Here is a 115,343-nt window from a genome sequence, read left to right as displayed (position 1 = left end):
TGCTCTCCGGCGAGGTGGACTGGTCGGCGGTGGTCGAGGAGACCCTGCGCTGGTCCACCCCGACCTCGCACGTCCTGATCCGGTTCGCCACCGAGGACGTGCCGGTCGGCGACAAGGTGCTCCCGGCGGGCGACGCGCTCATCGTGTCGTACGCCGCGATCGGCCGCGACGAGAACGCGCACGGGCCGAGCGCCGGGGAGTTCGACGTCACCCGGGAGTCGCAGAACCGGCACATCTCCTTCGGGCACGGCCCGCACGTCTGCCCGGGTGCGGCGCTCTCCCGGCTGGAAGCGGGCGTGGCGCTGCCCGCGCTGTACGACCGCTTCCCCGGCCTGGACCTCGCGGTACCGGCGTCCGAGCTGCGCAACAAGCCGGTGGTCACCCAGAACGACCTCTTCGAGCTGCCGGTCAGGCTGAACCCCTAGCGGGTGTGCACGGAGTACGACTTCGCTCCGGTGCCGGCCAGCTTGCCGCCGTCGACGATCAGGTACTCGTCGCGGATGGGCCGGCCGGCGAGCCAGTTCTCCAGGATCTCCCGGGTGCCGGCGGCGTAGCGGGCCTGGGCGGAGAGGCTGGAGCCCGAGATGTGCGGGGTCATCCCCTGGTGCGGCATGGTGCGCCAGGGGTGGTCGGCGGGCGCGGGCTGCGGGTACCAGACGTCGCCCGCGTACCCGGCCAGCTGCCCGCTGCGCAGCGCCCGGTCGACGGCGTCCCGGTCGACGATCAGGGCCCGGGCGGTGTTGATGAGGTAGGCGCCGCGCTTCATCGTGGCCAGCAGCTCGTCGCCGAACAGGCCCTCGGTCTCGGGGTGCAGCGGCGCGTTGACGGTCACGACGTCGCAGTGCGGGGCCATGGCGGCCGCGCTCTCGTGGAAGGTCAGGTTCAGCTCGCGCTCGACGGACTCGGGCAGCCGGGTCCGGTCCGTGTAGTGCAGTTTGACGTCGAAGGGCGCGAGTCGGCGCAGCACCGCAGTGCCGATCCGGCCCGCGGCGACGGTTCCGACGTGCATGCCCTCCAGGTCGTACGACCGGCTCACGCAGTCGGCGATGTTCCAGCCGCCGTCGAGCACCACCTGGTGCGAGGGCAGGTAGTTGCGGACCAGGCCGAGGATCATCATCACGACGTGTTCGGCGACGCTGATGCTGTTGCAGTACGTCACCTCGGCGACCGTCACCCCGTGCGCGATCGCGGCGTCGAGGTCGACGTGGTCGGAGCCGATGCCCGCGGTGATCGCCAGTTTGAGGTTGTGCGCGGCGGCGATCCGCTCCGGGGTGAGGTACGCGGGCCAGAACGGCTGCGAGATGACGACGTCCGCGTCGGCCAGTTCACGGTCGAAGACCGAGCCCGCGCCGTCCTTGTCCGAGGTGACGACGAGGGTGTGGCCGGCCTTCTCCAGGAAGGAGCGCAGGCCGAGTTCGCCGGAGACGCTGCCGAGGAGGTGGCCGGGGGCGAAGTCGATCGCCTCGGGGGTGGGGGTGGTCTGGCCGCCCGGATAGTGGTCGATGACGGGGATGTCGTCGCGGGCGTAGCCGGTGGGGTATCCGTCGGTCGGGTCGTCGTACAGGACGCAGAGCACCTTGGCCATGATGGCGGCTCCTCAACTCCGTTGCGGATGGTGCATTCCACGATCCTCGGGGGTAAGTGCGCAGGTCAAAGCGAACGTCGCTATCCCGTGATAGGCCGTGCCTATCATCGGTCGCGGGCGTCCAGGACGGCGTGCAGGCGGCTGTCGAGGGCGTCCCTGAGGCCCGCCTCCCGGGCGACCTTCACCAGGGCGCCGGCGAGCACGGACTGGGGTTCGCTGCGGGCGACGACGAGTCCGACCCGGGGCCCGTGGGCCGGGCCCTCCAGCGGGACCACGCGCATGCCCTCCGGTACGCCGAACATGTGCAGCCAGGCGTGCGAGATCACGCTGGACCAGCGGCCGCCGGGGAGGTGGGCGTAGAGGCCGGCCACGCTGTCGGACTCGACGGCCGGGACGGGGGCGGCACCGTCGGCGGCGAAGCACTCGTCGATGATCCGCCGGTTGCGCATCCGCCGCCCGAGCAGACACAGCGGGAGGGCGGCGGCCTGCGACCAGGTGGTCGTGGCCGCGTCGCCGAGGGGGCCGCCGACCGGGGTGAGCAGGACGTACCGCTCCTCGTAGAGCGGGAAGCGGCGGACCTGGCGCAGTTCGTCGTCGTCCAGGTAGGTCATGGCGGCGTCCAGCTCGAACTCGGCGAGGCCGCGCCGGATGTCGGCGGACGACAAGGACTCCATGGCCACCCGGGCGTGCGGATGCCGGTCGCAGAAGGGGCCGGTGAGGAGGGACGCGACGGGGACCGCGGTGGGGACGATGCCGAGGCGCAGGGTGCCGGTGAGGCCGTTCCGCAACGTGGACAGTTCCTGGCGGAGCGCGTCGCCCTCGGCGAGGATGCGGTGCGCCCAGGCCAGCACGACCTCGCCCTCGGGGGTGAGGCCCTCGTAGCGGCGGCCCCGGCGCACGATCGGGACCGCCAGTTCGTGTTCGAGCCGCCGTATCGCCGCGGACAGTGACGGCTGCGAGACATGGCAGGCGGCCGCCGCCCGGCCGAAGTGCCGCTCCCGGGCGAGCGCAACGAGGTATTCGAGCTGGCGCAGCAGCATGCGGCCTCCGCGGGCGGTCTCGGCGACGGGAACGGGTGCCCGGTCCAGGTGTACCGGATCGGCGGCGCCCGTTTGACTTCGAGTGCTCTTGAAGTCGTAGCGTCCGAAGGAGAACGAGTCAGCGGGAAAGGCTGGGAGTCACATGCGACAGCGCAATCTGCGAGATCTTCAGGTGAGCAGCATCGGCCTCGGGTGCATGGGTATGTCCGCCTTCTACGGCACCGCAGACGAGGACGAGGGCGTGCGGACCATCCACCGCGCGCGGGAACTCGGCGTCACCTTCCTCGACACCGCGCAGCTCTACGGACCGCTCACCAACGAGTCGCTGGTCGGCGAGGCGATCCGGGGGCACCGGGACGAGTACGTGATCGCCACGAAGTTCAACTACCGGATGGACCACGCGGTCCCCGGGGACATGAGCAGCATCGGCCCGCAGGACGGCTCCGCAGAGCACGTCCGCAGCTCGATCCACGGTTCGCTGCAGCGTCTGGGCACCGACTACATCGACCTGTACTACCAGCACCGCGTCGACCCGAACGTGCCGATCGAGGAGACCGTCGGTGCTCTGGCCGAGCTGGTCGCCGAGGGCAAGGTGCGCCACATCGGGCTGAGCGAGGCGAGCGCCGAGACGATCCGGCGGGCGAACGCCGTGCACCCGGTCGCGGCCGTGCAGACCGAGTACTCGCTGTGGACCCGTGACCCGGAGGACGAGGTGCTGCCCGCCTGCCGGGAGCTGGGCATCGGGTTCGTGCCGTACTCGCCGCTGGGCCGCGGCTTCCTCGCCGGCCGGTTCTCCTCCCCCGACGACCTCGACGCGGGCGACTGGCGCCGCACCGGTCCCCGCTTCACCGGCGACAACCTGGAGGCGAACCTGCGGCTGGCCGCCAAGGTGAAGGAGATCGCCGCCGAGAAGGAGGTGACCCCGGCGCAGCTGGCCCTCGCCTGGGTGCTGGCCCAGGGCGACGGCATCGTCCCGATCCCGGGCACCAAGCGCGTCGGCTACCTGGAGCAGAACGCGGGTGCGGTGGACGTCGAGCTGACCAAGGAGGACCTGGCCCGTATCGAGGCCGAGGTACCGCGGGCGGCGGGCGAGCGCTACGACGAGGCCGGGATGCGTTCCGTGAACCTCTAGAGGCCTGCACGTCGAAGGGGCTCGCGGTGGCCGGTCCCCGGGCGGTGGCGCAGGCTGGTGGCATGGGCAAGCTGCAGGGCTGTATGACAGGGCTGCGGCGGTCGTGGCAGTCGTCGCACGCGCTGCTGCTGCTCCCGGTCCTGCTCATCCTGGTGATCACGGTGGCGGACCTCCGCACGCCGGAGGACATCCATCTGGGCCCCGCCCTGGTCATCGCCCCGGCGCTCACCCCGTCCTTGGCGGGCCCCCGGGCGACCGCGCTGGTCGGGGCGCTGGCGGTGGTCGCCCAGGTGGTGATCGCCGTGTTCCACGGCGGTCTGACCACCGCGAACCACATCGTGCAGATCGTCACCCTGACGGTGCTCTCCGTGATGGTGGTGGTCTACAGCGCGGTCCGCGAGCGGCGCCGTGCCCAGCTGGCCCAGGTGCGCACGGTCGCCGAGGCCGCGCAGCACGTGCTGATGTGGCCGCTGCCCGAGCACATCGGCCCGCTGCGGATCGCCTCGCTGTACCTGGCCGCCGAGGACGAGGCGCAGATCGGCGGTGACCTGTACGCGGCCACCCGCTGCGACGGCGAGGTCAGGGTTCTCATCGGCGACGTGCGGGGCAAGGGCCTGTCCGCGATCGGCGAGGCGGCGCTGCTGCTGAGCGCCTTCCGGGAGTCCGCCCACCGGCACGTCACCCTGCCGGACCTCGCCGCCGCCCTGGAGCAGAGCGTGCAGCGGTACGCGGCGGACCTGGAGCCCCGGGAGGAGGCGGGTGAGCGGTTCGCCACCGCGCTGCTGGTCGAGATCCCCGACGAGGACCCGGTGACCCGGATGACCAGCTCCGGTCATCCGCCGCCCCTGCTGCTGAGCCCGGGGCACGCGGTCACCGTGCCGAGCCTGCACCCGTCACCGCCGCTCGGGGTGCCCGGCACGGGCGGCACCGAGCGCACCCTGGACGTGTTCTCGTTCGAGCCCGGTGACACCCTGCTGCTCTACACCGACGGAGTCGTCGAGGCCCGGGACGCGCAGGGCCGCTTCTACCCGCTCGCCGAGCGGGTCGCGCAGTGGACCGACGCCGCTCCGGAGACGCTGATGCACCACATCCGGCGGGACCTGCTGGCGCATGCGGGCGGCCACCTCGGCGACGACGCGGCCCTGATCGCCCTGCACCGCACCCCGACCGTGCACCGCCGTCAGCACCACAGCATCATCGGCCACGGCTCCGCGCGGGCCTAGGGGCTCAGAACTCCGTGGTCTGCGACTCCAGATACGTCTTCAGGAAGGTGAGCTTCGCGTCGCTGTCGGCCACCGCGACCGTGCCGAGGTTCCCGCCGAGTTCCATGGTCTGCGGGGTGTCGGTGGCGACGGCGGGCCAGGTGGTCAGTGAGCTGCCGTTCGGATCGCCGGTGGCGGCGAAGCGGGCGACGTAGGAGGCGGTGGTGTCGGCGGTGTCGTAGTCCTTGGAGGTCCAGGGGCGGTCGGTGTTGTAGAGGTAGCCGAGCAGGTAGTAGACGTCGGAGCCCTCGAAGGCGCCGGTCGCGGCCGTGCCGATGACCGGGTTGGTGTCGTCGTACCCGGGCGGGACGCGGGTCCAGAAGTAGGTGTGGACGGCGCTGGAGTTGGCGGCCGTGTCCTTGAACTGGGTCGCCCACAGGAAGGCGGAGACGCGTTCCTCGTCCCGGGCGTAGGCGCTGAACTGCCGGGCGGCCGCCGTGTCGCTGTCCGCCGGGTACAGGTCCAGGAAGGTGTCCGCCAGCCCCAGCGGGCCGAACTCGGAGCGGGCGTACGACTGGAACGCGTCGAGGGTCAGCTTCAGGTCGGACGAGGCGCCGTTCGCGTCCTTGCAGACGCCGGTCAGCACGGGCACGTCGGTCTCGGCGCAGGCCTTCAGGACGGCGGTGTAGGTGTCGGGCAGGACGTGTCCGTCGAGGACGTGGCCGAAGTCGGCGGTGGTGTCGGCGGCGGCGCCGCTGACGATGTCGTCGGCGTCCAGCGCGCGCAGGCCGGCGAGATCGGCGGCGCCCAACCGGGCCGCGAAGTCGCTGCCGTTGGCCTCGGCGGCGGCGAGGGTCCGGTAGCGGCCGGTCCCCCGGGCAAGGGCCGGGTCCTTGGTGTACCGGACGCCCGAGGAGAGCAGCGCGCGGTGGTAGAGGCCCCTGGCCTGCCGGGACGCGAGCAGGATGTGCACGATGGACGCGCCCTGGGCCCAGCCCGCCAGGGTGACGCGGTCCGGGTCGCCGCCGAACGCGCCGATGTTCCGCTGGACCCACTCCAGCGCCGCGACGACGTCCAGGATCCCCCAGTTGCCGGAGCCGCCGTACGTGGACTCCGCGGTCAGCCCGGGGTGGGCGAGACCGCCGAGCGGGCCGACGCGATGGTCGAGGGTGACGACGACCACGCCCTTGGAGGCGAGCAGCGAGCCGTTGTAGATCTCCTGGCCCGACCACAGGGCCTGGTCGCCGCCGTACAGCCAGACCACGACGGGGCGGCTGTCGCCCGAACCCGTCGCCGCCGTCCAGATGTTGAGGTTCAGGCAGTCCTCACCGAGTTCGGGCACCTGGTCGGCGGGGATGCCCGTGACCGGCTGCGGGCAGGCGGGGCCCCAGGAGTCGGCGGCGCGGACCCCGTCCCAGGAAGGGGCCGGCTGCGGCGGGCGCCAGCGGTTGGCGCCGGCGGTGGTGGCCGCGTACGGGATGCCCTTGTAGACGGTGACGCCCCGCAGGCTGCCCTGGACTCCGGTGACCTGGCCGGACTCGGTGGATATCGCCGTGGCGGCCGCGGTCCTGGCCTCGGCCGGTGTGGACAGCGTGCCGAGCAGCCCGGCCGCGGCGGCGGCGCCGAGGAAGCCGCGCCGGTTCAGCGGGGCGGAAGGCATGTCTGTGTCGCTCACGGGGTTCCCTTTCGGGCGGTGGGGGGGGACGAACCGACGAGTAGCCTGACCTCGGGCGCGCCCTGCGGCAACCGCATCCGGGGGACTCACAGCAGGTCAACAGCCTCTGACAGCAACCGAGTTGGGTCAGCTGTTCAATTGTCTTTGGGTCAAAGTTAAGTCGTAAGGGTGGTCGTCGGCAGGGGCTGACTGCGAGACTCCGCTTCGCCTTTCACCGACAGGGAGTCCCCATGACCGAACTGCAATCCCCCACCCGCAGACGGCCGCTCCGCAAGGCCCTCGCCGCCGCTCTCGGCGCGCTCGCGCTGGTCGTCGCCGTGCCCGCCACCGCGCACGCCGACGTTCTGACGCTGCTGCCGCAGAACGCGGACGGCCTGGAGCAGACGTTCTCCCCGGCCTACGACTACGACGGCGACGGCTGCTACACCACCGCCGCGATCGGCGCCGACGGCACCATCAACCCCGGCCTGTCGCTGGGCGGTGACGTCAACGGCCACTGCCACGACTACGCACAGCTCGCCAACGCCAACACCTACTCCCGCGAGAAGTGCAACAACGGCTGGTGCGCGGTGATGTACGCCAGCTACTTCGAGAAGGACCAGGCGACGCTCGGGCCGCTGGCCATCGGGCACCGGCACGACTGGGAACACGTCATCGTGTGGATCCAGAACAACCAGGTGCAGTACGTCTCGGTGTCCCAGCACAGCAGCTACCAGGTGGCGGCCGCCTCGGCGATCCGGTTCGACGGCACCCACCCGAAGATCGTTTACCACAAGGACGGCGTGTCCACCCACGACTTCCGGTTCGCCAACTCCAACGACGACCCGCCGGAGAACGTGACCGGCGGCTGGTTCTTCCCGCGGCTGGTGGGCTGGGACGGCTACCCGGCGGGCTACCGCGACAAGCTGATGAACGCGGACTTCGGCGACGCCACCATCAAGATCAAGGACGGCTCGTTCAACGCCAACCTGGGGTACTCCATGCCGTCCGGGATCTCCTTCGACCCGAACGCCTGAGCAAGCCGGTGCCCTCGGGGCGGATGCCTTCGGGGAGGTCCCCGTGCGGGACCTCGACCTCCGTGGCGCCGTCCGCCCCGCTACGGGTGATCGTCACCGGTATCCGTGGAACGACCGTGCCGGGGCCGGGAAGGTGAGCCCGGCCCCGGCACGGAGCCTGTGCTACGGCTTGCGGGCGACCGCTCCGTACATCGCGATGTCCTCGTCGCGGATGCCCTGTTCGCCGGTGCCGTCCGGGTGCCACTTGTGCACCTGGACGATGCCCGGCTCGACCAGCTCCAGGCCGTCGAAGAACTCGTGGGCCTCGTCGATGGTGCGCAGCCGCATCGGCATGTTGCGGGCCGCGTACTCGCGGGCGACCCGGCCCACCTCGTCGGGCGCGAACTCGGCGGTGCCGATGGACATCGCCAGGTAGCTGCCGGACGGCAGCGGTTCGAGCAGCCGCCGTACGACGCCCACCGCGTCGTCCGCGTCGAGCATGAAGTGGACGATGGCGATCACCGTGAGGGCGACCGGCTTGTCCAGGTCGAGGGTCTCGCGCAGCTCGGGGGCTTCGAAGAGGTCCGTCAGGTCACGGAAGTCCGCCTCGATGTACGCCGTCCGGCCCTCGGGCGTGCTGGAGAGCAGCCCCTGGGAGAGGGTGAGGACGATGGGGTCGTTGTCCACGTAGACGACCCGGGAGTCCGGGGACACCGCCTGGGCAATCTCGTGGAGGTTCGGGGAGGTGGGGATGCCGGTCCCGACGTCCAGGAACTGGCGCATCCCCGCCTCTTCGGCGAGCCAGCGCACGGCGCGGTTCATCCAGTCGCGGTTGGCGCGCATGTGGATCGGGAGCGCGGGCCACTCCCGGGACATCGCGTCGCCCGCCTCCTGGTCGGCGGGGTAGTAGTCCTTGCCGCCCAGGATGTAGTCGTAGATCCGTGCGGAGTGCGCGTTCTCGGTGTCGATGCGGTCGGCCGGCCATCCGTTGTCGGGCAACGCCGTGTCTCCCATTCAGGTGAGGGATGCGGGGGTGTTCGGGGGGGCTGCGCGGTGGTGCGTCGGGTGTGGGGGGTTGGTTGAACGATCAGCTATAGCAAGGAAGTTCCGGGAAATCCGATCACATCAGGAAGTCGGCGTCACCCGCCTTCACACCGGACAGGAAACTCGTCATCTCACGGGGTGTGAAGACCAGCGCCGGTCCGTCGGGGTCGGTCGACTGGCGTACCGCGACCCGGCCGTCGGCGAGCTTCTTCACTTCGACGCAGGCACCGCCGGCGTCGTCGCTCCACGGCTTGGACCAGCCGCGCGCGCCGAGTTGCCGGGACGGGATGCCGTTGCGTATGGGGTGGTGCACGTCAGAGCTCCTTGCGAATCGCACCGAGGAGGGCCTCGGTCTTTCTGGCGGGCGCTGCCTGCGCGCCCAACCGGTCCAGGGCCTCGCGATAGACCACGACGTCGTCGCTCTTGTCCAGGTAGACGGCACCCACCAGGCCGTTGAGATAGACGATGTCGGGCAGCTCGGGGGCCTTGAAACGGAAGAGGTGGTACGCGCCCGCGCGCATGGCGGGGTGCGGGCCGTTGGCGAACGGCATGATCTGCAAGGTGACGTTGGGGAGCCGGTTGATCTCGATGAGATGGTCGATCTGGGCACGCATCACCCCGGCGCCGCCGACCGGCCAGCGCAGCACGGTCTCGTCCATCACGACCCACAGCCGCGGCGGGGCCGGCCGGGTGATCAGCTCCTGGCGGCGCATACGCAGCGCCACCATGCGCTCGGTCGCCTCGCCCGGCGCGTGCGGGTTGCCGGCGCCGAGCAGGGCGGCGGCGTACTGGCGGGTCTGCAACAGGCCGTGCACGAACTGGTTCTCGTAGGCGCGGATCTGCAACGCCGCCTGCTCCAGGCTGAGATAGGCGGCGAACCAGTCCGGCATCACATCGCGGTAGGTGTGCCACCAGCCGCGCTTGTTGGCCTCGCGCACCGACTGCAGGAAGGTGTCGACCTCCTGGCGGTCCGTCACGCCGTAGACCTGCAGCAGCTTCTCGGCGTCGGCCAGCCGGAGCCGCGCCACCTTGGCGGCCTCCATCCGGCGGATCGTGGAGTGGCTGACCCCGATCGCGGCGGCCGCCTGCTCGTAGGTCAGGCCGGCCCGGGTCCGCATCTCCTCCAGCTGCCGGCCGAGGATCATGCGCAGGACGGAAGGGGCTCCGCCCCAGTCGGTCTCCGAGGTCACGCCCTACCCCCTCACACCAGGTTCCAGGGTCACCGTCTCACGTACCCGTGATCGTTCACGGACTCGTTCGATCACTTCCTGTCGGAAGCAGCATGCACTTCGCTTCTTGCAATTTTCAACTTGCTGGTTGCGAGGCGATGTTGGCAGATGCCAAAGTGGAGTCACTGCTCCGGCCGACCAAGGAGCAGGCGAAGCAGTCCAGTTGGGGGAGACTGAGCTGCGGCCCGGCGCCGCCCAGGCACGGGTCGTCGTCTGCCCCCGTGCGGCCCGGGGCGGACACGACCGCACAGCCCCCCACGCTGCGAAGCCGGACGAAAGGCGCACGGCGATGGCCCCGCCCTCTCTCCCCCAGCCGCTCGACCGACTGCCCGAGGACCACATACCCGGCCTGCCCCGGCCGGCCCTGGCGGCCGCCGCCGAGGGCCCGTACCGCCCGTCGGAACCGACCGGCATCCCCAGACCACCCGGAGGCGAACGCCTCGGTCGACTCCCTGGGCCGCAAGGCCTCGACCGGTTCGCCTCCGGGGACCGGACCGCCCTGCACAGCCGGGTCTTCGACCTGGCGCCGACGCCACGCGCGGTGGGCAACGCCCGCCGGAGCGTGGGCGAGCTGCTCGGCTCGTGGGGCGTGGGCGAGGAAGCCCGCGACAACGCGGTTCTGGTGACCTCGGAACTGGTCACCAACGCGATCGTGCACTCGGCCGGCCGGCGGATCGTCTGCCGGGTGCACGCAGGCGCCGACCGGATCCGCATCGAGGTCGAGGACCAGAACAACGGGAGCATCACGCTCCCGGCACCCCGGCGGGCCAGACCCGACGAGCAGAACGGGCGCGGCCTGTTCCTCGTCGACGCGCTCAGTCTCGACTGGGGCGTCACGGCCGCGCCGGAGGGGCGGCCCACCGCCCGCGTCGTCTGGGCCGAACTGTCGACGGCACCGGACGCACCGCTCACCACCCCCCACACCTCAGGAGGCCCCCCGACCCATGGACCGTCCCCCCACTCCTGACCTCGCCGCCGACCCGTCCTGGACCCGCACCCGCCCCAAGCCCGGCCCGGAACAACCCCACACCGCTCCGGCGGGCTGAGCCGCCGATGCCACACCGTGGCCGGGACGCGATCGTCCCGGCCACGCCGCGTCATCGATCGAGGGCCGCCGTTCACTCCACCGCGTGGGCCAGCAACGCGGTCGCGGCCGCCCGCAGTTGTATCGCCGCGGTCACGCAGGCCGTCGCCTGCCGCTCCAGGGCGGCGCCGCTCCACTCCGGTGCCCCGGCACAGTCGCCCAGCCGCTCGGCGGCGCCGCGCAGCCGCTGGGCGTAGCCGTCCATCCGGTCCGCGTCGACCCTCAGGCCGTCCACGTACGCGAGGAGTTCGGGGGCGGCGGTAACGGGACGGGATTCGGTCGCCATGGGGCTCACCTGTACTCGGGGGGATGCCTAGCGCGGCAGCACCGCGCCGGCGCTTCTGTGGGCCACGAACCGGGGGCTGGTCAGCACGAACCCGGGCCGTACGGCGTCCAGTTCGAGGATCTGGAGGTGCCGGGCGAGCGGCCCGTGGGCGCCGTCGAGCCGCAGCCGCAGCCGGGGGCGGGCATGGATGCGCGGCCTGCCGTGGGCGCGGACCAGGGTGCGGACGGTGCTCTCGCCGCGGCGACCGTAGAGCACCCAGTCCGCCTCGGGACAGCGCGCTCCGGGCCCCGGGCGGCCCTCCACCGAGACACCCAACTCGGGTGCGTGCACGCGCAGTTCGCGACCCTGCAGCTCGACGTCGGCGGAGCCGCGCACGGCCGGCTGGGCCCAGAGTTCCGCGGCCACCGCCCGCGCCTCCTCCGTACCGACGGCGAGCGCGACCACGTACCGTCCGGTGCGCCGCAGGTCGGCACGGCGCAGCAGGTCCGCGGCGAGGTCGTAGGCGTGCGGCCGCCACAGGTCGTCGACCAGCACCGACAGACCGAGCTCGGTATAGGGGCCGATGGTGGTGCACCGGTGCTCGTAGAGGGAGAGCACGGCGAGGGCACGGCGGCCGAGCCGGGTGGGGACCAGCCAGGCGACGTCGGGCAGCAGGCTGCGGGCCACGTCGGTGTCGACCGGGAAACACAGGTGCGCGGCGGAGGAGTCGTAGTAGCGCACCGGCACGTCGACCGGGCCCGCCGAGGTGGCGAGGCCGGTGGTGGGGACGGCCAGGAACGGGTAGCCCTCGGGCGGGCGGCCGCGGTCCCTGAGCCGGTAGACACGGGTGCGTTCGACCGGGCCCCGGTAGGGGGCGAGGGCCCGGTCGACGTCGGCCCGGGCCTGCGGGATCACCGTCTCCAGGTGGTCGATGTACACGCGAAGCAGGTGGCAGTGCGGGAACTCGCGGGTGGGGCCGGTGTAGTCGACCCGGTACCGGTTGGCGTGCGGGGCACCCGGGGCGTCCAGGGCCGGGACGATGTCGTACCGGTTGGTGATGCCGGCGACCCAGGTACGCGGGTCTGCGGGCCTGCGGTCGTCGGCCCGCGCGCCGACGGCGACCACGTGGGTGACCCGGTAGGCGCGGCAGAACTCGTCGTCCTGCGCGAGGTTCAGCAGCGCGATCCCGCCCTCGCCGTGCCCGACCAGCGCGAGGTCGGCGCCGCGCGGGATGCCGTGGTCCCGGATCGCCAGCAGGATCGAACGGGCGTACGGCGAGTCGGTCAGGAACAGGTCGCGCCACGCACCGGCGAAGTCCTGCGGGGAGTCGTCGCGCGGGCGACCGGGGGCCGTGCCGGGTGCCTGGACGACGTACCGGAGCACGCCGTCGGGGCCGCGTACCTCCTGGACGAGGACGCGGGCGTCGCCGGCGAGGGCGTCGATGTTGCGCAGGAAACCGAGGAAGGAGCCCTCGGTGACGATGGACCGGGTCTCCTCGGCGGACAGCTCGACGGCCTGGGCGGCGCCCGCGCCCTGGTCCGTGCCGGAGAAGTGGGCGGCGTCGAAGCCCCGGACCGGGCCGGTGGTCAGCTCCCGGCCCGCGGCCAGCGCCCAGGCGGTCTCGTCGCTCAGCGGGTCCTCGTCCAGCAGGCCCCGGACGGCGAGGAGTTCCGCCAGGATCGGGGCGAGAGCGGACAGGGAGCGCTGGGCGCCCTGGTCCTTGAAGAGGACCCGCAGCGCGCGGACGGCCGCCTCCGGGTCGCGGTCGGCGGTGACCGCGTCCGTCAGCCGGCGCATGCCCGGGTCGCGCCCGAACTCGGGGTGGTCGAGGAGTACGGCGGCGATCCTCAGCCGCAGCGAGCCGACCGCCACGAGCGCGGCCAGGCTCTCCCGGCCGAGCGCCTCGCCCGCCGCGCCGAGCAGATGGCCGACGCCGTCCGGCGCGACGATCGCCGAGCCACCGAGGCCCTGCTTGTTGGTGAGCGTCCGCAGCAGTGCCCAGCGGGCGGCCAGGCCGGTGCGCGGGCGGCGGCGCGCGGAACCCGTCAGCGCCGGGGCGAACAGGACGGAGCTGGTCCGTGCGGAGACCTCGCGGATGCCCTCGGCGACGGCCACCACGTCACGGGCACACTCCCGCAGCATCTCCGCCGCGGGCGGCCCGCAGGCACGGCGCTGCGCTGCCATCCGGCGCTCCCTCGGATCGACGACACGGCCTGCTCCCATCGTGTGCCCTGGCTCCGGCGCCCGCACCTTCGTCCATCCGGGTGACCGGCGCCCGGAGACCGGTCAGGCGTCGGTGGCGAGGCCGGCGGCGAGCGTCGCGCCCAGCTCCCAGCACGCCTCCATGTCGGCCTTGCCGGGCTCGCCGGTCACCGTGACCGGTTCGGCCGCCCGGCGCCAGCCGAGGCCGGTGGTGATGGAGTCGAGGGCGCGCAGGGCGCCGGTGACGTCGTTGCCGCCGTGCACGTAGGCGCCGAAGGGGCGGCCGCGCGTCTCGTCCAGGCACGGGTAGTAGATCTGGTCGAAGAAATGCTTCAGGGCGCCGGAGACGTAGCCGAGGTTGGCCGGGGTGCCGAGGAGATATCCGTCGGCCGCGAGCACGTCGGCGGCGGTGGCGGACAGCGCCGCCCGGCGCACGACCCGCACGCCCTCGATCTCCGGGGGGGTCGCCCCGGAGACCACGGCCTCGAACATGGCCTGGCAGTGCGGTGAGGGGGTGTGGTGGACGATCAGCAAGGTGGGCACAACGGCACCCTGCCGTGCGGTGCCCGCCGACGGCAAACGGCGGCGGGCGGCACTCGGGGCCGTACGGGCAGGACTGCGCGTACAAGGCTGCACGTTCAGAGCTGCACGTTCAGAGCTGCACGTTCAGGGCTGTACGGGCAGGCTCCAGCAGTTGGAGCCGGCCGGTACGCCGGCGAGGCGGGCGGTGAGCCAGCCGACGGCGTCACCCTGGTCGGTGAGCAGGGGTTCCAGATGGTTCAGCAGGGCGCGGCCCGCGGACGGCAGGACGACCGGCACATAGGTGACGTCTGCACCCTCGTCGCACCAGTCGACGGCGAGCTGCCGTGCCTGCGCGTGCGGGACGAGGTCGTCGCTGACGCCGGTGGCCAGCCGGACCGGGCTCGTCGGCGCGGTCCTGCCGATGCGCTGATCGTCCAGGAAGGCCTGGAGGACGGGCTCCTCGCCGACGACCTCGGCGATGGAGCTGCCGTCGTTCGTCCAGGCGGTGCTGTGCTGGGAACCGTAGGCGAGGAGTGCGTCGCCGACGCACATCGTCGACAGGTCGGCGAGGGCGGCCCGGCCCGCAGTGCCGAGGTGGGCGTCGACGATCGGCCTGAGCGCCGGGTCGGCCTGCACGAAGCCGTTGACCGCCCAGCCGAGGGCGCCGGCCAGATCGCTGCCGTCGATGGCCGCGGTGACGGCGGTGAGGTCGGCGGGCGGCGCCCCGGCGTAGGTGCCGGACAGGGTGACGTCCGGGGCGTAGGCGGGCTGGAGCTCGGCGGCCGCGGCGGTGGCGCCGCCACCCTGGCTGTAGCCGAACAGGCCCACCCGCGAGGCCGCGGTGACCGAGGCGCCGGGCAGGTTCCGGGCGGCGCGCACCGCGTCCAGGACGGCGTGGGCGCCGTCGAGCCGGTTGACGTAGGTGTGGAGCCGGTCCGTGGCGCCGAGTCCCACGTAGTCGGTGACGACGACCGCGACGCCCTCGGCGAGCAGCCGGTAGATCGACAGGTCCTCGTATCCGACGGACACGGTCCGGCCGTTGAGGATCAGTGGGTACTGCAGGCCCATGGAGGCGGCGCACTGGTCGCCCTGCCCCATGGTGCCCGGGGCCAGCGCGACCAGCGGGCGGGCGCCGGGGCCGAGCCAGGGAACGGTCGGCTCGATGTAGGCGCCGGTGACGGCGACGGGGTCGCCCGCCGAGTCCGTGGACTTGTACATCAGCCGGGTCGCGGTGCCCGGCAACGGGCCGGACAGGCTCGGCAGGCTCAGGGCCAGCGGGAGGGGTTCGGTGCGGACGAGGGTGCCGTCGGCCGTGGGCAGGGTGGCCGGCGGGTCGTAGAAGGCGGGGATGGTGACGCCCCGGGAGACCTCCGCCTGGGAGGTCGTGGCCTGCAGGGTCTGCAGGCAGAGGCAGGCGGCAGCGGCGACGGCGGTCGCCAGCAGGCGGGCACGGACGGGCACGGGGAAGTACCTCCTGGACGTGCGGGGACGTGGGAGGTGGTGCGTGGGGACCCGAGCGATGCCGGGTGACGGCGGTCCCGGTGCGGCTGCCGGGACACGTGGCGGCTCTCCTCGACGGTAACGAGCAGGGGTTACCGGCGGTACCACCCAGTAGGTTACGGTTCAGTAATGTGATGCCCCGTCAACCGGGACCGTCCGCACCTCTCGCGTACGACGGTGTCGGCGCCCTCGGTTACAGTGACCGCCGGTGTCGTACCAAGGGGAGGTAAAGAGTGGGGACCCACGGGGGCGGAGTGGCACTGACCGGGCTGTTCGTGGCACTGCTGGCGGGATGCGGCGCCACGCCGCGCGCCGTCGAGGTGACCGAGTCGGGTCACGCGTCCGCTGCGGCGGCGCAGCGCGGGGGCTCGATCGGCGCCGCCGGTTCGGCCTGCGAGCTGCCGGTGGTGTTCGACACCGCCAAGGGCTGGAAGGCGGAGGCCGTCGACGACCTCGCCGCCGTCGCCTCCGCCGGCACGGACGACGACATCACCGAGGAGGTCGTGGACGGCCTGCTGCACCAGGGCCCGGTGACCATGGTCTGCGAGATCGACGCCAAACCCGCCGGGAACATCGGCTACTTGAGGGCGTGGACCGGCAAACCCGGCAGCGGCGACGCGCGCGCCGTGCTCCGGGCGTTCGTGGCCGCCGAGCACAACACCGGCCGGGCGACGTACCGGACCTTCACCACGGGCGGACTCTCCGGGGTGCGGGTCGACTACCTGTACACCAGCAAGCTGCTGGAGGAGACCAAGAAGGAGTCCGCGCTCGCCGTGGTCACCCCGAAGGGCCCGGTCGTCCTGCACCTGGGCGGGCTCGACAGCGCGGAGCACGACGAGATGCTCCCCGCGTTCGAGCTCGCCCAGGACACGCTGCGCAGCAGGTGAGAGGTCAGACCGAGTTCCGCTTGGTGCGCCACAGCAACGCGGCCCCGCAGGCCAGCAGCAGGCCGCCGAAGACCGCGGGCCACAGGTGGGCGCCGGTCTCGGCGAGACCGCCCTGGACGGCCTGGGGCTCGGTCTGGGGCTCCGTCCCGGAACCGGTGGCCGGGGTCTCCTGGCCGGCCGGGGCGGCGACCGCGGTGTCGGTCGGCGCAGCGGTGTTACCGGTCGGTGCCTCGGTGTCGGCCCGCTGCGTCGGCTCGCTGATCACACCGCCGCCCGACGACTTCGTGGTCGACGTCTTCTTCGGCGACGGAGTCGCGTAGACCCTCGGCAGCTCGGTGCCGCCGGAGCCGGAGCCGGGGGCGGAGGCGGTCTCCGTAACCGGGGTGCCGGCCGGGGGCTCGGACGACGGCTGGTCGGAGGACGGCTGGTCGGACGACGGCTGCTCGGTCGCCGGCTCGGACGGCTCGGCGCTCTGCGACTCGGCCGGCGGCGCGACCGGGCTGGCGGTCTCGCTCGGTTCGGACGGCTCCGCGCTCTGGGACGGCGGCTGCTCGCCGGCCCCCGCACCGCACGTGCGGCCGGAGTTGATGCAGTCGACCATCGTCCGCATCAGGCTCTCGTCGAAGACGTTGATGAAGTCTCCGTGGTCGGTGACCGGCTTGTGCAGCTGCTCGGGGAACGAGTCCACCGCGAACAGCGGGACCGTACGGCCGCCGTCCTGGAGGCTCGGCGCGTCCACGGCGTAGACGATGCGCTGCACCAGCTGCGGGATGGCCTGGAAGCCGGCCGGGCAGCTCCCGTCGGGGGCCTCGAACGCCACGTGGGTGCGGTGGTTGGCGCTGTCGATGTTCCGGCCGTCCCAGCAGCTCTGGAACCTGAACGTGCGCACGACGTCACTGCCCGACGGGCAGAGTGGGTACTTGTCCTTGAGCTGCCGGTCCTCGTAACCGGTGCAGCTCCAGGAGGCGTTGGCGTTGGCCGGGCCGTTGACGAACGCCTTGGCGTCGCCGGTGATGATGCGCAGCAGCCGCGGCATCTCGGTGACCTTGGAGGTCGGGTTGCCCTCGAAGGTCAGCGTGACCTCCTTCGCCGTCACGATCTGCCCGGCGTTGCCCTCGGTGCCGCCGCCCGGCTTGTCGGCGTCCCGCTCCTGCTTGCCGTTCTGCAGCCGCAGCACGGGCCAGTAGTACGTGGACTTGTCGCCCTGGTCCGCGCAGCTGGTGTCGGCGTTCGCGAGGTCCTGGTCGCTGGCGAAGGCGTTGTTGGACTGGTTGCCGATGTAGTCGTGGAAGTGGTGGGCGCCGTTGGAGACACCGGGCGCGACGATCACGTTGTCCGAGTTGAACAGTCCGTTCGCGTTGACGCCACAGCTGGAGGAGAAGGTGCCGGTGGAGCCGCCGGGCTGCTCGGCCGGGGTCGAGACGTTGGGCTGGACGGAGGTGATGTCCGCGTAGTCGGCGGCGACCGGGCCGTTGCCGCCCTGGCCGCCGGCGCCGGTGCCCTGGCTCGGCGCGGCGCTGCCCTGGCCGCTCTGGCTCGGCGTGGCACCGTCCTGGGGGGTGGCCGACTGCCCGTCGCCCTGGTTCGAGGAGCGCAGGGTGCAGGCGGCGAGGTCGTCGAGGCCCTGCGGGCGGTCGCCCTCGCGGTCGATGGCGTCCGCGATGCGCTGGATCGACTCGGACCGCTTCTCCTTCAGCGGGTCGATGATCGCCTGGTCGGCGACGCCGGGGTTCTGCTCGATCTCGGCGGCGGACGCCGTGAGTTGCTGGTAGGCGGCCGCGATCTGCTGGTCCAGCTGGGCGAGTTCACGGTCGACGTCGGCCCGGGCGCCGTCGGGCACCGCCGTGAGCCGGCTGCCGACGTCGGGGCAGTAGATCGTGGGCGCGGACAGCACCTGGCCGGTGGCGACCTGGCCCTGGTCTCCGCCGCTCTCGGTGGCCGAGGCATAGACGTTCACCGCGACCAGTCCTCCGCCGCCGAGCATCAGGGCGACCGCTGCGAAGGTCGCGCGTTGTGCGCCGGTCGGGCGTCTGCGCCTGTTGGGTCTCAAGGTCGTTCCCCTGCATGTCGTGGGCGGCCGGGCATAGAAATCCCCCGCCCTATACGACACGTGACGCCACTGTGTTCAACAGACCCACGAATTCACGGTGACCTCACAGAAAGCGGGCGTTCCGGAGCAGGGGGACGCGACCGACGGCAACGCCTCGGTGACCCTGCGAATGCAATGGAAGCGCGCGAAATGCCGTGCCCTACGGTCGAGTTTCGAACGCTACGACGAACATCACAATTACGTATCGGACATTAGCCACTTCAACCTTCACACGAGTGACACAAGTTGGCTAAGTTGACGGGCAAGCCGCTCGGCTCCCCCCGGCGAATCCCGTCGGGCCGCGCGGCCTCCGCCGAGTCCGGTGCCCCTCAGGGGCGGATCCGGAGCCGGGGACCCAACCGAACACTGGGGTGAATCGGCCGACCGTCCGCAAGGGCAGAGGCCGTAGGGCATGCCTTCCGGACTTCACCGCGCCCGAACCCGACAGCTAACTCGGTAGGCGGAGTACGGAAGGAGCACGACCCCTCAATGGCGCCCGAAAGCCGTGACGAGGTTCGACAGCGGATCGACAGCCTCTACGACCAGGCCGAGAACGCCACCGGGAACTACAACGCCACCCGTGCGATGAGCGGGGGCTCGCGTTCACGCGGCGTCCCGCTGTTCAAGCGGCCCCGTCGCGACGACCCGGGCCTCGACAACATCGCCCGGGAGTGGTTCGAGGGGGCGCGTTCGAAGCTGGGGCCGAGCGTGCCGGCCGCACTTCCGTCCGACCGGCAGCCCGACCGACCCGGCCCGCGGCGGCCCGTCAGCTCCATGGCCGCCGACCTGCTCGGCCAGCTGGAGGACTCCGGACCGGCCCGGCTGGAGCTGACCGCGGGGCCGTCCGCGCAGAGCGAGATCGAGGTCGTCCGCGAGCTGCCGGCGCGCCCGAGGCTGGAGTTGACGGCGGGGCCCGCGACGGCGCTGCCGGCGGCGCCTTCGGGTGCGCCGAGGGCGCTGCCCGCCGCCGCGCCGCAGCGAGCCACGCCGGGTACCTCCAAGACCAAGAACCAGCTCAAGCTCGCCAAGGCGCGCGAGGTGCTGTTCCAGCGCACCGGGCAGCGCGCGATCGCCGCCCTCGACCCGGCACCGGCCCCGATCCCGGTCGCCCAGGCCGCTCCGGCGGCGCCCAGTCCCTGGCCCACGCCCGAGGCCCAGGTCCCGGCGCAGCAGTGGCAGGCTCCCGCGGTCGGCATACCGAACCAGCGCACCGGCAGCGGCTCCTTCCGGGGCGACTCGGCCGCCGCCACGCGCGCGCTCCCGGCGGTGACCGAGACGGGCGGCATCCCGATCGTGTCCCCGTCGGACACCGGTACCTTCCGCATCATGACCCCGGGGGGTGCCGACAGCGCCCCGACCCGGGCCGCGGCGGACGCGGGCGGCTTCCGCGTCATGACCCCGGGCGGTTCGGGCGGCGGGACCTACCAGACCGCGTCCACCATGGACGCGGGCACCGCCCAGGGTCCGGCCCCGTCCCCGGGGGACACCGGTTCCTTCCGCATCATGACGCCGGGTGCCACGGGCTCGTTCCCGATGCCGACCCCGGGCGACGCGGGCGCCGTCCCGACCCCGGACCCCATGAGCACGAGCGCCTTCCCGACCGCGGACCCCATGGCGAGCACCAGCGTCTTCCCGACGGCGGCTCCCACGAACACGGGCGCCTTCCCGACCGCCGCCCCCACGGACAGCGGCGTCTTCCCGACCGCGGCGCCCGCCCCGGCCCCCGGCCCGATGGACCCCGGCGGCTTCCGGGTCATGTCGCCGAACGCGCCTGCCGCCTACGCCGACATCCCTCCGGTCGCCGCCGACACCGCCTACGCCTACGCCGCGTACCCCACGGCGGCTCCCGTCGCCCCCGCGACGCCGATGGCCACCATGCCGCCGGCCGCGCCCTTCGCCGCGGCACCCGCCGCCGACATGTACGGCTCCTACGCGGCAGGCATGCAGCCCGACGGCGCCTACGCCTACGCCTACGCCGCCACCATGGCCATGCCCACGGCGATGGCAGCGCCCGCCGCCGCTATGCCCGCGCAGATGCCCGCGCAGATGGGGGCACCCATGGCGGCCCCGATGACAGCGCCCATGACGGCACCCCTCGCACCGGCGATGGCCGCGATGCCGACGGCCATGACCGCGCCGCCCGAGGCGATGATGGCGGCCCCGCCCACCATGGCGATGCCCACTGCCGCCCCCGCCCCGGTCGTCACCGCCCCGCTCCCCACCACGCCCCTGCCGACCGCACCCCCGCAGGTCCCCGCCCCGGTTCTCCCCGCGGCCGCGCCCGGCGCCTACGCCGACCCCGGCGTCTTCCTCCAGCCGGGCGCCGGGGCCGAGCCGGGCAAGGCCATGAAGGCGCTGGCGTTCGCGCGGGAGCAGATAGGCCGGCCGTGTGTCTGGGGAGCGACCGGGCCGGGGGCGTACGACGCCTCCAGCCTGACCCAGGCCGCCTGGCGCGCCGCCGGCGTATCGCTGCCGCGCACCGCGCCGGAGCAGACCCTGGCCGGCACCCCGATCACGCTGGCCGCCGTCGAGCCCGGTGACCTGGTCTTCTTCTTCGACGACGACAGTCACGTCGGGATCTACGCGGGCGGCGGCGCGATGGTGCACGCGCCGAGCCCCGGGGCGCTCATCCGCGAGGAGTCGATCTACAACGCCGGGGAGTCGGCGATCCACCGCGTGATCCGCCCGGCCTGACCCCCGGCCGTCGGGCTCAGACCCTCCGCCGCCGGGTGCGCCAGCTCTCGTGGTGGTCCAGGAGGGTCTCCTCGACGGGCCGGTAGGCGAGGCCCAGTTCGTTGACGCTGCGGCCGTTGTCGACGCGGAAGCGGATGCCGAGGTGGTTGCGTATGTAGTCCTGGGTCAGGCCGAAGAGCGGGCCCAGGACCCGTACCGGCCCGTGCGGGAGTGCGGTGCGCGGCAGGCGCGGGTCCCACGGGTGGCGGGTGCGGATGATCCGGGACATCTCGTGGAAGGACGTCATCGTCTCGTTGGCCACGATGTAACGGCCGCCGGCCGCCGGGTTCTCCGCGGCCGCGATGTGCGCGTCGGCCACGTCGCGGACGTCCGCGGTCGTGAAGCTGAAGTCCGGGGCGCCGTAGCAGAAGTAGCCCTTGAACAGCTCGTCGAGCAGGAAGAGGCTGCCGGACTCGGAGGCGGGCGTGAGGGAAGGGCCCAGGATGAGGCCGGGGTTGATCGAGACCAGGCGCCAGCGGTCCTGGGCGGCCTCGGCGTCCCAGGCGGCGCGCTCGGCGACCGTCTTGGCGTAGTGGTAGGGGTTGTTCGCCACCGTGCTGGTGGTGTTGAAGTACTTCTCCGTCAGGACCTCGCCGGCCATCCCGCGGACGTCGGCGTAGTCGCCGAAGATCGCGCCGACGGTGGAGGTGAAGACCACGGTTTCCACGTCCGGGGTGCGCTCCACGCTGCCGAGCACGTTGCGGGTGCCGAGCAACGCCGGGTCCACCAGCTCCCGTTGGCCGTCCTTGATCCGTTCCGGCATCAGGAACGGCGAGGCCACGTGGAAGACGGTCGCGCAGCCGCGGAACGCCTCGTCGAAGGAGCCGTCCCGGAGCAGATCGGCCTCGAACAGGGTGAGCCGGCCGGGGAAGGCCTCCTGGAGCTCCCACAGGGGCCGTACCTTCGTCGCGTCGGAGGCGCGGCGGACGGTCGCGTGGACCCGGTACCCGCGCTCCAGCAGCCGCCGTGCCAGATGGCTCCCGACGAAGCCGCTGCCGCCGGTCACCGCGACGGTCGTCCTCCCGCGTGCGTCCACGCCCTCACCCCTCGCCCTCCGGCCACCGCGCCTCGGTGCGCCGCAGGGGACAGGTTGGTGCATGTACCCGGCACCCGCCAAGCACCGGGAAGTCGCGATGACGTCCCGGACGTCATAAGCCCCACCCGATACAAGTCATAAGATCGCCTTATGGGGTCATAGAGCGGACCCGCGTACTAACTTAGGACTGCCTTAGTTTAGGCTTCCCGTTCGAGATCGCTTGTCCTCACTCGAAGGGAACCTGATCATGCCGCGCCCCCTGCGGGTAGCCATCGTCGGAGCCGGCCCCGCCGGGATCTACGCCGCCGACGCCCTGCTCAAGTCCGCGGTGGCCGCCGAGCCCGGCGTGTCCATCGACCTCTTCGAGCGGATGCCCGCCCCGTTCGGCCTGATCCGGTACGGCGTCGCCCCCGACCACCCGCGCATCAAGGGCATCATCACAGCCCTGCACCAGGTGCTCGACAAGCCGCAGATCCGCCTGTTCGGCAACGTGGACTACCCGACCGACATCAGCCTCGACGACCTGCGCTCCTTCTACGACGCGGTGATCTTCTCGACCGGCGCGACCGCCGACCGCGAGCTGCGGATACCCGGGATCGAGCTGGACGGCTCGTACGGCGCCGCCGACTTCGTCTCCTGGTACGACGGCCACCCGGACGTGCCCCGCACCTGGCCCCTGGAGGCGGAGAAGGTCGCGGTCCTCGGCGTCGGCAACGTGGCCCTGGACGTGGCCCGCATCCTCGCCAAGACGGCCGACGAGCTGCTGCCGACCGAGATCCCGCCGAACGTCTACGACGGCCTCAAGGCCAACAAGGCCCTCGAAGTACACGTCTTCGGCCGCCGCGGCCCGGCGCAGGCGAAGTTCTCCCCGATGGAGCTGCGCGAGCTCGACCACTCCCCCACCATCGAGGTCATCGTCGATCCCGAGGACATCGACTACGACGAGGGCTCGATCGAGACCCGGCGCGGCAACAAGCAGGCCGACATGGTCGCCAAGACCCTGGAGAACTGGGCGATCCGCGATGTCGGCGACCGCCCGCACAAGCTCTTCCTGCACTTCTTCGAGTCGCCGGCCGAGATCCTCGGCGCGGACGGCAAGGTCACCGGGCTGCGCACCGAGCGCACCGCCCTCGACGGCTCGGGCAACGTCAAGGGCACCGGCGAGTTCAAGGAGTGGGACGTCACCGCCGTCTACCGCGCGGTCGGCTACCTCTCCGACAAGCTGCCCAAGCTGCCCTGGGACATCGACTCGGGCACCGTCCCCGACGAGGGCGGCCGGGTCATCGAGGAGAGCGGCAGCCACCTTCAGTCGACGTACGTCACCGGCTGGATCCGGCGCGGCCCGGTCGGCCTCATCGGCCACACCAAGGGCGACGCCAACGAGACGGTGTCCAACCTGCTGGACGACTACGCGGGCGGCCGCCTGCACACCCCCGAGGCGCCCGCGCCGGAGGCCGTGGAGGCCTTCCTGGCCGAGCGCAACGTCCGCTTCACCACCTGGGAGGGCTGGTACAGGCTGGACGCCGCCGAGAAGGCGCTGGGCGAGCCGCAGGGCCGCGAGCGCGTCAAGCTCGTCGAGCGCGAGGACATGCTCCGCGAGAGTGGCGCGTGAGGCACTGAGACGTGACGTGTGAGAGGGGGCCGACGGACTGCCGTCGGCCCCCTCCCGCGCCTCCGGTTCCCGCGCTTCCCGGCGGTGTGAACGGGGCCCGCCCCTGGCGGATGGTCGGGCGGGCCCCGTTCCCGGCACCATTGTCCGAGGCCGGCCGGATCAAGGGCACGGGTGAACCGGCGTCGCATGGCGCACTCGGTTCGCGCCCCGGGTGCGGGGCGCACTCGCCGTGCGCGGGCGGCCCCCGCCCTATGAGACACGCTCCCGGGCGGTGATACTGGAGGACGCACTCCTCTTCCACCCGCAGATTGGCCCATGTCGAACTCCGCCACCGACCGTGCCGTCCTTCCGCCGACCGTCTGGGCCGCCCGCGGCCGCCACACGGGTCCGGATTCCGAGGAGGTGATCCGCAGGATCCTGCGCAGCCGCCAGGAGGCCGGCGTCCTCGACGACCTCGCGGAACCCCCCGTGCCCGAGGACTCCGCCCGACGCGTCTTCGAGGCCCGCTGGCGCGTCGAGGACGGCACCGTGACGGTGCGCGCCCGGCTGGCCCTCGCCGTCGACCTGCAGGGCCGGCAGGCGGGGCGGGAGTGGCAGCTCGTCGCCGAGGCCGACCGGCCCTGGGACGAGGCCTGGCCCTCCCCGGCGGCGATGTTCTGGCCCGACGGCGAGGAGGCCGGTGACGGCGGCGAGGCCGCCTGGGACTACCACCCGGCCGTGGCGGGCGTCAGGCTGCGCACGGTCAACCCGCTGCCCGCCGACGACAAGGACATGCGCCGGGTGCTGCGGGACGCGGCGAAGGACGCCTGGTGCGTCAACCTCGTCGTGCACGAGGCGATGACGCCCGACGCGCTCGGCCGGCTGCCCCTGGTCCGGCAGCTGCCGCCCGGCCTCGCGCACCGCGTCGTGGAGCACCGGGCCGCGCCCCAGCAGTTCCGTGCCGTCAACTGGGCGCTGCGCGACCTCGGTGTCGAGGTCCCGCGCGGCGGCGCCGTGCTGCTGCCCCCGGACCCGGCGCCGGCCGGCTACGACGCGCAGGAGTACGCGGTGCGCAGCGTCTTCCTGGACGGCTCGGAGCCCACCGAGCTGATCACGGCCCTGCGCCGGTTCGCCGCGCTGCCGAAGCCCGCTCCGCAGGGCGCCGAGGAGGCGCTGGCCGATCTGCGGGACAACTGGACCCTGATGACGCTGGAGGAGGAGCTGGCGCGCGAACGGGGGCGCGTCGCGCAGTACGCCGAGGCGCTGGAGGCCATGACCAGGTCCCGCGACCTGTACCGGGAGGCCGCCGCGCGGGCCGACGAGGCGCTCGCCGCCCTCCGCGACACCCCGGCCCCGGCCGCACCGGCAGCCCAACCCGGGTCCCCCTTCCAGCAGTTGACCCGCGCCTTCAAGGGACTGCGGGCCCCGAGGGAGAGTGCCGGACCGACGGCCATGCCCGGGGACGAAACCGGGAAGACGGACCAGTGAGAGACCCCGGGCCGGATCGGGGCCGGACGACAGGACAGCCATGGACACCACCACGACCGTGCTCGTGATCTGCGCGATCGTCGCCGCGGCCCTGCTCGCCGGCGCCGTCGCCGTACTCGTACGGCTGGTCCGCACCCGGCGCACCCTGCGCCGGGCCGGGCTGCCGACCGGCTCGCGCTGGGTGTTCTGGGGCGCCGTCCTGTATCTGGTGCTCCCCACCGACCTGTTGCCCGACCCCATCTACCTGGACGACATCGGCGTCCTGCTCCTGGCCCTGCGCTCCATGCGCGCGGCCCTGCCCACGGCCGAGGACCCGGAACTCTGACCGACCGGGCATGATGGCGTCGTGCGCGCCACGTTCACCGGTGTCCCCGGTCTCTCCTCGACGCCCGAAGTCGCCGTGGTCGTCGACGTGATGCGCGCGTTCACGGTGGCGGCCTGGGCGTTCCGTATGGGCGCCGAGCGGATCGTGTTCGCCGAGACCCTCGACGAGGCACGGGAGTTGAAGGCCCGTCACCCCGGCTTGCTGGCCTGCCAGGACGGCCCGGTGGTGCCGGGCTTCGACCTGGCCAACTCACCGGCCCAGCTGCGCTCGCTGGACGTCGCGGGCCGCACGGTCGTCCAGAAGACGACCGCCGGGACGACCGGGGCGCTCGCCGTCGCCGGGGCCCGGCTGCTGCTGTGCGCGAGTTTCGTGGTGGCCGGGGCCACGGCAGCCGTGCTGCGGCGCGAGCGGCCCGCGGCGGTCACCTTCGTGGTCACCGGGGACGGCGGGCGGGCCGAGGAGGACCTGGCGTGCGCCGAGTACATCGCCGGGCTGGTGACCGACGGCTCCGTCGCCCCCGGCCCGTTCGTGGAGCGGGCACGGAACTCCGGCGGGGCGGCGCGGCTCGCCGAGGGCCTGCGGCTCGGTTGGCAGGGCGTCCACCCCGACGACGTACCGATGTGCCTGGAGGCGGACGCCTTCCCGTTCGCCATGGCGGCCGGGTGGGAGGACGGCCACCTGGTGCTTCGGCCGGTGGGCGGGGGCTGAGACGGCCGGAGCCGCCGCCTGATCCGTGGCCCGGGGGTGCGTATCCGGGCCGTCGTGACGCATTCTTGCTGTGTCACCCACCCGGCGGTGCGCGGACGAGGCAGGACCCGATGACTGGGAGCGGCGAGCACGTGGGCCGGGCGCGTGAGCGGCTGACCGCGCTGCTGGTCGAGGCCTCGACCGGCGCTCTGGGCGCGGCGGGTGCCCACGTCGCCGGGGTGTACCTGCGCTCCGGCACCCCCGGGCTGCTGCGGCTGGCCACACTGGTGGGGCTCCCCGGCCCGCTGTTCAGACCCTGGTGGCGACTGCACGTGGACCGGCCGTTCCCGGTCGCGGACGCCTACCGGCTCGGGACGCGGGTGGTGCTGCCCAACGCCACGGAGATGGTGCGCCGCTATCCGCAGTTCGCGGCGGGCCTGCCCTTCCAGTTCGGTTCGGTGTACACGCCCGTGCCCGGGGCGGAGCCGTCCTTCGGGGTGCTCACCGTGCTGCTTCCCGGTACCGCGGACACGGTGGACGAGTTGCCCGACCTGGACCGGCTGTGCCGGCTGGCCGAGCGGCTGGGGGCCGGGCTGCGGGAGCTGGTGGCCGAGGAGGGCGACGCGGCGGTCGCCTGGGAGGGCGAGCCGGTGTGCGTACGGCCGCCCGCGCCCCGGCCCGGGCCGGCCCGGGTGGGCCGTTTCACCTGGGATCCGGCCACCTCCGCGGTGCACGCGGACGACCGGCTGCACGTCCTGCTCGGCAGGGCACCGGAGGACTTCCCCGGAACCGGCGCCGAGCTGGCCGCGGCCGTGACGCCCGACGACGCCGACGACGTGCTGACCGCGCTGCACGAGACCGCGGCCGGCAAGCCGCCGGACGCCCCGCTGCGGGTGCGGGCCGCGGACGGCGCCCCGCTCCTGCTGGAGCTGTGGCCGCCGCCCGGCGCCGCCGGCCCGCCCCTGGTCTCCGGGATCGTCGTCGACCCGGGTCCGGGCCCGGGCCCGGCCACGGCCGCCGACGGAGCGGCCGATCTGCTCCCCGACGGCGTCTTCTGCCTGGACCGCTCCGGGGTCCTCCGCTATGTCAATCCGGCCGCCGTCGGCCTGGCGGGGCGGCCACGCTCCGAACTGCTCGGCCGGTCCGTGTGGGAGGCGATGCCGTGGCTGGGCGGGCCACAGTACGACGACCACTGGCGGGGTGCGCTGCTCGCCCGTGGCCCGGTGCACTTCCAGGTCCGGTGCGAGGAGGTCGCCGAGGGCGAGTGCCTCGCCCTGTCCCTGCACCCGGGCCCGGATCTCATCACCTGTACGGTCGTCCCGGCTAGCCGGATCGACCCCGCGGTGCAGCTGCCCCCCACGGCCGAGCCGGGCGCGGCGGCCGCGCCCGGGCGGCCCGGTGGCCCCGGCGGGCCCTCGATGACCCCGCTGTACCGGCCGATCGCCCTGGCGATCGCACTGACCGACGCGGTGACCGCCCGGCAGGTGTCCGCGGTGGTGATGCAGGAGCTGCTCCCCGCGTTCGGCGGCCGTCGGCTGGCCATCTACCTGCTGCAGGACCGGCATTTCTACCTGGCCTGGGAGACCGGCTTCCCGCCGGGCTTCCTCGCCCCGTTCGACGGCGTCGGCCTGGACGCCCACATCCCCGGTGTGGAGGCCCTGACCACCGGCAGGCCGCTGTTCTTCGAGTCGATGCGGCGGCTGGCGGACACCTACCCGGGCCTCGCCCTGGACGCCGACGTGGGCGCCCGCGCCTTCCTCCCGCTGATCGCCTCCGGGCGCCCGGTCGGCACCTGCATCCTCGGCTTCGAGGCCGAGCGCGGCTTCAGCACCGAGGAGCGTACGGTCCTCACGGCGCTCGCGGGGCTGATCGCGCACGCGATGGAGAAGGCCCGGCGCTACGACAGCGAGGCCGCCCTCGCCCGCGGTCTCCAGCAGGCGCTGCTGCCTCGCCGGCTGTCGGCGCACCCGCAGGTGGAGACCGCGGGCCGGTATCTGCCGGGCACCCAGGGCATGGACGTGGGCGGCGACTGGTACGACGTCGTCGGGGCGGGCGACGGCCTCGCGCTGGTCATCGGCGACGTCCAGGGGCACGGTGTGCAGGCGGCCGCCACCATGGGGCAACTGCGCAGCGCGGTCCGGGCGTTCGCGCTCAGCGACCGGCCGCCGGACGAGGTGCTGAGCGGCACCAACCGGCTGCTCATCGACCTCGACCCGGGCCAGTTCGCGAGCTGCTGCTATCTGCGTCTGGACCCCGCCACCGGGCGCGCCCGGATCGCCCGGGCCGGCCATCCGCCGCCCCTGCTGCGGGCCCCGGACGGCCGCACCCGCGTCCTGGAGATCCCCGGCGGTGTCGTCCTGGGTGTGGACCCGCGGGCCCGGTATCCGGTGACCGAGCTGGAGCTGGCGCCGGACGCGATCCTCGCCCTGTACACGGACGGACTGGTGGAGCGGCCGGGCGCCGACATCGACGACGGCATCGCGGCGCTGGGGGCGGCCTTGTCCGCGGCCGGGGCGGCGCCGGGGCGGCGCGGCGCCCGTACCCTCACCGGGGTGGCCGACCGGCTCACGGCCATGGCCCGGCACGCCACCGACCGCCCGGACGACGTCGCACTGCTGCTCGCCACCCGCCGTCCGGGGCCCGCAGACCGGGGGTGATCGGGACACAACGGGGTATCGACCCGGTTACCCCGGGGGACGCTCTCGCCTCGCGGGGCCCGGCAGTGTAGACATGGGCTCATGGTCCGTCAGCCCGGCCGGTCCGACACTCGGCCGTCCCGATCCGGGACTCCGCGCGCACCGCTCGCCCAGCGGGAGCCGAGCGGGCCGGGGCGTATCCGGTCCGGACGGCTGTGGTCGGCGCTGAGCGGACGCAGCGTGGCCGGACAGGTGTTCGTCCTGCAAGTGGTGATCGTGCTGCTGCTGATCGTGTCGGCCCTGGCGGCCCTGGTGCTCCAGGAACGGCACGACAGCAGCACGGAGGCCCGCAACCGGTCCCTGGCCGTCGCCCAGACCTTCGCCGACGCCCCCGGCACGGCGGCGGCGCTGCGGCTGCCCGACCCGACGACGGTGCTCCAGCCGCGGGCGGAGGCGGCCCGCAAGGCGACGGGCGTGGACTTCATCGTCGTCATGAACACCGACGGGATCCGGTACACGCACCCCAAGCCCGACCGCATCGGCAAGAAGTTCGTGGGGACCATCGGGCCCGCGCTGGCCGGCGGGACCGTCACCGAGGAGGTCCACGGCACCATCGGGGAGCTGGTGCAGGCCGTGGTCCCGGTCCGGGACGCGAACGGCACGGTGGTGGGCCTGGTGTCGGCCGGCATCACCACCGCGCACGTGGGCGGCACCGCCGACCAGCAGCTGCCGCTGCTGCTGACCGCGGCCGCCGCGGCGCTGGCCCTGGCGACGGCGGGCACCGCGCTGGTCAGCCGCCGGCTGCTGCGTCAGACGCACGGCCTCGGCCCGGACGAGATGACCCGGATGTACGAGCACCACGACGCGGTGCTGCACTCCGTGCGGGAGGGTGTCCTGATCGTCGGCGGCGACGGCCGGCTGATGCTTGCCAACGACGAGGCGCAGCGCCTGCTGGACCTGCCGGCGGACGCCGAGCGCCGCCGGGTCCCGGACCTCGGCCTGGACGCGGAGACAGCGACGCTGATCGCCTCCGGGCGGGTCGCCACCGACGAGGTGCACCTGGTCAAGGACCGGCTGCTGGCCGTCAACCAGCGCCCCATCGAGGTGCGCGGCGGACCGCCCGGCAGCGTTGTCACCCTGCGCGACTCCACCGAGCTGCGCGCCCTCTCCGGCCGCGCCGAGGTGGCTCGCGAGCGCCTGAACATGCTGTACGACGCCGGGGTGGGCGTCGGCACCAGCCTGGACGTCACCCGTACCGCCGAGGAACTCGCGGAGCTGGCCGTGCCGCGGTTCGCGGACTACGCCTCCGTCGACCTGTACGAAGCGGTCCTCAAGGGCGAGGAGCCCAAACCCGGGGACGCGCTGCGCCGGGTGGCGTGCACCGGCATCCGCAAGGACGCCCCGCTGTACCCGGTCGGCGAACGGTTCCAGTTCGTGCCGTCCTCGCCGCAGGGCCGCAGTCTGGAGACCGGCCAGTCGGTCGTCGAGCCGCGGCTGCGGGACTCGCCCGGCTGGCGGGCCCAGGACGTGGAGCTGACCGGCCAGATCCTGGAGTTCGGCATCCACTCGCTGATCACGGTGCCGCTGCGGGCCGGGAACATGGTGCTGGGCCTGGCCAACTTCTGCCGCTCGGAGAAGCCCGCGCCGTTCGACACCGAGGAACTGGCCCTCGCGGAGGAGCTGGTGGCCCGCGCCGCGGTCTCCATCGACAACGCCCGCCGCTACACGCGCGAGCACAGCATGGCGGTGACCCTGCAGCGCAGTCTGCTGCCGCGCAACCTGCCCGCGCAGAGCGCCCTGGACATCGCCTACCGCTACCTGCCGGCCCAGTCGGGGGTGGGCGGCGACTGGTTCGACGTGCTGCCGCTGTCCGGGGCCCGGGTGGCGCTGGTGGTCGGGGACGTGGTGGGGCACGGGCTGCACGCGGCGGCGACCATGGGGCGGCTGCGCACCGCCGTGCACAACTTCACGGCGCTGGACCTGCCGCCCGACGAACTGCTGGGCCTGCTGGACGAGTTGGTGGGCCGCATCGACCAGGACGAGACCCCCGCGGACGAGGCGGACGCCACGGCCACGATCACCGGGGCGACCTGCCTGTACGCGATCTACGACCCGGTGTCCCGGCGCTGCACGGTGGCCCGGGCCGGCCATCCGCCGCCGGCGCTGGTCAGGCCGGACGGCAGTGTGGAGTTCCCGGACGTGCCGGCCGGCCCGCCGCTGGGTCTGGGCGGGCTGCCCTTCGAGACGGCCGAGCTGGAGCTGCCCGCGGGCAGCAGCCTGGTCCTGTACACCGACGGGCTGGTGGAGGACCGGCAGCGGGACATCGACGAGGGACTCGAACTGCTCGCCGGTGCCCTGGAGTCGGCGGCCGGCGGCACTCCGGAGGAGACCTGCGCGGCCGTCCTGGAGCGGCTGCCGGCCCGGCCCAGCGACGACGTGGCGCTGATCGTCGCCCGGACCCGGGCGCTCGGCGCGGACCGGATCGCCCTGTGGCAGGTGCCGGCGGATCCGGCGGCCGTCTCCGAGGTGCGGGCCAGGGTGACCCGGCAGCTGGCGGACTGGGACCTGGACGAGTTGTCGTTCACCACCGAGCTGATCCTCAGCGAGCTGGTCACCAACGCCATCCGGCACGGCCGGGCGCCCATCGGGGTACGGCTGCTGCGCGACCGGACGCTGATCTGCGAGGTCTCCGACGGCAGCACCACCTCCCCGCACCTGCGGTACGCGGCGAGCACCGACGAGGGCGGGCGGGGCCTGTTCCTGGTCGCGCAGATGGCCGAGCGGTGGGGCACCCGCTACACGCCCGCCGGGAAGGTCATCTGGGCGGAGCAGCCGCTGCCGTGACCCTCAACCGAGCGCGCGGTCCAGGTTGAAGGCGGCGCTGATGAGGGAGAGATGGGTGAACGCCTGCGGGAAGTTGCCCTGTTGCTCGCCGGTGCGGCCGATCTCCTCGGCGTACAGGCCGAGATGGTTGGCGTAGGTGAGCATCTTCTCGAAGGCGAGCCGGGCCTCGTCGACGCGTCCGGCGCGCACCAGGGCCTCGACGTACCAGAACGAGCAGATGGAGAAGGTGCCTTCGTCGCCGCGGAGTCCGTCGGGGCTGGCCTGCGGGTCGTAGCGGTAGACGAGGGAGTCGGAGACCAGGTCCTCGGTGAGGGCGTCCAGGGTGGACAGCCACTTGGGGTCGGTCGGGGCGATGAACTTGGCCAGGGGCATCATCAGGAGCGAGGCGTCCAGGACGTCGCCGCCCTCGTGCTGGACGAAGGCGCCGCGCCGCTCGGACCAGCCGCGGTCCATGATCCGCCGGTAGATGGTGTCGCGGCACTGCCGCCAGCGGGGCAGGTCGGCGGGGAGGCCGCGCCGGTTGGCGAGGCGGATCGCCCGCTCGATGGCGACCCAGCACATCAGACGCGAGTAGAGGAAGTTCTTGCGGCCGCCGCGGGTCTCCCAGATGCCCTCGTCGGGCTGGTCCCAGTGGTCGCAGACCCATCCGACGAGGCGGGTGACGTCGTCCCACTGGGCGCTGGAGATGGGCTCGGCCCACTTGTCGTAGAGGTAGATCGAGTCGATGAGGGCGCCGTAGATGTCCAGCTGGAGCTGGCCGGCCGCGTCGTTGCCGACCCGCACCGGGGCGGAGCCACAGTGGCCCTCCAGGTGCGGGAGCTCGCGTTCGGGCAGTTCGGAGCGGCCGTCGATGCCGTACATGATCTGCAGCGGGCCGGAGGCGAAGCCGTCGCCGGGGCTGATGTAGGTGGTCACGAACTTCATGAAGGCGGCGGCCTCGCTGCTGAAGCCGAGCCGCAGCAGGGCGTAGACGGCGAAGGCGGCGTCGCGGATCCAGACGTAGCGGTAGTCCCAGTTGCGTTCGCCGCCGAACTGCTCGGGCAGGCTGGTGGTGGGCGCGGCGACGATGGCGCCGGTGGGGGCGTAGGTGAGCAGCTTCAGGGTGAGCGCCGAGCGGTGCACCATCTCGCGCCAGCGGCCCCGGTAGCGGGACTGGTGGAGCCAGCGCCGCCAGTAGCAGACCGTGGTCTCGAACTGTTGTTCCGCTTCGGCTCGGGCGCAGCCGCGCGGGGCGATGTCCTCGCCGGCCTGGTCGAGGGCGAGGACGGCGGACTCGCCCTCGGAGAGCTTGAAGTCGGCACATGCGTCCGGGCCGTCGCCCTCCAGGGCCACCGTGGAGGTGAGCAGCAGGGACTTGGCCGCGGACTCGAACAGCGCGGTGTCACCGAGCATGCGCAGGGTGTGCGGGTCGGCGCCGTAGTTGAAGCGGGGGGCCACCCGGACCCGGAAGGGCACGGTGCCGCGCACGCACAGCACCCGGCGGATCAGCCGGTGCCGCGCGCACTCCTCCGACTCTCCCGTCACCGGCATGAAGTCCTGGACCTCGCCGACCCCCTCGTCGGTGAAGAACCGGGTGATCAGCACGTTGGTGTCGGGGAAGTAGAACTGTTTGGTCCGGGCCGGCACGGCGGCGGCCAGCGCGAAGAAACCGCCGCGCTCGGCGTCCAGGACGGCGGCGAAGACACTCGGGGCGTCGAAGGACGGGCTGCAGTACCAGTCGATCGTGCCGTTGCTGCCGACCAGAGCCACGCTGCGCAGATCGCCGATCAGTCCGTGTTCGGCGATCGGCAGGTAGCGGGGGCTCCCGGGCGCATTCTGGTAGAACGGCTGCTCGGCCATCGTGACGGCCTCCCCGGAACGGATGTACGGTCACCATACAGCTTAAAAGGGGCGAACTGCTTTCCGGGCAGGCCCCGGGCCGCTCGGGATGCGGGGTACGGCCGGGCGGGCAATCGTGAGTGTGTGCACCCCGCTCCGCGAAGGAGGGACCATGTCGACCTCAGAATCCGAAGCGTCCCGGTCGTCCGAGGACCGCGCCACCCCCGACTCCCTGCTGCACAGCGCCCCCGGCACCGGGGTGGCGCCCGAGGACCTGGTGATGGCGTCGGGCCGGGACGTCACCCCGGAAACGCTGGAATGGGCCAGGAAGAAGATGGAGCGCGAGGGGCCGAACTGCATCGAGCGGCTCCTGCCCTGACACCGGCGGCCCGCGGGGCCCGTGAGGCGTGCAACGGGCCTGGTCAGTACCGGATTTCACGCACAGGTTGCCCGTTCACCCTTTCGAAGCGGGGGCGGCTGCTGACAGACTTCGCCGGGTGCCCGACTTCGACATGCTCGTCATCGGTTCCGGACCCGGCGGCCAGAAGGCCGCCATCGCCGCGGCCAAGCTCGGCCGCCGGGTCGCCGTCGTGGACAGCCCCGACATGGTCGGTGGCGTGTCCATCCACACCGGGACCATCCCCTCCAAGACCCTGCGCGAGGCGGTCCTCTACCTGACCGGCCTGACCCAGCGCGACCTGTACGGCCAGAGCTACCGGCTGAAGGAGGACATCACCGTCGCCGACCTGACCGCGCGCACCCAGCACGTGGTCAGCCGCGAGGTGGACGTCATCCGCAACCAGCTCTCCCGCAACCACGTCACCCTCTGCTCCGGCACCGGCCGGTTCGTCGACCCGCACACCGTCGCCCTGAGCGAACCGAACGGCAACGAACGGCTGTTGACCGCGGAGCACATCATCATCGCCACCGGCACCCGGCCGGCCCGCCCGGACAGCGTCGAGTTCGACGGCCGCACCATCATGGACTCGGACAACGTGCTGTCCCTGGAGCGGGTGCCGCGCTCCATGGTCATCGTCGGCGCCGGCGTCATCGGCATGGAGTACGCCAGCATGTTCGCCGCGCTCGGCAGCAAGGTCACCGTGGTCGAGAAGCGCGCGGCCATGCTCGACATGTGCGACATCGAGGTCGTGGAGTCGCTCAAGTACCACCTGCGGGACCTGGCCGTCACCTTCCGGTTCGGGGAGACCGTCGCCGCCGTCGAACGGCATCCGCGGGGCACGCTGACCGTGCTGGAGAGCGGCAAGAAGATACCGGCGGACACGGTGATGTACTCGGCGGGCCGCCAGGGCCTGACCGACGGACTCGACCTGGACAAGGCCGGCCTGTCCGCGGACCGGCGCGGCCGGATCACGGTGGACGAGCACTTCCGCACCGAGGTGCCGCACATCTACGCCGTCGGCGACGTCATCGGCTTCCCGGCGCTCGCCGCGACCTCGATGGAGCAGGGCCGGGTCGCCGCGTACCACGCCTGCGGGGAGCCGGTCGGGCAGATGGACAACCTTCAGCCCATCGGCATCTACACCATCCCGGAGATCAGCTTCGTCGGCCAAACCGAGGACCAACTCACCGCGGACAGCGTGCCGTTCGAGGTCGGGGTGGCCCGCTACCGGGAGTTGGCCCGGGGCCAGATCATCGGCGACTCGCACGGCATGCTCAAGCTCCTGGTCTCTCCCGAGGACCGGCGGCTGCTCGGTGTGCACTGCTTCGGTACCGGAGCGACAGAACTGATCCATATCGGTCAGTCGGTGATGGGCTGCGGCGGCACGGTCGACTATCTGGTGGACGCGGTGTTCAACTACCCGACGCTCGCCGAGTCGTACAAGGTTGCGGCCCTGGACGCCACCAACAAGCTGCGGCAGCTCGACCGGCTGGAGGACTGAGGGGGCAGGAGGAACCGCTGCTTCCGGTGTGAGAGTTGTCGGCCCCAAGTGGCATATGTGATTACCGGTCGGTCAGCTTGAAAGGTCAAAGAGTGCCGCTATAGTCACACCCACACACGCGGTGTGACCGTTCGCCGACTCTGGGCATGCGGCCCTCACCTTTCTCTTCCGACCGGTCCTTGCCCGAGGCCATCCCTCACCGGGTGCGGGGCGGGTCGTGCACCCCCCACCCGTACCGCCGCGGGTCAGCACTCCCGTGCGCCCTGCACGACCGGAAAGCAGCACAACCATGAGCAACAACAGGGGCAGAGGGCTCCAGGCCAACGCCCTCGGCACGTTCGACACCGTGGTGATGGCCGTCGCGGGCAGCGCACCGGCGTACTCGCTGGCCGCCACCACCGCGGTGCTGGCCGGGGCGGTGGGGCTGGCCAGTCCGGCCGCCCTGCTGTGGTGTGCGATACCGATGCTGGGCATCGCGCTCGCCTTCAGCTACCTGGGCCGGATCGACGTGAACGCGGGCGCGAGCTACTCCTGGGTGGGCCGCACCCTGCACCCGTTCCTCGGCTTCGTCAGCGGCTGGGCGCTGGTGGTGTCCGCGACCATATTCATGGTGGCCGGCTCGCTGCCCGCCGGGTCGATGACGCTGTCCCTGTTCGACGCGGACCTCGCCGACAACGTGGCCCTGTCCACGGTGGTCGGCGCCGCCTGGTTCCTGGTCATGCTGGCGGTGGTGCTCGGCGGCGCCCGCCTCACCGTGCGCGCCCAGCTGCTGATGTCCGGCATCGAGCTGGCGATCCTGCTGCTCTTCGCGGTGCTGGCCCTCTTCCACACCGGCAACGCCCGCGCCTTCGACTGGTCCTGGCTCGGCTTCTCCCACTTCGAGGGCGTCTCCGGCTTCGCCTCGGGCGCGCTCATCGCCGCCTTCTACTACTGGGGCTGGGACGTCACCAGCAACCTCAGCGAGGAGACCCGCAACTCCCGCCGTACCACCGGCCTCGCGGGCCTGATCGGCGTCGGCATCGTCTTCGCCCTGTTCGAGGTGTTCACCATCGCCGTGAACGTGATCCTGTCCTCGGACCAGATCGCGGCGAACGACGCCAACGTGCTGGGCGTGCTGGGCGAGGAGATCTGGCCGGGCTGGGGCGGCAAGCTGCTCATCGTCGCCGTGATGCTGTCCACCATCGCGACTCTGGAGACGACGCTCATCCAGGTGACCCGCTCGCTGTTCGCGATGGGCCGGGACCGGACGATGCCGGCCGCGCTGGGCAGGGTGCACCGCACCTGGAACACCCCGCACGTGGCGATCGGCGTGGTCGGCGCGGTGGCGCTGACGCTGTTCATCGCCTCCAACGCGCTGGGCTCGGTGGGCGAGATCCTCTCCGACGCCATCTCGGCGATCGGCCTGCAGATCGCCGTCTACTACGGTCTCGCGGGCCTCGCGGTGGTCGTGGCCTACCGCAAGATCCTTTTCAGGTCGGCCGGCAACTTCCTGCTCGGCGGGCTGTGGCCGCTGGGCGGCGCGCTGTTCATGTTCTGGATCTTCGTCGAGTCGCTGGGCGAGCTGAGCACCGCGGCGATCGCGATCGGCATCGGCGGCCTGGCCGTCGGCCTGATCCCGATGCTCTGGTACTGGAAGCAGGGCAGCGACTACTACCGTCCGGCCAAACTGGACGCCACCCACACGGTCGAGGCCGACTACGTCCCCGACGAACCCGCCAGCTTGCAGGCCCAGGCTTACGAAGGCCTCCCCACCGACTTCTGAGGTACGAGTCCGATGGCGCGCGACCGTTTCGCCCCCGACTTCGACCCGGACTGCGGGGACACATCCCTCACCTCGGCCCGCCAGGACATCGTCATCGGCCGCTGGCAGGGCCTCAGGGATCTGCTCCGGACGACCGGCCCGGACTGGCTGGTCCGGGGACACCGGGTCCGACTGCTGGCACAGGCCTGCACGGGCAACTCGACGGCCGAGTCCTGGCTGGCCGCCGAGCCGCACGGCGCCGACGCGCTGGTGCTGCGGGCGGCGACCGAGACCGCCCGGGCGTTCACCCTGGCCATCTCGGCGGGCCGGGGTGTCCCGATCGACCGGGCCAGGATCGACACCGCCGTGCTGACCTGCCTGGCCGCCGCCGACGCGTACCCGCAGGACCCGACCCCCTGGGTCTCCCTGATCTCGGTGGCCCGGCTGTATCCGACCGGGGTGCGCCGGCAGGAACTCGCCCGCTGGTGGGACGAGTTGCACCGGCGCGACCCCTACAACGTGGAGGGCCACCTCCAGGTGCTCCACTACTACTCCGCGCGCTGGCACGGCACGCACGGCCTGATGTACGACTTCGCCCGGGACGCGGCCGGGGTCGCCCCGCCGGGCTGCGCGCTGCCCGTCCTGGTGCAGTACGCCCGCGTCGAGGAGTTCCGGTACGCCCTGGACGCCGCGCAGGGACAGCAGAACGCGATCGCGCTCAGCCAGCACTGGAAGCACGACGGCGCGGTCAGCGACGTACGGCGCACCTGGGAGCGCTGGATCGCGCAGCGCGGCGAGGACCCGGTCGCCCCGGGCGAGCTGCGCGACCTCAACCACCTGACGCACGCGGCCTGTCAGGCGGGCGTCACGGATCTCGCCGTGGAGCTGCTGCGGCTCCAGGGGCGGCGGGCGACCCGCACGCCCTGGTCGTACACCGGCGACGCGGAGAAACAGATCCTCAAGTGGCGGGCGGATCTGAAGATGCGCGGCTGATGAGCGCCCCGTAAGGGGCGCGGGGCCGTATCCGATATGCGGCTGCCGCCGCGCGGGCGCGACCAGCCACGACGGCGCCGCAGTCGACCGACGGGATATCGCGGCACTTCCAGTGGAGCGCTCAGCCCTCGGTCTGCTCGGCGGTCCGGGGGCTCAGGCCCGCCGTCCACTTCTCCTCGATGCGGCCCGCCTTCCAGACCAGCAGGGCGATCGCCCAGGTGGCGAAGAAGAGGCCGACGATGACGAAGCCGACGGTGTTGAGGTCGAGCCCGGCGACCCAGTCCCAGAAGAAGCCGTGCAGGTCCATCTTGTCGGCGAGCAGGCCGAGGAGTTCCACGGTGCCGATGATCAGGGCGACGGCCACGGACAGGCCGGTGATGGTGAGGTTGTAGTAGACCTTGCGGACCGGCTTGGAGAAGGCCCACTCGTAGGCGAAGTTCATGAACGAGCCGTCGATGGTGTCGAGGAGCGACATGCCGGCCGCGAAGAGCACCGGCAGGGTGAGGATGGCGTACCAGGGCAGGCCTGAGGCGGCGCCGGAGCCGGCCAGGACCAGCAGGGCGATCTCGGTAGCGGTGTCGAAGCCGAGGCCGAACAGCAGGCCGAGCGGGTACATCTGCCAGGGCTTGCGGATCGAGCCGGTGACCCGGCCGAGGAAGCGGTTCATGAAGCCGCGGTTGTTGAGCTGGGTCTCCAGGGCGGCCTCGTCGTAGGCGCCGGAGCGCATCTGCCGGAAGACCTTCCAGATGCCGGCCAGGATGACGAGGTTGATGCCGGCGATGAGGTAGAGGAAGGTGCCGGAGACCGTCGTTCCGATCAGGCCGGTGACCTCGTGGAGGTGCGATCCGTCGTCCTGGACCGGCCCGGCCAGGGCCTTCATGCCGAACGAGAGCAGCAGGGAGAGGCCGAAGACGATGCTGGAGTGGCCGAGGGAGAACCAGAAGCCGACCGACAGCGGGCGCTGCCCCTCGCCCATCAGCTTGCGGGTGGTGTTGTCGATGGCCGCGATGTGGTCGGCGTCGAAGGCGTGCCGCATGCCCAGGGTGTAGGCGGTCACGCCGATGCCTATGCCGAAGGACTCGGTGCCCACGCTGAAGTGCTGCGGGGCGATGATCCCGACCAGCGTGCCCCAGCCGATGACGTGCAGCGCGAGCACGAAGCCGGCCATCCCGCCGACCCTGATCCACTCCTGCCGTGTCATGGAGCCCCGGACACGGCGCCAGGCCGAGCGCTTGGTCTCGGCCTGGGCGGGGAGGGACGGAGCGGAACCAGGGGCGGCCGTCATCGGGAGGTGACATCCTTCGGTCGAGCGATAGGCAGCTGCCATGGGCAGCCTTGTGCCATCCTCCCGTACTTGCACATCGTTCGCAGCAAGGCCCGCGACAGGCCTTCACCAAGAGAAAGCCATGAGAAGGTAAAGGCCGGTCCGGTGGTCAGGCACCCAGCAGTCCGCTCCCCAGCCAGTCCTTGGTGTTCTTCACGCCCGGCAGGGCGAAGAAGTAGCCGCCTCCGGTCGGGGAGATGTAGTCGACGAGCGGCTCGTCGATGAGCCGGGTCTGGGTGGCCTCGAACTGGCGTTGGACGTCCTGCTGGTAACAGCAGAAGACCAGGCCCATGTCGAGGTTGCCGACGCTGTCGATCCCCCGGTCGTAGTTGTAGCCGCGGCGCAGGATGCGGGAACTGTCGGTCTTCGCGGTGCGCGGGTTGGCGAGCCGGATGTGCGCGTCCAGCGGGATGGCGTTGCCCTGCGGGTCCTTGGCGTAGTGCGGGATGTCGGTCTCCTTGGCGCCGTCCAGCGGGGCGCCGGTGTCCTTGCGGCGGCCGAACATCAGCTCCTGCTCGCTGAGCGAGACCCGGTCCCAGAACTCGACGAGCATCCGGATGATCCGGACGACCTGATAGCTGCCGCCCGCCGTCCAGGCCGGCTCGCCCTGCCCGTCGCCGACCCAGATGAGCCGGTTGGTCTCCCGGGCGGAGCTGACGTCCGGATTGGCGATGCCGTCCTTGAAGCCGAGCAGGTTGCGCTGGGCGCCGGTAGGGCGGGGGGCGTTCTGGAAGCCGTCGATCCGCCACTTGATCTGCATGGCACCGCGGGTGTGCTTGGCGATGTCGCGCAGGGCGTGCAGGACGGTGTCGGTGCTGTTGGCGCATATCTGGAGCGAGAGGTCGCCGTGGCACTCGGCGGCCTTCAGGTTGTCGTTCGGGAAGGTCCGCATCGGGGTCAGCCGGGCCGGCTTCGCCTTCGCCAGGCCGTAGCGGTCGTCGAACAGGGAGGCGCCGACGCCGACGGTGACGGTGAGCGCGTCGGAGGGGACCTCGGGGCCGAGGATGCCGTTGTCGGCGGGCGGCGCGCCGACGCCGAGGTCGTCGGGGGTGCCGCCGGAGGTGAGGAAGCGGGCCCGTTCGGTGATCGTCTTCAGCAGGTCGGCGAGCGCCTGCCGGTTGTCGGCGATGACGTCGAGGGAGACGAAGGTGGCGGCGGCCGGGGCGGGGGTGAGGATGCCGGCCTGGTGGGTGCCGTGGAAGGGGACCTTCGCGGTGCCGCTCGCGTCGGCGGCCCGGGCCTCGGCGGTGCCGCCGGCCTGGCTCAGCGCGAAGCCGCCGCCGGCCAGGACCGCGCCCGCGGCGCCGGCGCCCAGCGCCGTCCGCACGAAGGAGCGACGGCCCGTGCCCATGGGGCAGGACGGGGTGTCGGCAGCGGACATCGGAGGGTTCCCTTCGTCGTACGGGTGCGGGTGCGGTGCGGGGTTCATCAGGCGGACTTCCTGATCTCCAGGAGGTCCGGCACCGGGGCGAGGTCCTCCAGGAGCTGTCCGGTGGCGCCGGCGATCCGCTGCCGGGTGACGGTGTCGAGCTGCTCGACCGGGGTCCAGCTCGCGCCCCGGTGCTCGGCGTCCAGGAGCTTCTGGAGGCCGGCGATGTCCGCGTCGACGGCCGGCAGCAGCTTCGGCGCCCGGGCCGTCAGCAGCGGCCGCAGTACGGTGAGCAGCTCGCGGGTGCCGGCCAGGTTGGCGTCGGCGGTGGCGAGGTTGGTGCCGCTGCCCTCGTCGGTGTCGGCGGTCAGCTCGAACTGGAGGGCGTTCTCCAGGATCTCGTGGGCGCGCAGCGGCAGGTCGCCGGGATCGAAGTCCTGGGCGGGGAAGGCCTTCTGGAGCCCGGCCGCCGCGTCGACGAGCGCCTGGGCCGGAGCCTTCAGCTGCCCGGCGGTCTGCGCGTGCCACAGCCCGTACTCGACCCGGTGGAACCCGGCGAAGTCCCGGTCGGCCACCCCGCCCGGGAGGCCGTCGGCGCGGCCGTTGATCTTCTTGTCGAAGTCCTCGAAGGTGCCGTAGGCGGCGCCGAGGGAGGAGTAGGTGAGGTGGGCGGTCAGCCAGTCGGTGCGGGCCTGGGCGAGGTGGTTGCCCGCGATGTCCGCGTCGAGCGTGCGGGTCTGGGCGACGAGGGTGGCCAGGCCCTGTTCGACGTATGCCTTGTAGGCCTTGAGCGGTGCCGCGAGGTCGTTCTCGGAGACCGGTACGACCGCTTTGGTGCTGCCCGTGCCGCCGCTGACAGTGACCGACTTGGAGGTGACGGCCCGGCCGCCGGAGGGGACACAGCGCCAGGCGTAGGTGCCGCCGGCCACCGTGGCGACCAGGTCACGGGTGGTGCCGGGGGCGAGGCCCTCGACCTCGCCGTAGACCGCGTTGCTGCTCGGGTCGATCAGGTACACCTCGGAGGTCTTGCTGCCGGTGTTCTGCATCTGGAAGGTCTGCCGGCCCGGCTTCGGTGCGGTGAAGCCCTTGCCGCACTCGGTCTCGGAGACGGCGACGGTCTCCCCGCTCGTGGACTTGGGCCCGGCGAAGGCGACGACGAGCCCCGCGACGACGGCCGGAACGGCGACCACGGCGACGGGCACCACCCAGGCGGGCCGGCGCCGCGGGTGCTCGGCGGGCTGCGGCTCGGGCTCGCGGGCGGCGGGCACCGGCTCCGGCAGCGCGGTGGCAGGTGTGTGCGCGGGCGCATCAGCCACCGGCTCGGGCTCGGGCTCCGCAATGGCCGGTTGCGGCCCGGACGTGGCGGCGGCCGGCTTCGGCGCACCGGCACGCACTCCGCGCACGAACAGGGTCATCACCAGGGCGAGATAGCCGGCGTATCCGATCACCTGGAAGCAGGTCATCGTCGGCGTGATGTTGAGGACGCCCTGGAGGAGGGTGCTGTACCAGGAGCCCGCGTCGATGTGGCTGCTGAGGTCGACGGCGTAGGCCGTGTTGCCCGGGAGGACGCCGCCCTCCTGGAGGTCGCGGAGTCCGTAGCCGAGGACGCCGGCCGCGATCACGATCAGGACGGCGCCCGTGTAGGTGAAGAACCTCGTGAGGTTGATCTTCAGGACGCGTCGGTACAGGCCCCAGCAGAGGCCGGCCGCCAGGACCAGGCCGATCCCGGCGCCGGTCAGGGGCCCCGCGGACTCGCCGGCCGCCCGGGCGGTGGTCCACAGGAACAGCGCGGTCTCCAGACCCTCGCGGCCGACCGCGAGGAACGACGTCAGGATCAGTACGCCGGTGCCCATGGCCAGGGCGCCGGTGACCTTCTCCTTGATCTCGCCGGCGAGGCTGCGGGCCGAGCGGCGCATCCAGAAGACCATGGCGGTGACGAAGGCGACCGCGATCACGCTGAGGGTGCCGCCGAAGGCCTCCTGGGCGGTCGCGGAGAGGGAGGCGGCGGTGAAGGTGAGGACCGCGCCGAAGCTCATCGCCAGCGCGATCGCGGCCAGGACACCCGTCCACACCTGCGGCAGCCGGTTCCTGGCCTCGGCCCGCACCAGCGTGGCGACGAGGATCGAGACGATCAGCCCCGCCTCGAGACCCTCCCTCAGCCCGATCAGGAAACTAGGAAACGCGTCGTCCCACATCCGTCGCAGCCCTCCCCGGCAGGCCCGTCCCCGCCCCTTGGCTCGAACTTAGTGAAGGCATGCCTTACTCCGCCGACCATGATGACTACACCCATGTAGTCAGTCGGTCATGAACTGGCAATGGTGCGGCAAAAGCCGCGCCCGGACACGGACGCACGCACCCGGGAACACCGACGGGACGGCAATCGTCTACATTCGGGTAGACCGTCTACAGGTTCGTAGTCACCCCCCGGGTTGCACCGCATCACACCGAAAGGGCCGTCGTCGGCGTCATGGACCGCAAGAGGACCGCGGAGTTCGCGGGGAGTGTCGCGTTGGGGGCCTGGGCGGCGTTCGCGGTGCTGGCCCTGGTCGTGACGGGCCGGCACGGCACCCCGCTCGGCCCGGACCGCACGCTGCTGGCCTGGTCCCTCGGCCATCGGCCCGACGTGGCGGTGGCCGTGGCCCGGGGGATCACCGCGACCGGTACCGGGGTCGTGCCGTACGCCCTGGTGATGGCGGCCGGTCTGGTCGTGGGCCGCACCCGGCGGCAGCGACTGGCCGCCGCGCTGCTCGGCGCGGGCTGCCTGGCCTTGGGCCAGACGGTCCGGCGAGGCGTGCTGGAGCTGGTGGCCCGGCCCCGGCCACCGCAGGCCGACTGGCAGACGTCGGCCTCTGGCTGGTCGTTCCCGTCCGGCCACACCACCACCGCCGCGCTCGCCGCCGGCCTGGTGATCCTCGCGATCTGGACGAGGGCCCCGCACGGCCGTACGCCGTGGTGCGTGGCCCTCGCCTGCTGGGCGCTCGCCGTGGGGGCCACCCGGGTGTTCCTCGGCGTGCACTGGAGCACCGACGTGATCGGCGGCTGGCTGTTCGCGGCCGGGTGGCTCGGGGTCTGCGCGTGCGTGGCGGCCCGGTGGGTTCCGGACCTGGGAGCGCCGGACGGCCTGCCGGAGAGACCGGTGTCCGCGCCCTGAGTCAGGACACGGCGCCCGGTCCGTCCGGACGGCTGCGGCGCTGGTCGACCATCTCCCGGGTCAGGTCCGCCGTCTCGGTCTCCGGCAGCCGTTCGAAGCCGTCCTCCGTGATGACCGAGACCAGCGGGAAGATACGGCGGTTGAGGTCGGGGCCGCCGGTCGCCGAGTCGTCGTCGGCCGCGTCGTACAGCGCCTGGAGCGCGGCGAGGGCGGCCTCGCGGCGGGTGAGGCCGGGACGGTAGAGCTTCTTCAGGGCGCCCCCGGCGTACGGCGAGCCGCTGCCCTCCACGTGGAAGGCGCGCTTCTCGTAGAGGCCGCCGGCGACGTCGAAGCTGAAGATGCGGCCGCGCTCCCCCTCCGGCGCCTTCGGGTCGTAACCGGCGAGCAGCGGGACGACCGCGAGGCCCTGCATGGCCTGGCCGAGGTTCTCGCGGATCATCGAAGCGAGCCGGCGGGCCTTGCCGTCGAGGGTCATGGGGATGCCCTCGATCTTCTCGAAGTGGGTCAGTTCGACCTGGTAGAGCTTGACCATGTCGAGGGCCAGCCCCACGGTGCCGGCGAAGGCGACCGCCGTGTGGTCGTCCGCGGGGTGCACCTTCTCCAGGTCGCGCTGCGCGATGAGGTTGCCCATGGTGGCCCGGCGGTCGCCGGCGATCAGCACGCCGTCGCGGTGGGCGAGGGCGAGGACGGTGGTGCCGTGCGGGAAGGCGTCGGGCGCGGCGACCGTACCGGGCGGCAGCGGGCTGCGGGTGGGCAGCAGTTCGGGCCGGTGGGCGGCGAGGAAACGGGCGAAGGACGAGGTCCCGGGCGTGAAGAACTCCTCCCCCAGCCGGCCCTCCGTGTCGTTCGCTGTCATACCGGTCCCCCTCCTGTCGGCCGACGACACCCGACTCCTACCTGACGCGGGGCGCCGGGAAACGTCCGCCCGGTCACAGCGCCCGGCGCCGGACCAGTAACCCGAGCACCAGCAGGCCCGGCAGCAGCGGCAGCCACACCGTCAGCAGCCGGTAGCCGAGCACGGCGGAGGCGGCCGCGGCGGCCGGGGTCCCGGAGGCGGTGAGGGCGAGCGCGAGGGCCGCGTCGAGGGAGCCGAGGCCGCCCGGGGTGGGCAGCAGCGCGGCGGCGCCACTGGCGGCGAGGTAGAGCAGCGCCACCCGGGCCGGGGAGAGCGGCAGTCCGACCGCCCGGGTCACGGCGAAGAGCACCAGCGCGTGCAGCGCGGCGAAAGCCAGCGAGCCGCCCCACAGCGCGGCCGCGCGGACCGGGCGGGCGTGCAGGGCCCGGATGTCTGCGGCCACGACGGCCACCGCGCCCCGGCAGCGGGGCCACACCCGGGCCCGGAGCAGCACCGCGCCCAGGGCCGTCGCAGCGGTCACGGCGAGGAGCACCGCCCCGGACACGTGCGGGATCCGCAGCAGCCCCGGGCACGCGGGCGCCAGGACCGCGATCAGGGCCACCCGGACCACCGCGCCGGAGGCCGCCTTGACCGCGAGAGCGGACGCCCCGCGGCCCGCCGGAAGTCCGCACCGCATCAGGAACCGCAGGTTCACCGCGCCCGCGCCGAGCCCGGCGGGCAGTACGTGGTTGGCGGCCGACGCGGCGAACTGGGCGGCGACCAGCCGGCCGCCGGGCAGTCGGGGCGTGACCGCGCCCTGCTGGGCGAGCGCGGAGGACGCCCAGGTCCCGACCGCCGCCACGGCCGCCACCAGCAGCCACCCCTGGTCGGCGCCGGCGAGCCGGACCGCTCCGTGTGCCACGACCGGCCAGTGCCGCCGGACCAGCCAGCCCGCGCCGAGCAGCAGCACCAGGCAGGCAGCGCTCTGCCAGTAGAGTCCCCGGCGGCCCATGACGGGCGTGGCGTTCACGTTCGGGACCATCGAGGCACCCCCCCTGTTCCCCTGCGGCGCGCAGGACCCTCCACGGGCTTCAGGGACAAACACTGACAAATTAACCGGACTTACCGGCGGAGGCAGCGCGGGTACGTCCATACGAACGGCGGCACTACGCGCTGTAAGGTTGTGCCATGGCTGGCACAGGGTCCCGCGGCAGGACGGAGCGGCGCAGCGCCGGAGAGCTGGAGAGCGAGGTCCTGGCGGCCCTGTGGGCGACCGAACGCCCGTTGACCCCGGCCGAGATCCAGACCGAGATCGGCGGCGGGCTGGCGTACAACACGGTCCACACCATCCTGAAGCGGCTGTACGACAAGGGGCTCGTGCTGCGCGACGCGGACGGGCGGCGGGGTGCGTACCGGCCGGCGAAGAACGCGGCCGAGCTGACCGCCGAGGCCATGCACGAGGCCCTGGACCGGGGCCCGGACCCGATCGCGGCCCTCCAGCAGTTCGTGTCCGGGCTGAGCCCGGAGGAGGAGCGGGCGCTGCGGAACCTGTTCGCCGGAGGCGGCGCATGAGGTTCGACGTCTACACCCCGCTGCTGGTCTCCCTGCTGCTCCCCCTGGTCAGCCCGGTGATCGCCCGCCGGGTCGCGCCCGCGCTGGCGGCACGCGTCCTCGCATCCGCCGCTGTGCTGACCGCCGCAGCGGCCGTCTGGTCCCTGGTCCTGCTCACGACGGCCCTGCTGGGCGACGCCCCGCCGGTGGTCCGGGAGGCCCACGAGGACGGGCACCCGCTTGCCGACCCGGTGCCCGAGGTGATCGGCGTCGCCGCCTGCCTGGCGCTGGTCGCGGTGGTCTGGCGGGTGCAGCGGGCGGTGCGTGCCGAGCGGCGCACCCGGCGGGCGCTGCGGCGGCTGTGCGAGGGGCATCCGCGGGACACCGAGCTGGTGGTGGCGGCCTGCGAGGTGCCACAGGCGTTCGCGATCCCCGGGCGGCCGGGCCGCATCCTGGTCACCTCGGCGATGCTGGGCGCGCTGGCACCGGCGGAGCGGCGGGTGCTGCTCGCGCACGAGCGCGCCCATCTGAGGCACCGGCACGGCCGCCTGGTGACGGCGGTGACGCTCGCGGCGGCCGCGAACCCGCTGCTCGGCCCGGTCCGTTCCGCGGTGACCTTCCTGGTGGAGCGGTGGGCGGACGAGCAGGCGGCGACCGAGGTCGGGGACCGCGGGACCACCGCCCGGGCGCTGGCCCGGGCGGCCCTCAGCGCGGGCCGTGCCACCCGCCCGGCCTGCGCCCTGAACTTCACCGACCGCGCGGTGACGCGCCGCATCGCGGCCCTGCAGACGACCCCGCCCCCGTATCTCTGGCCGGCCGCGGCGGCCGTTCTCGCCCTGGGCGCACTGGCGGCCCTGTTCGCGGCGGACGCGACGGGCGACCTGGTACGGCTCCTGGTAAACGCCCTCACGTAGGGCGCCCCTTCAGGGGCGCTTCAGCTCGGCCGATTCGGTGCCCGGTGCAGCGGCTGGCCCGGAGTCGGACCCGGCCTGACCGGGGGCACCGCCCGTACCGCCGGGCTGTCCGTGCCGACCGTCACCGGCTCGCCGTGGTGGTGGACGGTGAGCGGCGGGCCGTCCAGCAGGGTGTACGTCGCCTTGTCCGCGCCGATCTCCACCCGCAGCCTGCTGCCGCGCAGCTGCAGGCTGAAGGCGAGCCGGCGCAGCCGCTCCGGCAGCCGGGGAGCGAACCGGGCCCCGTCGTCGTAGTGGCGCAGCCCGCCGAAGCCGGCCACCAGGGCCATCCAGGTGCCGGCGAGGGAGGCGATGTGCAGTCCGTCGCGGGTGTTGTGCTCCAGGTCGTCGAGGTCCATCAGCGCGGCCTCGGCCGTGTAGGCGTGGGCGAGCGTGAGGTGCCCGGCCTGGGCGGCGACGACGGCCTGGCAGCAGGCGGACAGCGAGGAGTCGCGGACGGTCAGCGGCTCGTAGTACGCGAAGTTGCGGGCGATGTGCTCCTCGTCGAAGTACGCCTCGCAGGTGTACATCGCCAGCACCAGGTCGGCCTGTTTGACGACCTGTTTGCGGTAGAGGTCGAAGTAGGGGAAGTTCAGCAGCAGCGGGTACTGCTCGGGGCGGGTGTTCTCGAAGTCCCAGCGCTGGTAGCGGGTGAATCCGGCGTGCTGCTCGTGGACGCCGAGTTCGTGGTTGTAGGGGATGTGCACGGACTCGGCGGCGTCCCGCCAGGCGGCGCTCTCCTCCGCGTCGACGCCGAGCTCCGCCGCCTGCCGCGGGTGGCGTTCGACGGCGTCGGCGGCGGCCAGCAGGTTCGCGTGGGCCATCAGGTTGGTGTACGTGTTGTCGTCGGCGACGGCGCTGTACTCGTCGGGGCCGGTGACACCGTCGATGTGGAAGGCGCCGCGGCTGTCGTGGTGGCCGAGCGAGCGCCACAGGCGGGCGGTCTCGACGAGCAGTTCGACGCCGGTGTCCCGTTCGAAGTCGGTGTCGCCGGTGGCGGCGACGTAGCGGACCACGGCGTCGGCGACGTCGGCGTTGACGTGGAAGGCGGCGGTGCCGGCCGGCCAGTAGGCCGAGCCCTCCGGTCCCGCGATGGTCCGCCAGGGGAACGCGGCCCCGTTCAGACCGAGCTGGGCGGCGCGTTCGCGGGCGGCGGGCAGGGTGTTGTGCCGCCAGCGCAGCGCCTCGGCGACGGCGCCGGGGGCGGTGTGGGTGAGGACGGGCAGCACGAACATCTCGGTGTCCCAGAAGGCGTGCCCGTCGTACCCGGAGCCGGTGAGGCCCTTGGCGGGTATCGCCCGCTGTTCGGCGCGGGCCCCGGCCTGGAGCACGTGGAAGAGGGCGAAGCGGACGGCCTGCTGGACCTCCTCGTCGCCGTCCACCTCCACGTCGGCGCGGGACCAGAAGTCGTCCAGGTAGCCGCGCTGGTCGTCGGCGAGCCCCTGCCAGCCCTCGTGGGCGGCGGCCGCGAGCGCCGCGTCCACCTGGTCGGCCATGGCGGGCAGCGAACGCACCCCGGACCAGCCGTGGGCGACGAACTTCTCCACCCGCAGCCGCTGTCCGGGCTCCAGGACGGAGGTGACGGTCAGGCGGGCCACGTCCACGCCGCTCTCGGCGCGGGCCGAGGTCCGCTCGGGACCGGAGACGGTGTGGTCGGCGGCGACCGCGACCCGCAGTCCGCTGCGCCGGGTGCGGTGCACGAGGCGTAGCCGGTACCCGGAGGCGAAGTCGTCCTCCTGCTCCAGCGGCGACTGCAGCGCGCGCGCCGCTCGGGGATCACCGTTCGACTCGGGCAGTTGCTCGTTGGCGACGAGTTCGGACTGGACCACGATCCGGCAGCGGCGGTCGACGGCCTCCACCTCGTAGGAGACGGCGGCGATCGCCCGCTGGGTCAGCGACACCAGCCGGGTCGAGCGCACCCGCACGGTGGAGCCGGCCGGCGAGGTCCACTCGCAGGTCCGCTCCAGGACGCCCCGGCGCAGGTCGAGGACCCGCTCGTGGGCGACGAGCCGGCCGTAGCGCAGGTCGAAGGGCTCGTCGTCGACCAGCAGCCGAAGGATCTTGCCGTTGGTGACGTTGATGACGGTCTGCCCGGACTCGGGGTAGCCGTAGCCGGCCTCGGCGTACGGCAGCGGGTGCACCTCGTGCACGCCGTTGAGGTAGCTGCCCGGCAGGCCGTGCGGTTCGCCCTCGTCGAGGTTGCCGCGCCAGCCGACATGCCCGTTGGACAGCGCGAAGACCGACTCGCTCTGCGCGAGCACGTCCAGGTTGAGCGCGGTCTCGCGGACCGTCCAGGGTTCCACGGCGTACGACCGTTGGGTGATCACTCCTTGCCTCCCAGCTCGGCGAGGTCCTTCACGACCGTGTCCGCGCCGTGTGCGTACAGGGCGTCCGTCTGCCCGACACGGTCCACGCCGACGACGTACCCGAAACGGCCCGCCCGACCCGCGTCCATCCCGGCGAGGGCGTCCTCGAAGACCGCGGCGGCGGCGGGTTCGACCCCCAGGTCGTGGGCGGCGGCCAGGAAGGTGTCCGGGTGCGGCTTGCCGGGCAGCCCGCGCTCGGCGGCCACCACCCCGTCGATCCGGACGTCGAAGAAGTGCTCGGCGCCGATCGAGTGGAGCACGTCACGGCAGTTGGCGCTGGAGGAGACGATCGCGGTGCGCAGCCCGTGCGCGCGGACCGCCTCCAGATAGCGCAGGGTGCCGTCGTAGGCCTCCACCCCCTGGGTGCGGATCTTCTCCAGCAGCAGCTCGTTCTTGCGGTTGCCGAGGCCGTGCACGGTCGGGGCGTCCGGCGGGTCGTCCGGGGTGCCCTCGGGCAGGTGGATGCCGCGGGAGTCGAGGAAGGCGCGGACCCCGTCGGCGCGCGGGCGTCCGTCGACGTACTCGTCGTAGTCGGCGACCGCGTCGAAGGGCCGCTGCCCGTCGTGGCCGCGCAGGAAGGCGTCGAAGGTCTCCTTCCAGGCCGCCGCGTGCACGACGGCCGTCTTGGTGACGACCCCGTCGAGATCGAAGAGACAGGCCTGGATGGTGTCGGGCAGACCGAGTGCAGTCATATCCGCATCCTTGCCCACCGGGTGGCGGTCTGTGGGTGGTGCCCGCCACATCCGCCGGGCCCGATGTCACACTTTTTGCGTGCCGCTGACTTTCGACGACCTCATCGACCGCGCCCGTTCACTCGCCGGACGGTCCCCGCGCGCGATCCTCGGCATCGCGGGCAGCCCCGGTGCCGGCAAGACCACCCTGGCCGAGCACCTGGTGCGGGAGCTGAACGGCACCGGTGAGCCGTGGGCCGCGCACGTGCCGATGGACGGCTTCCACCTGGCCGACGTCGAGTTGGACCGCCTCGGCCTGCGGGACCGCAAGGGGGCGCCGGCGACCTTCGACGCGGCCGGGTACGCGGCGCTGCTGCGGCGGTTGCGCGCGGAGACGGACGTCGTGGTGTACGCGCCGGGCTTCGAGCGGGTCCTTGAACAGCCGGTCGCGGGCGTGATCCCCGTCCTGCCGACGGCCCGGCTGGTGGTGACGGAGGGCAACTACCTGCTGCTGAGGGACGGTCTGTGGGCGCGGGTGCGGCCGGCTCTGGACGAGGTGTGGTTCTGCGAGATCGACGAGGCGGAACGGGTACGGCGACTGGTCGCCCGGCACGAGGAGTTCGGCAAGGGGCACGAGCAGGCGGTGGCCTGGGTGGCGGGCACCGACCAGCGCAACGCCGACCTGGTCGCCGACACCCGGGACCGGGCGGACCTGGTGGTTCCGGAGACGGCGCTGCCCGCGCCGTACGACGCGGGCAGCGGTCGCTGAACTAGCAGGCGGTGAGGGCGAGTTCGGGCACGCCGTGGGCCTCCTCGGGCCCGATGGCGACCGTGAACGCCTCGGTGTGCACCGTCAGATCGCCCTCGAACGACACCGTGAAGTCCGCGCCGGGCCCGTACCGCACGGCGAACACCTGCAGGTGCTCCGGTGCGCCCGGCGCCGGTTCGGCCTCATAGGCCGTCGAGGTGACCAGGTGGCGCCAGCCCTCGTCCGGGTTGCCGTAGCCGCGCGGGTCGGCGGCGAGGGCGAACGCGGCCTGCTCCTGGGTGAGTTCGGCGCGCGCGTCGAAGTGGTCCACGCCCTGCCGGGCGGGGTGCGTGAGGCGCAGGGCGCCCGCCGCGGCCACCTCGCCCTCGGCGACCCGGCGCACCCGGTCGCCGACGTCCGCCGCGTAGGGCAGCCCGGCCAGCAGGTACGGCGTCCCGCCGAGCCGCTCCACGGCCACCGTCACCCACAGCCGGGTGCCGTCCGTGACGTACAGGGAGCGCACGTGGCGCAGCACGTGGTCACGGCCCACGACCGGCTTGCTGACCAGCTTGGCGGTCAGGCCGTCGGTGTGGACGTCCCGGACCCGGACCTCGCCCATGGGCCGGCAGTACAGGAAGCCGTCCAGGACCGGGCCGAAGCCGTGCTGCCGGTTCACCGCCGCCGGCAGGTAGTAGGTGCCGCCCGCCTCGACCAGGGACGGGGTCATCCGGTGGTCGAAGGCCACCGAGACCGATCCGGCTCGGAGTTGGTGGCGGGCCGGGGCCGTCGCCGGGTCGCGGTGCCAGGGGGTGGTGTCCTGGATCTGCCAGACCAGCATCCAGGCGAAGTGCCCGTCGACACCGCCGTCCGGCTTGACGGCGTGCCGTCCCCAGTTGGTGTCGCCCCGGTAGCGGCCCAGGTCGGAGCCGATCCGGGCGCCGAAGTAGCGCAGCCCGAGGACGGATTCAAAGCCGGAGTGCTGTTCGCTGTAGCGGGGGCCGCCGTTGTCGAAGCCGCCGTTGGGCAGGCGGGCGTCGAGGTAGCGGGCGAGTGCGTCGCCGTCCTCGGCGAACATCTCCGCGCCGCTGATCCGGTGGGCCTGGGCGAGGAAGGACAGGGAGATCGGGCCGTAGTTGTTGTCGTAGGCGCCGCCGTGCTCGGGCGGCAGCAGCGCGCCCCGGTCGGAGACGCGGTGAGCGCGGATCCTGTCGGTGTACAGGGCGAATGCCCGCTCGCGGACCGGCTCCGCCTCCTCGGACGGGAGATGCCGCGCCAGCATCAGGCCGCCGACCACACACCCGATGGCCTGGTTGCCGGCCTCCTGCGGGTTGAAGAAGGTGGCCTCGGTCAGCCAGCGCCAGTAACCGCGGCCCACCTCGACCAGCTCCGCGCGCTGTCCCTCGTCGACCAGGCCGTCCGCGAGGTCGAGGACGTTCACGGTCTGGAGCAGCGCCCAGACCGTGCTGGGCCAGTCCCCGATCGGGTGCGCGCCCGCCGCCAGGACGTAACGGGCGTACGGGAGTCCGGAATTGCGGACGGTGAGGTTCGGGTAGCCGGGGTTGTCCTCGGTGTAGACCCGTTCGCGCAGATGGAAGGCGAGGCTGCGGCGCACCGCCTCCGGCAGCCGCGGGTCCTTGGACCGCTGCCAGGCGAGGGCCAGCAGGGAGGTGACGCCGAGGGAGGTGTCGCCGATGTCGTCGTCCGCGTCGGGGTGTTCGAGGTTGCCCTCGGGGGTGAGGCGGGCCAGGGCCTGTTCGACGACGTCGGCGAGGACCGCGTCGTACGCCTCGGGGGTGGACGGCAGGTCGTGCAGCGGGCCGAGCTGGCGCGGCAGGTGCATCGGAGGGGGTCAGCCCTTCATTCCGGAGGTGGCCGTGGCGTGGGTTGTCAGGGTCGGACGACGGGTCAGGGACGGCGGGCGCGCAGTGTGACGCTCAGTGTCTGAGGGCCGTGCCCACCGAGGTAGACGCGGTTCCCGGTCGACGCGTCGGTGCCGCCCACCACGGTGTGGTCCTGTCCCGGGTCGTACCGTAGTACGTCGCTCCGGTCCGGTCCGGCGAGCGGTTCGCCCGCCTCGACGTCGGCCTCGACCCGGATCTCGTCGGCACCGACCCGGTAGGTCATCGGCCCGGTCGTCAGGCACCAGCGCCCGTCGCCGATCGCTACGGCGCCCTCGGGCACGCCGCCCGGCCGGAAGGTCAGTTCCAGGGCCCAGGGCACCCGTGGTCCGCTGATGTCGATCCGCAGGTCGGCACCGTCGTCCCGCAGCTCCGCCTCGACGCGGGTCGTGTGGGAGACCTCGTCCCGGGGTCGGTCCGGGAAGGCCATCGCGGCCGAGAAGCGTCCCTCGTCCGCCATGCGGTAGGCGCCGTCGGCCCGTCGCCGGTCCGGCGGGAGCGGCTGGTAGTAGGCGGCCGTGAGGGTTTCGGTGAGCCGGTACCGGTTGTCGGCGAGCCGTTCCACATCGGCGGCGCGGAACGGGCCCAGGTCGAAGAATCCCCGGGAGAGCCGGACCGCGTCGAGGACGGCGTCGCCGGCGAACAGGCGCAGGAAGGTGGGGTTGCAGGCGAGGCCCGAGCGGATGCGCCGGTGTCCGGGCACGTCCGAGCCGCCGTACAGGACGCTGTGCGCGGTGGCGGAGGCGCGTGCGGCGAGGCGGGCCGTGGCGATGTACCGGTCGCGGGGAAGGGGTTCCGGCGCCGGTGCCGGCAGTACGCGGCGCAGGTCGGGGCTGAGGAGGGTCTGCGCGAGCAGGTCGGGGTCGTCGATGCCGTCGGCGGCCGCCCGCCGCGCCGCCCGGCTGAAGTCGCCCCGGCCGGTGCGGATCGCGAGCAGCCGGTAGTGCGGCAGGTAGGGCGCCAGCGGGAACGGACGGTTCTGGTCCTGGCGGCGCGAGTGGACGGTCTCCACCGTGCCGTCCGGCCTGATGAGGTCCAGGGTCGCGGTGAGGTTGCGTTCGACGGCGTCCCGCAGGTCGGTGCGGCCGAGGACGTCGGCCAGGAGCAGCAGCGACGGGTTGGAGACGTGGGCCGCGTAGTTGGCGCTGCGCTCCGAGTACAGGCCGTCCGCGTCGATGTCGACGCCCTCGGCGAGCCATGCGTCGACGCGGTCGAGCAGCCGGCTGTCCGGGAACGACCGGTGCAGCCGGGCCAGCGCCGCGCACAGCTCCCAGCGGTGGTTCGGGGTGTGCACCCCACCGGTCAGGAGGGCGCCGGAGGCGGCGCCGGCGATCTCGGCGAGCGCGGCCGTGACGTCGCGCAGTTCCGGCCCCGCGCCCACGGCGAGGACGTGCGCGTCGCACACGTCGTTGACGGTGAACGCGGAATCCGGCGGTGACTGCACGTTGTCGCCGCCGGCGAAGAGGCCGGAGGGGGTCTGCAAGGACCGGAGCGCGGTGAGATGGGTCAGCGCCGCGGCGATGGCCTGCCCGCTGCCGTGCAGGGCCGAGTCCGGGGAGCGGTACGCAGCGACCAGGGTCTTCACCTGGCGTGCCAGGGCGCGGTGGGTGACGTCGGCGGGGTCCTGCTCGGGGTCGGCCGCCAGGGGTGCGGCCGACCGGTCGGCGGCGCCGGCCACCGCGCGGACGAACTCGTGGTCAAGCGGGGTGGACACGGTCAGTCCTTCAGGCCGGCATTGATGTCGGCGCCCATGACGTAGCGCTGGAAGACCAGGAAGATGGCGATCAGCGGGATCATGGAGATGACCGATGCGCCGAGCAGGACCGACCAGTTGATGTTCTGCGCGCCGACGATGCTCTGGATGCCGATCTGCACGGTGAACTTGTTGGGGTCGTTCAGCATCAGCAGCGGCCAGATGTAGTCGTTCCACCGCCACTGGAAGGACAGGATGGCGAGGGTCAGCATGATGGGCCGGGAGAGCGGCACCATGATCCGCAGGAAGATCGACAGTTCGCGGGCGCCGTCGATGCGTGCGGCTTCCACGAGTTCGTCGGGGACCGTGATGAAGAACTGGCGGAACATGAAGCAGCCGGTCGCCGTGAGCACGGCCGGGAGGATGATGCCGGCGAACGAGTTGTAGAGGCCGAGGTTGCGGACCACCAGGAACTCGGGGGCGAGCATGACCTCGCCCGGCAGCATCGTGGTGGCCAGGATGCAGATGAAGAACGCCTTGAGCCACTTGTTGTCGTACTTGGCCAGCGCGTACCCGGTGCAGCAGCTGACGCCCACCGTGAGGATCGTCGTGACCACGCACACGATGGCCGTGTTGATGAAGTACTGGGAGAAGTTGGCACTGCGCCACGCCTGGGAGTAACCCGACAGGGTGGGGTGGTGCGGAATCAGCGTCAGCGGATAGGAGAACAGGTCCCCGGCCGGCTTGAGGGAGCTGAGGATGAACCACAGCACCGGCAGCCCGTAGAGGCACGCCATGATCCACAGCAGTGTCGTCGCGGGTACTGCCCGCCGGAGTCCGCCGCTGCTCGCACCGCGGGACCGCTTTGTGGAAACGGCCCGTCCGGGACCGGCGTCGACCGGGCGTGGCGTGTCTGTGGTTGTCATCGGTTCTCCACCCGCCGGTTGACGATCAGCTGGATGATCGCGACGGCCATCAGGATGAGCATGAGCACGAACGACGCGGCGCTCGCGTAGCCGATCTGGCCCCGTTGGAAGCCGGTCTGATAGATGTACTGAACAAGCAGGTTGTTCGACGTTCCGGGTCCGCCGTTGTTGAGGGAGACGAACACCGGGTATTCCTTCATCGCGTTGATCGTGTTGAGCAGGATCACGATGAACGAGGTGGGCGCAATGCTGGGCAGCGTGATGCTGATGAACTGGCGCCAGGGGCCGGCCCCGTCGAGCGAGGCCGCCTCGTAGTACGACACCGGTACGTTCTTGATCGCCGCGATGAACAGCAGCATCGAGAAGCCCGTCCAGGCCCAGGATGCCGCGAACACCACCACCAGCAGCGACAGGTCCGCGTTCGACTGCCACGGCACGGCGGACCCGCCGAGCTTCTCGATGACGTAGTTGACCAGTCCGAAGTTCTCGCCGAACAGCCACCGCCACAGGACACCCACGACAATGGGCGACAGCAGCCACGGAATGAAGAAGATGACACGGGCGACGGACGCGCCCTTGGCGTGCTTGCTCACCAGCAGGTTGGCGGCGAGCAGTGAGAGCGCGAAGTTCAGCGGAACGAAGAGGACGGTGTACAGCAGCGTCCGGGTCAGCGCGTCGTAGAAGGCGGAGTCCCCGAACAGGTTGTGGTAGTTGTCCAGCCCGATGAACTGGTACGCCCCCACACCCGTGTAGTTCGTGAAGGAGTAGACGAGCCCGATCACCGCCGGCCACGCGAAGAACAGCGCGAAGAGCACGACATTGGCCGCGATGAGGACGAGCGGCGCGAGGGTGTAGGTACTGCGTCTCCTGGGCTGCCTCACGGACACTGCCGCGGCACTTTTTGTCATCTTCCTGACTTCCGTGCTGGTGGATGGATTGCTGTGGGCTCACGCCGTGAGCCCGGCATCACGTGGGCGACCAGGCCCGGGCGGCGGTGTCTCGACCCCGCCGCCCGGGCCCTTGGGCCTACGATCAGCCGCCGACCTGCTGGTTGTAGCCGTCCACGATGTTCTGGAGGGCCTTGTCGGCCGACTGCTGGCCGTTGATCGCCTTGCCGAGCTCCGTCTTGGTCGGGTCGGTGGTGAGGCTCTTGCCCTTCAGCACCCAAGCCGTCTGCGCGTTGTTGAAGTAACCCGAGATCGGGGCGTAGAGCGGGATCTCCTCGTTGTACAGCTTGAACGCCGCCTGCGCCGCGTCGGAGGTGAAGGGGTACTTCGGGGTCAGACCGCTCTCGACCGGCAGGAACCCGGAGGCCTCGACCAGCTCGGTGTACTGCTTCGGGTCGTACACCCAGGACAGGAACTTCTGCGCGGCGGTGGACGCGGCGCCGTTGTTGTTGAAGCCCACCATCATGCCGCCGCTGTTGACGTCACTGGCCTGCACCGGCTGGGCGGGGGTCGGGACGCTCGCCCAGTCGAACTTCTTGATGCTGTCCGCGAAGGAGGCGACCTGCCAGACGCCGGACCAGTAGGCGACCACGTCACCGCTCTGGAACATGGCCGACGGGTCGGCGCCGCTGGTCCACACCGACTTCGGCATGACCTTGTCGTCGTTCAGACCGACGAAGTACTTCACGGCCTTCGTGGTCGCCGCGTCCACCGAGAACTTGCCGGAGGAGTCCGCGTGGACGTACTTCCCGCCCATCTCGTACACCATGGCGCGGAGCCGGGACGGCGACTGGTCGAAGGTCAGGGAGTACTTGGCGCCGGTCTTCTCCCGGACCTTGTTCGCCGCCGCGATGAACTCGGTCCAGGTCCAGGTGTCCGAGGGCGAGGTCGGGACGGCGACACCGGCCTTCTTGAACAGCGTCTTGTTGATGAACAGGCCGGACGCGGTGACGTCCGAGGGGATGGACAGCACCTTCCCGGACGAGTCCTTGGCGAGGAAGTTGGCGTTGATGTTGTAGCTCTTGTTGTTGGCGATGGAGCTGAGGTCGATCAGCTTGCTCGACCAGATCGGGTCAAGCGCCGGCACGTCCGCGACGTCGGGCAGGGAGTTCGCCTGCGCGGCGTTGTGCAGCTTCGTCGGGTAGCCGTCGTAGGGGATGTTGACGAGCTTGACGTCGACGCCGGCTTCCTTCTTGTACTGCGCCACCAGCTTCTTCCAGCCCGCGTCCTGTCCCGGAACCGTGGAGATCCAGAACGTCAGCGACTTGGAGGTCCCGCCCGAGCCGGACCCCGACCCGCAGGCGGAGAGCAGCAGGGCTCCTGCCGAGGCCACGGCAGCGAGGGGAATCAGGCGGCGCATACCGCCGCGGCCGAGTCGGCTGGTGCGCCGCACACCCACAGTGGTCATCTTCGATCCCATTTCGTCGAACGGACGGAGCACGGCGCCGGCTGAGGCGGCACGGGTGCATTTTGAAGGAAAAGTCACTTTCCGGGGGGCGCGGCCTCGCCCGGCCGCATCGTCCACGCGGGGCGAGATCCCCGGCCGTCCTGGCCGTCACCGCACGGGCACGCCCTCGCGCGGTTGCCGTACGTCGTGTACGGGCTGGGAGGCTCACCCCAAGTCGGCGTCCCGGCCGACTTAGAAAGCGCTTGTCCGGACATTGGCAGACCGATTAGGAAGCCGTCAATCCTTCGCCTGCGCGCCTTCGGTCACGGTTTGGACTCCCTTGGCCACGGCGAGCCGGGCGGCACCCACCACGGTACCGAGGTCGCCGATCTGGCTGCTGACCACCTCGGTGGGCCAGCTCAGCCGCCCCAGCTCGGCCCGCACCCCGGGCAGGACCTGCGGGTCCGCGCCCGTGCTGCCGCCCAGCACGATCAGCCCCGGGTCCAGTACGGCGGCCACCGCGGCGGCCAGCCGGCCCACGTCGGCGGCGTGCCGGGCGACGACGGCACGCGCGGGCTCCCGGCCCTGGGCGGCCAGCGCGAAGAGCCGGTCGGCGGTGCGCGGGCACGGACCGTCGGTTTCCGGCCAGGCCTCGGCCGCCCGGCGCAGCAGGGCCTGCGAGCCTACGTAGGCCTCCAGGGCCTCCTGGCGGGGTTCCCGGTCGTCGTCCCAGGGGTAGGGCAGCCGGGCGAGCTCACCGGCCGCGCCGTTGGCGCCGCGCAGCACGTGGCCGCCGATGACGATGCCCAGACCGATACCGACGCCGATCCGCAGGTAGCCGAAGGTACGGCGGCCCCGGGCGGCGCCCTCGTGGAGTTCGGCGAGGGCCGCGCAGTTCACGTTGTTCTCCAGGTGGACGGGCACCCCCGGCGGCAGGGCGACGGAGACCGCGTCGAAGACGGGCCCGGCCTTGGCGGTCGCCGGGCGCATCCCGGTGCCCGCCCGGTCGGGGGCGGTGACGTCACCGATGGCGACGACGATGGCCCGCAGCGGGGCCCCGGCGGGCAGCGCGGCCAGGGCCTCGCGGACGGCGTCGGCCGCCCGGGTGCGGGGCGTGTCCGCCTCGGCGAGCAGGGTGCCGTCCAGGGCGCAGGCGCGGACCCGGGTGCGGGCCGGGCCGAGATCGACGGCCAGGACCGAGCCGGAGGCGGGCCCGAGGCCGTAGACGGCGGCGGAGCGGCCGGTGCCACTGGAGGCGGTGCCGGAGTGGGTGGCAAGACCGGCTCCCTCCAGCTCCGCGACGGCGGCGGAGACCGTCGGCTTGGACAGGCCGGCGAGGCTCGCGAGCTGCGGCCGGGTGGCGCTGCCGGCCTGGGCCAGCACGGCGAAGACCGCGCCGGCGCTCTCGGTGAGCCGGGGGGCCTCAGCCACGACGTGTTCCACAGTTCCCCCATGGGTCAGGGGCCGCGCTCCCCCGGGTGCCGGGGGAGGCGGCGATGCGGTGCCCTTGTGCCGCGCGGTTCTGGCCTCGACAGCGTCCCGTTGATCGAGTCCGCGGCAACTCTTGACGCACTGTACTTCGTTAGTTAACTTCCTAACGAAGTACACGGTACTCGCCTGCCGTGCTCCGCAAGAAGCCCGTCCCGGGGCTTCCCGACTTGCACAACTCCTGTTCGGCCAGGCACGGTTCGCCCGCCGTCGTAGCACAGTGCCAAGCTCTTCGGCGCTGTTCGCCCAGACGACGAAAGAGGATCCGTGCAGGACGCACCTTCTTCCCCGCTTGTGGTCGGCATCGACGTCGGCGGCACCAAGACCCAGCTCCGCGCCGTCGCCGGCCCGGAGCGGGTCGCCGACCACGTCCGTCCGAGCAGCGGCTGGCGGCCGCACGACCCGGCCGCCGCGGCCCGCTGGCTGACCGCGCTGGTCCACGATGCCCTGCCCCCCGGCACCCGCCCGGCCGCCCTGGCCGTCGGCGGGCACGCCTGTGAGACCCCCCGCCAGTGCGCCGGCATCGCCGCCGCGCTGCGGGACCTCCTCGGCGTGCCCGTCCGGGTGGTGGGCGACGCGGAGCTCCTCGTCCCCGCCGCCGGCCTGGACAAGGGTGTCGGCCTGGTCGCCGGCACCGGCTCGGTGGCCGTCGGCCGGCAGGCCGACGGCAGCCCCGTGCAGGTGGGCGGCTGGGGCGCGGTCCTCGGCGACGAGGGCGGCGCCGCCGGACTCGTCCGGGAGGCCGCCCGCGCCGTCTGGGCCGCGCACGACCGCGGCGAGGCCCCCGACGCGCTCGCGACCGGGCTCGTCGCCGCCTTCGAGGTGGCCGAGGTACCCGCGCTCGGCGCCGCCCTTGAGGGCGCCTCCGACGTCTCCGCCGAGTGGGGCCGGCACGCCCCGGTGCTCTTCGCCGCGGCCGACGCGGGCTCCCGGCTCGCCGCCGACGTGATAGCCGACGGCGGCCGCGCCCTCGCCGCCCTCGTGGCCCGGCTCGCCGCCCGCGGTCTCGCCGTGGACGACGTGGTGGTCGCGGGCGGCACGATCCTCTCCCAGCCGCGGCTGTACGACGCCTTCGCCGCCGCCCTCGCCGAGGCCGTACCCGGCGCCCGGCCACAGCCGTTGCGACTCCCGCCGGTCGAGGGAGCGGTGGCGCTGGCGCGTTCGGTCCTGTGAGAAACCTGTCCGCAGCCCGTCCGGTCCCACGTGCCTGGACCACGGGCCGTTCGACGCTGCGAACACGCAGGTCCCGGGCGGTTCTTCCTGTGAACCACCGGGCTGCCGTTCAACTCCGGTCCATGTCCCGGTCGTTGGACCATGGCCACCGGGACACGGACCGGTCCTAGAACTTCGCTCGTTCAACACTTTTCCCACGCGAACCCACACGCCCCCGCACATCGGGCGCACCGGGCGTTCGCGTCGACTCCCCTCCGGCCGCCGCGCCGTAGAACTCGAGAGAGGCACCTCCATGCCGTCACCTGCCGGGCACCACCCCGCTTCTCCGGCCCGTGGACTCGCCGTCGGCCGACGGGGATTCCTCAAGACCTCGCTCGGCGCGTCGGCGGGTGTGCTGGCCGCCCCGACCTTCGTCGGCTGGCTCGCGGCCGCCGACGCCAAGGCCGCCACGGCCCTGGCGTTCGTCGACGACTACAAGACGAACATCAGCACCAACCTCACCGCCGACACCAACGCGGTGGTGCGCATCCTCGGCGGCTTCGCGCAGATCTGGAAGACCGGTTCCGCCTGGAACACCGGCAGCGTGCTGCGCGCGGACATCCTGCGCGACAACATGCGGTACTGCGCCAAGATCACCAGAAAGCGCAGCGCCGCCGACGCGAAGAAGGCGTTCCTCTACGACCGCCAGCACCAGAGCTACGCGATGATCGTCGGCCTCGGCCCGCTCGCCGACCTCTACAAGGCCGGTGCCCTCGCGGTCACCTCGATCACCAGCGCGCCCGACGGCACCCCCGCCACCACCATCAACGACGCCGTCCCGGCCGACGCCCCGGCGGGCGCGGCGCTCGGCGCGGGCTCGCACGACTCCGCGCTGGGCAAGGTGGCCACCCTGGTCGACACCCTGCGCGGCAACTACGCGTCCGGCAACCCGTCCAAGTACGCCTACCAGTACCCGCGTCCGTGGCGCATGAACGAGGACAGCGAGGTCGTCGACACCGGCACGACCGACGCGTACGGCTACCCGGTCTACGAGTCCGACGTGGTCGTCGCCCCGCAGCTGCTGCGCCAGCGCAGCACCTCCCCCACCGACGACGCCGGCTTCCCGTCCGGCCACACCAACGCCTTCCACCTGGCGGGCCTCGCCTACGCGTACGCGGTGCCGGAGCGCTTCCAGGAGCTGGTCGCCCGCGCGCTGGAGCTGAGCGACACCCGGATCATCGCGGGCATGCACAACACGGTCGACGTGATCGGCGGCCGCGTCATGGCCACCGCCCTGGCCGCCGCCACCCTCGCCGACCCGGCCAACGCCGACCTCAAGGCAGCCGCCCGCGCCCAGGCCCTCGCGTACTTCGAGGCGCAGACCGGCAGCACCTCCGACACCCTGTACGCCTACGCCCACTCCGCCGGCACCGCCACCGACCCGTACGCCGACCGCGAGGCCAACGAGCGCGCGGCCACGCCCCGGCTGACGTACATCCTGGACCGGGAGGGCCGCGAGCTGCCGTTCGCCGTGCCCAAGGGCGCGGAGGTGCTGCTGGAGACCCGGCAGCCGTACCTCACCGCCGACCAGCGCCGCGAGGTGCTGCGCACCACCGGCCTGCCCTCCGGGTACGTGCTGCTGGACGGCCCGGAGCAGTGGGGCCGCCTCAACCTGTTCGCCGCCGCCGACGGTTACGGCGCCTTCGACGCGGACGTCGCGGTCACCCTGGACGCGGCGGCCGGCGGGTTCGCGGCGGCCGACACCTGGCGCAACGACATCGACGGCCACGGCGCGCTCACCAAGAAGGGCACCGGCACGCTGACCCTGACCGGCGACAACCGCTACCGGGGCGGCACCGTGCTGGCCGCCGGCACCCTGGTCGCCGCCTCCGAGGACGCGCTGGGCCGCGGTGACGTCCGGGTCTCGGCCGGCACCCTGCGGGTTACCGGGGAGCTGTTCGTGCGCGGCACGTACACGCAGGACGCGGGCGCCCTGGAGGTCACCCTGGCCAAGGGCCGCAAGGCGCCGCTGACGGTGAAGCACCTGGCCGTCCTCGGCAGGGGCACCACCCTGTCCCTCACCCTCGACACCGAGCGCCCGCCGGCCGCGGGCAGCACCCTGCCGGTCGTCGACGCTCCGCGGCTGCGCGGCCAGTTCGACAAGGTGGAGCTGAACTCCGCCACGCTGCGGGCCGTACCCGTGTACACGGCAGACGGTCTGTCGGTACGACTCGTGAAGCGGTGACGCGCCCGGTGGCGGGAGCGATGCGACAGTAGGGCCCATGGCTGCTCGTGATCGCTCCCGTCACCGCGGGCCCGGTGTCCCCGCGGGGCGGAAGATGGCAAGCGAACAGCAGTCGGTCCTCGAACCCGACGTCCCCGACCTCCCCGGCGTCCCCGCCGACCCCGGGCCGCTCCCCCGGCGCACCACCGCGGCCCGGCTGACCGCCGCCCTGCGCGCCCGCCGCCGGTGGCTGGTGCCGGTCCTCGCGGTGCTGCTGCTCGCCCAGATGGCGACGGCCATGGTGACCACCGCCGTCCAGCAGACACCCACCATCGACGAGCCGGTGTACGTGGCCACGGCGACCGACTACCTCCACGAGCACCGGCTGCGCTACAACACCGAGCACCCGCCGCTCGGCAAGCTCGTCGTCATGGCCGGCCTCGCCGTCGCCGACCCGCACTACGACCCGTCGTACCAGGGCGACCAGGGGCAGGTGGGACAGCATCTGCTGTACGCGTCCGGCAACGACCCCTGGCGGGTGATGCTGTGGGCGCGACTGCCGGTGATCGTGCTGACGCTGCTGTTCGGTCTGGTGGCGTTCGCCTTCGCCCGCGAGGTCCTCGGTACCGCCGCCGGGCTGCTGGCGCTCGCCCTGTACTGCTTCTCCCCCGACGTGATCGCGCACGGCTCGCTGGCCACCCTGGACGTGCCGTCGGCCGGGTTCGTGCTGACCTCGGCCTGGCTGGTGTGGCGGGCCCGGCGCCGGCCCCGGCTGTACCTGCCCCTGGCGGGGGCCGCGCTGGGGGCCTCGGTGGCGACGAAGATGAGCGCGCTGCCCGCGATCCCGGTGCTCGTGGCTCTGGCGGTGGTGTCGGTGTGGGGGGCGCGCCCGGGGCGTGCGCTGCGCGCCCTCGCCGCGGCCGCCGTGGTGGCCGTGACCGCGGTCGCCGTCGTCTGGCTCTCCTACCTGGCGGTCGATCCCCGGCTCCGTCCGCTGTCCGCCGAGCCCGTGCCGGCGGTGCCCGGACTGCGGGGCCTCCTGGTCGACCTGATGCCCTTCCCACAGGCCTACCGGGACGGCATGCGCATGCAGTTCGCCCTGGAGGACTACCCCTGGCAGGGCTACCTGTTCGGGCACCTCTACACCGGCTCCCGCTGGTACTACCTGCCGGCCGCCCTGCTGGTGAAGACCCCGCTCGGCATGCTGGCGCTGTGGGCGGCCGGTGCCGTCGCGCTGGTGGCGGTACGGCGGTTGCGGCGGGCCGCGCCGTACCTGCTGCTGCCGCCGGCCGTGCTGCTGGCCTCGGCGATGACCGGGTCACGGGACTTCGGGACGCGGTACGCGGTCTTCATGCCGATGTTCCTCGCGGTGGCCGGTGCCGCGGTCCTGACGGTGCGCCGGCGGTGGGCGCGGCCGGTGGGCGGGGCGCTGGTGCTGTTCGTCGCGGTGAGCTCGCTGCGCGCGTTCCCGTTCTATCTGCCGTACGCCAACGAGGCGTTCGGGGGTCCGGCGAAGACGCATCTGTGGCTGCACGACTCCAACGTGGACTGGGGGCAGGACCTGGGCCGGCTCGCCGACCGGCTGAAGGAGCGTTACCCGGGCGAGCGGATCTGGCTGGTCTACAAGGGCAGTGGCGTCCCGGCGTACTACGGCATCCACGCCACCGACCCCCGCAAGGTGCCGCCCGGGCAGGTGCACGGACTGCTGGTCGTCTCGGACTCGTCGGCCGCCAAGGCACGAGGCGCACTGGCCGAATTGATCGACACCAGCCGTCCGGTCGATGATGTCGGTCATTCGATCACCATCTATCGGCGGTGACCGTACGATCCACCCGATCCACCGGCGAGGTCCACCGCATCCGCCGCCGGTGAGCGCCGGAATCCCGGTGCTGTTTCCGCATCCTTGGCGTTCGGCGCCGGGACGGTCCGGCGTACCGCACAACCCCTGGTCACCACGGTCCGTGAGCTATGTTGAGTCCTCGTGGGAGACAAAGGAGGCGCTTCGGTGCCATCGCCGCAGCAGGCCCGGGCCCAGGCATCCGCGATCACCTCGGGCAAAACCGTGCCGGAGGCGGAGGCCGCGCCCACCTCCCAGCTCCGCGAGCTCTTCGACGGTCCCCGGCTCTCCCCCGGCCAGCGCCGCATCGCCCAGTACCTGATCGACCACATCACCGAGGCGGCCTTCCTGTCGATCACCGACCTGGCCGAGCGGGTCGGGGTCAGCCAGCCGTCGGTGACCCGGTTCGCGGGCGCGGTCGGCTTCAGCGGTTACCCCGCGCTGCGCGAGCGGCTCCAGTCGATCGCGCTGCGCACCCTGGCGGGCGGCACCGGGGCCGCCACCGAGCAGCGCAGCAACGAGCTCCAGGCCGCCGTGGACGCCGAGATCGAGAACCTGGAGAACCTGCGCCGGGACTTCGCCGACCCGGACCGGGTGATCTGGATCGGCCGCCAGCTGTCCCAGTCGTCCCCGCTGACCGTGCTGGGCCTGCGCATCTCCGTCTCGCTGGCGGAGTACTTCGCCTACGCCGCCCGCCGTATCCACCCCGATGTACGTGTGGTGACCCGGGGCGGCAGCGTGGCCTACGACGCGCTGCTGCAGTCGCGCGAAGCGGGCGGCACCTGGGTGCTGGCGTTCGGCATGCCGCGGCACGCTCAGGAGACGCTGACGGCGATCCGGGTGGCGCGCACGGCGGGGCTGCGGGTCGCGCTGGTGACCGACCTGGCGCTCGGCGCGCTGGCCGACGAGGCCGACGTCACCTTCAGCACCGGCATCGGGTCCCGCCTGGTCTTCGACACCTACGCGGCGCCCGGTCTGATGGCCGCCGCCCTGCTCCAGGCCATGACCGACGCCGACCCCGGGCGCACCCAGGCGCGGCTGGAGGAGTACGAGCAGGTGGCCGAGGAGCACCAGTTCTTCCTCAAGGACTGACCCCGGATCCGACGTCCTCCGCATGACCGCGTAGAGGGAGTATTCACCTCATTTCGCGCATGAATGTTTTCATACGTCTTGCAAACCGGACGGCATATATAAATACTGCTGAACGGATCACCCCCGGCCCACTCCGGGCACGTTCCGCACCCGAGGACGCACCGCTCGCACCCGCCCCCAGAAAGCCGACGGACCGCCCATGCGCACGCAGCACCAACCGCAGTGCCGGCGGCCGACGCCCGGGGCCTCGCACGGACACCCCCAGCCGCCGTCTCCTACCCGCGTCGGCGCCGGGGATGTTCGAACGGGCATCGCCTGTGCGATTCGCCCGCGGCGGCTCCGGCCATCCCCTAGGCCGGAGCCGCCCAGATCCCCGTCGAGCACCCTCACGACGCCGCACACCGGGAAGCGATGACCATGACTCTGACGACGACCGCGCGCATCAGCCCCGACTGGCCCTGCCAGGTCAAGGCACCGGGGAGTTACGACTGGGAGCGCTCCGCCGCCAAGTGGCTGCGCGAGCTGGTCCCGGCCCGCTACGCCAGCTACCCGGCGCTGATCCGGCACCCCGTGCTGCTCGCCCGGCACGCGCAGATCCAGGTCCAGCAGGAGGTCCGGGTGGCGCGCACGGCGCTGCAGACCGCACGCGCCGAACTGCCCCTGCTCGGCCTGCCGGAGTCGGTCATCGAGCACACCATCAAGCTGTACGCGGCCGAGGTCATGCAGCTGCAGCACATCGCCCGCAGCGTCCGCGCGGTCACCGAGGCACTCGTCGGGCACAGCACCGGCCGCTGACCATATCCGTCCGCGGATGCCCATATCCTTCACGGATCGGGTGCAAGTGTGATCGGATGCACCTTCTTGTGCCATGCTCGACCCGTGACGAGCGAGTACGTGCCGGCCGTGGACACCGGTGCCGTCGCCGAGCTGGCAGCCCTGGCCAGGATCGTGTCCAGGCAGCGCGCCGAGCTGGACCGACTGCGGGAATCGGCGGCAACTTCCGCGGTCGTGGAGCGTGCCAAGGGTGCGCTGATGACCACCACGGGCTGCTCCCCCGACGCCGCGCACGAGGCCCTGCTGAACCGGGCCGAGGCCGGGAACCGCACGCTGCTGGAGGAGTGCTGGCTCACCCTCGGCGCCCTGACGCCCACCGCGCCCGCCGCCGGGGCCCTCGCCACCGAACCGCCCGCCCCGGCCGTGCCCCGGACGTCGCCCGCCCCGCCCGGCACCGCCGAGATCCTCGGCCGTCTCGGCACGGCCCTGCTGCACGTCGGCTCCCCGCAGGAGCTGGCCGGGGCGCTCCGTGAACACCTGGCGCCCCGGGTCGACGCCGACGCGGTGCTGTTGTACCGGCGGCTGCCGCCCGGCGACGGGCTCGAACTGATCGGGCACTCGGGGCTGGACGCGGCAATCGCCGCCCAGTGGCACCGGGTTCCGCCGCTGCAGGGGTTCGCTCCGCTCCAGGCGCTCAAGGCCGGTGAGCCGCTGTGGCTGGAGGACTTCGCCGAGGACCGGCAGGAGTTCCAGCTCATCGACGAGCCGCCCGGGCGCTGGCTGTCCCGGGCCTGGCTGCCGGTGTCGGCGGACGTGGCCCTCGGGGTACTGCGCCGGCCCGCGGCCGCCTTCGGGCTCGCGGACCGTGAGCTGCTGCAGTCCGTCGCCCGGCTGAGCGCCGGCCGGCTCGGCGCCCTGGACACCCCCGCCGAGCCGGTGGCCTCGGACCTCTCCGCGGCGGTGCAGTCGGTGCTGGACGCGCTTCCGGGAGCCGCGGTCCTGCTGATCCCGCTGCGCACCGCCACCGGGGAGGTGGAGGACTACCGCATCGAGGCGGCCACTCCGGGCGCCGTCGACATCCTCGGCCGCACCGGTCGCGAGCTGATCGGCTCGCACATCCTGGAGAGCTATCCCTCCGTCGCCGGCGAGTCGCTGTGGCAGGGCTATCTGAAGGCGCTCGGCGGAGGCGAGCCGTACGAGGGCGAGCCGTTCGTCTACGAGGAGGTCGTCGCGGGGGTGACCGTGACCGCCACCTACTCAGTGCGCGCCGCGCGGCTCGGCGACGGACTGCTGGTGACCTGGCTGCGGCACGACACGGAGGCGCGACAGGAGCAGCGGCTGGCGGACATGCAGCGGCTGGGCAACCTGGGCTGGGCGAACTGGAACCTGATTACCCATCAGGTCAGCTGGTCCTCCCAGGTGTACACCATCCTGGGCCGCGACCCGGGGCGCGGAGCGGTCCCGCTCGACCGGCTGCCGGACCTGGTGCTGCCCGAGGACGCCCACGCGTTGGCCCGCGCCGTCTCCGAACTAGCCCGCTCCGGCCGGTCGTTCGACGTGCCGTTCCGGATCAGGACCGGGAACGCCGTACGGCATCTGCGGGCCGTGGCGGAGGCAGTGGCCGCCCCGGACGGCACGGTCGTCGAGGTGCACGGGTTCGTGCAGGACCTCACCGCGCAGCGCAGCGCCGAACTCGCCCTGGTGGACAGCGAGCGCGCGATCCTGATGCAGCGTGGCGTGCTGGAGGCCGAGCGTGCGCTCGCCGCCCGACTCCAGCACGCGCTGCTGCCGCTGCCCAGCAATCCGGTGCGGCTGCACGGGCTGCGCGTCGAGGTCGCCTATCTGCCCGCACAGGCGGGGGTGCATGTCGGCGGTGACTGGTTCAGTGCCGTCGAACTGCCGGACGACACCGCGCTGTTCGTGGTCGGCGACGTGGCGGGCCACGGCGTCGACGCCGTGGCCACGATGGCCCAGCTGCGGTTCACCGCCAAGGGCATGGTGAGCACCGGCTCCTCCCTGACCGGTGCGCTGGCCCGGCTCAACTTCCTGCTCCTGCACTCGCGCGACGCCCAGTCCACCGCGACGCTCGTCCTCGCCCGCTACGACCCGGCCGAGCGGCGTCTCACCTGGGCCCAGGCGGGTCACCCGCCGCCCCTCCTCCTGCGCGGCGGCAGGGCCTACCGCCTCGACCGTCCGGCCGGCATGCTGCTCGGCGCGTCGGCGGCGCCGGTCTACGAGTCCGCCGAGTTCCTGCTGGAGCCCGGCGACCGGCTGCTGCTGTACACCGACGGCCTGGTCGAGCGGCCCGGCGAGGACATCGACGCGGGCCTGGACCGCCTGGCCGCGGCCGCGCTCGCCGCCGGACCCGCCTCCCTGGACGCGCTGCTCGCAGCGATGCTGGCGGGCGAACGGCGGGACGACGTGTGCGTGCTGGACATCCGGGTGCCGGTGTCGGACGAGGAGTAGTCGCCCCCCTAGCCGGCCCTCCAGGCCGTCACCCCTCCAGGCCGTCAGCCGTCCAGGCCGTCAGCCGTCCGGGCCGTCAGCCGTCGGTGAGACTGGTGCGGGACTCCAGGGCGCGGCGGGTGTCGTCGCCGTAGACACCGCGTTCGTCGCCGCTGATGCCGTACCAGACCTGGAAACGTTCCACGGCGGCGGTCAGGGCGGCGTCGTAGGTGCCGCCGGTGGAGCCGTCGCGGTAGACGTCCGGGATGCGCAGCAGGCGTTGCTCCAGCTCGACGACCTCGGGGCCGGTGTCGCCCTGGCGGAGCGTGCCGGCGCCGTCGGGGTCGGTGGCGGTGTCCGAGGCCGGTGGGGTGGAGGCCGGTGCCGTGGTGGCGGACGCGGACGGCTGCGCGGCCTCGGCGGTGCCCTCGCGGCCCGGCAGCAGCAGGGCGCAGCCGAAGCCGACCAGGGCGGCCGCGCCGACGGCCACCACGACGGCGGCCCGGCGCAGTCCCGGCCCGAAGCCGAAGGAACGGGACGGGTCGGCGCCGTGACCGTGGCCACGGCCGCCGGGCGCGGCGGTGCGCGGACCGTCGGTGACGGGCGGCAGCTCCTGGGTCTCGTCCTCCATGCCGGAGCCGAAGGATCCGATACCGGAGCCGAAGGACCCGGTGCCGGAGCCGAACGACCCGGTGCCGGAACCGGCGGCCGGTTCGAAGGCCTCGAAGTCCGCGGCGCTCCGGCTCCTCGCCTCCTTCGCCTCCGCGGCCTCCCTCGTCTTCTCGGCGGCCTCCGCATCCGCGTGGAACTCGCGCATCAGCTCCGCGAGGGTGTCGAGCCGACGGGGGCGCAGGACCCGGACCGGTTCCAGGACCGGCCCGCGGTGCGGCTGTTCAGGGTCGGGCGGTGTCGACACACTGCTCTCCTTCCACTCCCCGTGCGCACGGGGAGTCCGCGATCCCCGAGAACACATACGGGAGGACCGCCCCACCGGTTCAGCCCGGCAGCGGGAACGGGTCCGGGACAGTCGGCAGAGCACTCAGTCCCCCGACCTGGTGCACTGAGTGCCATACGGGTCGACGGAATGCTACGTTCGCGTCCATGAGCTCCAGCAGCGCGGCACCGCCCGCCAAGCCGCCCATGCGGGACGCCCTGGTCGCGGCGGCCTTCCGGCTCTTCCTGGAGCGCGGGTACGAGCAGACGACCGTCGACGACATCGTTGCCCTCGCGGGGGTCGGGCGCCGGTCGTTCTTCCGCTACTTCCCGTCCAAGGAGGACGTGGTCTTCCCCGACCACGAGGGGTGCCTGGCCGACATGACCGCCTTCCTGGCGGCCGGCGAACCGGAGTGCGAGCCGGTGCGGCGGGTGTGCGACGCGGCGCGGCTGGTGCTGCGGATGTACGCGGAGAACCCCACGTTCTCCGTGCAGCGCTACCGGCTCACCAAGCAGGTCCCGGGCCTGCGCGCGTACGAGCTGTCGGTGGTGTGGCGCTACGAGCGCGCGCTCGCCGAGTACCTGCGCGGCCGGTACGCCGGCCGCCCCGACGGGACACTGCGGGCGGATGTCGTCGCGGCGGCCGTGGTCGCGGCGCACAACAACGCGCTCCGCTCCTGGCTGCGTTCGGACGGGCGGGTCGACGCGGACGAGACGGTCGGCCACGCCCTCGGGTACGTGCAGGCCGCGTTCGGCACCGAGGCCGCCGGCCCCGCTGCGGGCGGGGCGTCGGCCGCGCTGTTCGGCGTCCCGGCGGAACACCCGGACGACGTGGTCGTCCTCGTCTCGCGGCGGGACGCGCCGCTGTGGCGGGTGGTACAGGAGATCGAGACCGCGTTCGGCCGCGCCTGACATCCGAAGACCTCAGATTAGGGGTACGCAGTGCCTTTACGACTGGCACTGAGTGCCATACTCTGTCGACGTGCACGGTGGCACGGCCAACCGGGCACAGGCGTGCCCGGCCGGGTCCGGACACGCGGGATTCCGGGCGAGCGCAGGGAGTTGACCAGCGTGTACCACCACTCGACGAGCGCCGCGCAGTCGGCGGTCGGATTCGCGACGGGCGTTCTCGACCCCGCGCCCGCGGACCGCGCCAAGGACGCCATCGTCTACCAGCGCTGCACCTGGTGCGGCACCGCGATGTACCACAGGCTGCTGTGTCCGGTGTGCCAGGGCAGCGAGCTGCGGACGGAGCGCAGCGAGGGCACGGGCACGGTCCGCCACTCGACGGTGGTACACCGGAACACGCCCGCCGCGCGCAACGTGTCCCTGATCGAGATGGCCGAGGGGTTCGTGGTCCGGGGCCGGGTCATGGGCCCGCCGATCGGCATCCACAGCGGTGACCGGGTCAGGCTGTCCACGGCCAAGGACCCGGTGCGGGGCGAGCCGGTCTTCCAACTGCTCGACGAGCCGTACCGGGCCTGGAGCTGACGGTCGGAAATCCGGTTGCCCGGCGACCGGGGCCCTGGGCGAGGATGTGCCCATGGACGACGAATCGGCCCAGGTGACGGCCGCGATCGCGGGCGAGCTGCGGCTCATGGATCCCGAGGTGCGCGCCTCGCGGAAGCCGGCGGCCGAGCTGCTGGACCCGGAGTTCGTGGAGGTGGGCGCGTCCGGCCGCCGGTACGCGTACGAGCAGCTGCTCGCCGAACTGCCCGACAAGCCGGGCGCGTCGGCGGACGGCCCCCGCTACGAGCCGTCCGGCATGACCGGTGCCGTCCTCGCTCCCGGGCTGGTCCTGGTGACCTTCGAGGCCCGCCTCGGTGTTCGCCGCACCCGGCACAGCTCACTCTGGCGCCGGCGCGACGAGCAGAGCGGCTGGCGGATGTACCACCACCAGGCCACGGTCGTACCGCCCGGCATCGAGTAGCACGGCGGGGTCGAGCCGGCCGCAGACCGCCCCCGAACTCGACAGGTGCCGCCTCTCCCGCACTTGACCCGTTCACTCCGCCCCCACAGGCAACCCACAGACTCAACTCCCCGTCCTCCGGAGCGCGAGGGACTCCCCGGGACCGCCGGGGTGGCCCGTGCTCGCCTTCCGAGGAGGAGAACATTGGTCCGTACCCGGCGCATATGGGTCACCGCGGCAGCGGTGCTCGCGCTCGCGGGAGGAGTGTCCGGCACCACCGCACACGCTCAACAGGCCCCGGCCGCAACCGCATCCGACGGGAAGCTGCCACCGGGCTGGCACATCGACCGGGGACGGCAGGCGCCCCAGCTGGTGTGGCGGTCCGGCAGACGGGTGCCAATGGGGGACGCGCGGGTCGAATTCCGTGCGGACGGGCGGCTGTTGGGGGTGCCGAAGCCGGAACGGGACGGGCACACCTTCCGGCTCGGTCTGGACGGGGAGCGCGCGGGAGCGCTGAAGAACCTGCAAGTCTGGTCCGGCGGACGCCGGTTGGACACCCGCCCGGGCGCGCACGCGGCCGCGCCCTCGGCGGCGGTCCGGCCCCCGGCCCCGCTGCCGGCCAATCCGGTGGACCCGGGCAAGCCCGGCCCGTACCGCACGAAGACCGGCTCGTACCGGCTCAAGTCGGTGCGCCTGCCCGGGTTCTCCGTCCCGGTCGAGATGCAGGCCGTGGTGGTCGCGCCCACCGGGGTCTCCGGGGCCCGCCCGCTCGCACTGTTCCTGCACGGCCGCCACGCCACCTGCTACGCCCCGCACGGCGGCTCCGACGACGCCTCCGGCGCCTGGCCGTGCCCGGCCGGGACGCTCCCCATACCGAGCCACCGGGGTTATCTGCGCGACCAGCGACTGCTGGCCTCCCAGGGCTACGTGACGGTGTCGATCTCGGCGAACGGGATCAACGGCCAGGACTGGCAGGCCGAGGACGGCGGCGCGCAGGCCCGCTCGTCCCTGATCCGGCTGCACCTCGCGCAGTGGGCCGACTGGGCGCGCGACCCGCGCCACGCGCCCCGGATCGTGCGCGAGGCACCCCGCGCCGACCTCTCCCGGGTGCTGCTGATCGGCCACTCGCGGGGCGGCGAGGGCGTCAACCGGGCGGCGCTGGACAGCCTGTACCCGCCGCCGGCCGGCCAGGACGGGTATCACGGCAAGGTGCGCTGGCACATCAGCGGGACCGTGCTCATCGGTCCGACCGTCTTCGGCCAGAACCCGGTCCCGGACGTGCCGTCGCTCACGATCCTGCCGGGCTGCGACGGCGACGTCTCCGACCTGCAGGGCGAGGTGTACGTGGACGGCACCCGCGCGATCAGCAAGGGCAAGGCCCTGCACGGCGCGGTGTACGTGATCGGCGCCGACCACAACTTCTTCAACACCGAGTGGACGCCGGGGCAGGCGCAGGCCCCCGCGGAGGACGACTTCTTCGACGACCCGGACCACCCGGACCCGGTCTGCTCCCCGCGGGCCGCGACCCGGCTGACCGCCGATCAGCAGCACCGGGCGGGCTCCACCTACATCGCGGCGGCGGCTCGGCTGTTCGTCGCGGGAGACGACAAGGTCCGTCCGCTGCTGGACGGTTCGGGACGGCGGGCGCCGTCGGCGGATCCGGCGCGGGTGCTCGGCCACGCGGTCGGCGCCAACCGCGGTGCCGGGTTCCTGCCGGACGGAGAGGTGACGGTGACCGGTGGCCGGCTGTGTTCGGCGGTCGATCCCGACCCGGCGGTGGCCTGCCTGGGTGAGGGCGCCACGGGCGTCTCGCCGCACTTCGCGCAGTGGGAGACGGCACGGGAGGCCGGCCGGCACGCGATCGCGCTGCGCTGGACGTCCGCCGGGACTCCGGCCCGCATCCGGGTGGCGCGGCCGGTCTCGCTCTCCGGTACCGAGGCGCTCGCGCTGCGGGTCTTCGTGCCGCCGAACTCGCGGGGCACATCCCTCGACGTGTCCGTCACCGACAGCCACGGCCGGCGGGCCACCCTGGGCCGGGTCCGCCTCGACGGCCTGCCCGGCAGCGACCGCACCGCGTCCTACTGGGCGCGCGAACTGCGCGTACCGCTCACCGCCGCCCGCCGGGCCGGCCTCGACCTGCGGTCCGTCACATCCCTCGAACTGACGCCGCGTTCGGGATCCGGACGAGCCTGGCTGATGGACGCCTGGGGGTGGCGCCCGGGCACTCCTGCGGTCCGCGCGGCCGGGCTGCCGCGCGTCGACGTCGGCCGGCTCACGGTCGACGAGGGCGACTCGGGCGTCCGCACCTACCACGTCCCGGTGCGGGTGTCCGGGCGGGGCAGCGGCCAGGTCCGGGTGTACGTCGTCGACCCGGCGACCGGTACCGCGAAGGACCGCCTGGTCACCGTGCGCCCGGGCGGTCACGACATCGACGTGCCGGTGCAGGTGCGGGGCAACACCCGCTACGGCGCCGACGTGCCGTACGACGTGCTGGTCAAGGCCGTCCACGGGGCGGTCGTCGGCTCCTACCTGGGCGGGCTGACCGTGCACAACGACGATCCGGCGCCCACCGTCACCGTGACTCCGCTCGCGGACCGGGTGACCGAGGGCTCGGCCCTGAAGTGGCGGATCTCGCTGTCGGAGGCCGCGGACACGGACATCGGCGCGCTGTTCGTGCCGGTCCCGGTCGGCAGCGGCGGCACGGAGCTGTCCACCAAGGACGTCGACCCCGGCTGGCTGGCCGACGTCTCCGGCGCGGTTCCGGACCCGGAACGCCCGCTGTCCCAGGTGGACGGTCTCTACCTGTGGCTGGACGTGCCCGCCGGGCAGACCAGCCTCGACGTGACCGTGCCCACCGTACGGGACCAGGTCGGGGAGCCTGCCGAGTCGGTGACCTTCCAGCAGACGAACGACGGCGGCAACCCGCTGCCCGGCGGGCTGGTGCTCACCGGAACGGTGCTGGACGCCTCGTAGCGCCCCGCGTGCCCTGGGGAGACCGCGGTCTCCCCAGGGCACGGCTTTCTCAGGGGGTCAGGGTCACCCGGATACCGACGGTGCCGTCGAGGCCGCGGCGCAGCCTGCTGCCGAGGAGGGTGAGGCGGCCGGTGATCCCGTACTTGCGGGCGATGAGGTCGCGGTAGCGGGCGGTGGTGGCCGCGTCCGCGATCTCGGCGGTGCCCGGGACCGGGTCGCCGGTCGGGCGGCCGCGCAGATCGCAGGCGCCGACCTTGACGTCGGCGCGGCGGCGGATGCGCTTGACCTTCCAGGTGTCGGCGGCCGTCCAGACGCCGAGCGTGTCCCCGTCCCGCACCACCCACACCGGGGTGGGGACGGGGGTGCCGTCCTTGCGGTAGCTGGTGACCAGCAGGTACTTGCCGGCGCCGAGCCGGTCGAGGGCCGTCCCGGTGATGTCGTCCATGCCCGGAGTCTAGGCGTCCGCACGCCGGTCGAGCAGGTCGCGGTACGTCCGCGCGAAGAGATAGGCGTGGCCGGGCCGGCGGGCGGAGGTGGGTGCCGTCCTTACGGTCCTGATGTCAGCCGCGCGGTCGCGTCGCACGCGACCGCCGCCGCCATCCGGCGGACCGCCTCCGTGATCACCTCGGGCGAGGTGGCGAGGTTGAACCGGACGTGCCCGGCGCCGCCGGTCCCGAACCGGAGGCCGGAGTTGACGGCGACCCGGCCGCGCTCCAGGAAGACCTCGGCCGGGTCGTCGCCGAGGCCGAGGGCGCGGCAGTCGAGCCAGGCGAGGTAGGTGGCCTCCGCGGGCCGGTACCGGATGCCGGGCAAGTGACGGTCGAGCAGGCCGGCGAGCAGGCGCCGGTTCTCGTCGAGGCCCGCGAGCAGGGCGTCCAGCCAGGCGGTGCCGTCGGTCAGCGCGGCCGTGTGGGCGATCACGCCGACATGGCTCGGGCCGTGGCTGACCTCCTCCGGCAGCCGGGCGAGGTCGGCGGCGGCCCCGGGTCCGGCGAGGGCGAGGGCGGCCTTGAGCCCGGCGAGGTTCCAGGCCTTGGACGCCGACATCAGGGACAGCCCGCGCTCGGCGCCCGGCACGCTCAGGTAGGGCACGAACTCGACGCCCGGGGCGGTGAGCGGGGCGTGGATCTCGTCGGCGACGACCCGAACCCCGTACCGCTCGGCGAGGGCGGCGACGGCGGTGAGCTCGTCGGCGGTGTGGACGGTGCCGGTCGGGTTGTGGGGGCTGCACAGCAGATAGCCGGCCCGCCCGCCGCCGAGCCCGCGGAACGCCGCCTCCAGCACGTCGAGGTCGATCCGACCGTCGCTGCCGAGCGGAGCCTCCACCACCTTCCGGTCCATGTGCGTGACGAACCGGTAGAACGGCGGGTACACCGGCGAGTTGACGACCACCGGGTCGCCGGGCCCGGTGACCAGTTTCAGCATCTCGACCACGCCGAGCATCACGTCGGGGACGAACGCGGTGCGGGCCACGTCGAGCCCGTCCCAGCCCCAGCGTTTCGCGGCGAACGCGGCCAGCGCCTCGGCGTAGGCGGTGCCCGCCGGGTAGCCGGTGTCGCCGAGTTCCATCGCGGCCGTGACCGCGCGGACGACCGCCGGGGCGAGCGGCACGTCCATCTCGGCCACCCACACCGGGAGCACGTCCTCGGGGTAGGTGCGCCATTTCATGCTGGTACGACATCGCAGCCGGTCGAGGGTGAGGGCGCGCAGCGGGTTCGGTTCGCCCGGATTCTCCTGCGGGATGCTGGTCATGGGCTCAAGATAGGCGGCTGCGGCAGGCCCGGGAACGAGGCGTGCGGCCACGCCGTACCGCCACGGGATCGTAAAGATCACCACCGCTGTGAACACCCTGGGGGCCGCCCACGTATGGAGAGCAGGGCGCTCGACGACCGGAGGGCCCCGCGGTGCAGCCACCGCGCGTTCGGGGTTTCGGGAGCCATGGATGAGGCACGCACGACGACGGGTCGTCCGGCGGGGGACACAGCTGGCGGCGGTCGGCGGACTCCTTCTGGGAGGCGCGATGGTCACCACGGCCATGGCGAGCGAGACTCCCGGCACGTCCGCCGTCCCGTTCAGCTCCGGCTCCGCGACCGAGGCCGGTGACACCGGCGCGGCGCTGGTGGCGAAGCTCGGCACCGCCCGTACGGCGGGCAGCTGGATCGGCGCCGACGGCAAGCCGGTGGTCGCGGTCACCGACGCACAGGCCGCGGCGATGGTGAAGCAGGCGGGCGCCGAGCCCAAGATGGTGTCGCACAGCATGAACGAGCTGAAGGCGGCCACCGCCACGCTGAAGGCCGCGCCGCGGGTGGCCGGCACCGCGTGGGCGGTCGACTACAAGACCAACCGGGTGATGGTGGAGGCCGACAGTACGGTCTCCGCCTCCGACTGGTCGGACCTGAGCCGGGTCGCCGCGGGCATCGGCGGTTTCGTGCAGATGCAGCGCTCCGAGGGCACGTTCACCACCCGGCTGAACGGGGCGCAGCCCATCCTGTCGACGGGCGGCCGTTGTTCGGCCGGGTTCAACGTCACGAACGGAACCACCGATTTCATCCTCACCGCCGGTCACTGCGGCCCCGCCAACACCATCTGGTTCGACGAGGGCCAGGGCAACGACCAGCAGGTGGGCACCACGATCGACACACAGTTCCCGGGCAGCGACTTCTCGCTCATCCAGTACGCCTCCGGGAAGGCCGGTGACAACGCGGACGTGGTCGCGATCGGCAACGGCCAGGGCGTGCGGATCACGGGGGCTGCCGATCCGACGGTCGGGCAGAAGGTGTTCCGCAGCGGCTCCACCAGCGGTCTGCACGACGGCACGGTGACCGCGCTCAACGCGACCGTCAACTACCCGGAGGGCACGGTCACCGGGCTCGTCCAGACCAACGTGTGCGCCGAACCGGGCGACAGCGGGGGGCCGTTGTTCTCCAACGGCATCGCGCTGGGGGTGACGTCGGGCGGCAGCGGTGACTGCACCACGGGCGGAGTGACGTTCTTCCAGCCGGTGACGCGCGCGATGGCGGCCTTGAACGTCCAGCTGATCGTGACGAAGCAGGCCGCGACCGGGGGCCAGGCCGCCACGCCCGCGCCGTCCGCGTCGGCCAACCACAGCGCCATCGCGCCGAGCGCGGCCTCGCCGGGTTCGTCGGCGCCGGTCACCGGCGACGACACCAGCCTGGTCGCCCGCCTCACGGACACCCGCAACGTCGGACCGGGCCTGCTGGTGATCGGCGGCAGTCTGATCGCGCTGGTGGGCACGCGCTTCATCCGCGCGGAACAGGACCGCAAGGCGTACCAGCGCTACTACTCGGCTACTTGGGGCTGACGGGGGCGGCGCGAGGTCTGCCGCGCGAGGTCCGACGAGAAGGGCACCCATCCGCTGGGGGTGCCCGGGACGGGCCGGTCAGGCCGTCTGGCCCGGCTGCTACGGGGTCGCTGCCGCCCATTCGAGGACGAGCCGCTGGTACTCCTCGCGCTGCTCGGTGCTCAGTGTCCCGCCCGACCGGAGCCACAGGGCCCGGATCTCCTCGTTGACCTCGTCGGCCGATCGCTCGGTGACGGTTTCAACACTGGTGGACATGGTGTGAAGCATATGCCGCTCGGCGTGAAGGCGCCGTGAGTAAGTACGACCGATATGGACATATCGGACCGTGTTACTCATCACGTCAATGTGTCAAGCACAGGCGGGAGTTCGATGCGGTCCGGCAACGGCTGCACCTGCGGAAACGGCAGTTCAGCCGCCGGCCCGGCCGAGCACCAGAACCTGGATCGCCAGGACGGCCGCGCCCCGCGCCCAGTCGTGGAAGTCGGAGACCTTGGTCTCCAGGCCGATCGGGGCGGCGAGCGGATGCCGGTGGGCGCGGACCGTCTCCCGCACCGTGTCGCCGGCCACCTCCATCAGGCCGACCCCCTCCCCGGCCAGCAGGATCTTCTCCGGCATGACGAAGTTGGCGATCTGCGCGAGCAGCGTGCCCAGCGCCCGGCCGGCCTCGCCGATGACCCGTGCGGCCATCGGCTCGCCCGCGGCGGCGCCGGCGAGGATCTCCTCGTACGACGCGTCGCGGCCGGTGGCGGCCCGGACCTGGTAGCGGATGCTGGGGATGGTGAGCAGCGACACGGCGCTGCCGCGCTCGCCCTGCGGGGTGAGCGTGCCCAGGGGGTCGATGATCCAGTGCCGCCCGAAGCCGCGGTCCTCCTCGGCGCAGGGGACCCGCCTGCCGCCGAGCACCAGGCCGTAGCCGATGCCGGCGCCGATGGTCAGCACGACGAAGCGGTCGAGTCCGCGGCCGGCACCGAACCAGGTCTCGGCCTCGACCAGGGCGGCCACATCGTTCTCCACGACGACCGGCAGGCCGGTGCGCTCCCGGACCAGCCCGGCCAGCGGGACGTCACGCCAGGACAGGTAGGGCGACTCGCCGACCACCGCGTACTCGCGCACGAACCCGCCGACACCGATGCCGATGCCCGCGATCGCGGGGTGGCGGGCGGCGAGCTCGGCGGTCATGTCGGCCAGCAGGTCGGCGACGTACTTGGGGTCATGGCCGGTGAGGGGCCGGTCGAGGCGGGCGACGATGTCGCTCCTGAGGCTGGTGACGACGGCGTAGACCATCTCGTCGGTGATCTTGAAGCCGAGGAAGGACCGGGACTCGGCGACCACGTCGAGCGGCTGCGAGGGGCGGCCCTGGCGCGCCTCCGCCGGGGCGCCCGCCCAGGGGGCCTCGACGAGCAGGCCGGACTCGATCAGCGGCTTGGTGAGGCGGGTGAGGCTGCCCTGGGAGAGGTTCAGCCGACGAGCCAGCTCGGTGCGCGACAGCGGGCCGTTGACGAGCACCTCGATCGCCACGGAGCGCTCCGCCGAGCTCAGCGGCAGCCAGTCGGTCACAGCATCCCTTTTCTTCCGGAACTGAAGCAACCAAGCCACCCTACTGTGCGCCGGGTGCGCCGCATAAGCGCCCTGCTCGCACCTTCCTGACTTCCTTCCGCCCCTTGACGCCAAGATTCTTCCGCGACGAAAGTAACCCCCATGACTTTCTCACTCGGCATCGTCGGCGCCGGACAGTTCTCCGGCCAGTTCGCCACGCTGTTCCAGGCCCATCCCGGCGTCGGCGACGTGTACGTCACCGACCTGCTGCCCGAGCGGGCGGAGAAGCTCGCCGCCGCCCAGGGTCTGGCGGGCACCTTCCCGTCGTACGAGGCCATGCTGGAGTCCGACGTCGACGCGGTCGCGATCTTCACCCAGCGCTGGACGCACGGCCCGCTGGTCCTCCAGGGCCTGAACGCCGGCAAGCACGTGTACTCCGCGGTCCCCATGGCGATCACGACCGAGGAGATCGCCGCGATCATCGACACCGTCAAGGCGACCGGCCTGACGTACATGATGGGCGAGACCAGCCAGTACAACCCGGCGACCGTGCACGCCCGCAACCAGATCGCCGAGGGCGCCTTCGGGCGGCTGTTCTACGCCGAGGGCGACTACGTCCACGACATGGACCTCGGCTTCTACGACGCCTACCGCTACAGCGGCGGCGAGAACTGGAAGGCGACCGCCAGCTATCCCCCGCTGCTCTACCCGACGCACGCGGTGGGCGGGGTGCTCGGCGCCTGGCAGACGCACGCGGTGAGCGTGTCGGCGATCGGGGTCGTGGACGACCGGGGCGACGGCGTCTTCGACAAGGAGGTCAGCCAGTTCGGCAACGACATCTCCAACGCGACCGCGTTGTTCGAGGTGGCGGGCGGCGGCTCGTTCCGTACGAACGAGTTCCGGCGGGTGGGCTATCCGTCGCACATCCGCGAATCGCGCTTCCGGTTCTTCGGGACCGAGGCCAGCATGGAGCAGCTGGCGACGGTGGCGCTGTGGCAGGACAAGAAGGGCGTCCAGGACATCAGCGAGCTCCTGGAGCCCAAGCCCACCATGTCGCCCGACGACCCCTCGCTCCAGCACATCGCGCCGGAGCTGCGGGCCGCCTTCACCTCGGGGTCGGCGCCGGTGCACGACCGGGCGCGGCTGCCGCGGGAGTTCGACGCGCTGCACAACGGGCACGAGGGCAGCCACCACTTCCTGGTGGACGACTTCGTGACCGCCGTCAACACGCGCAGCCTGCCGTCGGTCAACGCGTGGGTCGCGGCCCGCTACACCCTGCCGGGCATCATCGCGCACGAGTCCGCGCGGCAGGGCGGGGCCAGGCTGGAGATCCCGGACTTCGGGGACGCCCCGGAGAGCTGAGCCGAAGCCGCCGGCCGGGGCCGGCGGCGGGCCGGGCGCCGTCAGGTGCCCGGCTTGCGGCCGTAGACGTAGACGTCGTCGCCGGTCTTCAGCAGCGACCAGTACTTCTTGGCGTCCTTCGTGGTCATGTTCACACAGCCGTGCGAGCCCGGCGGGTTCCACATGCTGAGACCCACCGAGTGGAAGGCCTGGCCGCCGTCGAAGAACTGGCTGTAGGGCATCGGCACGTTGTAGACGGACGAGACGTGGTCGATGTCACGCCAGTAGATCTTCTTCAGACCGGTCCGCGTCTCGAACCCGTCGCGGCCGGTACGGACCGGCACCGGGCCGTAGACCAGCTTGTTGCCGTCCTGGATCCAGCTCAGCTGGAGCGTGAGGTTGACGCAGGCGATGCGTCCCTTGTTCGTCGGGCACTTGCCGTCCTTGTTGGGCTTGTTCCCGACGGCCTTCTGCTTGTTCATCAGATCCATCACGCCCCAGGTGACGGGACCCGCGTACCCGACGGCGGGCGTGATGCCGTGCTTGTTCTGGAAGGCCTGGATCGCCTTGCAGTCGGCGGTGGACTGCTTGCCGTCGACCGGCCGCCCGAGGAACTTCTCCACCTGCTTCTGGTACGGCCCGGCCTGCGTGGTGCAGCTCGCCGCCTGCGCCGGAGCGGAGGTGAGGGCGAGCGTGAGCGGCGCCACCAGTCCGGTGACACCGAGCACTACGGCACTTCGTCTACGTATGTCCCCCATGTGGCGTCTGTCTCCTTTTTCTGTCCTGTGGTCTCGTCGTACTGGACCGCCCGATGCGCGGCATTGGTTGTAGCCCGGGGCGGGCTGTGACGAAACGGTTAACTTAGCCGCCGCGGCCGCCGCTGCCGGCATCGGTCCACTTACCCGGAAGTGGCCCGCGCCACAGCGTCGTGGCCGACCTAGTGTGCGGTTCATGCACCCCGCACTCGCCGACGATCTCGCCCGGCTTCCCGAACTCCTCCAGTCCGCCCGCGACGTCGCCGCCCGTGCGGCGGCCGGGTCGGCCGAGCGGCCGGTGGCCGCGCTCGGCCCCGCACCCTCGCGGGCGCCGCTGCCCGAACGGGGGGAGGGCGGTGCCGGCGCGCTGGCCCGGTTCACCGAGCGGTGGGCGCCGGGTATGTCCGCCTCGGCCGGGCCACGTTACCTCGGTTTCGTCACCGGCGGTGTGACCCCCGCGTCGCTCACCGGCGACTGGCTGACCTCGGCCTACGACCAGAACCTGGCCGGGGACGCCGGTTCCTGGGGTGCCGCCCTGGAGCGCGAGACCGTGGCCTGGCTGGCCGAGCTGTTCGGGCTCGGCGAGGCGCACAGCGGAGCGTTTGTGACCGGGGCCACGATGTCGAACACGGTCGGCCTGGCCATCGCCCGGGAATGGCTCGGCGAGCGGCTCGGGGTGGACGTCTCCCGGGCGGGGGCCGCCGCGCTCGGCCCGGTCGACGTGCTCTCCGGCAGCCCGCACTCCAGCGTCGGCAAGGCGCTGTCGATGCTCGGCATCGGCCGGGACCGGCTGCGCCCGGTGCCGCTGCTGCCCGGCAACCGGGAGGCGGTGGACGTGACCGCGCTCGACGCGGCGCTCGACGCGCTGGACGGGCGGCCCGCGATCGTCGTCGCCAACGCGGGCACCGTGAACACCGTCGACTTCGACGACCTGCGGGCGATCGCCGCCCTGAAGGAGCGGTACGACTTCTGGCTGCACGTGGACGCCGCGTTCGGCGCCTTCGCCGCCCTCTCCCCCGCCCACGCCCCGCTCGTCGCCGGTCTGGACGCGGCCGACTCGGTCTGTGTGGACCTGCACAAGTGGCTCAACGTCCCCTACGACGCGGCCGTCCAGTTCACCCGCCGCCGCGACCTCCAGGTGGCCGTCTTCCAGAACGAGTCCCCGTACCTGGGCCTACCGACCGGCACCCCGGACTTCCTGCACCTCACCCCGGAGACCTCCCGCCGCATGCGCGCGCTGCCGGCCTGGTTCGCGCTGACGGCGTACGGCCGGGACGGGCACCGCGAGATCGTCGAGCGCAACGTCGCCGAGGCCCGCCGTCTCGGCGCCGGCATCGAGGAGCTGCCCGCCCTGCGCCTGCTCGCCCCGGTCCGGCTCAACGTCGTCTGCTTCACCCTCGCCGAGCACCCGACGCAGGAGCGGGTGGACGCGCTGGCCCGGGCGGTCGCCGCGTCCGGGGAGGCGTTCCTGACACCGACGGTCTACGACGGGGTGCCGGCGCTGCGGGCGGCGTACAGCAACTGGCGGACCACGGAGGACGACACCCGGCGCGTGCTGGCCGTGCTCGCGACCGCCTCAGCTGCTCTCTGAGCCGCGCCGGGCCTCCCGGTGCGGCCGCAGCGCCGCGTGGAACCCGCTGTGCACGGCGGTGAGTCCGCCGTCGACGCTCAGGGTGGTGCCGGTGATCCAGGCGGCGTCGCGGGAGGCGAGGAACGCGACGGCCGCGGCGATGTCCTCGGGTTCGCCGACCCGGCCGAGCGGATACAGCGAGCGGACGGCGTCGAGTTCGTCCTCCCGGCCCGCCCAGGCCGAGGTGCGGACCGTGCCCGGCTCCACCAGGTTGACCCGCACCCCGCGCGCGGCCGCGTGCCCGGCGAGGGTGCGGGTCAGCGAGCCGAGGCCGGCCTTGGCGGCGCTGTAGGCGTGGTTGCCGAAGTCGGCGCGGGCGTTGACGGAGCCGATGCTGACGATCGCACCCCGGCCCGAGGCGGCCAGGTGCGGGAGGGCGGCGCGGCAGCAGCGGTGGACGCCGGTGAGCGTGATGTCGAGGTCCAGGGCCCACGCGTCGTCCGGCTGGTCCTCGAAGAGGGGGAGGTCCGGGGTGCAGTGCGCGGCGCAGTTCACCAGGACGTCGAGCCTGCCGAAGGAGCCGACGGCCCGCTCGACGGCCGCCTCCACCGAGTCCCGGTCGGCGACGTCACAGGCGAACGCCGCCACCGCCAGCCCCTGTTCGCGCAGCCCGGCCGCCGTCCGCTCCGCCTCGGGCAGGTCCCGGTCGGTCGCCAGCACCCGTGCGCCCTCCTCGGCCAGCCGGCGGGCGACGGCCGCGCCGATGCCGCGGGCCGCGCCCGTGACGAGAACTCCGTGTCCGGCAAAGCGAGTCAGTCCGGTCATGACGACGACCGTACGGGCCGGACGATCAACAGGACAGATAGCGTGCGCACATGACCGCGTTCCTGCAGCAACTACCCGCCCTGATAGGCGTCGTGATCGGCGCGCTCGGCTCGTACCTCGCGGTGGTGCGGGGTGACCGGGCGCGGTTCCGGCGGGAACAGGAGGCGCGCTGGGAGGAGCGGCGGCTGGCCGTGTACAGCGACTACGCGCGGGCGCTGAAGAAAACGGTGAACCTCACCTACCGCGTCGCCGCCCATCTCGGCAACGACCCGCATCCGCACCCGATCTCCCCGGCCGAGGCCGAGCCGCAGCTGGCGGCGGCCACCGACGGCCGTGATCCGGCCGGGGAGGCGCTGATCATGCTGGGCAGCCGGGAGGTGGTGGAGCAGGCACGGGAGTGGGTGACCGCGGTGATGGCCATGGAGCGGTTCATGCGCTCCGGGACGGTCGACCCGGACGCCTGGCAGGACCTGCTGGCACGGCAGCGGGCCTGCCGGGAGCGCTACTACACCGCCGTACGCGAGGATCTCGCGCTGCCTCCGGGGCACCCGGCGCTCTGGCCGACCCGGGTGGAGTCGGACGGCTGAGGGGCGTGCCGGATCCGCGGTGGCCGGTGGCGGGCCCTCCGCGGAAGCCGACATCACGTGCGGGTCAGTGTCCCCGGGCGATCCACTCCGCCAGCTGGGGTGCCTCGGCGCCGATCGTGGTCGGGTCGCCGTGTCCGGTCAGGACCTTCGTCTCCGGCGGGAGGGTGAGCAGCTTGTCCCGGATGGAGTCGATGATCGTCGGGAAGTGCGAGTACGACCGTCCGGTCGCGCCGGGTCCGCCCTGGAAGAGGGTGTCGCCGGTGAAGACGACGCCCAGGCCGGGTTCGTGGAGGCAGACCGCGCCGGGCGCGTGGCCGGGCGTGTGCAGCACGGTCAGGTCGGCGCCCGCGGCCTCGATGACCAGCCCGTCGGACAGGTGGTTGTCGGGGTCGCGGTCGGGGTGGGTGAGCTTCCACAGCGGCAGGTCGTCGGGGTGCAGCCAGATCTTCGCGCCGGTGAGGTCCGCGAGGGCGGGCGCCGCGTCGATGTGGTCGTTGTGGGCGTGGGTGCAGACGATCGCCTTCAGGACGCGGTCGTCGACCGCCTCGGCGATGGCCTGGGCGTCGTGCGCGGCGTCGATGACGATCACTTCGCGTTCGTCGCCGACGATCCAGACGTTGTTCTCGACGTCCCAGGTGCCGCCGTCGAGGGTGAACTGCCCGGAGGTGACAAGGCGTTCGATGCGCGTGGTCATCACAGCACCACCACCGAACGCAGCACGTCGCCCTGGTGCATCCGCTCGAACGCCTTCTCCACCTCGTCGAGCTGGACGGTCTCGGTGACGAAGGCGTCCAGCGGCAGCCGCCCCTGCAGGTGCAGGTCGATCAGCATGGGGAAGTCCCGGGAGGGCAGGCAGTCGCCGTACCAGGACGACTTGAGGGCGCCGCCGCGGCCGAAGACGTCGAGGAGCGGGAGTTCCAGCTTCATCTCGGGGGTGGGTACGCCGACCAGGACGACGGTGCCGGCGAGGTCGCGGGCGTAGAAGGCCTGCTTGTACGTCTCCGGGCGGCCGACCGCCTCGATGACGACGTCGGCGCCGAAGCCGCCGGTCAGGTCGCGGATCGCCTCGACGGGGTCGGTCTCGCGCGAGTTGACGCTGTGGGTGGCGCCCAGGGAGCGGGCCTTCTCCAGCTTCCGGTCGTCGATGTCGACGGCGATGATCTTCGCGGCGCCCGCAAGGCGGGACCCGGCGATCGCCGCGTCGCCGACCCCGCCGCAGCCGATCACGGCGACCGAGTCGCCCCGGCCGACGTTGCCCGTGTTGATCGCGGCGCCGATGCCCGCCATCACCCCGCAGCCCAGCAGCCCGGCGACCGCCGGGGAGACGGCCGGGTCGACCTTGGTGCACTGTCCGGCGGCGACCAGCGTCTTCTCGGCGAAGGCGCCGATGCCGAGCGCCGGGGAGAGCTCCTGGCCGGTCGAGGCGAGGGTCATCTTCTGCTTGGCGTTGTGGGTGTTGAAGCAGTACCAGGGCCGCCCGCGCAGACAGGCCCGGCAGGCCCCGCACACGGCACGCCAGTTGAGGATCACGAAGTCACCGGGCGCGAGGTCCGTGACGCCCGCGCCGACCGACTCCACCACCCCGGCGGCCTCGTGGCCGAGCAGGAACGGGAACTCGTCGGTGATCCCGCCCTGTTTGTAGTGCAGGTCGGTGTGACAGACCCCGCAGGCCTGCACCTGTACGACGGCTTCGCCCGGCCCCGGGTCGGGCACCACGATCGTCTCGACCCGCACGGGCTCGTCCTTGCCCGGTGCGATCACGCCGCGTACTTCCTGCGCCATGGGCCTGCCCTTTCGTCGCTCTGCTGACGTGCTGTCTTCCGACCCTACGCGGGAACGATCAGCGACGGCACGCATCGATGGACGCGGATCTTCACGTACCGCCGCCGTTCGTGTTGCCGCCCCCTCGACCACATACCCCCGGGGGTACCTCTGCTACGGTGACGCATATACCCCCGGGGGTAATTCACCTGGGGATCGAGGAGAGGAGTGTGCTGCCGTGTCCTTCGTCGACACCATCGAGGTGCCCGGACTGGGCAACCGCAGTTATCTGGCGGGCGGGGCGCACGGCGCCGTCGCGGTCGATCCGCCCCGGGACGTCGACCGGGTGCTGGCGGCGGTCGCCCGGCGCGGGGTGCGGCTCACGCAGGTCGTGGAGACGCACGTGCACAACGACTACGTCTCCGGCGGCCTGGAGCTGGCCCGGCTGACCGGGGCCGCGTACGTGGTGCCGGCCGGGGCGCGGGTGGCGTACGAGCGGGTACCGGTGGCCGACGGGGACGTGCTGGAGATCGAGGCGGGCCTTGCGCTGCGCGCCCTGGCCACCCCCGGGCACACCCCGCACCACACGTCGTACGTCCTGGAGGAGACCGGCCACGCGGTGGCCGTCTTCACCGGCGGCTCACTGCTGATCGGCACGGTCGGCAGGCCCGACCTGGTGGAGCCCCGGCTCACCGGCGAGCTGGCGCGGGCGCAGCACGCCTCGGCGCACCGGCTGGCCGCCGAGCTGCCGGACGGGACGGCGGTACTGCCGACGCACGGCTTCGGCAGTTTCTGCTCGGCCGGGGACGCCACCGGGCCGGCCACCACCGTCGGCCGGGAGCGCGCGGTGAACAACGCCCTGGTCAAGGACGTCGACACGTTCGTCGCGGAGCTGCTGGCCGGGCTCGACGACGTACCGGCGTACTACGCCCACATGGGCCCGCTGAACTCCGGGGGACCGACTCCCGTCGACCTCACGCCGCCGGGCCGGGCGGACGCGGCGGAGATCGCGGCGCGGCTGGCCGCCGGGGAGTGGGTGGTGGACCTGCGCAACCGGGTGGCGTTCGCCGAGGGGCATGTCCCGGGCACCCTGAACTTCGAGGCCGACGGACAGCTCGCCACCTATCTGGCCTGGCTGCTGCCCTGGGGCCGGCCGGTCACGCTGCTCGCCGACTCGGCGGCCCAGCTCGCCGCCGCCCAGCGCGAGCTGACCCGCGTCGGCATCGACCGCCCGGCCGCGGCCGCCACCGGCGCACCGGAGGCCTGGCTGCGCGCGGGCGAGCGGCCCCGCTCCTTCCCCCGGGCCACCTTCGCGCAACTGGCCGCACGCGGCACGGCGGACGTCGTCGTCCTGGACGTGCGCCGGGACACGGAGCGGGCCGGCGGACACATACGGGGTTCGTTCCACATACCCCTCCACCAGGTGCGGGAGCGGCTGGGCGAGATACCCGGCGGCACGGTGTGGGTGCACTGCGCCGGTGGGATGCGGGCCGCTGTCGCCGCCTCCCTCCTCGACGCGGCCGGGCGCGATGTGGTGGCCGTGGACGACGGGTTCGCGGCGGCGCGTGCGGCCGGGCTGCCGATGGCCCGGCTCACCCCGGCCGAGGCGCGGGAGCGCACGGACGCGGATGCCGTCCTGCTGGACGTCCGCGAGGCCGACGCATGGGCGGCCGGACACGCGTCGGGGGCCGTGCACGCCCCGCTGTCCGGGCTGGCGGCCGGGGCTCCGCTGCCGCCGGCCGCGGCGGACCGCCCGCTCGTCGTGATCTGCCGCTCGGGGCGGCGGTCGCGGGAGGCGGCAGCGCTGCTGACCGCCCGGGGGCTGGACGCGGTGGACGTCGTGGGCGGGATGACCGCCTGGCTCGCGGCGGGGTTCGCGGTGACAGCCGAGGGCACCGCCGGATGAGCGCGCTCCTGCTCGCCCTCGGCGCCGGGGCCGTCACCGGGCTGGCGCTCGGGGCCCTGGGCGGCGGCGGCAGCGTGCTGGCCGTACCGGCACTCATCTATCTGCTCGGCTTCACCCCGGCCGCGGCCACCACCGCGAGCCTGGTCGTCGTCACGGTCACCTCGGCCACCGCACTGGTCGCGCACGCCCGCGAGGGTGAGGTGCGCTGGCGGGCCGGTGCGGTGTTCGCGGCGGCCGGGATCGGGCCGGCGGCGGTCGGCGGGGCGGTCTCCCGGCAGCTGCCGGCGGCGCTGCTGACCGTGGCGTTCGCGGTGCTCGCCGCCGTGGCGGCACTGCGCATGCTGCGGCCGGCGGCCGCCCCGTCCACGGCGCCGGTACCGGCTCGGGCGTCCCGGGTGGCCGGGGCGGGCGCCGGTCTCGGCGCGGTGACCGGGGTGCTCGGGGTGGGCGGCGGCTTCCTCGCCGTACCGTCCCTGGTGAACGTCGTGGGGCTGCGGATGCGCGCGGCGATCGGCACGAGCCTGCTGGTCATCACGGTCAACTCGGTCACCGCGCTGGCGGCGCGCGCCGGTTCGGCGGCGGACGTCGACTGGTCGGCCGTGGGCCCCTTCGCCGGGGCCGCGATCCTCGGCGCCTGGGACGGCAAGCGGCTCGCGGCCCGGCTCTCCGCGGGCACCCTCCAGCGGCTCTTCGCCTGTGCGCTGCTCGCGGTGGCCGCGTTCATGCTGGCCGACGCGGTCGGCTGACGGGCTGAGCGCTCCGCTGGAAGCGCCGCGAACTGTCGTCTGCCGACTGCGGCGCCGTCATGGCTGGTCGCGCAGTTCCTCCCCCAGCCATCGGCCGGGGGGACCCCCAGCGCCCCTTCGGGGAGCTGCCGCTCAGGCCAGCGACAGGAACAGCTTCTCCAGCCGCGCCTTCATCTGCTCGGTCGTCTCACCGTCCGCCCCGTTCCGGCCGGGATCGGCGATGCACTGCTGGAGCCCGGTCGCGATGATCGCGAAGCCCGCCCGGTCCAGGGCGCGCGAGGCGGCGGCGAGCTGGGTGACCACGTCCTCGCAGTCGCGGCCCTCCTCGATCATCTTGATCACGCCGGAGATCTGCCCCTGCGCCCGGCGTAGCCGGTTCAGCACCGACTTGAGCTCGTCGCCCTCGAACTGAAGCTCCACGACCACCACTCCTCACATACCCGTAGGGGTATGTTACCCGCCCCTCGGGCGAACCCGTCGCTCATCACTGCAAGGAAGGATCGCACCCGCCATGACCCCTACTCCCCCGAACCCGGATCTCACCCCCGACCAGGTCCTCGCCCGTCTGCCGGAGCTGACCGTCGTCGACGTCCGCACACCCGGCGAGTACGCCGCCGGCCATGTGCCCGGCGCCCACAACATCCCCCTGGACGCCCTGCGCCGGGCCCTGCCCGCGCTCCGCGCCGCGGGCGGCGAGCTCCTCCTCGTGTGTGCCTCCGGCGCGCGGGCCGAGAACGCCCGGGTGGTCCTCGCCGAGCACGGCATCCCGGCGGCCACCCTCACCGGCGGCACGCGCGGCTGGGCCGAGCGCGGTCACGAACTGCACCGGCCGCGGGGCGAGTCCCGTGCGACCTGGGCCATGGAGCGCCAGGTACGGTTCACCGCCGGGTCGGCCGTGCTCGTGGGCCTGGGCCTCGGCCTGCTGCACCCGGCCTGGCTGCTGCTGTCGGCGGGGGTCGCGGGCGGCCTGGTGTTCTCGGCGCTCACCGACACCTGCGGGATGGCCGCGGTCCTGTCGAAGCTGCCTCACAACCGGCCGCGTCCGGCCGACCTCGACGCGACCCTGGCGAAGCTCGGTTCCGCCCGCGGCTGACCGGGCCCCGGTGCCGGGAGCGGCCGTCGTAGCCTGGGGGCGTCGGAGGGCGCCGCCCACCGCCCGGACGAGGAGCACCGTGACCGCCGCAGACGCAGTTCCGACGATCCCGAGGAAAGAGCCCGTGTTCCGGCTGCTCCTCTCCTACGTACGGCCGCACCGCTGGGCCCTGCTGGCCGGCGCGGCGCTCTCGCTGGTGACGGGTGCGACCGGGCTGCTGCTGCCGCTGGTGGCCCGGGGGTTGATCGACGACCTGTCCCACGACCGTTCCATCACGGGCAAGTTGCTCGCGATGGCGGGTCTGGTGGTCGCCAACGCCGGGGTGGGCGCGCTGGGTTCGTACGTCCTGCGGCGCACCGCGGAGTCGGTGGTGCTCGGGGCACGGCGCACTCTGTCGTCGTATCTGCTCAGGCTGCGGATCACCGCGGTGGACCGGACCGAACCCGGTGACCTGATGGCGCGGATCACCTCGGACACCACCCTGCTGCGCGAGGTCACCACGGACTCGCTGGTCGCGCTCGGCACCGGCGGACTCACCCTGGTCGCCACGGTGGTGATGATGGGGGTGGTCGATCCGGTGCTCCTTGCCGTCACCCTCGTCGTGATCGCCGCGGCGGGCACGGTGCTGGGCACGATCGTGCCGCGCATCAACCGGGCGAGCCGCCGGGCGCAGGACGCGGTCGGCGTGATGGGGGCCTCGCTGGAACGGGTGCTGGGCGCGCTGCGCACGGTGAAGGCGTCCGGCGCCGAACACCGGGAGGAACTCGCCCTGCACGAGGCCGCCGAGGAGTCCTGGCGGCAGAGCGTGCGGGCCGCCAAGTGGTCGGCCGCGGCGGGCAACACGGCGGGGCTCGCGATGCAGCTGGCGTTCATCACGGTGCTCGCGGTGGGCGGGGCGCGGGTGGCGACCGGCGCGATCGGCGTGGGCACGCTGGTGGCCTTCCTGCTCTACGTCTTCTATCTGATGCAGCCGATCCAGCAGGTCGTCGGCGCGATCACCCAGTACCAGACCGGCGCCGGCGCGCTCGCCCGGATCCAGGAGGCGCTGCGGCTGCCCGCCGAACCCCCCTCCCGCTCCGCCGAGTTGCCGTCCGCCGGCGCCGAACCGGCCGCCGTCGCCTTCACCGACGTACGCTTCCGCTACGCCGACGACCTGCCGTACGTCCACCACGGCGTCAGCTTCGACGTCCCCGCGCGGGGCATGACGGCGTTCGTCGGGCCGTCCGGCGCGGGCAAGACCACCGTCTTCTCGCTGATCGAGCGGTTCTACGACCCCGAGTCCGGCACGATCGCCGTCGACGGCCGTCCGGTCGCCGACTGGGACCTGCCGCTGCTGCGTTCGGCCATCGGGTACGTCGAGCAGGACGCGCCGGTGCTGTCGGGCACGCTGAAGGACAACCTGCTTCTTGGCAATCCGGAGGCGGACGAGGACGCGGTCGCGCGGGTGGTGAAGACGACCAGGCTCGACGGTCTGGTCGCCCGGCTGCCGCAGGGTCTTGAGACGCTGGTCGGCCATCGCGGGACCAAGCTGTCCGGCGGGGAGCGCCAACGGGTGGCGATCGCAAGGGCGTTGCTGCGCCGGCCCCGGCTGCTGCTCCTGGACGAGGCCACCTCGCAGCTGGACGCGGTCAACGAGGCGGCGCTCCGGGACACCGTCGCCGACGTGGCGCGGTCGACCACGGTCCTGGTGGTCGCGCACCGGCTGTCGACGGTGACCATGGCGGACCGGATCGTCGTCATGGACGCGGGCCGGGTCCGCGCGGTGGGCACACACCGGGAACTGGTGGCGGCGGACCCGCTGTACGCGGAGCTGGCGGCGACGCAGTTCCTGGCCTCGCAGCACTGAGAGCGGGCAACGAGGAGGGCCGCCCCTGCCGGGACGGCCCCTCGGTGTACGGCGCGGTCAGGCTTCGATGCCCGGCACCAGCCCCATGGCGGGCGCGGCCAGGTCGGTGACCTGGTGCAGTTCGCCGAGCTTGTGGACTCCGTTCAGCCCCTGCACCTGCTCCGAGACCTTCGGCATCTTGTCCCGGTACTCCGCGGGGATGTCGCTGCGGGTGACCGAGTCGAGCACGCCGAGCGCGGTGAGCTTCCCGGGGTGCTGCGCGCTCGCGTCGGCCGCAGTCGCCAGCGGCGCGGCGAGGCCGGTGACCCCGACGGCAAGGCCGACGGCGGCGACGATACGTCGTGTTGAGATCATGTCCTCAGCAACGGCTTCGGCGCCGGGCCGGACACGGGCAGCCGCTCCCCCTCACCCGCAAGGCGGAGCGCGCGGCCTGCGCTTGCCGAGCCCGGCGGGGCGGGGGACGCTCGATGTGAGGGGCTCGCGCGGCCCGCTCCGCATCGGGTCGCGGGCTCCCGCAGGAGGTCACCATGGGCACCGCGACGGGTTCCACGTTCGACACCGACACGCTGCGCCGGGCGATAGAGGGGAACACCGGGAACAGTCTTCTGGCGCTCTACGCGGACGACGCGGAGATCCGCATCATCGACCGCAACACCCAGCCCAGCCACCCCAAGGTCCTGCACGGCCGCCAGGACATCGCCGCGCTGCTGGACGACGTCTACAGCCGCGACATGACGCACACCCTGGACCAGTGCATCGTCCAGGGCGACCAGGCCGCCTTCAGCGAGTCCTGCGAGTACGGGGACGGGGTCCGGGTGCTCGCCGAGTCGATGATCACGCTGCGCGACGGCAAGATCGCCGAACAGATCATGATCCAGGCATGGGACGAGTAGTCGCAAGGACCGGGCGGGTCCAGGTCAGCTCACGGTTGACCTGGACCTTCTCGGCGCGGGCGGCACTGGGCCACGCCCGCCGCCCGCGGCCCCGCGCGTGCACCGCGCTGCTGCGGGCGCTCCTGCGGACCGCGCACTGCCACCGGAGACACCGAGCGACTCGGTTACCCTGAAGGCGGGCCGTGACTGGCGCTGAGGTGGAGCACCACCGGGGAGCGGTCCGCACTGTCGATGCCGTGCGCCTGGGCGATCAAGGTCGAACCAGCTCAGGAGTGTGCCGCATGACCCAGGCCCGCCTGGGGGCACCTCCCAGGCCCTTAAGGCACTGGGGGACGACGGAACCGCCGTCGCCCGCCGGACCGTCGAGGAGACCGCGAAGCGGGCCGCCGACCTCACCGCACGGACCGGTGTCACGCCGTGTCTGGCGACCGTGCTGGTCGGCGAGGACCCCGCCTCCGTCACCTACGTCCGGATGAAGCAGAACCGCAGCCGCAAGGCCGGCATCGCCTCCCGGCACGTGGCCCTGCCCGCCGCCACGACCACCGCTGAACTCGTCGCCGTACTGCGCGAGTTGTCGACCGACCCGGCCGTGCACGGCATCCTGCTCCAGCACCCGGTCGGCGAACACATCGACGAGCGGGCCGCGTTCGAGGCGATCGCGCCGGAGAAGGACGTGGACGGCGTGACCTTCGCGTCGTTCGCGGCGATGAGCTTCGGCCTGCCGGGCTTCGTCTCCTGCACCCCCGGCGGCATCCTGCGCCTGCTCGACGCGTACGACGTCGACCCGGCCGGGAAGCGGGCGGTGGTGGTCGGCCGCAGCGCGATCCTGGGCAAGCCGGCCGGCATGCTCCTGCTCGCCCGCGACGCCACCGTCACCTACTGCCACTCCCGCACCCGCGACCTGTCGGCGGTCGTCCGGGAGGCGGACATCGTGGTCGCCGCCGTCGGCCGGCCCCGGCTGATCCGGGGCCAGGACCTCAAGCCGGGCGCTGTCGTGCTCGACGCGGGCTACAACGAGGGCAACGTCGGTGACGTCGACTTCGACACCGCCGTCGAGCGGGCCTCGCTGATCACGTCGGTGCCGGGCGGGGTCGGCCCGATGACCATCGCCGTGCTGCTGGAGCAGACGGTGGCGGCGGCCGCCCGGCAGCTCGGGGTGTGAGGGTCAGCGCATCCAGGCGCGGTACTCCATGACGTCCCCGGCCCGCACCCCGTACGCGGGGTCGTCCCGGGTGAACGTGGTCTCCAGGCCGAGTACGGCACCGGTGGCCGGGTCCAGGATCAGCATCCGCCGTCCGCCGGTGCCCTCGTCGAGGACGTACGCCTGCCCGGTGCGGCCCAGCCGGTCGGTGACCTGGCCGGCGGGCCGTAGCCCCTTCGCGTCGGCGAGCAGGTCGGCCAGGGCCGCCGACTCGCGCGCCCCGAGCGTCCAGTTGTCCAGCAACTCCGCGGTGGCGTCGAGGAGTTCGGACGTGGTGAGGGTGCCGCTGTGGATCAGGTCGATGAGGTAGGCGCGCAGCTTCGCGGGGTCGTGCGGGGGTGTGGACAGGGGCGGGGCGTCGCCCCACATCGGCGGGAACGTCTGCCGGCTGAGCACATGGCCGTCCTCGACCCGGCCCGTGTCGGTCAGGACGGGCCGGCCCGCGTGGTCCGGGTCGGTCGCCACGACCACCTCGGTGTGCGTGCCGTCCGCCCGCCAGCGCACCACCCGCTCCTCGGGCAGCGTGACCGGCGGCCTGTCGTCGCTCATGGCCAGGCTCCAGGACTGCACATGAGTGCCCTGGCGCAGCGCCGGGGAGCCGTCCGTGGCGGCCACGGCGGCGAGTTCCGCGACCTCGGCGAGCGGGACAGCGGTGGAGTGGGCGCGGACGGTCAGCGGCCGGGGTGCGGCGACGGCCGGGGCGCCCGAGGGCCCGCCGAACAGCACGGTCAGCGTGGTGGCCGTCACGACGGCGGCCGCGGCCAGCCCCCACAGCAGGCGCGGCCGGGCCCAGGTCCGACGGCCGGAGTGGGTGTCGTGCAGCAGCCGGTCGAGGTGCCGTTCGGCGGTGTGGTCGAGAGGTCCGTCGCCGAAGTGGGGGCCGTCGGCGGGCGCCGGGTCGGCGGCGCGCAGCAGGTCGAGTTCGTCAGCCATGGCGGTGTTCCTCGGGAAGGGCCTCGGCGGCGGGCGGGCGCAGTCGGTCGATCTCGGCTCTGAGCCGGTGGCGGGCGCGGTGCAGCCGCATCGCCGCCGCGCGGCCGCCGCAGCCCAGGACGACCGCGATCTCGTCGGCCCCGAGCTCCTCCCACGCGGCCAGCCGCAGCACTTCCTGGTCGGCCGGGGACAGCCGGGCCAGCGCGTCGTGCACCCAGGCGCCGGGCCGCTCGCTGTCCGGGGCGGCCACGATGTGCCGCCCGTGCGCGGTCTGGTCGTTGCCCAGCCGGTCCAGCAGCCGGCGCCGGCGCCCGTACCCGCGTACCGCGTTGGCGAGGCAGTTGCGTGCCACGCCGTACAGCCAGGGCAGCGGGGCCGCCGGCAGGTCGGCGCGGCGGCGCCAGGCCACCGTGAACACCTCCGCCACCACTTCCTCCACCTCGCCGGTCCGCCCGTCCAGTCGCCGCGCGACATAGCGGCTGACCGCCCAGTAGTGCTCGCGATAGGCAGCGGCGAAGATCTCGTCGTTGCTCATGTCCCGTTCGTGTCCGGCACCTTCCCGATCGTCACACCCTTCTCCGTGACGCTCGTCGCATCCGTGAAGTGTGACCGGTGCGTACAGCCCGGACACAGGCGGGGCATGAGGAACCTCAAGTGGCTGACGACCACGGATCACAAGACGATCGGGACGCTGTACCTGGTCACGGCGTTCTCGTTCTTCTGCGTGGGCGGGGTGATGGCCCTGCTGATGCGCGCCGAGCTGGCCCGCCCGGGCCTGCAGATCATGTCGAACGAGCAGTTCAACCAGGCGTTCACGATGCACGGCACGATCATGCTGCTGATGTTCGCGACCCCCCTGTTCGCCGGTTTCGCGAACTGGATCATGCCGCTCCAGATCGGTGCCCCGGACGTGGCCTTCCCGCGCCTGAACATGCTGGCCTACTGGCTCTACCTGCTCGGCTCCACCATCGCGGTCGGCGGCTTCCTCACCCCCCAGGGGGCGGCGGACTTCGGCTGGTTCGCCTACGCCCCGCTCTCGGACGCGGTGCGCACCCCGGGGATCGGCGCCGACATGTGGATCATGGGCCTGGCGCTCTCCGGCTTCGGCACCATCCTCGGCGCGGTCAACTTCATCACCACGATCATCTGCATGCGCGCGCCGGGCATGACCATGTTCCGCATGCCGATCTTCGTCTGGAACGTCCTCCTGACGGCCCTGCTGGTCCTGCTCGCCTTCCCCGTCCTCGCCGCCGCGCTGCTCGCCCTTGAGGCGGACCGCAAGTTCGGCGCCCACGTCTTCGACGCGGCCAACGGCGGAGCACTGCTCTGGCAGCACCTGTTCTGGTTCTTCGGCCACCCGGAGGTCTACATCATCGCGCTGCCGTTCTTCGGCATCATCAGCGAGGTCGTCCCGGTCTTCTCGCGCAAGCCGATGTTCGGCTACCTGGGCCTGGTGGCGGCGACCATCTCGATCGCCGGCCTCTCGGTCACCGTCTGGGCCCACCACATGTACGTCACGGGCGGCGTCCTGCTTCCCTTCTTCTCCTTCATGACCTTCCTGATCGCCGTCCCGACGGGAGTGAAGTTCTTCAACTGGATCGGCACGATGTGGCAGGGCTCCCTGTCCTTCGAGACGCCCATGCTCTGGGCCACGGGCTTCCTGGTGACGTTCGTCTTCGGCGGCCTGACCGGCGTGATGCTCGCGTCCCCGCCGATCGACTTCCACGTCTCCGACTCGTACTTCGTCGTCGCCCACTTCCACTACGTGGTCTTCGGTACGGTCGTCTTCGCGATGTTCGCCGGCTTCCACTTCTGGTGGCCCAAGTTCACCGGGAAGATGCTGGACGAACGCCTCGGCAAGATCACTTTCTGGACCCTGTTCATCGGCTTCCACGGCACGTTCCTGGTCCAGCACTGGCTGGGCGCCGAAGGCATGCAGCGCCGGATCCCCGACTACCTGGCGGTGGAGGGGTTCGCCACTCTCAACACGGTCTCGACGATCTTCTCGTTCCTGCTGGGCTCGTCCCTGCTCCCGTTCTTCTACAACGTCTGGAAGACGGCCAGGTACGGGGAGAAGGTCGAGTCGGACGACCCCTGGGGCTACGGCCGTTCCCTGGAGTGGGCGACGTCGTGCCCACCCCCGCGCCACAACTTCGTCTCCCTGCCGCAGATCCGCAGCGAGTCACCCGCGTTCGACCTGCACCACTCAGCGGAGCGGGAGTTGAGCGCCCGATGACGGCGCGGGAGGAGGAACGCGCGCTGGTCAGCCAGATCGAGGGACATCTGCTGCTGGCGGCGACCAGGGAGGAGGGCCGGAAGGCAGCGGCTCAGGTCGCGGACCGCATCGGCTGGCTCACGCACATCCAACGAGCCGATCTCGAGCCGCATTTCGAGACCGAGTACATGGCATTGGCCCGCATGTCCTGGCAGCGTACGGCGGAACGCGGGGAGACCCTGAGGCAGGAGTACGAGCACAGATACCGGGCCCTGCGCCTGCGACTCGTCGCCGGCTTCCTCCTCGCCTGCGCCATCCTGGCGGCGACTTCCCTGATCTCACTGTCGGCCTGAACAGCAACGCGCCCCAAAGGGGCGCGGGGCTGTGTCTGATCTGCGGCTACCGCCGCGTGTGCGCGACCAGCCACAGTCCACCCGCGCCCGAAGAACTACCTGCTCAACTCAACTCTGGCTCCACTGCTGATTGGTCCCGCCGTTGCAGGCCCACAGCACCAGCGAAGTCCCGTTGCTCGTGCCCGCGCCATACGCGTCCAGGCACAACCCGGCGTTCACGTTCGTGATCGTCCCGTCCGAATTGACGTTCCACTTCTGGTTGTTCTGCCCGTTGCAGTCCCAGATGACGACCTTGGTGCCGTTGGTCGTGCCCTGGTTGTAGGCGTCCAGGCACTTGTTGCCGTACACCACGAACTCCTTGCGCGAGGTGTACGTCCAGGCCTGGTTCTGGCCGCCGTTGCAGTCCCAGATCTCGGCCTGGGTGCCGTTGGTGATGGTGTTGTTGTAGACGTCGGCACAGCGGCCGGACGGCTTGCCGACGAGCAGGCTGCCGTTGGTGCCGGGGATCGGGCTGACGGTGATCGCACCGAGCGTGGGCAGCGAACTCCCGCTGAACGTGAGCGAGTTGCCCGACCCCTTGCTCAGGTCGACCTGCACGGACACGGTCCTCTGCGCGGACCCGGTCGGCGGGAAGGAGACCGTCGTGGCCGTCTGGCCGTTGACCTGGAGGGTGCCGGTGACGGCGGTGGAGCCGGTGTTGGTGTAGGCGACGTCGACGACGTCCAGGCCGGTGCTCGCGGCGCTGACGCCGGTGTACTTGCCGGTGGAGGACGCGCTGTAACTCGTACCCGATGCCTCCGTACCGCCGCTCACCTTCAGCATGACCGAGCCGCCGGCCGGGACGCTGGCGGTGTAACTCGTCGCGTACGAGCCGAGGTTCGTCTGCGCCCACAGGTCGCGGACGGTCGCGGAGGCACCGGTCAGGCCGAGGTCGGACCAGCGGACGGTGATGTTCTGGGCGGCTGAGGCGCGGTTGAGGAGGACGACCGCACGGTTGCCGGTGCCGGAGAGCACCTTGCCGTAGACCTGGAGGCCGGTGGTGTCCTCGGCGACCTTGACGCCCTGGAGGCCGCGCGGGTCCTGGTCGACGGCGACGACGTCGGAGTTCTTGAGGATGGCGGCCGTCTCGCTGGTCATGGTGGTGAGGTCGTTACCGGCGAGCAGCGGGGCGCCGGAGATCGCCCACAGGGCCATGTGGGTGCGGTTCTGGGCCGCCGTGAGGCCGGACATGCCGACGGTGAGCATGTCGGGGTCGTTGTAGTAGCCGGTGTGCTGGGCGGCCGGGTGCAGGGTCTGGTCGAAGTTGGACAGCACCGCCGCCTGCGACGCCGTGCCGCCGTAGTAGTAGATGTCCGTGCTGGTCCGCCACATGGGGGCGAGGCCCGTCGCCCAGTTCCAGGTGTTCTGGTAGCCCCAGTTGCAGATGGACAGGGTCAGCGGGCGGCCGGTGGTGGCCGCGGCCGTGGCGACGGCCGAGCTGATCGACTTGTACGCGGTGGCCGCGTCCAGGCCCTCGGCGTCGCCGCCGCACCAGTCGACCTTCACGAAGTCGAAGCCCCATTCCGAGAACTGGAGCATGTCCTGCGCGTAGTGGCCCTCGCTGCCGGTGTTCGCGGCGGCGGGGCGGCCGGTCGGGTAGTAGTAGCCGCAGCCGTTGGCGCCCGCGTCGGTGTAGATGCCGGCCTTCAGGCCCTTGCTGTGGATGTAGTCGGCGATGGCGCTCATGCCGCCGGGCCACTCACCGGTGTCGACGGTGATGTTGCCGGCGCTGTCCCGGGTGCCCTGCCACCAGCCCTCGTCGATGTTGATGTACTTGTAGCCGGCGTCCGGCAGCCCGGCCGCGACGAACGCGTCGACCTGTGCCTTGATGACGTCGTAGTCGATCTTCGCCGCGAAGCTGTTCCAGGAGGCCCAGCCCATCGGGGCGGTGGGCACCGAGACCTGCGCGACCGTCGCCGCCTGGGCCGGCCCCGGGGTGGCGAAGAGGAGCGCGGCCGCGGCCGTCAGGGTCAGGGCGAGGGTGCGTACGGCAGCGGCCCACAGGTGTCGTACAAGACCGCGGCCGGTCGATCTGGGCGGGGGGTACATGCGGCTCCTCCACGGGGGTGCACGAGGGGGTACGACTCGCTCACGTTCGGAATATCGAACACAGATCGGCGACCCGAACGTGTCGCGCGCCGACCGTAGAGCCGCCGGAGGGTGAAGTCAACGGCTGTGACAGGCGTGAAGTCGCCCTGTCCTTCGCGTCGTTCACCCCACGAGGGCGGACGCGCCGCCATACTGCTGGTCGTGCGCGTAGCGATCATGACGGCGGGCTCGCGGGGCGATGTGGCCCCCTACACCGGACTCGGGTACGGGTTGAGCCGTGCCGGACACGAGGTCACCCTGGTCACCCACGGCCGCTTCGCGGGGCTGGTCGAGGGCTCCGGAGTCGGTTTCCACGCCCTGCCGGTCGATCCCCGGACCGAGCTGGAGTCCACGCGGGGGCGCGGGCTGCATCACAGCGCCAGCGGGGTCGGGAAACTGCTGCGGGTGCTGGAGATGGCCCGGCGGCTGGTCGGCCGGATGACCGACGACCTGCTCGCGGCCGCACAGGCCAGCGATGTACTCCTGCTGTCCGGTTCCCTGGCCCCGATCGGCCACACGATCGCGGAGGGCCTACGACTGCCGAGCATGGGCGTCTACCTCCAACCACTCGCCAGCACCCGGGAGTTCGCGCCTCCCGTACTCGGCGGCGGCACCTGGGGCGCCACCGGCAACCGGCTCGCCGGGCACGGCGTGAACATGGCCGTGGAGCAGGTCTTCGCGTCCACCGTCCCCGCGCTGCGCACCCGCCTGGCCCTGCCCCCGCAGCGCTCCGGCGCCGCCCGCCGGGCCAGGGAGCGCCGGCTGTGGCCCGTCCAGCACGGCTTCAGCCCCCAGGTGGTCCCCCGCCCGCACGACTGGCGCCAGGGCCTCGGGGTGTGCGGTTACTGGTGGCCGTACGACGGTGAGGCCCAACTCTCCAACGACGTACGGGCGTTCCTCGACGCCGGACCGCCCCCGGTCTTCGTCGGCCTCGGCAGCGCCACGGTCCCCGACGCCGAGCAGCTGAGCCGACAGGTCGTGGCGGCCCTCCGCAGGGCCGGGCTGCGCGGGGTGATCCAGAGCGGCTGGAGCGGCCTGACCGCCGACGGCGACGACATGCTGACCATCGGCGAGATGCCGCACTCGATCCTGTTCCCCCGGATGGCAGCAGTCGTCCACCACGCGGGCGCGGGCACGACGGCGGCGGGGCTACGAGCCGGGGTGCCGGCGGTACCCCTGCCGATCCAGTTCGACGAGGGCTTCTGGGCAGCGCGACTGGTGGGCCTCGGGGTGGCGCCGGCTGTTGTCCCGCTGCGGGGACTGAGCGTCAATGCGCTTGCGGGAGCTCTGCGCCAAGCGACGCGGGATCCTGGATTCACCGAGCGGGCAAAGGAGTTGGGCGAGCGGATCCGGGCGGAGGACGGCGTGGCTCCGGTGACCGAGTCGCTCGGCGAGCTGGCCCGTTAGGCACCGAGAGGCGTACGCGCCCCTCAAGGGGCGCTGGGGGTACCCCCGGCCGGAGGCTGGGGGAGGAACTGCGCGCCCAGCCACAACGCACCCGCAGACACACGACTACCGCGGGCCCCCCGGTACCCACCCCTCCGGCCGCAAGATCCCCACCAACAACCGCACCAACTCCTCCACGACCTCGTCCAGACTCGCCTCCACCCGCCCCGCACTCCAGTCGTGCAGCAACCCGTTCACGCTGCCGATGAACGCCGTCGCCGCCAGCCGGTAGTCCCGCGGCGCCGCATCCCCCCGCGCCACCGCCGCGTTCGCCTCGGTGCATATCAGCTCCACCCACCGCGCCCGCCGCGCCAGCCGCTGCTCCTCCAGCCGGGGGCTCACCCCGATGATCTCCACGAAGGCGATCCGGATGCGCCGCGGATCCGACGTGACGTCACGGGCGTACGCCCGGAACAGCACCGTCACCCGCTCGACCAGCGGCAACGGTTCCGCCTCGGCGAACGCATCGGCCACCGCCCGCTCCGCCCACCCGTTGACCTCCAGGTGCAACGCGGCGAGCACATCCTCCAGGGTCTGGAACTCCTCGTAGAACTGACGGGTCGACAGACCCGCCGCCTGGCTCAGTGCGGCGACGGTCGTGGCACGGAACCCCGGTGCCTCGCCGAAGAGTTGGAGCGCCGCGTCCAGGAAGCGCCGACGCCGGTCGGCCTTGCGTTCCTCGGCGGACCGGCCGCCGTAGCGACCCGTCGGTGCCTTGAGCCTGCCCGCCAAGATTGCCCCCTCCGTCGACCGCGCGATGGCCAATTTTCTCGCGTACGCCTCTTGTGGAGTCATCCACCCCCTCCTTACTTTTCAGTAAGTTCGTTTTGAACGCGCCCGTGTTCAGATTCCGTGACCCTGCGACCGCACGCGCGCGTCCCCACCCCCCTCAGAGGAGAGAGCAGTCATGCCTGCTTTCAGACCCAGGCACCTTTGCTCCGTAGCCGCCGCCCTCGTCCTGACCGTCGCCGCACCCGCGACCGCCGCCACCGCCGCGGCCGACGCGTCCCTGCGCGAGGTACTGTTCGTCGGCAACAACTGGGACGGCACCGCGACCGTCCTGAACTCGTCCGGCGACTTCGCCAAGGTCGGCCAGATCAACGTCGTCCCCGACAAGGACGCGCGGATCGCCGAGATCAACGCCGACCCCATCAAGTGGATCTACTACACGTCGATCCGCAACGAGGTCGGCCAGGGCCACGACCAGTACGTGGACGACATGTACTCCACGCCGGACGGGAAGTCCGTGGTCGTCTCCCGCCCGAGCTTCGCCGACGTCGTCTCCATCGACCTCGCCACCGACACGATCAACTGGCGGTTCCCGGTGGCCGGTTACCGCGCCGACCACATGGCCGTCTCCCCCGACGGCACGAAGGTCGCGGTCTCTGCGTCCACCGCGAACAAGGTGCAGGTGCTGGACATCGACACCGGCAAGGAACTGGGCGAGTTCGCCACCGGGGACAAGCCGCACGAGAACGTCTTCAGCCCCGACGGCAAGTACATCTGGAACATGGCGATCGGCGAGGTCACCACCTCGCTCGACGACCCGGTCTGGGACTGGACGAAGGGCGACCGGCACATCACCGTCGCCGACGCCACCACCTACAAGCAGGTCAAGACCATCGACATGCGGGACCGGCTGAACGCGATCGGCCTGACGGACTTCTCGGACGCGGTCCGGCCCGCGGCCTTCACGCCGGACTGGTCCAAGATGTACTTCCAGGTGTCGTTCTTCAACGGCTTCCTGGAGTACGACATCGCCACCGACAAGATCACCCGGGTGAAGACGCTGCCGGCGAACCCGGCGACCAGCACCGACCGCACCACCTGGCTCCTGGACTCGCGCCACCACGGCATCTCGATGAAGCCGGACGGCACCAAGCTGTGCGTGGCCGGCACGATGGACAACTACGCCACGATCGTGGACCGCGCCACCCTGCAGGAGGGGCCGCTCGTCACGGCGTCCACGCCGTACTGGGCGACGGTGAGCGGTGACGGCAAGGACTGCATCATCTCCGAGGCCGGCGCCGACCAGGTGACGGCCATCGACTTCGGCACCGGCCAGAAGGTGACCTCGGTCCCGGTCGGCGACCATCCGCAGCGCGTCCGGCTCGGCCATGTACAGGCCGACTGGACCGGTGCGTCCGGTAGTTGACGGATCATAAAAAAATCTCGGCCTCCGGGGTGCTCGGCACCCCGGAGGCCGAAGCACTGCTCAGAACTTCGCCGCCACCCAGGCGGCCAGTTCCGCCTTGGCCGCGTTCAGCAGGGTGGAGCTCGGTGCGGTCGCCCCGTTGGTCACCAGCGCGAAGTGCAGCACGCCGGAGTCCGAGTCGGTGAGCAGCAGTCGGCGGCTGCCCGTCCCACCCGGTTCCGCCGCCACGCCGACCGGGGTCGAGGACGTGTACGCCGGGGGCGCGTAGGCCGTGCCCAGGTCGGAGACGACGGTGGTGGACGCGGTCGGGAAGGTGGCCGGGAGATGGAGATCGGTCGGTGCGGTGGCGCTGCTGGAGCGCCAGACCTGGACGGCGTACTGGCCGGAGCCGACCAGCGCGGCCACGTTCGGCAGCGAGCTGGGCACCGGGTTCCAGGTCAGGGTCGTGGAGCCGTCCCGGGAGCGGTCCTCGTAGGTGAAGGCGAGGGTGGAGCCCGAGGTGGCGGACGGGTAGATCCGGTCGAGCAGCCGGGCGTCCTGGCGGAGCGTCACGGTGCCCGAGTCGGTCATGTTGACTGCCGAGAGGTCCTCGTCGTTCCAGGCGTCACCCGAGGTGAGGACCTTGTCCGGGTTGTCGTTCATCAGCTCGTGGTGGCGGCCGTTGTAGATGTCCCACTGCCACTGGGTGCCGGAGAGGACCGGTCCGGAGGAGGCCGGGGTGGACCACCAGTTCGCCCCGGAGAGGCGGGAGTCGAGGGCCTGGTACATCGCCTTGTCGACGGTCGGCGCCTTGCCGGAGGTGGTGCCGGACAGCGGATGCCCGAACTCGCTGACGATCGCCGTCGTTCCGGCCGCCGAGGCGCGGTCGCGGATGGTGCCGAAGTCGGTGGAGTACTGGCCGTCGGAGGCGTTGCCCCACATCAGGATGCCGGAGATGGCCTTCTGGTCGTAGAAGTGGGTGTTGAAGACATAGCGCGAGCCGAGCGTGCCCGCGTCCAGCAGGCCGCCCTCCTGGTTGGTGACGTTGCCGTTCCAGTAGAGGTTGGGCTCGACCAGGGCGGGCTTGCTGCTCCAGCCGGCCGCGTCCATCCGGGCCCGGAACTTCTGGTAGAAGGGCCACAGCCGGTTCTGCTCCCAGGTGCGGGAGGTCTCGCCGGAGTCGTAGGTGCCGGCGTACGGCTCGTTGTACGGGTCGAAGCCGACCACGCCCGCGAACTCGTCGGACGTGAGGTGCTGGGCCAGGTAGGTCATGGTGGTCTGCGCCGTTGCCAGGAAGGCGTCCTGGAGGCCGTAGTTGTTGTGCCAGAAGTCGTACTGGGCGTCCTGGACGGCCGTGTTCTGGGTGATGTTCTGGCCCCAGAACAGGCAGATGCCGCAGGACTCGGCCGGGTAGTCCCCGAGTTCCACCGCCCACTTCGGAGCGCCGTCGCCCGTGTACCAGCTGCCCGAGTTGAACAGGTAGCGGGAGTACAGGTCCTGGTGGAAGTCGGGGAAGACGCGGATGCCGGCGTCGAGGAACGCCTGCATCTGCGCGGTCGCGTTGGCCAGGTAGGTGGTGTCGACCTGGCCCTGGACCGGTTCGGCGTGCGCCCAGGAGAGCAGGAAGCGCACGGCGTTGCCGCCGCCGAGGGCGCGCACCGCGGTGGCGGACTTCTTCGCGTCGGCGACCGAGGCGAAGGGCAGGCCGCTGTTCTCCTCCAGCTTGGTCTCGCCGGAGACGTTGTAGCCGCGCAGTACGACCTCACGGCCCTGGCCGTCGACGAAACGGCCGTTCTGCACGGTGAGCGCGGTGCCGTCGAACGAGAGAGAGCCGGACGGGGTGGCTGCGGTGGCGGACGGGGTGCCCGCCACCGCGAGGAATCCGCAGAGGACAACCAGGACAACGATCAGTCGTGCCCGGATATTCGTCATGTCCATTACAGTCCGGTGATTTCCGGACACAGTCAATACTTCTGACTCACGAGTAAGTTTCGTACCGGTTCCCTCAGCCGGTCACTCGGCCCGTCACGTTCAACAGGTACTCCTTGCGGCTCAGCGGGTTGTGGTCGGTGCGCGGCCGCTCCGGGACCGGCCCCCGCAGCACCGGCGCGTAGTGGTCGAAGGCGGTCTCCAGCTCGCCCTCGCCGCGGGTCAGCCCCGGCAGCCGTCGCTCAAGACCGTGCACCCGGGCCGCGGGTACCGCGCCCTCCAGGACCGCGAGCATCCCCTCGGTCCCGGTCCGCTGCGGCACCGCGCCGAGCCCGGCGAGCACCGGCAGCAGCGCGCCCAGCGTGTCCACGGGGGCCTCCAGGCGGAAGCGGTGCATCGGCTCGTGCACCAAGGTGCCGGCCCGCCGCAGCGCCTCGGTGAGCACCAGCGGGGTCAGACCGCGGAAGTCGTGGCCGGTGCTGGACATGCTCTTGTCGAAACCCTGGTGGGCATGGCTCTGCCGGGGCGAGTAACCGCAGTGGGTCATGGTCACCGTGCAGTCCGGGATCCGCCAGCCGTGCAGCCCCTGGGCGAGGGACTCGCGCACGGTGTCCTCGACGGCCTTGAAGAAGGCGTACGGCATCGAGCCCAGCTCCACCTCCAGGCGGAAGCCGACGCCCGCGCCCGGCGGGGCCGGCTCCACCCGCAGCCCGACCGTGGCCAGGAAGGGGTTGTCGTCCTTCTTGTTGAACTCGACGGCGGCCCCGGCGCCGGTGAGCCGTTCGACGCAGATGGTGGTGGTCTCCCGGAACGTGACGTGGAGGCCGTACTCGTCGGCGAGGGTCGCCTGGATCACCTCCTTCTGCACCTCGCCGTAGAGGGAGACGGAGGTCTCCTGCCGTACCTCGTCGGGCCGGACGTCGATCAGCGGGTCCTGCTCGGCGAGCTGGCTGAGGGCGACATGCAGGGCGCGCCGGTCGGTGCCCGGTCCGGGGACCACGACGGTCTCCAGGGTCGGGGGCGCGAAGTGGTGCTCGTACGCCCGTCCCGGCAGCCCGAGGGCGTCGCCGATCCGGATGCCGCCGAGCCCCCACACCTTGACGATCCGCCCGGCACCGGCGCTGTCCCGCCGCAGGTCGGTACCGCCCTCGAAGACGCTGAGCCCGGTGACCCGGCCCTCCGGCCGGCCGCCGGCCGCGGCGCGGTTCCCGAACGGGACCCGGTCGCGCACCCCCAGGGTGCCGGAGAAGAGGCGCGCGTAGGCGACCTTCTCCCCCGCCGGACCCCGCTCCACCTTGAAGACCGTGCCGGAGAACGGACCGGCCGGGTCGCCGCCGGCGGCCGGGAGCAGCCGTTCGATGCCCGCGATCAGCTCGGGTACGCCGGCGCCGGTGGCGGCGGAGCCGAAGTACACCGGGTGGACCAGGGCCCGCCGGGTCTGCTCGGCGAGGGCGGCGCGCAGCCGGGGCTCGGGGACCCCGCCGTCGAGGTAGGCGGCGAGCAGTGCGTCGTCGTGGTCGGCGAGCGTGTCGAGCGTGGCCGGGCCGAGCCCGGGCAGGAAGCGGGCGGCGCGGGTGCCGAGCGCGGTGGCGCGCCCCATCGGGACGAGCGGGACGGCGAGCCTGCGGGCCAGCTGGGCGAGCACGGCGTCGTCACGGGCGCCCCGCCGGTCGATCTTGTTGACGAAGACCAGCGTGGGGATGCGCAGCCGCCGCAGGGTCCGCATCAGGACGCGGGTCTGCGCCTGGACGCCCTCGACGGCCGAGACGACGAGGACCGCGCCGTCGAGGACACCGAGGACCCGCTCCACCTCGGCGATGAAGTCCGGGTGGCCCGGGGTGTCGATGAGGTTGACGGTGACACCGTCGAGGGGAAAGGACACGACCGCCGACTTGATCGTGATCCCGCGCTGCCGCTCCAGGGCGAGGGTGTCGGTACGGGTGCTGCCGTCGTCGACGCTGCCGAGCTCGTCGGTGACGCCGGCCGTGTGCAGCAGCCGTTCCGTCAGAGTGGTCTTACCTGCGTCGACGTGGGCGAGAATGCCGAGATTGAGCAGATGCACTGAGCGTGATGTCCTTCGCCATGGGTGGGATTCCTTCCTCGGTGGACATGCACGCAGCGCGCATCGGTGGCCCTCTCTCTGTGACGTCGGGTGAGGAGCAGTGCAGCAGGACAGCACCGGCGGCGGCAATGGATTAACGCTCAACGAAAGCCCCGCCGCAGCACTCGCCGCCCCCTCGGCACGGCTCTAGAGTGACCTACATCACGCCACCTGGCTGAAATCCCTCGGTCCCGCCGCACGGTCTGGAGGCCACATGACCCACATCAAGGTGACGGTGGACGGCACGCGCTACGAGGACGAGGTGGAACCCCGTCTGCTGCTGGCCCACTACCTGCGCGACCGTCTCGGCCTGACCGGCACCCCGATCGGCTGCGACACCTCGAACTGCGGCGCGTGCACGGTCGACCTGGACGGGGCGACCGTCAAGAGCTGCTCGGTGCTGGCCGTCCAGGCGGACGGCTGCACGGTGACCACCGTCCAGGGGCTGGCCGCGGACGGGGAGTGGACGGCACTGCAGCGGGCGTTCCACGAGCGGCACGGACTCCAGTGCGGCTACTGCACCCCCGGGATGATCATGGCGGCCCGCGATCTCCTGCACGAGAACCCGCACCCCACCTCCGACGAGGTCAGGCAGGCCCTGGAGGGCAACCTGTGCCGGTGCACCGGCTACCAGAACATCGTCCGCGCGGTGCTCGCCGCGTCCGGACAGGAGGACGGGCCGGAGGACGGACGGCAGGACGGACGGCAGGCCGCCTCCGGGCGTCAGGTCGGCGAGGAGGTCACGGCATGACCGACCAGGCCGTGAAAGCCGCTGCACACGAGATCGGCCGCGCCCGGCTGCGCAAGGAGGACGCCCGGCTGATCACCGGCCAGACCAACTGGACCGACAACATCCAGGTCGCCGGACTGCTCCACCTGGCCGTCCTGCGCAGCCCGATGGCGCACGCCCGCCTCACCCGGGTCGACGTCTCCCCCGCCCTCGAACGCCCGGGCGTCGTCGCCGCGTTCACCGGTGCCGACCTCGCCGAGGGCCTGGGGTCGCTCCCCTGCGCCTGGCCGGTGACCGAGGACATCGTGCTGCCCGGCCACCCGCCGATCGCCGTCGACGAGGTCCGGCACGCCGGCGACCCGGTGGCCGTCGTGGTGGCCCGCGACCGGTACGCCGCCGCCGACGCCCTGGAGGCCGTCGAGGTCGACTACGACCCGCTGCCCCCGGTCCTCGACCTGGAGGCCGCGCTGGCGGAGGACGCCCCGCTGGTCCACGCCGACAAGGGCACCAACCGCTGCTACACCTGGCCGCTCGCCACCGGCGAGAGCTTCGAGGCCGTACGGCAGCGCGCCGAGGTGACCCTCAAGCGCCGCTACCACCAGCAGCGGCTGATCCCCAACGCCATGGAGCCGCGCGCGGTCGTGGTCACCCCGATCGCCGCCTCCGGCGAGTACACGGTCTACTCGGCGACCCAGATCCCGCACATCCTGCGGATCATGCTGGCCACCGTCACCGGCATCCCCGAGCACAAGCTCCGGGTGATCGCCCCGGACGTGGGCGGCGGCTTCGGCTCCAAGCTCCAGGTGTACGGCGAGGAGGCCGTCGCCCTCGCCGTCGCCCGCAGGCTGGGCCGTCCCGTGAAGTGGACGGAGTCCCGCTCCGAGGGCTACCTCGCCACCCACCACGGCCGCGGCATGATCCAGGACATCGAGGTCGCCGCCACCCGCGAGGGCCGGCTGCTCGGCCTGAAGGTGGACCTGACCGCCGACATGGGCGCCTACCTGATGCTGGTCACACCGGGCATCCCGATCCTCGGCGCCTTCATGTACCCGGGGATCTACAAGATGGACGCCTACGAGTTCACCTGCACCGGCGTCTTCACCACCCGGACGCCCACCGACGCCTACCGCGGCGCCGGGCGCCCGGAGGCGACCTTCGCCATCGAACGGATCATGGACGAGCTGGCCGCCGAACTCGGCCTGGATCCCGTGGAGTTGCGGCGCCGGAACTGGATCCGGCACGAGGAGTTCCCGTACACCTCGATCGCCGGGCTGACCTACGACAGCGGCAACTACGAGGCGGCCACCGAGAAGGCCCTCGCCCTGTTCGGGTACGAGGACCTCCGTGCCGAGCAGCATCAGCGCACCGAACGCGGCGACCCGGTACGCCTCGGGATCGGCGTGTCGACGTACACCGAGATGTGCGGGCTGGCACCGAGCCGGGTGCTGCGGGATCTCCGGTACGCGGCCGGCGGCTGGGAGGCGGCGAGCATCCGCATGCTGCCCACCGGCAAGGTCGAGGTGGTGACCGGCACCAGTCCGCACGGCCAGGGGCACGAGACCTGCTGGAGCCAGATCGCGGCCGACGTGCTGGGCGTGCCGTTCGAGGACGTCGAGGTGGTGCACGGCGACACCCGGTCCTCCCCGCAGGGCATGGACACCTACGGCTCGCGGTCGCTGGCCGTCGGCGGCGAGGCCGTGCACCGGGCGGCGACGAAGGTGGTCGAGAAGGCGCGGAAGGTGGCCGCGCACCTGCTGGAGGCCAGCGAGCAGGACCTGGAGTTCACGGACGGCGTGTTCGCCGTGAAGGGCTCGCCGGAGGCGCGGAAGACCATCCAGGAGATCGCCTTCGAGACGTTCACCAGCCACGACCTGCCCGACGGCGTGGAACCGTCCATCAACGCCGAGACGGTGGTCGACCCGGAGAACTTCTCCTACCCGCACGGCACCCACCTGTGCGCGGTCGAGGTCGACACGGAGACCGGGAAGACGGAGATCAGGTCGTACGTCTGCGTGGACGACGTCGGTCATGTCGTCAACCCGATGATCGTCGAGGGCCAGGTGCACGGCGGCCTCGCGCAGGGCATCGCGCAGGCGCTGTACGAGGAGGCCGTCTACGACGACGAGGGCAACCTCGTCTCCGGGACCATGGCGGACTATCTGGTGCCGTCGGCAGCGGACCTGCCGGACTTCGTCACCGACCGGACGGAGACCCCGGCGGCCTCGAACGCCATGGGGGTCAAGGGAGTCGGCGAGGCCGGGGCGATCGCGTCGACGCCCGCGGTGGTCAACGCCGTGGTGGACGCGCTGCGCCCGCTGGGCGTCACCGACGTACGGATGCCGTGCTCGCCGCACCGGGTGTGGCAGGCCGTGCAGCAGGCAAGGGCCCGTGAGGAGGGTTCCGCATGATTCCCCCCACGTTCGACTACACCCGCCCGACCACCGTCGACGCGGCGGTGCGTGCCCTCGCCGACGCGGGCGAGGACGCGAAGGTGCTGGCCGGCGGGCAGAGCCTGCTGCCGCTGCTGCGCCTTCGGCTCGCCTTCCCGGAGCTGGTCGTGGACGTCGGCCGGATCCCGGAGCTGCGCGGGGTCCGCGAGGACGGCGACGCGCTGGCCATCGGCGCGCTGACCACCCACCACGACATCGTCCACGATCCGCTGGTGGGGCGGCACGCCGGACTGCTGGCGGCGGCCACGGCCACCGTCGCCGATCCCGCCGTACGGCACCGCGGCACCCTCGGCGGTTCCCTCGCGCACGCCGACCCGGCCGGGGACCTGCCCGCCGTGGCGCTCGCCCTCGACGCCGAACTGGTCGTCGCCGGGCCGGGCGGCCGACGCACCATCCCGGCCCGGGAGTTCTTCGTGGACTACCTGCAGTCGACGCTCGCGCCCGACGAACTCCTGGTGGAGGTGCGGATCCCGAAGACGGACGGCTGGGGCTTCCACTACGAGAAGTTCCACGCGGTCGCGCAGTCCTGGGCGATCGTCGGGGTCGCCGCGCTGGTGCGGCGCGACGACGGGCACATCACCGAGGCACGCATCGGGCTCACCAACATGGGCTCCACCCCGCTGCGGGCCGCCGCGGCCGAGCAGGCGCTGTCCGGTGCCGACGGCCCGCAGGCCGTGGCCCGGGCCGCCGAGGCCGCCGCCGAGGGGACCCGGCCCTCACAGGACCTGTCGGCCTCGCCCGAGTACCGCGAGCACCTCGCACGGGTGCTGACCAGGCGGGCCGTGCTGACCGCCGCCGGAATGGGGTGAGCGCCGATTCCCCCGATGGACGACCCGGAGCAGGTGGGGGCCCGGCTGGCGGAGACGGGCTACCTCGTCGACGAAGGGCTGGCCGTCACCTGCTTCCTGGCCCTCAGACTGCACCGGCCGCTGTTCTGCGAGGGCGACGCCGGCGTGGGCAAGACCGCGCTCGCCGCCGCCCTCGCGGAGGCGCTGGGCGCACCGCTGATCCGGCTCCAGTGCCACGAGGGCATCGACGCCTCCCAGGCCCTGTACGACTGGGACTTCCCGCGCCAGCTGCTGCACCTGCGGGCCGCCGAGGCGGCGGGCGTCCAGGACGCGGACCGGCTGGAGAGCGAGCTGTACGACCGGCGCTTCCTGATCGCCCGGCCCCTGCTGCTGGCCCTCCAGCAGCATCCCTCGGTGCTGCTGGTCGACGAGATCGACCGGGCCGACGACGAGTTCGAGGCGTTCCTGCTTGAGCTGCTGTCCGAGTACTCCGTCACGATCCCCGAACTGGGCACGCTGCGGGCCGAGGTGCCGCCGGTGGTGGTCCTGACCTCGAACCGGACCCGCGAGGTGCACGACGCGCTGAAGCGGCGGTGCCTCTACCACTGGTTCGACCATCCCTCCTTCGCCCGCGAACTGGCCATCGTGCGCAGCCGGTTGCCGCAGGTGTCGGCCCGACTGGCCGAGCAGGTCACGGCGCTCGTGCAGGCGCTGCGCGGCGCCGACCTGGTCAAACCGCCGGGGGTGGCGGAGACGCTGGACTGGGCGGAGGCGCTGGACGCGCTGGGGGCGAGCGAGGTGGACGCCGAACTGGCCGTGGCGACGCTGGGTTCGGTGCTGAAGTACCGGGAGGACACGGAGCGGGCGCGCGGGCTCGACCTCTCGGCGGTCCTCGCGGCCCGGGGCGGGTGACCGGCCATGGGCGCGGCGCTGTCGAGGACGGCCGGAGTGCCGGCGGATGCCGTACTGCTCGGTTTCGTACGGGCGTTGCGGGCGGCGGGGGTGGACGCGAGCGCGGAGCGCGGGTACGCGTTCCTGCGCGCCGTGGCCGCCCTGCGGCCGGGCATGCGCTCGGACGTGTACTGGGCGGGACGGGCGACGCTGTGCGGCGGCCATGACGATCTGGAGCGGTACGAGAGGGTCTTCGCCGCGTACTTCGGCCCGTCCGGCGCCCCCGCCCGGCAGCCGGTGCGCACCGCTCCCCCGCCGCGGCTGCGGCTCGTCGCGCGGGAGACGGCCACGGCACCCCGTACCGGCGGCGAGAGCGAGCCGCCGGGTCCGCCCACCGCCGTCCTCGCCAGCGCGGCCGAGGTGCTGCGGCATCGCGACGTCACGGAGCTGGATCCCGCCGAGCGGGACCAACTGCGCCGCCTGCTGGCCGCGTTCACGCTGGAGGGGCAGACCCGCCGCTCGGCGCGGCGCCGGCCGGCCCGGCGCGGGGAGGTCGATCCGCGGCGCACGGTACGGGAGTTGCTGCGGCGCGGCGGGGAGCCGGCCCTCCTGCGACGGCACGCGCGGGTGGCACGGCCGCGCCGGGTGGTACTGCTCGTCGACGTGAGCGGTTCGATGGGGCCGTACGCCGACGCGCTGCTGCGGTTCGCGCACGCGGCGGTGCGCACGGGCCGCACGGAGGTGTTCACGGTCGGCACCCGGCTGACCCGCGTCACCCGCGAACTGTCCCACCGGGACCCCGACTTGGCGATGGCGGAGGTCGCGGCCGCGGTCCCGGACTGGCGCGGCGGCACCCGACTCGGTGAGCTGCTGCGCGAGTTCCTCAACCGGTGGGGGCAGCGTGGCATGGCGCGGGGCGCGATCGTCGTCCTGCTCTCGGACGGCTGGGAGCGCGGCGACCCGGAGCTGCTCGGGCAGCAGATGCGCCGGCTGCACGGCCTGGCCCACCAGGTGGTCTGGGCGAACCCGCGCAAGGCACGGCCCGGCTACGCGCCGCTGGCGGCCGGGATGGCGGCGGCGCTGCCCAGCGTCGACGCCTTCGTGGCGGGGCACAGCCTGGCGGCGCTGGAGCGGCTCGCCGCGGTGGTCCGCGGGGCGCGGACCGGTGTCGCGCCGGAGAGGGGACCGGGGAAGGAACCGGAGAAGGGAGCTTACGGTGCGTGAGATTCTGCCGACGCTGTCCGGCTGGCACGCCGCCGGGATCCCGTTCGGTCTCGCCACGGTGGTCGCGGTCAGCCGCAGCGCGCCGCGCGGACCCGGTGCGGCCATGGCCGTGGGTCCTGACGACGAGGTGGTGGGCAGCGTGTCCGGCGGCTGTGTCGAGGGCGCCGTCTTCGAGCTGGCACAGGAGGTCGTCGCGACCGGCGAGCCGGCGCTGCAGACCTTCGGCTACAGCGACGAGGACGCGTTCGCGGTCGGGCTGACCTGCGGCGGCGAGATCACCCTGCTGGTCCGGCCGGTGACCGCGGACTCCGACCCGGCGTTCGGCGCCGTGGCCGCGTCCGTCGCCGCGGGCGAGCCGGTGACCGTGGCCACCGTGGTGGAGGGGCCCGCGCCGCAGGGCGCCACGCTCGCGGTCTGGCCGGACCGGACGGCCGGGGCCCTCGGCACGACCGGCCTCGACGTCGCCGTCAGCGCCGACGCGCGCGGCGAACTCGCGCTCGGCGCCTCCGTCCTGCGGCACTACGGCCCGCACGGCGAACGCCGCGAGGACGCGGTCACCGTGTTCCTCCAGTCGTTCGCGCCGCCGCCCCGGATGCTGGTCTTCGGCGCGATCGACTACGCGGCCGCGGTGGCCCGCATCGGCGACTTCCTCGGCTACCGGGTCACCGTCTGCGACGCCCGCCCGGTCTTCGCCACGCCGAAGCGTTTCCCGGCGGCCGTCGAGGTCGTCGTCGACTGGCCGCACCGCTACCTGAGCGGCACGGCCACCGACGACCGCACGGTGATCTGCGTCCTCACCCACGACCCGAAGTTCGACGTGCCGCTGCTGGAGGAGGCGCTGCGCCGGCCGGCCGCCTACATCGGGGCGATGGGCAGCCGCCGGACCCACGACGAGCGGCGTGCGCGGCTGGCCGAGGCCGGTCTCACCGACGCCGAACTGTCCCGGCTGCGCTCACCGCTGGGCCTCGACCTCGGCGCCCGTACCCCGGAGGAGGTCGCCGTGTCCGTCGCCGCCGAGATCGTCGCCCTGCGCTGGGGCGGCAGCGGCGCGCCCCTGGCGACGACCACCGGCGCCATCCACGCACCCGCCGTCCGCTGACCGGGCCGGCCGCCAGGAGGAGTGAGTCATGGAACTGCACCACGAATTCAGCGTCCCCGTCCCGGTCGAGGACGCCTGGCAGGCGCTCCTGGACATCGAACGGGTCGCGCCCTGCCTGCCGGGCGCGGTCGTGGAGGACTACGACGGCAGGACGGTGACCGGCTCGGTGAAGGTCAGGGTCGGCCCGGTCACGGTGACCTACCGGGGCACCGCGGTCTTCGAGGAACAGGACGAGACGGCCCACCGGATGGTGCTGGCGGCGAGCGGCCGGGAGACCCGCGGGCAGGGCACCGCCAGGGCCACGGTCACCGGCACGCTCACCGAACGCGACGGCGGTACGGCGGTGTCGGTGCGCACCGACCTCACGGTGACCGGCCGCCCCGCGCAGTTCGGGCGCGGGGTGCTGTCGGAGGTCGGCGACCGGCTGGTGGGGCAGTTCGCGGACTGCCTCGCGACCCGGCTGGCCGAGCGGCCGCCCGGCACCGGCGGCGCACCGGAGCCGCTGGGCGAGGATGTCGGGGACGCCGCACCGGCAGAGCCGCTCGACCTGCTGCGTACGGCCGGGGTGCCGGTGACCACGCCACATCCGTCAGCGGATTGCGCGGATCATCACGGTGAGGACCGGCGAGGCCGGTGCCGGCTGGCTCTGGC

At 72.6% G+C, this 115,343-nt stretch carries 95 protein-coding genes, 1 pseudogene and 2 riboswitches (1 of these 98 running past the window's edge); of the genes and pseudogenes, 53 read left to right on the top strand and 43 right to left on the bottom strand.

The genetic code is table 11. The features are described from left to right. Positions 1–425: the final stretch of a cytochrome P450 family protein gene (locus ABT137_RS32915; RefSeq protein ID WP_351714758.1), read on the top strand. It extends 802 nt beyond the left edge of the window; the window shows 425 of its 1,227 coding nt (coding positions 803–1,227); its start codon lies beyond the left edge, outside the window; its stop codon occupies positions 423–425. Here ABT137_RS32915 and ABT137_RS32910 read toward each other — a convergent pair. Then, positions 422–1,585, bottom strand: coding sequence for an NAD-dependent formate dehydrogenase (locus tag ABT137_RS32910; protein WP_351714757.1), 1,164 nt, complete (start codon positions 1,583–1,585; stop codon positions 422–424). The genes ABT137_RS32915 and ABT137_RS32910 overlap by 4 nt on opposite strands. A gap of 104 nt (positions 1,586–1,689) precedes the next feature. Then, positions 1,690–2,625, bottom strand: coding sequence for a LysR family transcriptional regulator (locus ABT137_RS32905; RefSeq protein ID WP_351714756.1), 936 nt, complete (start codon positions 2,623–2,625; stop codon positions 1,690–1,692). Positions 2,626–2,767: 142 nt separating this feature from the next. On the opposite strand from ABT137_RS32905, the gene ABT137_RS32900 reads away from it, so the two are divergent. Both ABT137_RS32900 and ABT137_RS32895 read left to right on the top strand, forming a co-directional pair. Further along, on the top strand, positions 2,768–3,757 hold the full coding sequence (locus tag ABT137_RS32900) for an aldo/keto reductase (RefSeq protein WP_351714755.1): 990 nt from the start codon (positions 2,768–2,770) through the stop codon (positions 3,755–3,757). Positions 3,758–3,819: 62 nt separating this feature from the next. Beyond that, a complete protein-coding gene (locus ABT137_RS32895) occupies positions 3,820–4,980 on the top strand; it encodes a PP2C family protein-serine/threonine phosphatase (RefSeq protein WP_351714754.1) in 1,161 nt (386 codons plus the stop codon). A 4-nt stretch (positions 4,981–4,984) separates the two neighbouring features. On the opposite strand, the gene ABT137_RS32890 is transcribed toward ABT137_RS32895, so the two are convergent. After that, positions 4,985–6,634, bottom strand: coding sequence for a carboxylesterase/lipase family protein (locus ABT137_RS32890; protein ID WP_351714753.1), 1,650 nt, complete (start codon positions 6,632–6,634; stop codon positions 4,985–4,987). Between the two features lie 230 nt (positions 6,635–6,864). On the opposite strand from ABT137_RS32890, the gene ABT137_RS32885 reads away from it, so the two are divergent. Further along, on the top strand, positions 6,865–7,650 hold the full coding sequence (locus ABT137_RS32885; RefSeq protein ID WP_351714752.1) for an NPP1 family protein: 786 nt from the start codon (positions 6,865–6,867) through the stop codon (positions 7,648–7,650). Positions 7,651–7,812: 162 nt separating this feature from the next. Here ABT137_RS32885 and ABT137_RS32880 read toward each other — a convergent pair whose 3' ends face one another. The 3 genes from ABT137_RS32880 to ABT137_RS32870 form a co-directional block, all read right to left on the bottom strand. Continuing rightward, positions 7,813–8,628, bottom strand: coding sequence for an SAM-dependent methyltransferase (locus ABT137_RS32880; RefSeq protein WP_351714751.1), 816 nt, complete (start codon positions 8,626–8,628; stop codon positions 7,813–7,815). Positions 8,629–8,749: 121 nt separating this feature from the next. Further along, complete coding sequence (locus ABT137_RS32875; RefSeq protein ID WP_177233215.1) at positions 8,750–8,986, bottom strand: DUF397 domain-containing protein; 237 nt, start codon at positions 8,984–8,986, stop codon at positions 8,750–8,752. A gap of 1 nt (position 8,987) precedes the next feature. Beyond that, positions 8,988–9,863, bottom strand: coding sequence for a Sco1979 family transcriptional regulator (locus ABT137_RS32870; RefSeq protein ID WP_351714750.1), 876 nt, complete (start codon positions 9,861–9,863; stop codon positions 8,988–8,990). Between the two features lie 328 nt (positions 9,864–10,191). Here ABT137_RS32870 and ABT137_RS32865 point away from each other — a divergent pair, with 328 nt between their 5' ends. Continuing rightward, the gene (locus ABT137_RS32865; protein WP_351714749.1) at positions 10,192–10,869 is read left to right on the top strand and encodes an ATP-binding protein; all 678 of its coding nucleotides are present in this window, start codon (positions 10,192–10,194) and stop codon (positions 10,867–10,869) included. A gap of 151 nt (positions 10,870–11,020) precedes the next feature. Here ABT137_RS32865 and ABT137_RS32860 read toward each other — a convergent pair whose 3' ends face one another. The 4 genes from ABT137_RS32860 to ABT137_RS32845 form a co-directional block, all read right to left on the bottom strand. Next, a complete protein-coding gene (locus tag ABT137_RS32860; RefSeq protein WP_351714748.1) occupies positions 11,021–11,272 on the bottom strand; it encodes a hypothetical protein in 252 nt (83 codons plus the stop codon). Positions 11,273–11,299: 27 nt separating this feature from the next. After that, on the bottom strand, positions 11,300–13,435 hold the full coding sequence (locus tag ABT137_RS32855) for a hypothetical protein (protein WP_351714747.1): 2,136 nt from the start codon (positions 13,433–13,435) through the stop codon (positions 11,300–11,302). Between the two features lie 102 nt (positions 13,436–13,537). Then, on the bottom strand, positions 13,538–13,996 hold the full coding sequence (locus ABT137_RS32850; protein WP_351714746.1) for a flavodoxin family protein: 459 nt from the start codon (positions 13,994–13,996) through the stop codon (positions 13,538–13,540). A 123-nt stretch (positions 13,997–14,119) separates the two neighbouring features. Further along, complete coding sequence (locus ABT137_RS32845; RefSeq protein ID WP_351714745.1) at positions 14,120–15,436, bottom strand: lipase family protein; 1,317 nt, start codon at positions 15,434–15,436, stop codon at positions 14,120–14,122. A gap of 272 nt (positions 15,437–15,708) precedes the next feature. On the opposite strand from ABT137_RS32845, the gene ABT137_RS32840 reads away from it, so the two are divergent. Beyond that, the gene (locus ABT137_RS32840) at positions 15,709–16,362 is read left to right on the top strand and encodes a lipoprotein (protein WP_351714744.1); all 654 of its coding nucleotides are present in this window, start codon (positions 15,709–15,711) and stop codon (positions 16,360–16,362) included. 4 nt (positions 16,363–16,366) lie between these two features. Here the strand turns inward: ABT137_RS32840 and ABT137_RS32835 are convergent, their stop codons facing one another. Then, a complete protein-coding gene (locus ABT137_RS32835) occupies positions 16,367–18,346 on the bottom strand; it encodes a DUF1996 domain-containing protein (protein WP_351714797.1) in 1,980 nt (659 codons plus the stop codon). A gap of 406 nt (positions 18,347–18,752) precedes the next feature. After that, positions 18,753–18,930, top strand: a riboswitch (cyclic di-AMP (ydaO/yuaA leader). A 10-nt stretch (positions 18,931–18,940) separates the two neighbouring features. Here ABT137_RS32835 and ABT137_RS51085 point away from each other — a divergent pair. Then, a complete protein-coding gene (locus ABT137_RS51085; RefSeq protein ID WP_502984609.1) occupies positions 18,941–21,145 on the top strand; it encodes a C40 family peptidase in 2,205 nt (734 codons plus the stop codon). Positions 21,146–21,161: 16 nt separating this feature from the next. On the opposite strand, the gene ABT137_RS32825 is transcribed toward ABT137_RS51085, so the two are convergent. Beyond that, positions 21,162–22,220 (bottom strand): NAD-dependent epimerase/dehydratase family protein, encoded by a 1,059-nt coding sequence (locus ABT137_RS32825; protein WP_351714743.1) that lies wholly within the window; start codon positions 22,218–22,220, stop codon positions 21,162–21,164. Between the two features lie 247 nt (positions 22,221–22,467). Here ABT137_RS32825 and ABT137_RS32820 point away from each other — a divergent pair, with 247 nt between their 5' ends. The 6 genes from ABT137_RS32820 to ABT137_RS32795 all read left to right on the top strand — a co-directional run bounded on the left by ABT137_RS32820 (position 22,468) and on the right by ABT137_RS32795 (position 31,791). Further along, complete coding sequence (locus ABT137_RS32820) at positions 22,468–23,832, top strand: FAD-dependent oxidoreductase (RefSeq protein ID WP_351714742.1); 1,365 nt, start codon at positions 22,468–22,470, stop codon at positions 23,830–23,832. Positions 23,833–24,147: 315 nt separating this feature from the next. Then, positions 24,148–25,299: a hypothetical protein gene (locus ABT137_RS32815; protein ID WP_351714741.1), complete on the top strand. Its 1,152-nt coding sequence runs from the start codon at positions 24,148–24,150 to the stop codon at positions 25,297–25,299. A gap of 40 nt (positions 25,300–25,339) precedes the next feature. Beyond that, positions 25,340–25,624 (top strand): YkvA family protein, encoded by a 285-nt coding sequence (locus tag ABT137_RS32810; protein WP_351714740.1) that lies wholly within the window; start codon positions 25,340–25,342, stop codon positions 25,622–25,624. Positions 25,625–25,645: 21 nt separating this feature from the next. Further along, positions 25,646–26,332, top strand: a complete 687-nt coding sequence (locus ABT137_RS32805) for a 2-phosphosulfolactate phosphatase (protein ID WP_351714739.1) — start codon at positions 25,646–25,648, stop codon at positions 26,330–26,332. A 110-nt stretch (positions 26,333–26,442) separates the two neighbouring features. Beyond that, positions 26,443–28,968, top strand: a complete 2,526-nt coding sequence (locus ABT137_RS32800) for a SpoIIE family protein phosphatase (RefSeq protein ID WP_351714738.1) — start codon at positions 26,443–26,445, stop codon at positions 28,966–28,968. 81 nt (positions 28,969–29,049) lie between these two features. Further along, positions 29,050–31,791, top strand: a complete 2,742-nt coding sequence (locus tag ABT137_RS32795) for a SpoIIE family protein phosphatase (RefSeq protein ID WP_351714736.1) — start codon at positions 29,050–29,052, stop codon at positions 31,789–31,791. Positions 31,792–31,794: 3 nt separating this feature from the next. Here the strand turns inward: ABT137_RS32795 and ABT137_RS32790 are convergent, their stop codons facing one another. Further along, positions 31,795–33,630 carry a glycoside hydrolase family 15 protein gene (locus ABT137_RS32790; RefSeq protein WP_351714735.1) on the bottom strand — a complete coding sequence of 612 codons (1,836 nt, stop codon included), beginning with the start codon at positions 33,628–33,630 and terminating at the stop codon, positions 31,795–31,797. A gap of 151 nt (positions 33,631–33,781) precedes the next feature. Between ABT137_RS32790 and ABT137_RS32785 the strand changes: the two genes are divergently transcribed. The 4 genes from ABT137_RS32785 to ABT137_RS32770 all read left to right on the top strand — a co-directional run bounded on the left by ABT137_RS32785 (position 33,782) and on the right by ABT137_RS32770 (position 38,244). Next, positions 33,782–33,988 carry a hypothetical protein gene (locus tag ABT137_RS32785; RefSeq protein WP_351714734.1) on the top strand — a complete coding sequence of 69 codons (207 nt, stop codon included), beginning with the start codon at positions 33,782–33,784 and terminating at the stop codon, positions 33,986–33,988. A gap of 118 nt (positions 33,989–34,106) precedes the next feature. Then, positions 34,107–35,510, top strand: coding sequence for a Si-specific NAD(P)(+) transhydrogenase (gene sthA / locus ABT137_RS32780; protein WP_351714733.1), 1,404 nt, complete (start codon positions 34,107–34,109; stop codon positions 35,508–35,510). Between the two features lie 289 nt (positions 35,511–35,799). Then, a complete protein-coding gene (locus ABT137_RS32775) occupies positions 35,800–37,272 on the top strand; it encodes an APC family permease (protein ID WP_351714732.1) in 1,473 nt (490 codons plus the stop codon). Between the two features lie 12 nt (positions 37,273–37,284). Continuing rightward, positions 37,285–38,244, top strand: a complete 960-nt coding sequence (locus tag ABT137_RS32770) for a hypothetical protein (protein ID WP_351714731.1) — start codon at positions 37,285–37,287, stop codon at positions 38,242–38,244. Between the two features lie 121 nt (positions 38,245–38,365). Here ABT137_RS32770 and nicT read toward each other — a convergent pair whose 3' ends face one another. The 3 genes from nicT to efeU form a co-directional block, all read right to left on the bottom strand. Continuing rightward, complete coding sequence (nicT, locus tag ABT137_RS32765) at positions 38,366–39,529, bottom strand: Nickel transporter NicT (protein ID WP_351714730.1); 1,164 nt, start codon at positions 39,527–39,529, stop codon at positions 38,366–38,368. Between the two features lie 148 nt (positions 39,530–39,677). After that, on the bottom strand, positions 39,678–40,949 hold the full coding sequence (efeB, locus tag ABT137_RS32760; RefSeq protein WP_351714729.1) for an iron uptake transporter deferrochelatase/peroxidase subunit: 1,272 nt from the start codon (positions 40,947–40,949) through the stop codon (positions 39,678–39,680). 47 nt (positions 40,950–40,996) lie between these two features. After that, positions 40,997–43,132, bottom strand: coding sequence for an iron uptake transporter permease EfeU (gene efeU, locus ABT137_RS32755; protein ID WP_351714728.1), 2,136 nt, complete (start codon positions 43,130–43,132; stop codon positions 40,997–40,999). A gap of 272 nt (positions 43,133–43,404) precedes the next feature. Between efeU and ABT137_RS32750 the strand changes: the two genes are divergently transcribed. Then, positions 43,405–44,088 carry a phosphatase PAP2 family protein gene (locus tag ABT137_RS32750; RefSeq protein WP_351714727.1) on the top strand — a complete coding sequence of 228 codons (684 nt, stop codon included), beginning with the start codon at positions 43,405–43,407 and terminating at the stop codon, positions 44,086–44,088. A 1-nt stretch (position 44,089) separates the two neighbouring features. Here ABT137_RS32750 and prcB read toward each other — a convergent pair whose 3' ends face one another. Together prcB and ABT137_RS32740 are read right to left on the bottom strand one after the other, a co-directional pair. Next, positions 44,090–44,944 (bottom strand): proteasome subunit beta, encoded by an 855-nt coding sequence (gene prcB / locus ABT137_RS32745; RefSeq protein WP_351714726.1) that lies wholly within the window; start codon positions 44,942–44,944, stop codon positions 44,090–44,092. A 73-nt stretch (positions 44,945–45,017) separates the two neighbouring features. Further along, a complete protein-coding gene (locus tag ABT137_RS32740; protein WP_502984608.1) occupies positions 45,018–45,965 on the bottom strand; it encodes a lysylphosphatidylglycerol synthase domain-containing protein in 948 nt (315 codons plus the stop codon). A gap of 146 nt (positions 45,966–46,111) precedes the next feature. On the opposite strand from ABT137_RS32740, the gene ABT137_RS32735 reads away from it, so the two are divergent. Both ABT137_RS32735 and ABT137_RS32730 read left to right on the top strand, forming a co-directional pair. After that, complete coding sequence (locus tag ABT137_RS32735; protein WP_294007099.1) at positions 46,112–46,495, top strand: BlaI/MecI/CopY family transcriptional regulator; 384 nt, start codon at positions 46,112–46,114, stop codon at positions 46,493–46,495. Then, positions 46,492–47,388, top strand: coding sequence for a M56 family metallopeptidase (locus ABT137_RS32730; protein WP_351714725.1), 897 nt, complete (start codon positions 46,492–46,494; stop codon positions 47,386–47,388). The genes ABT137_RS32735 and ABT137_RS32730 overlap by 4 nt, the downstream gene beginning before the upstream one ends. Positions 47,389–47,408: 20 nt before the next feature. Here ABT137_RS32730 and ABT137_RS32725 read toward each other — a convergent pair whose 3' ends face one another. Next, positions 47,409–49,754: a glycoside hydrolase family 65 protein gene (locus tag ABT137_RS32725; RefSeq protein WP_351714724.1), complete on the bottom strand. Its 2,346-nt coding sequence runs from the start codon at positions 49,752–49,754 to the stop codon at positions 47,409–47,411. Next, positions 49,751–50,485: a beta-phosphoglucomutase family hydrolase gene (locus tag ABT137_RS32720; protein ID WP_351714723.1), complete on the bottom strand. Its 735-nt coding sequence runs from the start codon at positions 50,483–50,485 to the stop codon at positions 49,751–49,753. The genes ABT137_RS32725 and ABT137_RS32720 overlap by 4 nt, the downstream gene beginning before the upstream one ends. Positions 50,486–50,564: 79 nt before the next feature. Here ABT137_RS32720 and ABT137_RS32715 point away from each other — a divergent pair, with 79 nt between their 5' ends. After that, on the top strand, positions 50,565–51,233 hold the full coding sequence (locus ABT137_RS32715) for a nucleoside/nucleotide kinase family protein (RefSeq protein WP_351714722.1): 669 nt from the start codon (positions 50,565–50,567) through the stop codon (positions 51,231–51,233). 1 nt (position 51,234) lies between these two features. On the opposite strand, the gene ABT137_RS32710 is transcribed toward ABT137_RS32715, so the two are convergent. The 6 genes from ABT137_RS32710 to ABT137_RS32685 form a co-directional block, all read right to left on the bottom strand. After that, entirely contained in the window at positions 51,235–53,052 is a 1,818-nt protein-coding gene (locus ABT137_RS32710; RefSeq protein ID WP_351714721.1) for a hypothetical protein, read from the bottom strand. Positions 53,053–53,117: 65 nt separating this feature from the next. Next, positions 53,118–54,824, bottom strand: a complete 1,707-nt coding sequence (locus ABT137_RS32705; protein WP_351714720.1) for a hypothetical protein — start codon at positions 54,822–54,824, stop codon at positions 53,118–53,120. Positions 54,825–54,826: 2 nt separating this feature from the next. After that, on the bottom strand, positions 54,827–55,729 hold the full coding sequence (locus ABT137_RS32700) for a carbohydrate ABC transporter permease (protein WP_351714719.1): 903 nt from the start codon (positions 55,727–55,729) through the stop codon (positions 54,827–54,829). Then, positions 55,726–56,637: a carbohydrate ABC transporter permease gene (locus ABT137_RS32695; protein WP_089103517.1), complete on the bottom strand. Its 912-nt coding sequence runs from the start codon at positions 56,635–56,637 to the stop codon at positions 55,726–55,728. The genes ABT137_RS32700 and ABT137_RS32695 overlap by 4 nt, the downstream gene beginning before the upstream one ends. A 124-nt stretch (positions 56,638–56,761) precedes the next feature. Next, entirely contained in the window at positions 56,762–58,084 is a 1,323-nt protein-coding gene (locus ABT137_RS32690; RefSeq protein WP_351714718.1) for an ABC transporter substrate-binding protein, read from the bottom strand. 276 nt (positions 58,085–58,360) lie between these two features. Beyond that, complete coding sequence (locus ABT137_RS32685) at positions 58,361–59,494, bottom strand: ROK family transcriptional regulator (protein ID WP_351714717.1); 1,134 nt, start codon at positions 59,492–59,494, stop codon at positions 58,361–58,363. Between the two features lie 324 nt (positions 59,495–59,818). Between ABT137_RS32685 and ABT137_RS32680 the strand changes: the two genes are divergently transcribed. The 6 genes from ABT137_RS32680 (at position 59,819) to ABT137_RS32655 (ending at position 69,096) form a co-directional block, all read left to right on the top strand. After that, positions 59,819–60,724 carry a BadF/BadG/BcrA/BcrD ATPase family protein gene (locus ABT137_RS32680; RefSeq protein ID WP_351714716.1) on the top strand — a complete coding sequence of 302 codons (906 nt, stop codon included), beginning with the start codon at positions 59,819–59,821 and terminating at the stop codon, positions 60,722–60,724. A 292-nt stretch (positions 60,725–61,016) separates the two neighbouring features. Beyond that, on the top strand, positions 61,017–62,948 hold the full coding sequence (locus ABT137_RS32675; protein WP_351714715.1) for a phosphatase PAP2 family protein: 1,932 nt from the start codon (positions 61,017–61,019) through the stop codon (positions 62,946–62,948). Positions 62,949–63,042: 94 nt separating this feature from the next. Continuing rightward, the gene (locus ABT137_RS32670; protein WP_351714714.1) at positions 63,043–64,746 is read left to right on the top strand and encodes an ArnT family glycosyltransferase; all 1,704 of its coding nucleotides are present in this window, start codon (positions 63,043–63,045) and stop codon (positions 64,744–64,746) included. Positions 64,747–64,932: 186 nt separating this feature from the next. Beyond that, positions 64,933–65,856 (top strand): MurR/RpiR family transcriptional regulator, encoded by a 924-nt coding sequence (locus ABT137_RS32665; protein ID WP_351714713.1) that lies wholly within the window; start codon positions 64,933–64,935, stop codon positions 65,854–65,856. 411 nt (positions 65,857–66,267) lie between these two features. Continuing rightward, entirely contained in the window at positions 66,268–66,651 is a 384-nt protein-coding gene (locus ABT137_RS32660) for a hypothetical protein (protein WP_351714712.1), read from the top strand. An 84-nt stretch (positions 66,652–66,735) separates the two neighbouring features. Next, positions 66,736–69,096 (top strand): SpoIIE family protein phosphatase, encoded by a 2,361-nt coding sequence (locus ABT137_RS32655; RefSeq protein WP_351714711.1) that lies wholly within the window; start codon positions 66,736–66,738, stop codon positions 69,094–69,096. Between the two features lie 76 nt (positions 69,097–69,172). On the opposite strand, the gene ABT137_RS32650 is transcribed toward ABT137_RS32655, so the two are convergent. After that, positions 69,173–69,991, bottom strand: coding sequence for a peptidoglycan-binding protein (locus tag ABT137_RS32650; RefSeq protein ID WP_351714710.1), 819 nt, complete (start codon positions 69,989–69,991; stop codon positions 69,173–69,175). 185 nt (positions 69,992–70,176) lie between these two features. On the opposite strand from ABT137_RS32650, the gene ABT137_RS32645 reads away from it, so the two are divergent. The 4 genes from ABT137_RS32645 to ABT137_RS32630 all read left to right on the top strand — a co-directional run bounded on the left by ABT137_RS32645 (position 70,177) and on the right by ABT137_RS32630 (position 74,890). After that, positions 70,177–70,920: a TetR family transcriptional regulator gene (locus tag ABT137_RS32645; RefSeq protein ID WP_351714709.1), complete on the top strand. Its 744-nt coding sequence runs from the start codon at positions 70,177–70,179 to the stop codon at positions 70,918–70,920. Positions 70,921–71,079: 159 nt separating this feature from the next. Next, the gene (locus tag ABT137_RS32640) at positions 71,080–71,499 is read left to right on the top strand and encodes a Zn-ribbon domain-containing OB-fold protein (protein ID WP_093506783.1); all 420 of its coding nucleotides are present in this window, start codon (positions 71,080–71,082) and stop codon (positions 71,497–71,499) included. Between the two features lie 52 nt (positions 71,500–71,551). After that, a complete protein-coding gene (locus ABT137_RS32635; protein ID WP_351714708.1) occupies positions 71,552–71,938 on the top strand; it encodes a nuclear transport factor 2 family protein in 387 nt (128 codons plus the stop codon). Between the two features lie 183 nt (positions 71,939–72,121). Continuing rightward, positions 72,122–74,890 (top strand): alpha/beta hydrolase, encoded by a 2,769-nt coding sequence (locus ABT137_RS32630; RefSeq protein ID WP_351714707.1) that lies wholly within the window; start codon positions 72,122–72,124, stop codon positions 74,888–74,890. Positions 74,891–74,939: 49 nt separating this feature from the next. Here ABT137_RS32630 and ABT137_RS32625 read toward each other — a convergent pair whose 3' ends face one another. Further along, the gene (locus tag ABT137_RS32625) at positions 74,940–75,335 is read right to left on the bottom strand and encodes a PPOX class F420-dependent oxidoreductase (RefSeq protein ID WP_351714706.1); all 396 of its coding nucleotides are present in this window, start codon (positions 75,333–75,335) and stop codon (positions 74,940–74,942) included. 101 nt (positions 75,336–75,436) lie between these two features. Continuing rightward, on the bottom strand, positions 75,437–76,642 hold the full coding sequence (locus ABT137_RS32620; protein ID WP_351714705.1) for a MalY/PatB family protein: 1,206 nt from the start codon (positions 76,640–76,642) through the stop codon (positions 75,437–75,439). A gap of 190 nt (positions 76,643–76,832) precedes the next feature. Between ABT137_RS32620 and ABT137_RS32615 the strand changes: the two genes are divergently transcribed. Next, the gene (locus tag ABT137_RS32615; RefSeq protein WP_351714704.1) at positions 76,833–78,212 is read left to right on the top strand and encodes a S1 family peptidase; all 1,380 of its coding nucleotides are present in this window, start codon (positions 76,833–76,835) and stop codon (positions 78,210–78,212) included. 99 nt (positions 78,213–78,311) lie between these two features. On the opposite strand, the gene ABT137_RS32610 is transcribed toward ABT137_RS32615, so the two are convergent. Both ABT137_RS32610 and ABT137_RS32605 read right to left on the bottom strand, forming a co-directional pair. Next, positions 78,312–78,467, bottom strand: a complete 156-nt coding sequence (locus ABT137_RS32610) for a hypothetical protein (protein ID WP_351714799.1) — start codon at positions 78,465–78,467, stop codon at positions 78,312–78,314. A 153-nt stretch (positions 78,468–78,620) separates the two neighbouring features. Next, positions 78,621–79,769, bottom strand: coding sequence for an ROK family protein (locus ABT137_RS32605; protein ID WP_351714703.1), 1,149 nt, complete (start codon positions 79,767–79,769; stop codon positions 78,621–78,623). A 141-nt stretch (positions 79,770–79,910) separates the two neighbouring features. Here ABT137_RS32605 and ABT137_RS32600 point away from each other — a divergent pair, with 141 nt between their 5' ends. Then, a complete protein-coding gene (locus ABT137_RS32600) occupies positions 79,911–81,110 on the top strand; it encodes a Gfo/Idh/MocA family protein (protein WP_351714702.1) in 1,200 nt (399 codons plus the stop codon). A 41-nt stretch (positions 81,111–81,151) separates the two neighbouring features. Here ABT137_RS32600 and ABT137_RS32595 read toward each other — a convergent pair whose 3' ends face one another. Next, positions 81,152–81,847: a L,D-transpeptidase family protein gene (locus ABT137_RS32595; protein WP_293991301.1), complete on the bottom strand. Its 696-nt coding sequence runs from the start codon at positions 81,845–81,847 to the stop codon at positions 81,152–81,154. Positions 81,848–82,040: 193 nt separating this feature from the next. Here ABT137_RS32595 and ABT137_RS32590 point away from each other — a divergent pair, with 193 nt between their 5' ends. Next, a complete protein-coding gene (locus tag ABT137_RS32590; RefSeq protein WP_351714701.1) occupies positions 82,041–83,435 on the top strand; it encodes a pyridoxal phosphate-dependent decarboxylase family protein in 1,395 nt (464 codons plus the stop codon). Here the strand turns inward: ABT137_RS32590 and ABT137_RS32585 are convergent. Next, positions 83,421–84,239, bottom strand: coding sequence for an SDR family NAD(P)-dependent oxidoreductase (locus tag ABT137_RS32585; RefSeq protein WP_351714700.1), 819 nt, complete (start codon positions 84,237–84,239; stop codon positions 83,421–83,423). The two genes, ABT137_RS32590 and ABT137_RS32585, sit on opposite strands and share 15 nt — an antisense overlap. Before the next feature lie 50 nt (positions 84,240–84,289). Between ABT137_RS32585 and ABT137_RS32580 the strand changes: the two genes are divergently transcribed. Beyond that, entirely contained in the window at positions 84,290–84,826 is a 537-nt protein-coding gene (locus tag ABT137_RS32580; protein WP_351714699.1) for a hypothetical protein, read from the top strand. A 64-nt stretch (positions 84,827–84,890) separates the two neighbouring features. Here the strand turns inward: ABT137_RS32580 and ABT137_RS32575 are convergent, their stop codons facing one another. Further along, positions 84,891–85,520: an MBL fold metallo-hydrolase gene (locus ABT137_RS32575; RefSeq protein WP_351714698.1), complete on the bottom strand. Its 630-nt coding sequence runs from the start codon at positions 85,518–85,520 to the stop codon at positions 84,891–84,893. Continuing rightward, positions 85,520–86,608, bottom strand: coding sequence for an S-(hydroxymethyl)mycothiol dehydrogenase (locus tag ABT137_RS32570; protein ID WP_351714697.1), 1,089 nt, complete (start codon positions 86,606–86,608; stop codon positions 85,520–85,522). The genes ABT137_RS32575 and ABT137_RS32570 overlap by 1 nt, the downstream gene beginning before the upstream one ends. Before the next feature lie 217 nt (positions 86,609–86,825). Here ABT137_RS32570 and ABT137_RS32565 point away from each other — a divergent pair. The 3 genes and pseudogenes from ABT137_RS32565 to ABT137_RS32555 form a co-directional block, all read left to right on the top strand. Then, positions 86,826–88,172 (top strand): annotated as a pseudogene (locus ABT137_RS32565) (MBL fold metallo-hydrolase); the annotation flags it as partial. Continuing rightward, positions 88,170–88,493 (top strand): rhodanese-like domain-containing protein, encoded by a 324-nt coding sequence (locus ABT137_RS32560; protein ID WP_351714795.1) that lies wholly within the window; start codon positions 88,170–88,172, stop codon positions 88,491–88,493. The pseudogene ABT137_RS32565 and the gene ABT137_RS32560, both read left to right, overlap by 3 nt. Beyond that, on the top strand, positions 88,490–89,239 hold the full coding sequence (locus tag ABT137_RS32555) for a sulfite exporter TauE/SafE family protein (protein WP_351714696.1): 750 nt from the start codon (positions 88,490–88,492) through the stop codon (positions 89,237–89,239). The genes ABT137_RS32560 and ABT137_RS32555 overlap by 4 nt, the downstream gene beginning before the upstream one ends. A gap of 132 nt (positions 89,240–89,371) precedes the next feature. Here the strand turns inward: ABT137_RS32555 and ABT137_RS32550 are convergent, their stop codons facing one another. After that, positions 89,372–89,659, bottom strand: a complete 288-nt coding sequence (locus tag ABT137_RS32550) for a metal-sensitive transcriptional regulator (protein WP_351714695.1) — start codon at positions 89,657–89,659, stop codon at positions 89,372–89,374. 91 nt (positions 89,660–89,750) lie between these two features. On the opposite strand from ABT137_RS32550, the gene ABT137_RS32545 reads away from it, so the two are divergent. Further along, positions 89,751–90,332 carry a rhodanese-like domain-containing protein gene (locus ABT137_RS32545; RefSeq protein WP_351714694.1) on the top strand — a complete coding sequence of 194 codons (582 nt, stop codon included), beginning with the start codon at positions 89,751–89,753 and terminating at the stop codon, positions 90,330–90,332. Between the two features lie 79 nt (positions 90,333–90,411). Continuing rightward, the gene (locus ABT137_RS32540) at positions 90,412–92,178 is read left to right on the top strand and encodes an ABC transporter ATP-binding protein (RefSeq protein ID WP_351714693.1); all 1,767 of its coding nucleotides are present in this window, start codon (positions 90,412–90,414) and stop codon (positions 92,176–92,178) included. Positions 92,179–92,235: 57 nt separating this feature from the next. Here the strand turns inward: ABT137_RS32540 and ABT137_RS32535 are convergent, their stop codons facing one another. Continuing rightward, positions 92,236–92,532: a hypothetical protein gene (locus tag ABT137_RS32535; RefSeq protein WP_351714692.1), complete on the bottom strand. Its 297-nt coding sequence runs from the start codon at positions 92,530–92,532 to the stop codon at positions 92,236–92,238. A gap of 173 nt (positions 92,533–92,705) precedes the next feature. Between ABT137_RS32535 and ABT137_RS32530 the strand changes: the two genes are divergently transcribed. Together ABT137_RS32530 and ABT137_RS32525 are read left to right on the top strand one after the other, a co-directional pair. Then, a complete protein-coding gene (locus ABT137_RS32530; RefSeq protein ID WP_351714691.1) occupies positions 92,706–93,071 on the top strand; it encodes a nuclear transport factor 2 family protein in 366 nt (121 codons plus the stop codon). 172 nt (positions 93,072–93,243) lie between these two features. Continuing rightward, a riboswitch (ZMP/ZTP riboswitch) is annotated at positions 93,244–93,326 on the top strand. 19 nt (positions 93,327–93,345) lie between these two features. Next, a complete protein-coding gene (locus tag ABT137_RS32525) occupies positions 93,346–94,233 on the top strand; it encodes a bifunctional 5,10-methylenetetrahydrofolate dehydrogenase/5,10-methenyltetrahydrofolate cyclohydrolase (protein WP_502984607.1) in 888 nt (295 codons plus the stop codon). A 3-nt stretch (positions 94,234–94,236) separates the two neighbouring features. Here the strand turns inward: ABT137_RS32525 and ABT137_RS32520 are convergent, their stop codons facing one another. Both ABT137_RS32520 and ABT137_RS32515 read right to left on the bottom strand, forming a co-directional pair. Further along, positions 94,237–95,205 (bottom strand): CU044_5270 family protein, encoded by a 969-nt coding sequence (locus ABT137_RS32520; RefSeq protein ID WP_351714690.1) that lies wholly within the window; start codon positions 95,203–95,205, stop codon positions 94,237–94,239. After that, positions 95,198–95,740, bottom strand: coding sequence for an RNA polymerase sigma factor (locus tag ABT137_RS32515; RefSeq protein WP_351714688.1), 543 nt, complete (start codon positions 95,738–95,740; stop codon positions 95,198–95,200). Before ABT137_RS32515 ends, ABT137_RS32520 begins: the two co-directional genes overlap by 8 nt. 105 nt (positions 95,741–95,845) lie before the next feature. Between ABT137_RS32515 and ctaD the strand changes: the two genes are divergently transcribed. Both ctaD and ABT137_RS32505 read left to right on the top strand, forming a co-directional pair. Then, positions 95,846–97,441 carry an aa3-type cytochrome oxidase subunit I gene (gene ctaD / locus ABT137_RS32510; protein WP_351714687.1) on the top strand — a complete coding sequence of 532 codons (1,596 nt, stop codon included), beginning with the start codon at positions 95,846–95,848 and terminating at the stop codon, positions 97,439–97,441. Then, on the top strand, positions 97,438–97,773 hold the full coding sequence (locus ABT137_RS32505; RefSeq protein WP_351714686.1) for a hypothetical protein: 336 nt from the start codon (positions 97,438–97,440) through the stop codon (positions 97,771–97,773). The genes ctaD and ABT137_RS32505 overlap by 4 nt, the downstream gene beginning before the upstream one ends. A gap of 108 nt (positions 97,774–97,881) precedes the next feature. Here ABT137_RS32505 and ABT137_RS32500 read toward each other — a convergent pair whose 3' ends face one another. Next, positions 97,882–99,861 carry an RICIN domain-containing protein gene (locus ABT137_RS32500; RefSeq protein ID WP_351714685.1) on the bottom strand — a complete coding sequence of 660 codons (1,980 nt, stop codon included), beginning with the start codon at positions 99,859–99,861 and terminating at the stop codon, positions 97,882–97,884. 216 nt (positions 99,862–100,077) lie between these two features. On the opposite strand from ABT137_RS32500, the gene ABT137_RS32495 reads away from it, so the two are divergent. Beyond that, positions 100,078–101,307: a glycosyltransferase gene (locus ABT137_RS32495; protein ID WP_351714793.1), complete on the top strand. Its 1,230-nt coding sequence runs from the start codon at positions 100,078–100,080 to the stop codon at positions 101,305–101,307. Positions 101,308–101,412: 105 nt separating this feature from the next. On the opposite strand, the gene ABT137_RS32490 is transcribed toward ABT137_RS32495, so the two are convergent. Further along, positions 101,413–102,078: a TetR/AcrR family transcriptional regulator gene (locus tag ABT137_RS32490; protein ID WP_351714684.1), complete on the bottom strand. Its 666-nt coding sequence runs from the start codon at positions 102,076–102,078 to the stop codon at positions 101,413–101,415. 175 nt (positions 102,079–102,253) lie between these two features. Here ABT137_RS32490 and ABT137_RS32485 point away from each other — a divergent pair, with 175 nt between their 5' ends. Further along, the gene (locus tag ABT137_RS32485; RefSeq protein WP_351714683.1) at positions 102,254–103,501 is read left to right on the top strand and encodes a YncE family protein; all 1,248 of its coding nucleotides are present in this window, start codon (positions 102,254–102,256) and stop codon (positions 103,499–103,501) included. 60 nt (positions 103,502–103,561) lie between these two features. Here the strand turns inward: ABT137_RS32485 and ABT137_RS32480 are convergent, their stop codons facing one another. After that, entirely contained in the window at positions 103,562–105,418 is a 1,857-nt protein-coding gene (locus tag ABT137_RS32480) for a cellulase family glycosylhydrolase (RefSeq protein WP_351714682.1), read from the bottom strand. 67 nt (positions 105,419–105,485) lie between these two features. Further along, positions 105,486–107,471 (bottom strand): GTP-binding protein, encoded by a 1,986-nt coding sequence (locus tag ABT137_RS32475; protein ID WP_351714681.1) that lies wholly within the window; start codon positions 107,469–107,471, stop codon positions 105,486–105,488. A 253-nt stretch (positions 107,472–107,724) separates the two neighbouring features. Between ABT137_RS32475 and ABT137_RS32470 the strand changes: the two genes are divergently transcribed. The 7 genes from ABT137_RS32470 to ABT137_RS32440 form a co-directional block, all read left to right on the top strand. Then, a complete protein-coding gene (locus ABT137_RS32470; RefSeq protein ID WP_351714680.1) occupies positions 107,725–108,261 on the top strand; it encodes a (2Fe-2S)-binding protein in 537 nt (178 codons plus the stop codon). Next, the gene (locus ABT137_RS32465; RefSeq protein ID WP_351714679.1) at positions 108,258–110,648 is read left to right on the top strand and encodes a xanthine dehydrogenase family protein molybdopterin-binding subunit; all 2,391 of its coding nucleotides are present in this window, start codon (positions 108,258–108,260) and stop codon (positions 110,646–110,648) included. The genes ABT137_RS32470 and ABT137_RS32465 overlap by 4 nt, the downstream gene beginning before the upstream one ends. Continuing rightward, complete coding sequence (locus ABT137_RS32460; protein WP_351714678.1) at positions 110,645–111,499, top strand: FAD binding domain-containing protein; 855 nt, start codon at positions 110,645–110,647, stop codon at positions 111,497–111,499. Before ABT137_RS32465 ends, ABT137_RS32460 begins: the two co-directional genes overlap by 4 nt. Before the next feature lie 15 nt (positions 111,500–111,514). Beyond that, positions 111,515–112,390, top strand: coding sequence for an AAA family ATPase (locus ABT137_RS32455; protein ID WP_351714677.1), 876 nt, complete (start codon positions 111,515–111,517; stop codon positions 112,388–112,390). Between the two features lie 6 nt (positions 112,391–112,396). Continuing rightward, complete coding sequence (locus tag ABT137_RS32450; RefSeq protein WP_351714676.1) at positions 112,397–113,593, top strand: vWA domain-containing protein; 1,197 nt, start codon at positions 112,397–112,399, stop codon at positions 113,591–113,593. Then, on the top strand, positions 113,586–114,692 hold the full coding sequence (locus ABT137_RS32445) for an XdhC family protein (protein ID WP_351714675.1): 1,107 nt from the start codon (positions 113,586–113,588) through the stop codon (positions 114,690–114,692). Before ABT137_RS32450 ends, ABT137_RS32445 begins: the two co-directional genes overlap by 8 nt. Before the next feature lie 28 nt (positions 114,693–114,720). After that, on the top strand, positions 114,721–115,343 hold a 623-nt coding region (locus ABT137_RS32440; protein ID WP_351714674.1), incomplete at its 3' end, for an SRPBCC family protein.

The sequence above is a fragment of the Streptomyces sp. NPDC001980 genome, from assembly GCF_040296885.1.
In the GTDB taxonomy this organism is placed as follows: Bacteria; Actinomycetota; Actinomycetes; order Streptomycetales; family Streptomycetaceae; genus Streptomyces.
Note: the sequence above shows the minus strand (reverse complement) of the source record. Positions and strands in the feature narration are given on the sequence as shown.

Bases quoted from the DNA above. Each gene is read 5' to 3' on its own strand.
- ABT137_RS32545 (WP_351714694.1), top strand. From the start codon at position 89,751: ATGACCCCTACTCCCCCGAACCCGGATCTCACCCCCGACCAGGTCCTC.
- ABT137_RS32585 (WP_351714700.1), bottom strand. From the start codon at position 84,239: ATGACCGGACTGACTCGCTTTGCCGGACACGGAGTTCTCGTCACGGGC.
- ABT137_RS32515 (WP_351714688.1), bottom strand. From the start codon at position 95,740: ATGAGCAACGACGAGATCTTCGCCGCTGCCTATCGCGAGCACTACTGG.
- efeU (WP_351714728.1), bottom strand. From the start codon at position 43,132: ATGTGGGACGACGCGTTTCCTAGTTTCCTGATCGGGCTGAGGGAGGGT.
- ABT137_RS32735 (WP_294007099.1), top strand. From the start codon at position 46,112: ATGGCTGGCACAGGGTCCCGCGGCAGGACGGAGCGGCGCAGCGCCGGA.
- ABT137_RS32615 (WP_351714704.1), top strand. From the start codon at position 76,833: ATGAGGCACGCACGACGACGGGTCGTCCGGCGGGGGACACAGCTGGCG.
- ABT137_RS32635 (WP_351714708.1), top strand. From the start codon at position 71,552: ATGGACGACGAATCGGCCCAGGTGACGGCCGCGATCGCGGGCGAGCTG.
- ABT137_RS32455 (WP_351714677.1), top strand. From the start codon at position 111,515: ATGGACGACCCGGAGCAGGTGGGGGCCCGGCTGGCGGAGACGGGCTAC.
- ABT137_RS32865 (WP_351714749.1), top strand. From the start codon at position 10,192: ATGGCCCCGCCCTCTCTCCCCCAGCCGCTCGACCGACTGCCCGAGGAC.
- ABT137_RS32810 (WP_351714740.1), top strand. From the start codon at position 25,340: ATGGACACCACCACGACCGTGCTCGTGATCTGCGCGATCGTCGCCGCG.
- ABT137_RS32470 (WP_351714680.1), top strand. From the start codon at position 107,725: ATGACCCACATCAAGGTGACGGTGGACGGCACGCGCTACGAGGACGAG.
- ABT137_RS32770 (WP_351714731.1), top strand. From the start codon at position 37,285: ATGGCGCGCGACCGTTTCGCCCCCGACTTCGACCCGGACTGCGGGGAC.
- ABT137_RS32620 (WP_351714705.1), bottom strand. From the start codon at position 76,642: ATGACCAGCATCCCGCAGGAGAATCCGGGCGAACCGAACCCGCTGCGC.
- ABT137_RS32860 (WP_351714748.1), bottom strand. From the start codon at position 11,272: ATGGCGACCGAATCCCGTCCCGTTACCGCCGCCCCCGAACTCCTCGCG.
- ABT137_RS32710 (WP_351714721.1), bottom strand. From the start codon at position 53,052: ATGCACCTGCCGCGCCAGCTCGGCCCGCTGCACGACCTGCCGTCCACC.
- ABT137_RS32570 (WP_351714697.1), bottom strand. From the start codon at position 86,608: ATGGCGCAGGAAGTACGCGGCGTGATCGCACCGGGCAAGGACGAGCCC.
- ABT137_RS32835 (WP_351714797.1), bottom strand. From the start codon at position 18,346: ATGCTCGGCGGCGGAGGACTGGTCGCGGTGAACGTCTATGCCTCGGCC.
- ABT137_RS32575 (WP_351714698.1), bottom strand. From the start codon at position 85,520: ATGACCACGCGCATCGAACGCCTTGTCACCTCCGGGCAGTTCACCCTC.
- ABT137_RS32450 (WP_351714676.1), top strand. From the start codon at position 112,397: ATGGGCGCGGCGCTGTCGAGGACGGCCGGAGTGCCGGCGGATGCCGTA.
- ctaD (WP_351714687.1), top strand. From the start codon at position 95,846: ATGAGGAACCTCAAGTGGCTGACGACCACGGATCACAAGACGATCGGG.
- ABT137_RS32905 (WP_351714756.1), bottom strand. From the start codon at position 2,625: ATGCTGCTGCGCCAGCTCGAATACCTCGTTGCGCTCGCCCGGGAGCGG.
- prcB (WP_351714726.1), bottom strand. From the start codon at position 44,944: ATGACAGCGAACGACACGGAGGGCCGGCTGGGGGAGGAGTTCTTCACG.
- ABT137_RS32600 (WP_351714702.1), top strand. From the start codon at position 79,911: ATGACTTTCTCACTCGGCATCGTCGGCGCCGGACAGTTCTCCGGCCAG.
- ABT137_RS32910 (WP_351714757.1), bottom strand. From the start codon at position 1,585: ATGGCCAAGGTGCTCTGCGTCCTGTACGACGACCCGACCGACGGATAC.
- ABT137_RS32775 (WP_351714732.1), top strand. From the start codon at position 35,800: ATGAGCAACAACAGGGGCAGAGGGCTCCAGGCCAACGCCCTCGGCACG.
- efeB (WP_351714729.1), bottom strand. From the start codon at position 40,949: ATGTCCGCTGCCGACACCCCGTCCTGCCCCATGGGCACGGGCCGTCGC.
- ABT137_RS32795 (WP_351714736.1), top strand. From the start codon at position 29,050: ATGGTCCGTCAGCCCGGCCGGTCCGACACTCGGCCGTCCCGATCCGGG.
- ABT137_RS32480 (WP_351714682.1), bottom strand. From the start codon at position 105,418: ATGGACATGACGAATATCCGGGCACGACTGATCGTTGTCCTGGTTGTC.
- ABT137_RS32855 (WP_351714747.1), bottom strand. From the start codon at position 13,435: ATGGCAGCGCAGCGCCGTGCCTGCGGGCCGCCCGCGGCGGAGATGCTG.
- ABT137_RS32645 (WP_351714709.1), top strand. From the start codon at position 70,177: ATGAGCTCCAGCAGCGCGGCACCGCCCGCCAAGCCGCCCATGCGGGAC.
- nicT (WP_351714730.1), bottom strand. From the start codon at position 39,529: ATGACGGCCGCCCCTGGTTCCGCTCCGTCCCTCCCCGCCCAGGCCGAG.
- ABT137_RS32900 (WP_351714755.1), top strand. From the start codon at position 2,768: ATGCGACAGCGCAATCTGCGAGATCTTCAGGTGAGCAGCATCGGCCTC.
- ABT137_RS32500 (WP_351714685.1), bottom strand. From the start codon at position 99,861: ATGTACCCCCCGCCCAGATCGACCGGCCGCGGTCTTGTACGACACCTG.
- ABT137_RS32460 (WP_351714678.1), top strand. From the start codon at position 110,645: ATGATTCCCCCCACGTTCGACTACACCCGCCCGACCACCGTCGACGCG.
- ABT137_RS32555 (WP_351714696.1), top strand. From the start codon at position 88,490: ATGAGCGCGCTCCTGCTCGCCCTCGGCGCCGGGGCCGTCACCGGGCTG.
- ABT137_RS32560 (WP_351714795.1), top strand. From the start codon at position 88,170: ATGGCCCGGCTCACCCCGGCCGAGGCGCGGGAGCGCACGGACGCGGAT.
- ABT137_RS32750 (WP_351714727.1), top strand. From the start codon at position 43,405: ATGGACCGCAAGAGGACCGCGGAGTTCGCGGGGAGTGTCGCGTTGGGG.
- ABT137_RS32625 (WP_351714706.1), bottom strand. From the start codon at position 75,335: ATGGACGACATCACCGGGACGGCCCTCGACCGGCTCGGCGCCGGCAAG.
- ABT137_RS32790 (WP_351714735.1), bottom strand. From the start codon at position 33,630: ATGGCCGAGCAGCCGTTCTACCAGAATGCGCCCGGGAGCCCCCGCTAC.
- ABT137_RS32520 (WP_351714690.1), bottom strand. From the start codon at position 95,205: ATGGCTGACGAACTCGACCTGCTGCGCGCCGCCGACCCGGCGCCCGCC.
- ABT137_RS32590 (WP_351714701.1), top strand. From the start codon at position 82,041: ATGCACCCCGCACTCGCCGACGATCTCGCCCGGCTTCCCGAACTCCTC.
- ABT137_RS32885 (WP_351714752.1), top strand. From the start codon at position 6,865: ATGACCGAACTGCAATCCCCCACCCGCAGACGGCCGCTCCGCAAGGCC.
- ABT137_RS32505 (WP_351714686.1), top strand. From the start codon at position 97,438: ATGACGGCGCGGGAGGAGGAACGCGCGCTGGTCAGCCAGATCGAGGGA.
- ABT137_RS32720 (WP_351714723.1), bottom strand. From the start codon at position 50,485: ATGACTGCACTCGGTCTGCCCGACACCATCCAGGCCTGTCTCTTCGAT.
- ABT137_RS32660 (WP_351714712.1), top strand. From the start codon at position 66,268: ATGACCATGACTCTGACGACGACCGCGCGCATCAGCCCCGACTGGCCC.
- ABT137_RS32465 (WP_351714679.1), top strand. From the start codon at position 108,258: ATGACCGACCAGGCCGTGAAAGCCGCTGCACACGAGATCGGCCGCGCC.
- ABT137_RS32815 (WP_351714741.1), top strand. From the start codon at position 24,148: ATGTCGAACTCCGCCACCGACCGTGCCGTCCTTCCGCCGACCGTCTGG.
- ABT137_RS32785 (WP_351714734.1), top strand. From the start codon at position 33,782: ATGTCGACCTCAGAATCCGAAGCGTCCCGGTCGTCCGAGGACCGCGCC.
- ABT137_RS32535 (WP_351714692.1), bottom strand. From the start codon at position 92,532: ATGATCTCAACACGACGTATCGTCGCCGCCGTCGGCCTTGCCGTCGGG.
- ABT137_RS32895 (WP_351714754.1), top strand. From the start codon at position 3,820: ATGGGCAAGCTGCAGGGCTGTATGACAGGGCTGCGGCGGTCGTGGCAG.
- ABT137_RS32580 (WP_351714699.1), top strand. From the start codon at position 84,290: ATGACCGCGTTCCTGCAGCAACTACCCGCCCTGATAGGCGTCGTGATC.
- ABT137_RS32740 (WP_502984608.1), bottom strand. From the start codon at position 45,965: ATGGTCCCGAACGTGAACGCCACGCCCGTCATGGGCCGCCGGGGACTC.
- ABT137_RS32595 (WP_293991301.1), bottom strand. From the start codon at position 81,847: ATGGGGGACATACGTAGACGAAGTGCCGTAGTGCTCGGTGTCACCGGA.
- ABT137_RS32730 (WP_351714725.1), top strand. From the start codon at position 46,492: ATGAGGTTCGACGTCTACACCCCGCTGCTGGTCTCCCTGCTGCTCCCC.
- ABT137_RS32695 (WP_089103517.1), bottom strand. From the start codon at position 56,637: ATGACAAAAAGTGCCGCGGCAGTGTCCGTGAGGCAGCCCAGGAGACGC.
- ABT137_RS32485 (WP_351714683.1), top strand. From the start codon at position 102,254: ATGCCTGCTTTCAGACCCAGGCACCTTTGCTCCGTAGCCGCCGCCCTC.
- ABT137_RS32670 (WP_351714714.1), top strand. From the start codon at position 63,043: ATGGCAAGCGAACAGCAGTCGGTCCTCGAACCCGACGTCCCCGACCTC.
- ABT137_RS51085 (WP_502984609.1), top strand. From the start codon at position 18,941: ATGGCGCCCGAAAGCCGTGACGAGGTTCGACAGCGGATCGACAGCCTC.
- ABT137_RS32530 (WP_351714691.1), top strand. From the start codon at position 92,706: ATGGGCACCGCGACGGGTTCCACGTTCGACACCGACACGCTGCGCCGG.
- ABT137_RS32800 (WP_351714738.1), top strand. From the start codon at position 26,443: ATGACTGGGAGCGGCGAGCACGTGGGCCGGGCGCGTGAGCGGCTGACC.
- ABT137_RS32820 (WP_351714742.1), top strand. From the start codon at position 22,468: ATGCCGCGCCCCCTGCGGGTAGCCATCGTCGGAGCCGGCCCCGCCGGG.
- ABT137_RS32675 (WP_351714715.1), top strand. From the start codon at position 61,017: ATGCCGTCACCTGCCGGGCACCACCCCGCTTCTCCGGCCCGTGGACTC.
- ABT137_RS32495 (WP_351714793.1), top strand. From the start codon at position 100,078: ATGACGGCGGGCTCGCGGGGCGATGTGGCCCCCTACACCGGACTCGGG.
- ABT137_RS32610 (WP_351714799.1), bottom strand. From the start codon at position 78,467: ATGTCCACCAGTGTTGAAACCGTCACCGAGCGATCGGCCGACGAGGTC.
- ABT137_RS32690 (WP_351714718.1), bottom strand. From the start codon at position 58,084: ATGACCACTGTGGGTGTGCGGCGCACCAGCCGACTCGGCCGCGGCGGT.
- ABT137_RS32700 (WP_351714719.1), bottom strand. From the start codon at position 55,729: ATGACAACCACAGACACGCCACGCCCGGTCGACGCCGGTCCCGGACGG.